We start from the raw sequence: 115,343 nt of genomic DNA, 5'->3' as shown, positions 1-115,343 counted from the left end.
GTAACCATACCCGCACGAACAGCTCTGCGCCCGAATGACCCGGCCATTGGCAGCAGCGCGAATGGGCGTGCTGGTGGTGCCATCAAAATCAACCCCAGTGTGAAATTCTCCCCCACGAGGACCATAACCGGACGTAACCGGACCGTTCACTGGTCTTTGAAGCGGGCCTTGATAGGGAAAATTCCCTGCTTTTAAGTGTTCCAGGTTTAACTGGGACAATGTTTGACGGTAATCTTGTTCCTTCTCTTCCAACTGATGCAGGGTAGAGCGGTTCTCCTTCAATAAGTCGACCATTTTTTTGTACTCTTTTTCAGCCTCTTCGGTCTTCTCTTCTACCTCTTTTCTCGACTTCTCAACCTCTTTCTTTGCTTTTTCCGCTTTGCTCTTGGCTTGATAATACTTTTCAACAACCTTATAATCCTTCTTGATAATGAGACGCATCATTTCAAATCGAGCCAAAAATTCATCAAAAGATTCCGCAGCTAAAAGGGATGCCATTTGGTTGGTCCCACCGTTTAAATACATGGAACGAACACTGGTTTTATACCGATCAGCCTGCTGATCCAAGGTTTCTTCGGCTTTTTTCAGCTTCTTTTCAGCCTTTTCCTCCTCTTTTTTCTCTTTCTCCAAATCCTTTTCCAACTTGCGAAGATCTTCTTTGAGAGAATCCACCTTTTTTTTCAGCTTTTCAATCTCGTTTTTGGTCTTTTTCTGATCCTCTTCCACATCTTTCAGATTATTTTTCACCTCATCCTCTTTATTGGCCTCAACGAGAATCGGCGGCCAAACAGAGATCACCAATCCAAAAGATACCGCTACAGTAATCAGCGTTCGCTTCCATCCACCATCTCCCGCTATTTTCAAAATTATTCACCCTTTCCGGTCAGGGAATAGGCAACGTCCAAAACTGCAAAAATTGCCTCTATCACAACGCTTATCCCTTTATGTAAAGAGATTAAGCCTCATTGGTAGTATACAGAAAACAAATCCTCTTCTTCAATAATGTAAACATCCGATCTCTTTAAACCATCGATTAGAAGTGCACTACTCCATAAGACCTAATTTATTAGTAAAATCAACCAATCTTTCATGTAGCATCCCTGGCAGAACCTCCACAATGGTGGTCCTTCGGTGCTGTTTTTCCGGATTAACTCACCGATCAAGCAAAGCCTCTAACAGAACGGAGGATAATCGGTTCAGCATTGACCGTTCGGTGTCAGTAAACGATTCGGAATCCGGTCATTTTTAATCAGGTCTTCCATACTTTCACGGCGGACTACCACATCTGAATATCCATCACGCACAAAAACAACCGCAGGTCGACGCAAACGATTGTAATTGTTTGCCATGGAATAGTTATAGGCTCCTGTGCAGGTTACAGCCAACAAATCACCGCTTTTCACATGAGGAAGGTCAATATCCCAGATTAACATATCCCCGGACTCACACAATTTACCCGCTACGGAAACCGTCTCTTCCGGCTGTTCCGAGGTCCGGTTGGCTAATATAGCCTCATAAGATGCACGGTACAGAGCTGGACGAGGATTATCATTCATTCCGCCATCCACAGAGATATACTTCCTTACGCCTGGGATTTGTTTAATGGTCCCCACACGATATAACGTAGTTCCGGCTTCTCCCACGATACTGCGCCCCGGTTCCACAACAACCTGGGGAATGTCCTTCTCGGAAAAACCGGACCGGATCTCTTCCGCAATGGCAAAAATATATTGATCCACAGACATGGGACGATCCTCTTCATTGTATCGAATTCCAAACCCTCCTCCCAGATTGAGAATCCGGGTCTGAAAACCGAATAAATTCCGGCATTCCTCAGAAAGAGTGACAAGCTTCTGTACAGCTAGACGAAAACCGTCTGTCTCAAAAATCTGGGAACCGATATGACAATGAAACCCGTCCACTTTCAAACCTTTATATTGCAAGCAGCGCTCCACTGCTTTATGAACTTGCCCACTCGCCAGATTAAAACCAAACTTGGAATCCTCCTGACCAGTCTGAATATACGTATGAGTATGAGCTTCCACTCCAGGAGTCGTACGGAGCAATACACGCGCGGTTAGCCCCTTTTTGTATGCAAGGGAACTCAGCATGGACAACTCATTAAAATTATCCACCACAAACCAGCCAATTCCAGCATCCAAACCCATTTCCAACTCTTCACGTGTCTTGTTATTTCCATGAAAATAAATTCTTTCTGCAGGAAAGCCCGCTTTTAACGCAGTAAACAACTCCCCATCCGAAACAACATCCAGATGCAACCCTTCTTCCGCCACCAAACGACACATGGCCAATGTACTAAAGGCTTTACTGGCATATGCCACCTGGAAAGCTAAACCGGTTTTTTGGAACGCTTGCATATATTCACGCATCCGTTGGCGAATCATCCATTCATCCATTATATATAGGGGGGTTCCAAACTGTTCCGCAAGCTCAACCGTATCACATCCCCCGATTTCCAAGTGTCCCTGATCGTTAAACTGACTGGTTCCTCTTAGCCGCATACTGGGCACCCCTCTCAACGTTTCTTCAAAACAGAAAAAGCAACGGACGAAGACGTCTGTTGCTTTTCATTCAGAACAGTCCTCCTCATGTAGCACTCCGCGACAGAGCCGCGACAGTCGACTCCTTATTCAGCAAATCGACCAGCAAGAGGGGTTTCGGCACCCCCTCCTACTTCGGCGAAACGCCCTTTCCCAACCTTTCTTCGATGCCGATTCTCCAGGAAGGTATTCATGCGGACCGCACCTCTACTCACAGGAAAACAATGGAACATTCCCTACAGAGCACATATAAGTTTAAATCAGACTACCACATTCCTCAACTCTCTGCCAAGGGAAGAGGTTTCCAAACTTAGTATCCAGCGTTATCCAGGATGAGTTGTACCGCTTTTTTGGTCACAGGGGCTCCCCAGAGCGGATCATCATAGTGATCCATCTTTCCTATATCCCCTATTCCCACCACCAACGGAAGTTGATAAGCGTTAAGAACATCCACTGTGTCTCCGAATATCCGCAGAGGGGCACCATCAACTTCCATCCCGTTTTTGTCCACTTGATGTTCAACCATATTTCCATTTCGATCAAGGGCAATATGAACTGGAGTTCCAGCTACATTCGGGCTGTTGGAAGCGACTGCTACAACGCCCAATACTTCCACATTTCTGTGGTTTATGACGTATTCCAAAGCCTGTTCGCCTCTCCCCTTTCGTATCGATCCACAGTCATCAAACATAACAAGCACCGGATCGTTTGGCGCTTGCTGAATCAGTTTTACCAGCTCTTCCCCGTTTATGGGAGTCGGATTTCCGGCGGAAGCGGATATACACCGGCCACCTATGTACCGTGCCACCTCTTCCACTGTTTCTTTGGCCAACCGATCTCCGTCCGTAATTAAGATCACTTTTCGTTTCCTCACCGGATTCAACCCTTAGGACGAAATACCAGAGCTGTCAGAAATCCAAATATAATCGCTGCAGATATACCTGCACTGGTCACCTCAAATATTCCAGAAAGAACCCCGATTAACCCACTTGACTTTGCTTCGGACAAAGCCCCATGAACCAATGAATTTCCAAAACTGGTAATCGGGACTGTAGCGCCGGCTCCGGCAAATTTAATCAAAGGCTCATATAGCCCCAGTCCATCAAATACAGCTCCACCCACCACCAAGGTACTCAAAACATGCGCTGGTGTCATCGCTGTTAGATCCATCAGCAATTGACCGATTACACAGATTAAACCTCCCACCAGAAATGCAGACCAAACAGAACCCATATTTCCTCACTCCTTATGATTCATCGTTAATCCGTAATAAAGATAAGCCATTGAAACAAAGAACCAACCACTTTTCCCATCACCATAGCCATTAACAGCCAAAGAATTCGGGACTCCATACGAATTCGTTTCGCAAGAATCGGCAGAACATTAATCACCTCAGTTAAAGCAGCAGCTAACAATCCCGTAAAAATACCGGAAAGAAACCCCACAATGGCTGTGGATACAGGGGAGAAAAAAGCAACCCATTCCCCAAAGTCAGCCCATGTATACAACAGAGCCCCCAGAACAAAAGCCCATTCATACCAGTGGATCTGTCGACGGGTTTGAGTCAGAACCGTTAATCGCGGTACAATATCCAATACGGTCAGAAAAGCCACCAGACCACTGCCGACTGCGATTCCCCCTGCCAATCCAATCATGACCAAAAGCAGGCTATCCAGAAGGGCCACCTGAATCTCTCCGTTTCTGTGACTTTTCATGATCAATCACATATTGATCAATGTTTTCCTGATATAAAAATACTTCCAGTTCAAGAGGAGTCGGTTCATCATTAAATTTTTTGCGAAAAACATGGTTAAAAAAAAGAACCATACCTAGACCAATCCCAAAAGAATAGGGGATTTGCAAAATCAGCGGCTTTGACTTTTTTACACCCGTCATCAGATAAAATATCCGTTCATGAACTTCCTTCATACTGACATCCGTATGGAAATTCATAATGGCCAGTCCTGACCCCACAAACAAAATGGACCAAACTCCGGCAACAGCCAGCCAACCAGGAATAGGTGCAGGTGTTTTAAACTCCACTAATGTTTGCGGAGGACCGATTGTACGTATATCGGCAGGACACCCGGCTCTCTGAATCACCTGGAGAACATCCATTAATTCCACAACAGCCAACTTTCCTTCATGTTTCCCAAATCGGTTAATGGGAAGATTTTCTATTTCCTCCTTGTTTTCAGCCAATATATCCGCTACATCCTTTACCCGGAGGTTTTGACCCGGCCGTATCTGTATTCTTTTCCTCATTTGAAGAAATATTTGCTTGGTAGCCATTGATCATCCTCCTTCAACAAGCCCTGCCCTTCCTAGTATGCGATACCATTGCATCAACCATGCAAAAAAGGCTCTCCTGAAGGAGAGCTAAAGGATATCATTTTGTCTTTATTTCTTTTACTCCAACGCAGAACAGAGGAGGAAGACATCAACGGTCGTTTTCATATTCGTCGATGGAGCTTCTCATCCGACGAATTATCTTCTTTTCCAACCGGGAAACCTGAACCTGTGAAATCTGCAAACGCTCAGCAACCTCTGATTGGGTTTGATCTTTAAAAAAACGAAGGTAGACAATCAATTTTTCACGCTCGCTCAATTGGTTAATCGCTTCATTTAAAGCAATTTTATCAAACCAACTCTCTTCCGAACGATCCGCAATCTGATCCATCAAGGTAATCGGGTCCCCATCATTTTCATATACCGTCTCATGAATGGATGTAGGAGCACGATTCGCTTCTTGCGCAAAGATAATTTCTTCCACCGGAACATCCATCTCTTCCGCCAACTCGTATACGGTGGGACTCCGACCCAACATTTTGGTAAGTTCATCTTTGCTTTTGCGAATTCGATTGGACAGTTCTTTCAGGGAACGACTCACTTTCATAACTCCATCATCCCTGAGAAATCGCTGAATTTCTCCAATAATCATTGGAACCGCATAAGTGGAAAATTTAACATCATAGGTTAAATCAAATTTGTCCACTGCCTTTAACAGCCCGATACAACCAATCTGAAAAAGATCCTCCGCCTCGTAACCCCGATTCAGAAAACGTTGTACAACCGACCAAACCAGGCGAATATTATGATTAACCAATCGATCGCGGGAAGCGACGTCCCCTTTTTGACTCTTCTCAATTAGCTCCTTAACTTCCTTATCAGACAAATGTTTGTGTCTGGAATTGCGCACATCGGATTCCATGGGCAACCCTCAGTTTCCTATGGTCTGTCGGTGTGTTTTTAAATCTTTGACCAAGCGAACCTGAGTCCCTTTCCCCTCCGAAGAAAGAATCTCCACTTGATCCATGAAATTTTCCATAATTGTAAACCCCATACCTGATCGTTCCATTTGTGGTTTGGAAGTGTACAGCGGTTGACGGGCTTCCTCAACATTGGAAATACCTATTCCCTCATCTTCCACAACAATGCTTACTTGACTCCCGCGAATCTCTGTCCGAATCGTGATAATCCCATCCGGTCTTTCTTCATAACCATGTATCACCGCATTGGTAACCGCTTCTGAAACGACGGTTTTAATATCCGTCAATTCATCTACGGTCGGATCAAGCTGGGATATAAAAGAAGCCACAGCAACCCGCGCAAAGGATTCATTTTCTGACTGACTGGAAAATTTCAGTTCCATAAAGTTATTATGTACACTCATCATGAAGCCACCCCGCAAACATGAAGCGCTCTTTGCTCATCTTCACAAAACGGCAAAATTTTAAGCATGCCTGACAGCTCAAACAAACGGTAAACAGATGGTTGCACGGAACAAAGAACCATCTTCCCACCCATCTGTGTCACCTGACGGTACCGCCCAAGTATCACTCCCAGACCGGAACTGTCCATGAAGGTGAGATCTGAGAGGTTTAATACCAAATGAGCATAGATCCCTTTGGACAATTCGCGGTCAATCCGTTCCCTTACATCTGTCGCTGTATGATGATCCAATTCACCGGACAGACGAACCAAAAGAACATTATGGTAATGGGAAACATCTACATGTAAACTCATTTCAACTCACCTCTGTTGGACTGAAAAATCCGGTTTGTTTTAAAGTTCTACAACACGAAAGCCTCTTCCTTCTTTTTGGTAAAAGAAGAAGAAAACTGGAAAAGCCGGCATGGGCCTTTCCAGTGTATCGTCTGCAAATTATACGGCTTTTTCCTCCGGCAGAAAGAACATATTCCGGGTTGTCCGCTTAATCAGTAACCATAACCCCGCTTTGGGAATATCCTCATCGGAAATCAAACGCATTTCCGACACTGTCTCTCCGTCTTTAATCACCTTGATTTTCCCGATTTCATCCCCCTTCTTCACCGGAGAAACCAGTCGTTTCCATTCAATCTCAGATTGATAGTCCGCCGTATTTTCACCTCTTGGGACCAAAACACTGAACTGTTGAGGAGAACGTACCGTGATGATCGGTTTCTTCCCTTTATCCACAGGCAACTGACTGATCGGTTGTCCCTGTCGATAGATTACATGATTGGTATACCGATTAAAGGCATAATCTATCATCCTGGTGATCTCACGGTTCCTTGCTTTTGCATCCGGTTCTCCCATAACAACAGCGATCACGCGGAGATTTCCTCGTTTTGCTGTAGCAGATAAACAATATTTGGCTTTAGCCGTAAACCCCGTTTTCAAACCATCCATCCCTTTATAAAACTTAACCAGGCGGTTGGTGTTGACCAACCAAAAGGGATTTTCACTTTCCTTTCTTAAATGATCCTCATAAATACGAGTAAACCTTGTGATTTCAGGGTGTTTCAATAATTCCCTGGACATGATGGCTATATCTCCGGCCGTCGTATAATGGTCATCGGCCGGGAGCCCATTGGGGTTTTGAAATCGGGTATTTTTCATTCCAAGTTTTTCTGCCCGACGATTCATCATTTGAACAAAATCTTCCTCTGTTCCGGCAATATGTTCTGCCAAAGCAACCGAAGCATCATTGGCGCTTCCCACTGCAACGGCTTTCAACATATCCCGCAAATTCATCACTTCTCCCGGCTCCAAGTACACTTGAGAGCCTCCCATCGATGCGGCTCTTTCACTTACTCGTACCTTATCATGATAGGAAATTTTTCCTTGTTCCAAGGCCTCCATAACCAACAGCATGGTCATAATCTTGGTAATACTGGCAGGCGGGAGTTTTTCATTGCTGTTTTTTTCATATAGAACGGTTCCCGTGTCCATATCCATCAGAATCGCCGACTTGGCTTCAGGAGCCAAACCACCTTCTGATGCCCAAGCCGGCTTAGACAGCACAGAAAAAGGCAAACAAAGCATGACAGCCCATATACATACACGCCATCGCATCAAGGCTTCCCTCCTATTCATCATACCCTTATTGTGAACAGGGGGAAGGAAATTATTCCAATTATCAAGTACGGCTTCAAAACAGAAGAAATCCAGTCTGTTTTATATGATCCCCTGGAGTTTACTATAGGAAAGCCATAAAAACAGGATGTATATGGTCAAGGATTCCAATACACATCCAAACTTAAAATGAAGACAGGCAAACAAAAGCGGAAGCTGGAACTTTGACGCCACTTGGTAATCACCTGAAAGCTTTCCCTTTACGGTTTACTTTTTTTGATGTTCCCGAAGAAGAAGAGAGTTTAACTGTTCCAAGAGATTTCCGCCCCCGGAAATGGAAATCGTGCCGATCTTTTCACAGATCCGCTCCATAAATTCCAACTCTTTCAGCCGATATAAGGTCTGGTTTTGATCCATCAGTTTGGCCGTATTTAAAAGACTTCGCGTTGACGCGGTCTCCTCCCGTCGGGTGATAATGTTGGCTTGAGCCTTCTTTTCCGCAATGAGAACCGTATTCAGGATTTCCTTGACATCACCGGGCAGTATAATGTCTTTCACCCCTGCATCCATAAAGCGAACGCCAAAGTCATCTTCCTTCTCTTTCAATCGTTGAAGCACAAGGGAACCGACCTTCTGTTTCTGTTTTAACAGATCATCCAGTCGAAAGGCTCCAATGTGCTCTCTCAATACCAATTGCAGATAAATATACACCTGTTGGTCAAATGATCGCACTTCCAATACCCTTCGTGGGTTAACCACCTGATACTGACAGACAAAGTTGAGCCGAAGGGTAACTTTATCGGCGGTCATCATTTCCTGTCCCGTCATATCCAATTGTTGTTGTCGCATATCAACCATCTGAACATCGACGGTTACAGGACCCTTCCAGAAATAGTAATTCCCTGGCTTCAATTCTTCCTGGAATTGATGGTTGTAATAAAGAATTCCCCGTTCATGTGTTCCTACATGAACCTCTTTCAAAAAATTCCTCAATTCAGGATCGGAAAAGATGGAACAGTCAATTTCCTCTGAAACCGCCGGTTTTCTTTTATCCACAACAGTAAATGTATGCTTCTTGTATATATTCCAAAAAGCGTATGTACCTGATGTATAGACCTCGGTAAACTTCCCATCCTCAAAATGAAGAGCGAGCTCATGGTCTTTTACATCAAGGATGGTCAGTTCTTTGAGCAACTCCTCATCATGTAGAAACATATGGAGTGGATAATCGGGGTGGAAAAACGGCTGGTGAACATCCATCACAATGACCTGATAACTGCTGAAAGGACTGTTTTTGATCAAAGGAGAAAAGTGTTTTCCCGGTTTCAAATGCTTCACATAGTTTCCCCGTTTAAACAGCAAGCCGCGCTGGTCATTTCGAATATGTATCATATCATTTCCTCATTCCTAACGTAAAATCAATGAAGCTTTTTGTGGAACCCTCCCAAAGAACCGGCGGAGCTTGGCTTAAGGAACGGTCTTTCCAAGCCTTCTGTACCCGAAGATGAAACAAAAAAGAAAAAAACCCTCTCCTCTATTGATTCAAACTTCTGTCAGTTCAGACGATCAAGTAATCAACCACCCCGGTATCCACCAACCTTCGAGGCCGAACCTTCAGTGTAAATCGATGGAATACTTTCCACCGCAGATTTACTGAGGATTCCACTAAAAAAGCCCAAAAAACAAAGGAGCTGCCAAGCATTGTCCACTAGACAATTGAGGAATCGAACCTCAGTATCACGTGTGCTCTACCAACTGAGCTAATCGCCGGCTGGCGATGGAGGAGTCGAACCTCCGACATCACGGTTTATAAGACACCAGCTTGCCATGGTGTCACTTGTTTCCAGTATACTTAAATCCAACTAGGACCAAGCACTGCGGAATTATTCAGAAATTCCTGCGTAGGAAACAAACTTTATTATTTTAAAACAGATAAATAATTCTGTCAACAAATGATAAAAACCGGACCCTAAGCGAATGTCTCGGTGCAAAGCCATATATTCATAGTGAATGCAATACATAATCAATGTCAGGGTAAAACTTTAGATTACAACCTTCTAACCATGTCGTTCTTCCATACGAGATGTTGCGTTGCTATGATGAGATCAAAGGAGGGATTTTGTGATGAATATCAGTGTCTTAGGAACCGGACGGATGGGACAAGGATTGGTAAATGTGCTTGCACCACACTATAGCGGATTAGTCTGGGCTTCCCGTACACCGGAAAAAGCCGAAGGGATATGTCGCAAGCGAGGATGGACCGGGGTAATGACGTCTTCATACCGGGAAGCATTAAATGCCGATATCATTTTTCACTCTTTTTGGTTTCGGGATCTGATTCCTTGGGCGCAAAAAAATGAAAAGAGGTTAGCCGGAAGAATCCTTGTCGATATCGCCAATCCATTCACAGAAGATTTCAGTGATTTCACGCTGGATTGGGGGCAGTCAGCCGCCGAAGAGTTGCAAAAAATGCTTCCTCATACAGCTGTTGTCGGCGCGTTTAAAAACACATTCTTCCAAGTGTTGGAGCAACCACTACATCAGGGGGAAAAAAGCGATATATTCGTAACAGGAGACGACGGGGAGGCTCGCCGGACCGTATTAAATTTACTGAAACCCTTGCCCTTTAGAGCATGGGATAGTGGAAATTTAGAAAACAATCGAACCATCGAGCGTATGACGTTATTTGAACGCGAGCTTGCCATTCGGTACGGCAATTATCCATATGTCTCATATCGTCTGTTCGGAATGGATGAGTACGTTATTTAAGATATCGAAGCAAATGCTTTCCTTCCAAGGAGGAACGGGTAGCAAGAATGATGACACGTTCTGCATCGAAATCGATGAGCGGTATCACCTTAAGCCGTGGATCTGTTACCTGTTCAGCAGTGGAGGACAGTGGCATGATGGTGATACCAGCTCCGGCTGCTACGTAAGCAAGAATAGACTCTCCAAAATCGATCTCTTTTCCGATCTGGGGTACCAGTCCCGACCTTTCAAACTGTCGAACGATCGTTTTTCGAATCACGCAAGCATTCGGGTGTACCACTAAGGGTTCCTGAACCATTTCCTTTTTGCTCAATTCACTTTGGCAGGACAAAGGGTGATCAGTGGGCAAAATCGCGTAATATACCTCCCGAAACAACTCTGTCGTCCATACCGATTTATGAAGCGGTGTTTTCTCTATCAATACAGCGTGAAGTATATCGTTTTGCAGTAACTCCACCAATTCTTTTGTCGTATGACGCACCACCACTTTCATCCGGAACCCATTCGCCTGCAGGCGCAATACCTTCGCTGGTAAATGAAACATCGCAATACTTGGAAGGGTTCCTAAAGTAATCGGCTTGGGGTCTGTAGCTGCATATTTTTGCAAATCAGTGCGAAGCATTTCATGCTCTGCTATTAAAACCTCCAACCTCTGAAACAAACAATTGCCCGCCTCTGTCAGTTGTACGCCGGTTGAAGAGCGTCGGAACAATGTAACCCCATAATACTGCTCCAAAGCGCGTATTTGTTTACTCAAGGCGGGGTGAGTCATCTGCAGTTTTGCACTGGCTTTCAATATACTTTTTTGTCGTGCGGTTTCCATAAAATGATACCAGTATTCTATGTTCATGCTTTCACACTCCCCATTGATCACACTGATTGCTGTCAAGCATATGGTGAACGAGATTATTTTACTCCAACCTACTGTGATTCGTCTAACCCCTTGCCGATCGGCGATAGAGAAGTAGAACCTGAAAACCACGATCTCATCGCTATATTGAGAAATAAAAAAACTGGGCCCACGATGCCCAGTTTTTTAAGCTCTCCTATATCCTTTCCACACCGTTTTCCGTTACCAAAGCCCGGATTAAACGGGGTGCGTCCACAGATTCCTTAGAAATTCTAACTGCTTGGAGAAAGCGTTTCTCAACCTGTTTCGCCTTTTCAAGGTCGTTTACATAAAGATTGGCCAATGCTTCTCCCTGACGGACGGTATCACCGATTTTTTTACGCAAAACGACGCCCACGCCATGGTCAATCACTGCATCCTTTGTCTTTCTCCCGGCTCCCAATTCCATTGCACAAAGACCGATCTCTTCCGCAATCAATCCGGTAATAACACCATCATCCGGTGCTTTCACCTCTTGTACATATTTTGCAACGGGAAGCAACTCAGGATGATCCACTGCACGGGGATCACCACCTTGCGCCTTTACAAATTGCCGGAACCGGTCTAACGCAGACCCATCAGAGATGGCTCTTTGCAATGTTTCTTTGGCCTGATCCATGCTTTCCGCTTTTCCGGCCAACACTACCATTTGCGCTCCCAACACCAGACAGAGTTCTGTCAGATCTCGTGGACCCTTTCCTTGCAGGGTTTCAATCGCTTCCTTTATCTCCAATGCATTGCCAACCGCCATTCCCAACGGTTGTTCCATATCACTGATGACAGCAACTGTTTGTCGACCCACCCTATTGCCAATGGCAACCATCGCCTGAGCAAGTTGAATCGCTTGCGCTTCTTCTTTCATAAACGCTCCATTTCCAGTCTTGACATCCAAAACAATGGCATCGGCTCCGGACGCAATTTTTTTGCTCATAATCGAACTGGAAATTAACGGGATGGAATCCACTGTTGCTGTCACGTCCCGCAATGCATACAACTGTTTGTCAGCAGGTGTCAAATCTGCGGTTTGCCCCATGACAGCCAAGCCAATCCCATTCACTTGTTGAACGAAGGATTCAGGGCTTAGTGAGGTAGAAAACCCCTGAAATGATTCCAACTTATCAATCGTACCACCGGTATGCCCCAATCCCCGACCGGACATTTTGGCAACCGGAACCCCTGCTGCAGCCACCAAGGGAGCCAAAACCAACGTGGTTGTATCCCCCACTCCTCCGGTGCTGTGCTTATCCACTTTCACACCGTTTATTCGGGAGAGATCCACACGTTCACCCGACTGAACCATCTCCATGGTCAGATCTGCTGTTTCACGGGAGTCCATTCCGCGGAAATAGATCGCCATTGCCAAAGCGGACATTTGGTAATCCGGAATCTCTCCCTTGGCATATCCCTGAATCAGATATTGTATCTCTTCTGAAGACAGCACTTCTCCATTCCGTTTTTTCCGAATGATTTCCACTGTGTTCATTTTACACCTTCACCTCGGCAAGAACTCCCTTCACCAGGCGGATAAAGCGAGGTTTCGTTTGATTGGCCACTTCTACAACCTGTTCATGGGTGAGCGGTTCCAAGTCTTCCCCGATCGCCATATCCGTAATGCAGGAAATTCCCAGGACTTTCAAACCCATGTAACTAGCAACGATCACCTCAGGTACTGTAGACATTCCAACCGCATCTCCACCCAGGTTTCTAAGCATGATCAACTCTGAAGGAGTCATATATGCCGGTCCACTGACTCCTGCATATACCCCTTGTTGCAGGCGAATTCCCTGCTCACCCGCCACATGATGTGCCAAGTCCATCAATTTACGATCATATGCTGTGGACATATCCGGAAACCGTGGTCCCAATCGGGAATCATTCGGTCCGATAAGGGGGTTGCTTCCAGTAAAATTGATATGATCTTCAATCAACATCAGATCCCCTGCTTGAAAGCGTTCATTCATGCCACCACAAGCATTGGTGGCAATCAGCCATTGGATTCCAAGCGCTTTCATCACATAAACAGGGAATACAACCTCTTGTTGGGTATACCCTTCATAAAAATGAAAACGCCCCTGCATCGCAACAACTGTTTTTCCGGAAAGACGGCCAATCACCAGCTGCCCGGCATGCCCTTCCACAGTGGAGACAGGAAAGTGGGGAATATCCGAATAAGGAATCGTAACCGCATCCTCAATATCATCAGCCAGCTCTCCCAACCCAGAACCGAGTATCATTCCAACCTCAGGATGATGTGCGGTCTTTTTTTGTATATAATTCCGTGCTTCTTCCATCTTTTGATAGATTTCTGTCATTTCCAGGTCGCCCCTTTTTTTGTTTTCACGCTGTTCTGATAATACCTTAAACGGACAAAATGTCTTTGACAATTCCCTTTACCAGCTGAATAAAACGGGGCTTTACCCGCTCCGCAGTTTCCATCACTTCATCATGGCTTAACGGTTGTGGAAGAATTCCCGCAGCGAGATTAGTAATACAGGAGATTCCGAGAGTACGCATTCCTGCATGGCGAGCCACGATCACTTCAGGCACAGTGGACATCCCAACGGCGTCCGCTCCCAATGTGCGAAACATGCGGATTTCCGCCGGGGTTTCATAGGAAGGTCCTGTCGAACCTAGGTAAACACCTTCCTTGAGCGGAATATGATGATAAGCCGCCACCCGTTTTGCCAACTGACGGTATCCAGGATCATATGCCTCCGACATATCCGGAAAGCGCACACCCCATTCCGGATGGTTAGGACCGATCAAGGGATTGGTAAACATCATATTGATATGATCATTGATCAACATAAAATCTCCTGCATCAAACGTTTTATTGATCCCCCCTGCCGCATTGGTCACCACCAATGTCTTGACTCCCAAGGATTTCATTACCCGAATCGGGAACGTTACCTCCTGCATACTATACCCTTCATAAAAATGAAAGCGCCCCTGCATGGCAACAACTGACTGAGATTCCAATTTCCCTATCACCAATCTTCCGGCATGTCCTTCCACAGTGGATACGGGAAAATGAGGGATATCACTGTAAGTGATCGCCTCTTTATTTTCAATCTCTTCAGCCAGAATCCCCAACCCGGACCCCAATACCAAACCGATATCAGGCTTTGTGGATATCCGTTCACGAATTGTTTCAGCCGCCTGTTCTGCTTGTTGAATCTTGGATTCCATGATCCTCTTCCTTTCAACGAAATTTTAATTCATTTAGAAAGCTGGTCCCGTGCGCTGGAGATGGTACCCCAAAATTATCAGCAATGGTGGCACCCACATCAGAAAACGTCTCCCTCACACCAAGAGAAACACCTTGCTCAGATAGAGAAGGACTCCAAACAAATAATGGGACATATTCACGGGTGTGATCCGAACCTTTATATGTGGGATCATTACCGTGATCCGCGGTAATAATCAGCAAATCGGAAGGGCGCACAGCCTGCAGAATCTCCGGAAGCCGACGATCAAACGCCTCCAAGGCTTGTCCATAACCTTCCGGGTCCCTTCGATGTCCAAATTTGGAATCAAAATCAACCAAGTTGACAAAAGCCAGCCCACGAAATGACTTGTTCAAAACGTCAATAAAACGATCCACTCCATCCATATTATCCTTTGTCTTAATGGAGTGGGTCACCCCTTCGCCGGCATAGATGTCAGAAATTTTGCCAACCGCAATGGAGTCCAACCCCTCGTCTTTAAGGGTATTCATAACAGTCGGATGTGGCGGCTTAACCGAATAATCCCGACGGTTGGCCGTCCGTTCGAAACTGCCGGGCTCCCCTATAAATGGACGTGCAATGACCCGAACCACGGCAAATCGCTCATCCAGAGTCAATTCCCTGGCCACTTCACAAATATCGAATAATTCATCCAGGGGGATGACATCTTCATGGGCAGCTATTTGAAACACACTGTCAGCAGAGGTGTAGACAATCACCGCTCCTGTTTCCATGTGTTCCTCTCCCAGCTCATTGATTATTTCCGTGCCGGAAGCCACTTTATTTCCCAACACGTTCCGACCAATCCGCTCTTCAAAGGTACGAATCAGTTCTGTTGGAAAGCCTTCCGGATACGTTTTAAAGGGTTTTGAGGTATGTACACCCATCAACTCCCAATGACCTGTCGTGGTATCTTTCCCTGCGGAAACTTCAGCCATCTTCCCATAATGGGCTTTGGGTCGGTCAACAGGCTCAATGCCTGGGATCGGCTCAATGTTGGACAGACCGAACTGGGACAAATTGGGTAACTTCAGCCCCCGCTTCTCCGCAATGTGACCCAGTGTATGAACTCCTTGGTCACCAAATGCCTCTGCATCCGGCAACGCTCCGATCCCTACACTGTCCAAAACAATTAATGCTACGCGTTCAAATGATGCCAATCAGATCACCTCACCATCCACAGTTTATTCACAAAAAAGGCCGCTCAGGATAGACCCAGAAGCGGTTGAAAGACTTTACTCACCCAGCCAATAATACAGAAGAACTCGATCTTTCATTTGTATCCAGGTTTTTCCGTAATCGGTCTTCCCACTGGGAGCAAAAACCTTCACCGCTGGTCCTTTTGGTTGCCCGTAACGGTAAGCTGGCTCGAACCATTGGGATACCCAAGCAATAACATGATAAAAGATCATCGTTAATATGACAAACATCGTGAGAAATCTGGCCCAAGCTGCCAATCGTCGGAGTGAGACGATCATCATAACCCGTCCTTTTCCCGGTGTTAGGAACATTCTATGGAAAGGAACGGTCTGTTATGCCAGATCCAAAATCGACTCTCCCATCACTTCATTCAAGGAGCGATAAGGCAGATTCAAATCCTCAGCGACTGCTTTGTATGTGACATACCCATTCATCACATTCACCCCGCGAGCGAGAGGAGCACTCTCTCTCAATGACTGTTTCAAGCCTTTGTTCGCAATATTGAGCGCATAAGGGATGGTGACGTTGGTCAACGCATAAGTGGAAGTCCGCGGTACAGCCCCAGGGATATTGGCGACGGCATAATGAACCACATCATGTTTTACATAGCTTGGTTCACTGTGGGTGGTCACCCGATCAATCGTTTCAATCGACCCTCCCTGATCAATGGCCACATCTACAATAACAGAGCCGGGAGACATGGACTTTACCATTTCTTCCGTTACCAGACGTGGAGCCCTGTGTCCAGGAATCAAAACAGCTCCCACCAACAGATCTGCCTTTTCAACAGCCTGACTGATATGATAGGGATTGGAAATCAGCGTACGAACCTGACCTCGGAAGATATCATCCAACTGACGCAGACGATCGGGATTTAGATCTAGAATGGTCACATTGGCTCCTAAACCCAAAGCCATTTTTGCCGCATTTGTTCCAACCACCCCGCCGCCAATAATCACGACTTCCCCCGGAAGAACCCCTGGCACTCCTCCCAACAAAACCCCTTTTCCGCCATTTGGTTTTTCCAGAAACTGCGCCCCGATTTGAACCGACATACGTCCTGCCACTTCGGACATTGGTGTAAGAAGTGGCAAAGCGCCGTTATCCAACTGAATCGTCTCATAAGCGATCGCTGTCACTTCGTTTTCCATCAGCGCACGGGTCAATTCCGGTTCAGGTGCCAAATGCAGATAGGTAAAAAGACAGAGGCCTTTACGGAAATATTGATATTCAGACGCCTGTGGCTCCTTTACTTTTAAGATCATCTCCGACGTACTCCATACTTCTTCTGCCGTCTCCACGATCTTGGCACCATGTTTTGAAAGTGCTTGATCCGGAAAACCACTTCCTTCTCCTGCACCTTTTTCGATCAAAACCCGGTGCCCTGCTCCGATCAGGGCATCCACACCTGCCGGGGAGATCGCCACACGGTTTTCACTATCTTTCACCTCTTTGGGAACACCGATAATCACGCTGTACACCTCCTTTTCCATCCTATATCATACCACTAGACCTGGCATCTTCATACAATGAAAAACGCGAGACCATTCTGGATCTCACGTTACTTTGGAACCAACCAACTTTCCGGGATCTTTGACTTGGTCCTTACACCGGTGACAGATCCCGTGAAACGTCAACCGGTGGTCAATAATCTGAAAGTCAAATTCTTTTTCTACCCTCTTCTCAATGGGCCCTAACCAATCATCAATAATTTCATCCACCGCTCCGCAATTTAGGCAGATCAGGTGATGATGATGGTGCTCCGCTCCTTCAGCGCGAAATTCATAACGGGTTACACCATCGCCGAAATTGAGTTTGTGAATAATGGTCAGGTCGCTGAGAAGTTCCAACGTGCGGTAAACAGTCGCCAGACCAATTTCTGGCGCCTTTTCCTTTACCAACAGGTAGACATCTTCCGCGCTTAAATGATCCTCTTCATTTTCCAGTAAAACGCGGACGGTCGCTTCCCGTTGGGGGGTCAATTTATAATTGTGAGCAGACAATTGTTGCTTGATTTGTTTGACTCTCTCTTCCATCTTCACACCCCCCTGCGCTCCTGACATCATTATATGGGAGGCAGGTAAGGGAAGTCAATTCAATTGATATCAAATCTCATATGATAAACATTATAAACAGCTACAACTCCGGAACGACCATTTGCATCAGCTTGGGCGAAAGATATGCTTCAAGCAGGGAGGAAACGACCAATACACACGCCATAGCAGTCACCAAAACGGAATAGGAGAGAAACTGCGGATAGATCGTTCCCCGACGTTGAATCAACCTGTTTTTAGCTAATAATACAGAAAATGTAATTCCGCTGACAGCTACAATCATTAGCGCTGGAACCGTTAACAGATTGTGAGGAACAACGGCCAGAAATGAAAACCACAGCCCGTCCCAGGAAAGTTGACTGACCAAAAAACCAACTGTAAATCCGATCACCAATCCTTTTAAAAAGATCATCACGACAATGAAAGGCATACCGATCACAGAAATACCGAGAAGCCACATCAGTCCCAATGTCTTGAAGTGCCCGCCGAGTGAATGCTGAAAGGAGATTTTTGGATCTGCAATCCCTTCCCCGTTTAACCCCTGGAAAAAGTGACCCAGGTAAGCAAGGAGATTATCTTTTTGCACAGGGGATAAGGTATTCACAATAAACGCACCAAAAATCACTCCCATGATAAACAAAACCCCGACAAACAAATACAACGACATCTGATTCTGGACATGAAATTGAAGCGTTCGACGAATCGCTTTCTTTTTCAAATCAATCCCCCCTTGTCCACTTAATCGATCTCTATGAAGGAAAGGGAGAGAATATACTAGACTTTCTTCGATTTGACCTTTCCATAGATTCCACCTCCACCTTCTTCAAATTCCAATCGACGCTCCCGCGCCAAATGAATCTGATGGGCGATGGAACCTCCGACAAGACTTGAAATTTCATGGATGGGAGCCCGGTGAAGAACATCCATCTCCGTTCCAAACCGTTCCAAGAGACGGTCCAAGGTTTTTGGACCCAACCCAGGGATAAATTCCAGCGGAACCTGATAGATATATGGCGGGCGATGGTTTGGAGGCTTTCCATTGCTGTCAGCAATCTGGCTGATCCGATCCATCACACCTCGGATCACTTTGGTGCTTTTACACCGATCACATCGATCTCGGTCGGGAGACAAGATCTGAGAACATTTCTGACAACGGGTACGATAATATTTTCCCAACTTTGGATTTAATCCATAATTGGCTGATACATAACGTCCCTCCCGACGAGCCAACACCTTCTTTAATTCCTGAAAGTTGGGCTCAACCATCATCAACTCATTGTACTCGCGACCGATCTTAGCGAGAGAATGCGCATCGGAATTGGATAAAAATGTAATTTCCTGCAATTCCGCTATATGGTCAGCCATTTCCGAATCGGCAGAAAGGCCCAGCTCCACAGCAGACAACCGATGCGGATGGAAAAGGTCCGGAATTTGTTCAGCAGCACTGCCATAGAGACTTTTAAAGGGTGTGAATATATGGGCAGGGATCAAAAGGCCTCCCAACTCCATTACCTTCTCCTCTAATGCAGAAATCTCTCCATGAAAGCGCTGCGTGGAAAGTTGCATGTTTTTCACAAAGGGTGTCATCCAGTCGCTGAAATCCCTGATATGATCCAATGTGGGGAAATAAGCCAAAAGATGGGCGGGTCCGGTTCCCTTTTTCCGGACTTCGATCTCCATCCCAAGAATCACTGTGGTATGGCCATAGCCAATCCCACCTCCGACAAGTTCTTGATAATGCCCCTGGTACAAATTTCGTTCAATTTCCTGCTGAACCGGTGGGGAATGCGCATCAATCACACCAACCATATCCATCCCTTTGCGAAGGGATGCTTCCCGAACGATGTGATCAAAAGTGAGATTGCGAGCTCCAGTGATTTTTACCGGCAAGCCTCTCTCTGTTCGTCCGATATGAATATGTAGATCCGCAAAAAAAGGTTTTACGTTCACTTTCTGTCAACCTTCCGGTTTTTCCAGATATGGAGTGCCGTCACCGTTTTGGCATCGCAAATCTCACCGGCTTCCATCCGTTGAAAAGCCTTTTCTAACGTTAATTCCACTGTCTCTACAAACTCATCGGCATCTGGATGATAGACCCCCTGAACCAAGCCCTGAACTTCATAGAGATGCAGCAACTCATCCGCAAAGCCGGGAGACGTATACACGGAAACCACATGATTAATCCCGTCCGCCCGATAGCCTGTCTCTTCTTCCAGCTCTCTGGTCGCACATACAGCAGGATTTTCTCCCGGTTCCAACTTCCCAGCAGGGAGTTCAAGAATGGTTTTTTCCAACGGCTTTCGGTATTGCCGGACAAACACCATTTTGTCTTCTTCTGTAATCGCCATAATGGCAACCGCTCCTGGATGCTTGACCAACTCCCGTGTAGAAATGTTTCCATTGGGCAACTCCACTTCATCCAATTGAACACGAATGATCCTGCCCTCAAAAATATTTTTACTCCGAATCGTTTTTTCTTCCAGTTCACTCATTGGATTCCCCTCCTGTATCCTACATTTCCCCATTATACATGAATAAAGGACAGGGATCATTCATCTGTTATGGCGGGCGCTTTTACTACATCGTACGAAGAGTCAGATTTCCATCTTTGCAACCCCGGCTCCCCGTACAAACCCATCCTTGTTACAAACCTTCGTGAATGGCTCGATCCACACTCCGACCGTTTTGAATACCACGCCACAATTGAAACGTCAGGTAGGCAGAAACGGATATGGTTCGAAAAAACAGAGGGTCCTCTTTCCATTTCCTTCCCATCGTTTGTATGGTTTCAGGATAAGCGTTTAACCATTCCTCCACTTTTTGATCCGTAATCGAAACTTCCACCCAGTGATGGGTCGTCAAGCAATTTCTTTTCAGTTGCTTCACTTGATCCTGAATCGGTTCCGGTAATCGGCTGGGAAGGGGAATGATGGCCGGAGCCAGCGCAACGGAACACAAAACCGTCTCTGTATGATGGCTGATTCCCTGATGCCTTTCCCGAACATCTTTACCCTGAATGCGTGGAACGGCCACCGGAATCCCCTGAAGACTATGCACAGCGTTAATGGCCTGCCCCTGCTCCACTCCCGAAAAGCCATAGGGTGTACCTGTTCCTGCAATCCCCGGACCCATGGAGACAAAAATCAGATCAGCATTCAGGGCATGGCGGGCCAACAACAGAGCCGAATACAGATTGACCGCCTCCATGTCCCCTCCAAAGGCATGACCACAGGTAATCGTTCCCGCCAACCAGCCAAGGGATGTCAAACGGCGAACATGCCGACTGAATGGGGCTGGCAAAGCCCCCCCATCCGTCATCACATACACCACCCGTGGGTATTGATCCTCAGATAAACTGCGCCAAACCGTTGCAGCGATTGGAAGCATACTGTGTAACTCACCGATACAAACCGGTGTTTGCTCCAAGGAGCGTTTTTTCTGAAGGGTTTGATGCCAAGGGCTTCCCGGTTCCTCTCCTGTGGGCAGAGCCACTTGCCACGGGGTGTAACGCAGCTTCATCATGTGCCCCTTCACCGGAGCTGGAGCTGGATCTTTCCCAATGCGTCCTGCCACAAAATGAACCCCACCCGTTCCCAATTGCAAGCGAACAGCTGTAGTATTGAGCCAGACTTGATCTCCGGGATCTAAACCACCAAAAAAACCGGGGTAATGAACCGCCTTTTTCCTTTCACCCGATCTCTCTTCCCTAACGGTCAACCACTGAATATGCGGCTCCTCTTCCAGGATCTGAAGCACCCTTCCTTTCTCCCAAATCACCACCTCCAAATCCCCCTTTCCTCTCTCAAAAAGGGGGTATGCCGATAACTATATGTTTATGCCTATAAAAAGACCCACTTTCCGTGGGTCCTTCTCCTTTCCTGCTTTACCTCTGTTCGACTAAAGCAACCACCAGCTCAGCTGCTTTCTCCAACTCTGCAATCGGCATTCGTTCATTGGTTGTATGAATCTCTTCATACCCAATTCCCAAGTTCACTGAAGGAATCCCATGCCCAGCGATGACATTGGCATCACTGCCACCTCCACTGGACAGCAACTGCGGTTTTCGTCCCACTTTTTCCAATGCTTCCATCGCTTTTTGCACAACTGGATCAGCATCCGTATATTTATATGCCGGATACATTTTGGTTGCTTTTACCTCTGCTTTTGCATTCAACTCCGCCGCTGTTTGTTCAAAACCGGTCACCATCCTGTTTACTTGAGCGTCCAACTTGGCTTCATCCCGACTCCGGACTTCTGCAAGGAGCTCCACAAATTCCGGGATCACATTTGATGCGGATCCACCGGAAAATTTGCCGATGTTAGCGGTTGTCTCTTCATCAATACGGCCCAATGGCATTTTGGAAATGGCACGGCTGGCCACCTGAATGGCACTGACACCATCTTCCGGATTGACTCCAGCATGAGCGGCTTTCCCGATGATTTTCACATCGAGACGAACTTGAGCGGGCGCTTCGGTAATAATATGCCCCACGGGACCATTGGAGTCCAATGCATAGCCAAAATCCGCCTTCAACAGATCTGTATCAAGATTTTTCGATCCCACCAAACCCGATTCTTCCCCGACGGTAAACACGAATTGGATGGATCCATGTTCCATATCTCTTTCCTTTATGGTACGAACTCCTTCCAGCAAGGCGGCCAATCCTGCCTTATCATCCGCTCCCAACACCGTGGTTCCATCCGTCATGACATAGCCATCCTCCACCTTGGGCTTGACCCCTTTTCCAGGCGTAACCGTATCCATATGACAGGTAAAATAAATCGTTGGTGCATCCAGTGTTCCCTTCAGCGTAGCGACAATGTTTCCGGCCCCATGTCCGGTCACCTTGGCACTATGGTCTTCCGTTACCTCAAATCCAAGATCATTCAGTTTGACCTTCAACAGATCACAAATTTCCCGTTCTTCCCCCGTCGGGCTATCCGTCTGAACCAGTTCCAGAAACTCTTTCAGCAAACGTTCTTTGTTAATCATCATTGATGCCTCCTGTATGTACGTTCATCAACACAGAGATGCATTCACCTTTTTCCCATCCCTGAAGGTGACTGACTCATCATTGTTACCCGATCATTCCATGCCGGGCGGTCGATGGTCATTGTTCGACCAAGCTGCTCTCGTCTTCCTGCATCCCGCCAGAGAGACCGATCCCTTGGACCTCGGATAAACCGGACATGAAAAGCCTGGAGCATCCGAAGTTTGTGTCGGGAATCTACCCCCTTCTGTTGGAAGGAACACTCTTTCCATTGGATTTTGGACAACTTTCTTCCCTGCACCAAACGAATCGCAATGGGACGGATGAATGGATTCACAACAGCTTCACCTTCTTACAAAGGAATATTACCATGTTTTTTAACGGGTCGATTTTCCCGCTTTCCTTTCAACATCTCCAAGGATTGTTTCAGTCGTTGTCTCGTCTCCCTGGGATCGATCACATCATCAATCATGCCCTTAGACGCTGCCACATAGGGGTTAGCAAACTTTTTTCGGTACTCTTCAATCTTTTCGGATCGGGTGGATTCCGGATCAGCACTTTCCTGAATCTCCCGGCTGTAAATCACATTGGCAGCTCCCTCCGGTCCCATCACTGCCACCTCTGCCCCTGGCCAGGCATAGACCATATCGGCTCCAATCGCCTTGCTGTTTAGTGCCACATAGGCTCCTCCATAAGCTTTGCGGATAATCACCGTAATTTTGGGAACTGTTGCTTCCGAATAGGCATAGAGAATTTTGGCTCCATGACGAATGATTCCTCGATGTTCCTGATTGACTCCGGGAAGAAAACCGGTCACATCCACGAAGGTGATAATGGGAATATGAAAGCTGTCACAAAATCGGATAAACCGACTTAATTTATCCGATGAATCAATATCCAATCCGCCTGCCATTACTTTTGGCTGATTGGCAGCAATCCCCACGGATTGACCATTGATCCGACCAAACCCGACAACAATGTTGCGAGCGTACTTTTGATGAACTTCCATAAAATCATTTTGATCCACAATAAGATCAATCACCCTGCGTACATCATACACCTTTGTTCCCTCTTCCGGTACCACCTCCATCAAATCTTCCACCCAGCCCTCATCCTCTTTGACAAAGATCCGTTCAGGATCTTCCACATTGTTTTGCGGCAGAAAACTCAAAAGTCTGCGAACCTGATTGAGAACTTCCGGTTCTGATTCGGCAGTGAAATGCGCATTTCCACTTAACGTGGAGTGAACTTCAGCACCGCCCAGTTTTTCAGTGGAAATCTTTTCACCAGTCACGGTCTCAATCACCTTGGGTCCCGTAATAAACATTTGGCTGCTTTTCTCCACCATAAATACAAAATCGGTGATTGCCGGTGAGTAGACAGCTCCACCGGCACATGGACCCATGATAACAGAGATCTGGGGAACCACCCCGGAATAAATGGAGTTTCGGTAAAAAATGTGCCCATAACCATCCAAAGAGACAACCCCCTCTTGAATTCGGGCACCTCCAGAATCGTTCAGTCCAATGATCGGAGCACCATTTTTGGCCGCCAGATCCATCAGCCGGGCGATCTTCAGGGCATGCATCTCACCCAACGCTCCGCCAAAAACAGTAAAATCCTGAGCAAAAACATAAACCGGTCGGCCATGTACTTTTCCGTATCCAGTTACCACTCCTTCTCCCGGAGCTTCACCGAAATCAGTAGAGGTATTTTCCACAAAAGGATTCAGCTCCATAAAGCTGTCTTCATCCAACAGCAAGTCAATTCGCTCTCTGGCAGTCAATTTCCCCTTATCGTGTTGAGAACGGATTCTTCGCTCGCCACCACCCATTTCAACTCGACGGCGACGTTCCTCCAATTCATCCAATTTATGATGCATATCAATCACCATCCAATGTTTTCGTTATTCACCGATCCGTTTCCCTGTCAGTACGGGGCTCACACAGTTCATAAAGAACACCTTTTGTCGATTGCGGATGAATAAATGCCACCTTGGCACCTTTCGCCCCTCGTTTGGGCTGATCATGAATCAGTTGAATTCCGGAGTCTGACAATCGTTTCAACTCTCCCTCAATTTCTTCCACTTTCAATGCAATATGATGAATTCCCTGCCCTCTTTTTTCCAGAAATCGGGCGATTGGACTGTCAGGAGAAAGCGGTTCCAAAAGTTCTACTTTTACTTCCCCCAATCGAAAAAAGGCAACACGAACCTGTTCACTTTCCACGATCTCTTCACCAAGCCATTCTAATCCCAGAATGTCTCGATATAAAGGAACAGCCTGTTCCAGACTTTGAACAGCGATGCCTACATGTTCAATCCGCTCCGGCGAAATCCTGTCTCTTGTTGTCATTGGATTTTTTCCCGCTCCTTGACCGCCTGACGGATAAAGTCGGCCGTTTCTTTGGTTGACGTTCCGGGTGTAAAGACTTTTTTTATTCCATGTTTTTCCAAAAAAGCTAGATCCGATTGAGGGATCACCCCGCCACCCACCACAATGATATCATCCGCTTGTTCATCCTTTAAAAGACGTGTCACCTCTGGGAACAGTTCATTATGAGCGCCGGACAAGCAAGAAAGCCCGATGACATCCACATCTTCCTGAATCGCTGTGGAAACGATTTGCGCGGGCGTTTGGCGAAGACCGGTATAGATTACTTCCATCCCTTCATCTCTCAAAGACTGAGCGATGATCAACGCTCCCCGATCATGTCCGTCAAGACCAGGTTTGGCAATCAACACACGTATCGGTCGATCCATATTCTTTCACTCCTTTATTATATTGATGGCCGATATTCACCGAAAACGTCCCGAAGCGCATGACAGATCTCTCCCACTGTCGCGTAGGCTCGCACAGCATCAAGGATATATGGCATCAAATTTTCATCGCTTTCCGCTCCCCGTTTCAACGCTGCAAGACAATCTGTTACCTTTTCACCGTCACGTTTGCCACGCAGAGCGTTCAGCCGTTTGACCTGATCTTTGGCAAGTAGGGGATCGACTTGGTATAAATCAGGCTGTTGTTCATTTTCCAAACGATAGCGATTTACCCCGACCAACACCTCTTCCCCGGATTCAATTTTCCGTTGGGTTTCCAATGCTGCATGTTGAATCTCCCGTTGCATATAACCCTGTTCCACTGCTGCAACTGCTCCTCCCATCTCATCAATTCGCTCAATATAAGAGAGCGCTCGCTTTTCAATCTCATCTGTCAGCCACTCCACATACCATGACCCTCCCAAAGGGTCCACGGTGTGGGTTACACCACTTTCATGGGCGATGATTTGCTGCGTGCGCAAAGCCACCCTTGCGGATTCTTCGGTTGGAAGCGCTAATGCTTCATCCCTTGCATTGGTGTGAAGACTTTGCGTTCCCCCCAACACCGCTGCCAAAGCCTGCAGGGTTACCCGAACCACATTGTTATCCGGCTGCTGTGCAGTTAATGTAGACCCTCCGGTTTGGGTATGAAAGCGAAGTTGCATGGAACGGGGGCTGGATGCTTGAAATCTCTCCTTCATAATCCGGGCCCATAAACGCCGGGATGCACGAAACTTGGCCACTTCCTCAAAGAAATGGTTGTGGGCATTGAAAAAGAACGAAAGTCTTGGCGCAAACCGTTCCACTTCCAATCCGGCTTTCATCGCAGCATGAACATAAGCAATTCCGTTTGCCAGGGTGAAAGCGACTTCCTGGACCGCAGTCGACCCTGCTTCACGAATATGATATCCACTGATACTGATGGTGTTCCACTTTGGAACACATTCTGCACAATAGGCAAAAATGTCCGTAATCAATCGCATAGAAGATTTCGGCGGGAAAATATACGTTCCCCGTGCAATATATTCCTTCAGTATGTCATTCTGAATCGTTCCGGTCAGTTTTTCCACCGGTACCCCTTGCTTTTCTCCAACCGCGATATACATGGCCAAAAGAACGGAAGCCGGAGCATTAATCGTCATCGAAGTGCTTACTTGATCCAGTGGAATCCCCTTTAGAAGGCGCTCCATATCCTCCAGGGAATCGATGGCGACTCCAACCTTACCCACTTCTCCTTGAGCCATGGGATCATCGGAGTCGTATCCAATTTGGGTGGGTAAATCAAAGGCTACGGAAAGCCCAGTCTGTCCTTGCTCCAACAGATACCGAAAGCGTTTGTTGGTTTCCGTAGCGGAACCGAAACCCGCATACTGACGCATGGTCCAGTTGCGGGAACGATACATGGTGGGTCGGATTCCACGGGTATAAGGATATTCACCCGGAAATCCGATTTTCTCCATATCCTGTTCGTTATGTGATGTATACAGACGGTTCACTTCAATACCGGAGAGTGTTTCAAAACGATCTTTTTGTTCCGGGTATTTTTCAAGGAGCTGAAGGGTTTTTTCTGTCCATTCCCGGTACATTTCGTCAAATGATTTATTCAACAGCTCTCCCCTCCATTCGATTCTATTTTTTCTAATCCACAGAAAGAAATTAAAAGGGCTATCATACTTAATATATCAAAAATTCACTCCTTAGTCGCTTTTCATCATACATCTGTGAGAAACAGGCAATGTTGCCAATTCTATAACCATCACCATTTCCCATTTTCTTTTTAAGTCGATGGACAGGCTATTCGCTCTCAGATAAAATAATCATTTAGAGGTGATTTTTGATGCAACCAACATGGATCAAAATGGTTGTCTATGTCATCATCTTTACACTGGTGATTTCCACGCTGATTACGAGTTCTCTCGCCTTCTTCTAATGTTCACAATTCCGTACCATTTGCCTTTTTCCCATGAGGCTCTTTCCCCATTCCTCTCCTGATCCGCAAAGATCCCATACTAGGGTCTTGCCCTTCTTCAGAATCGGACAGTATACTGAACATGGAGAGCGGAAAGGCTAAGCAGGTACGGTTCCTCCTGCTTGTTGCCTGCCGCGTAAATGCGGAATCACAGTGAAATGCAGAAAGCAGGTGAAAGAGAATGTACATGACCATTATCCTCATCTTTATCAGTATTCTTGCCGTCGTGGGTACCCTGAATAACAAACGGTCGGGTAACAAATCCGGCTTCATACTCAGCAGTATGTTCACCATCGCCACGATCGGTGTCACCCTTCTCGCCATTTATGACGAGTTGGTAGGAATCCAATAAAACAGGATTCAATCCAAGGCTTGCAGTTAAAAGCAAGCCTTGGACTTTTTTTATCAAAAAAATATCGACCTTCCTTGGAAAGCCGACGAGGTTCATGACAAAGTGGTGAAGGGAGATATCCGTCTCTTATTTATCTTTGTCAGCAGTCTCATCGACTTTCCTTGGAAAGCCGACTTTTATGTACCAGCCTCAACATATTTAATCATTCCGCTAAAGATAAGCTGGAACCCAGCTTCTTTAAAACCATTCAACAATTCTTTAGAGACACCTATACGTCCATTGATCCTTCAATCCCTTGCCCATTCTCTTTGCAAAATGGCTTCTTGCTATTGTCAGATACAGGTACCTCCGATTTCGAATGCTCTTCCATCAGGGACAAAAGCACCACCGTCCCAATGATAAAGGATGCTCCCAACCATTCCGGGAAACCAAAGGGAACCCCCAGCCACCAGACAGCCACTATTGCCGCAGTCAGAGGCTCTGCACAGGAGAGAAGAGCCGTCTCTGAGGGGCGAAGATAACGAAGACTGTCCAAATACAGAAAAAAAGGAAGCAATGTTCCCAAAAATACGACCACAGCGATCCAAACATAGGTCTTCAACTCCCACCCTGCCAGATCCACGGACCATGGTGGGTGAATAAACATCAATGCCAGCCCACCGATGAACATGGCCCACCCCACAATCATCCCTGCTCCCCACTGATTTAATAGTCGGGATGGATAGAGTGTATAGAAAGCAAGTCCCACAGCGGACGCCAAGCCCCAAAGAAGAGCGGGCAGTGAAATGGACAATGTTGATGGATTGCCTCCTGTCACCAGGAAAAATGTCCCGATCAAAGCAAACCCTACTGCCATCCACTCCCCTGCTCTTGGCATCCGGCGCAAACGAAAAGCGATCCAGACAGTGAGCAGAGCTGGTCCTAGATATTGAAGCAATGTGGCAGTGGCTGCATTGCCAGCCTCGATCGAGGCGAAAAATGTATATTGTGTCCCCACCATACCGGCAATACCCAAAATGATAATCTGCTTTTTGTCAACAGAATCTTTCCAAAGCGACAGCACTTTCTTCCTACCACTTTGAACATATGCCATCATAAGCAACAGAAAGCCCGAAATCAACAGACGAACCATCACCAACCAACCGAATTCAATTCCTTCTTCATGAAAAAGATACTGGGCAAGGGTGCCTGATGATCCCCATAACACCGCTGCACTCAACACCATTAGAAACCCTTTTACGCGATTTGGAATCCTGATCGCCAACCCCATCCCTCCCATAAAAGTAAAACGGATGTTTACGAGGATTTTTGCTGAAGGGAAATATCCTCAGAACGCAACACCGGCGTTTTTTGTTTTTGACTTACAAACCAGACCCCCAAAACCATCAGAAAGGAACCAACGATCTGTACAACCGTAAAGGATTCCTTTAAAAGGAGAATCGCCAATAAAATTCCGGAAACAGGTACGATATACATAAAGATGGCCGACCCGGAAGCACCGATCGACTGTACACCCCGGTAATAGAACCAGTTAGCCAACACACTGGGAAACAGAGCGAGATAGATTTGAAGTGTCCAAAACCCCACACTCAAACTACTCCAGCTGATCTCTCCCATTTTCGGAAGGGAGATGATTCCCAGGACCAAGGCACCCGTCAACATCGCATAAGCAGTTACCGGAAAAGGGTCCAGTTGTTTTAACACCCGATTTCCAACCAATGTATAAGTCGACCAACAAAGAGCTGCCAATAAAAATAAAAAATCACCAAACAAACGCTCTCCTGAGAACTGACCAACCACCATTTGCGAAAAAAATACCAAAGAACCGAAACACGCCAAAACCAATCCCAATACCTGTTTTTTCATAAGCTTCTCTTTAAGAAAAAGAACAGCCAGTACCGTTGTGATTAATGGGCTTGTTGTGGGAATAATCATGCTGCCATCAGAGGCTTGGGAAAAGTAAAGGGCAGAAAACAGCAAAAGATTGTAAGCCGCAACACCGATGAGACCAAGCAAGATCACCTGTCTCCAATGCGAACGCGGCAATTTTCTTTCTTCACCCTTTCCAAGCCACAATACCAACAGCATAAACAAGGCTCCCAAACCAAATCGAAAAAAAGCCGCAACCTCAGGGGGAACAGCATTTACCGCCAGTTTGGAGCCCGCAAAAGCACTTCCCCAAAAAAATGCCATCATGATCAAAGACAGATACGTCCAACGCTTTGTTTTCATCCCTCTCGTTCCTCTTCATCGGATTTTCGGATTTCATTAACCACAATGTCCATCGCTCGAAGCCAGTTTTGCTTCATCATTTGCGCGGCAGACTCACCGTCTCTCTCATTTAGCGCTTCAATAATCTTCCGGTGTTCTTCCACGGAAGCTTTTGCCGGAATCATCGAGGGATTAAAAAAGACGAACTTCATTCGCCGGATATGACGATGCAACAGTGAGGTGAATTCCGCAATATATGGATTGGCTGAGGTTTGTACGATCATCCTGTGAAAACGCTCATCCCATTCCAGCGCCAAATTGCGATTCTTTTTTGATACAGCGATCGAAAACTGCTCATTGATGTGGCGCAATTCCTGAAGGGTCTTCTCGTTGATCCGATCAACAGCAAGCTTCACGGCCAGAGAATCCAGTGCAGCCAATGGAGGATACAGCTGAAAAACATCCTGGTCACTCAGTTGTGTTACTTTGGTCTCCTTTCCGGGCTGCATTTCCACAAACCCTTGATATTCAAGGATCTGAAGCGCTTCTCTGACCGGGGTTCGACTTACACCGATCGCTTCCGCCAATTCCTTGTCAATGATTTTTTCTCCAGGCTGAAGTGTTCCATCGGTAATCCAATCTCGAACTTGACGGAATACCCGCTCCTTTGCAGATATCCGCGAATATTTCTCAAAATCACTGGGAATCGGCATGATTTCCCTCCTCCACTAACAGTTATATGCAATATATCGCATATTGCAAAAAAATACAAGATATAAAAAAAGCTCTCCCTTTAGGAAGAGAAGAGCTTTCGCTTCAATTTCCATCGATCGATCATCCAACGACTCCAGATTTCAATAGGGAGCGGTTGGTGCAGGTCTTATTACTCCTCGATGGTCTAAACCTTTGTACAAATCACCTGATTCAAAAGATCGGACGCTTTTTCCTCTCCGATATCCTTTACCAGCGCCAGTTCACTGGCCAAAATCTGCATGGCATCATCCAACATTTTCTTTTCACCGGCGCCAAGAGTTCTTTGCCTATTGATCTGGGTTAAATCGCGGATGACTTCGGTACCTTTGAAAATGTCACCCGTTTTCATCTTCTCCATATTGGCTCGATACCGTTGATTCCACGCAACGGATGCATCCACTTCACCTTCATTGATGAGAAACAGCACATCTTCCATTGTATTGGTATCCACAACCTTCCGAATTCCCAACAATTCCATTTTATCCAATGGAATCATAATTTCCATGTTCCCAATCGACATCTTCAAAATATAATAAAGCTGCTTTTTTCCCAAAATCTCTTTCTCATCAATGGATTGAATCACACCCGCACCAAATAAAGGGTATACGATCTTCTCACCAGCTTGGAACAAGATCACCACTCCCCTGTACAAATCTTAATATAAGGATACCACAAATCCGGCAGTTTGTTAAAAAATAAATATTATACCATCTGTTATGCTTTGATATCAAGATTATTTATCCGATCCGTTCACAAGGTGACGTCCAAAAATGAACAACCGGTTCCCCTTGATGGAAACCGGTTGTTGTATATGGATTAGAATGGTGTATCGGGACTGTAAGCTTCCAGACGTTTCTTCACCTGCTGCAAAAACCGTCCAGCCATTAAACCGTCCAAAATTCGGTGATCCAGTGAGAGACAGAGATTGACTAAATCCCGAACCGCAATCATCTCATCTTTGATCACTGGCTGTTTTACAATGGACTCCATCGAGAGAATCGCTGCCTGGGGATGGTTAATAATCGGTTGTGAAGCAATGGAGCCAAAAGAGCCCGTATTGTTTACGGTAAAGGTCCCTCCAGACAAATCATCCATGGTTAATGTTCCGGATCGCGTTTTTTCGGCCAGATGATGAATCGCTTTGGCCAGACCCAAAACACTTTTTTCATCGGCATCATGGATCACGGGTACATAGAGCGCATCCTCCGTGGCAACGGCTATAGAGATATTGATCCGCTTTTTCAGGATAATCCTATCCACACCCCAGGCGGAATTGAGATAAGGAAATTCCTTTAGTGAATCCACTACCGCTTTGATGAAAAACGGCATGTAAGTCAGACTGATTCCTTCTCTTTTTTTAAACGCATCCTTGTGCTTATTGCGCAATTTGACAAGACCGGTAACATCCGCCTGTATCATTGTCCAAGCATGGGGAGCCTCGTGTTTGCTCTGCACCATGCGCTGAGCAATCGTTTTTCTGACATTGGTAAGCGGGACTTCCTCATCTCCCTCTTCCCTTTGAATAGCTGTCTTCTGCTCATTGGGTTGCGCAACTGAGGCCGGCTCCGCCTTTGTTTCCGATATGGGAGAAGCTTTCTCCTGAACTGGAACCATTTCACCTGATTCAATTAATTTCAGCAGATCTTTACGGGTAATCCGACCACCTTTTCCGGTTCCCTCCACTTGTTCCAGATCAATATCATGTTCCTGAGCCAACCGCAAAACCGCTGGCGAATACCGGCGCTTCATTGAATCTTTCGGAACATCAGGCTTGGTAACCTTTTGATCCGTCTGCGCTTTTTCTGCCGGAGCTGCCGCTTTATCCTTCTCTTTTCCTTCTTCCTCCACACGACAAATCACTTCACCTACAGCCACGGTCTTTCCTTCCTCAGTCACGATCTCCGTCACCTTTCCACTAACCGTGGCAGGAACTTCCGCATTCACTTTATCTGTCGCCACTTCACAGAGAGGCTCATATTTGGAAACGGAATCCCCTGGCTCTTTGAGCCATTTGGTAATGGTTCCTTCCGTTACACTCTCACCCAGTTGGGGCATTGCAATATCCGTTGCCATCTTAAACCTCCTCGCCAGGCATTTGATGGTTTTGGCGTATTTTCATATATCGTTAAAATTCTGCTAGATCTCGAATGGCATTTGTCACTTTCTCAGGATTTAACATAAACTCTTTTTCCAATGACGGACTGTAGGGCATGGATGGAACATCGGGACCACAAAGCCGACGAACTGGAGCATCCAGTTCAAAAAAGGCTTCCTCTGCAATAACAGCCGATATTTCTCCTCCAAATCCACCCGTTACGTTATCCTCATGAATGATCAAACCTTTACCTGTCTTTGCCACCGCTTCAAGGATCGCTTCTTTATCCAAAGGAACCAGGGTACGAAGATCCAGTATATGGACACTGATTCCCTCTTTTTCCAATTCCTCGGCCGCTTTCTGCGCAAAATGAAGGGTTAAGCCATAGGAAATAACGGTTACATCCGTTCCCTCCCGCTTGACCTCAGCTTTTCCAATCGGAACCGTATAATCTTCCTCAGGAACCTCCCCTTTGATCAATCGGTAACAGCGTTTATGTTCAAAAAAGAGAACAGGATCTTCATCCCGGATGGAACTCTTTAACAGTCCCTTTACATCATATGGGGTAGAGGGCATCACAATCTTTAACCCTGGGACCCCCGTAAAAATTTTCTCCACACTTTGTGAATGATAGAGTGCACCATGCACTCCACCACCGTATGGCGCCCGAATAACCAGAGGGCAATTCCATGCATTATTTGAACGGTAACGCATCTTGGCAGCCTCACTGATAATTTGGTTTACTGCCGGTAAAATAAAATCAGCAAACTGCATTTCTGCGACTGGACGTTTTCCGTAAACGGATGCCCCAATCGAAACACCTGCAATAGCTGACTCGGTAAGTGGTGTATCCAGTACCCGTTCAGGCCCAAATGTGTCAATCAGACCATCCGTCGCCCGGAATACTCCACCGCGAACACCCACATCTTCACCCAGCACGAAAACGCGTTCATCCCGCTGCATCTCTTCCCTCAGTGCTTGAGTTACAGCATCGATATATGATATAACCGCCATGTTTTCTCCTCCTATTCCGCGTAGACGTGAGTATAGGTTTGAGCCGGGTCAGGATCAGGAGCCTGTTCAGCATAATCCGTCGCATCATCCACCTCTTTGTTGATCTCCTGATCCAGAAGCTTCTCTTTTTCTTTGTTCAACAAACCCGTCTCCTGAAGATACTTTTGAAACTGCACCAAAGGATCATTCTTTCTCGCTTCTTCCACCTCTTCAGTCCTTCTGTAGGAACGGTCATCATCATCACTGGAGTGGGGCACCAACCGATAGGAAGACGCTTCAATCAATGTGGGACCTTGACCACAACGGGCGCGATCCGCAGCGGTTTTCACGGCTTCAAACACTTTCAGCGGATCATTTCCATCCACCTGAACACCTGGCATGCCATAGCCTTGAGCCCGTGCTGCCACGCTTCCTCCAGCTAGTTGTTTTTCAACCGGAACGGAAATGGCGTACTTGTTGTTTTCGCACATAAAAATCACCGGGAGGTTGTGTACACCCGCAAAATTGAGACCTTCATGAAAATCTCCCTGGTTACTGGAACCCTCACCGAAAGAAGTAAAAGAAACAATATCTTTCTGATCCATTTTGGCAGCTAAAGCTACACCCACAGCATGCAACAATTGGGTCGTTACCGGGCTGGAACCTGATACAATCCGAAACCGGCGATCTCCATAATGCCCTGGCATCTGCCGGCCTCCGCTGTTCGGATCTTCCGCTTTGGCAAAAGCGGACAGCATCTGATCCCGTGCAGATTGCCCGAAGACCAGCACCATTCCTAGATCCCGGTAATACGGGCAAAGCCAATCCTTTTCCCGATCCAGAGCAAAGGCAGCCCCCACCTGGATCGCCTCCTGCCCTTGGCAAGAAATGACAAACGGGATTTTTCCCGCTCGATTTAACAGCCACATCCGCTCATCAATCTTGCGCGCCAACAGCATGTAACGGTACATATCCAGAACCTGCTCATCCGACAGGCCCAGTGTTTTGTGTCGCTCGTTACCCATTGACCAATCCCTCCGATCCCTTTTCCATTGGTTTCTTCTTCATAAGATTACGAATGAATCGGAACCCCTTCTATTCCCATCGCCACTTCCCCGTAAACTTCCGACAGGGTCGGATGGGGATGAATCGCTTGACTGATCTCCCACGGGGTAGCATCCATCACTTTAGCCAAACCTGCCTCGGATATCAGATCTGTCGCATGCGGACCAATGATATGAACCCCCAAAATATCTTCTGTTTCCTTGTCTGCAATCAATTTAATAAAGCCATCAGACTCTCCGAATACAAGGGATTTTCCCACTCCCCGGAATGGAAATTTACCAACTTTCAACTCATATCCCTGCTCTTTTGCTTCTTCTTCGGATAGACCGATACTTCCAATTTCGGGGCGACTGTATGTACAACGCGGAATCATCGTCGGATTCAGGGGATATGGCTGATTTCCGGCCATATGTTCCACTGCCAGAATCCCCTCGTGAGAAGCAACATGGGCCAGCTGATATCCCCCGGTCACATCCCCGATCGCATAAATGTGGGATTCTGCCGTTTGACCATATTCATTCACTTGGATAAATCCTTTTTCTTCCTTGATAGATGTATTGTGAAGGCCGATATCTTCCGTGTTGGGTTGTCTTCCAACCGAAACCAGCATCTTTTCAGCCTTTAGTGATTGGGTTGTGCCGCCTTTTTCCACCTGCAACGTAACCTGTCCATTCTCCACCTGAACTGATTCAGACAATACTTTCGCAGAGGTAAGGATTTTCACTTTTCGTTTTTTCATCAAACGGGTCATCTCTTTACTGACATCGGAGTCTTCCAACGGCAATATTCGATCCATATATTCCACAACGGTCACATCGACACCAAAGTCATTGAGCATCGATGCCCATTCTATTCCGATTACACCTCCCCCCACGATCACAATCGACTCCGGTAATTTTTCCATCTCCAGAGCATGATCGGAATACAGAATGGACTTTCCGTCTACATGGAGACCAGGTAACGTTCGAGGACGTGATCCGGTAGCGATCAGCACATATTGAGGAACTAACATCTCCGGCTCACTGCCATCCTCTTTTTCCACAGAAATCGTGCCCGGCTGTGGAGAAAAGATTGATGAACCCAGAATCCGCCCAGTCCCTTCCACAACGGTCACCCCGTTTTTCTTCAACAGGTGCTTGACTCCTTTAAAGAGTTGCTCTTTCACCTGATTCTTTCTGGATTGCACCAAGGAAAAATCCAAATGTACATTCTCGGCTTGAATACCATAGTTCTTACTCTGTTTCATCTCATGATACAATTCCGCACTTCTCAACAGCGATTTGGAAGGGATACATCCTTTATGCAGACAAACCCCTCCCACTTTCCTCTTTTCCACTACTGCTGTTTTGAAACCGAGCTGGGCTGCCCGGATGGCTGCGACATAGCCCCCTGGTCCGGCACCCAAAACGACAAGATCGTAATTTTCTGCCATGGATTCGTTCCGCTCCTTTTTCTCCACCAATTCCCAATCACTTTTTCCCCATTATCCATTTTTCCATTGGATGGACGAGGTGTCCACAGCAATTTCAAAAAGTAGTGTAACCCCTTTTATGAAAGCGCTTTCTAAATGAGGCGGGGATATGTCCATCACAGGGTATGGAAAAATAAGGAATTCAAAACCGGACACCTTTTTTCTCATAAAGCCACCCTCAACGATTGGTCATACTAAGGATATTTCGCTCATTTAACAAAAAATTGCTCCGACAATGACGCATCGACTGAATCCGTTCTTCTGCCATGCGATCTGCCGCTTTGTAAGTAGGAATCTGGTCACGCTTTGCAATTTCAAATATCCGGGTAATTGTATGATAGATATTTTCCACTTTTTTCATTGCACGTTCCCGATTATACCCCAAAAGCTCATCTGCTACATTGATCAGCCCACCGGCATTAATGACATAATCTGGCGCATAAACGATTCCCTTTTCATTTAATATGTCTCCGTGCCGTTCTTCTTTTAGTTGGTTATTGGCAGAGCCTGCGATCACTTTGCACTTTAAACGGTCAATCGTATCATCATTGATAATGGCACCCAACGCACAGGGAGAAAAAACATCACAATCCACATCATAAATCGCATCCGGTTCAACGGTCTCTGCCCCAAAATCATGAACAGCCCGTTCTACATTTTCCGGATTAATATCTGTAACAATCAAATTTACACCCTCATCATTCAAAAACTTGCAAAGATGATAGGAAACACTCCCAACGCCCTGAACGGCTACCGTTTTCCCTCGGAGAGAATCGTCACCAAATGCCTCTTTGGCTGCCGCTTTCATCCCGTGATAGACGCCAAACGCTGTGACGGGTGACGGATTTCCGCTGGAACCAAAGGCAGGAGACACTCCTGTAACAAAGTGGGTTTCTTCATGAATGATATCCATATCCTGAACGGTTGTCCCAACATCTTCCGCTGTAATATACCGCCCATTTAACCCTTGAATAAACCGGCCAAAAGCGCGGAACATCATTTCATTCTTGTCTTTTTTCGGATCACCGATGATAACAGCTTTTCCCCCACCCAAGTTTAACCCGGATGCTGCTGCCTTGTAGGTCATTCCACGAGCCAACCGCAAAGCATCCACAATCGCATCCTCTTCCGATTCATAGGTCCACATGCGTGTCCCGCCTAATGCAGGACCCAAAGTGGTATCATGAATCGCAATAATCGCCTTTAACCCGGAATCTTCATCTTGGCAGAACATGAGTTGCTCATAATCACCTTGGCTCAGATAATCAAAAATCTTCATTATACAGATTCCTCCTTTGTATGTCGCCTCATCCATACCATATGGAAAGAATGGCTCCGTTTCATAAAGCAATTTGCCGATGTTAGATTTGATTCACTGCATCAATCCTTTTATAAAGTGGAAGGATAAGACCTTATCCGAACAGAGTGATTCATAGCAAATCTATTTTTCTTCAGTTGCCGATTCACCATACATGATTGAGCAAAATCCATGCCAAATAACAGATCAGCAAAGAAAAGCCGCTTCTCAAGGGATTACCGGCTTGATCCAAAACAATCCAACCAAATATGTGCAAAAAAATGCAGACACTATGATCATCATTACCTGCAAAATTTTGCAGGTTTTAACGTAGGTTCAAGGTTTTTCAATCCCATATTTCTCCAGTTTATAGTATAGATTTCGTACGGAAATCCCCAGCTTCCGGGCCGTTTCCGTTTTGTTTCCATCCGCTTCCCGATACATACGGAGAATATGAGTTCGTTCGGCACGTGAAACGACTTCGGAAAGTTTTTTTATCCCTGAAGAATCAGGTTCATCGGCAGGAATAAAAAAATCCGGAACGGGTTGCAAGGGTAACAGATGGTCTTTGCGGATCTCCCTTTCATCATACTGCATGTGAATCATGGCTCGACCCAAGACATTTTCCAACTCGCGCACATTGCCGGGCCAGGAATAAGCCTCCAAAACACGGATCGCTTCAGGATGAATCCTTGTCACATACCGACCATATTCTTGGTTAAACTTTTTTACCAAGTGAAGAGACAAGGGGTAAAGGTCTTCCACGCGTTTCCGGAGAGGGGGAATATAAATGGGCAATACATTCAACCGATAATACAGATCTTCCCGAAACCGCTTTTCCTGCATTGCTTTCTCCAAATCCACATTGGTGGCTGCGATCACCCGGACATCGATTGGAATCGGTTTTGTGCCCCCGACACGGGTCACTTCTTTTTCCTGAAGGACTCGCAGAAGTTTGGCTTGTGTCGAGGGGGAAAGCTCTCCAATTTCATCCAGAAAAATGGTTCCTTCATTGGCTTCCTCAAAAAAGCCTTTTTTTCCCCCGCGTCGAGCACCGGTAAAAGCTCCTTCCACATAGCCAAACAGCTCGCTTTCCAGCAGATGTTCAGGGAGGGAAGCACAATTGACGCGAACAAACTGATTATATTTTCGATTGCTGGCATTGTGTATCGCATGGGCAAAAAGTTCTTTTCCGGTACCCGACTCCCCCCGAAGAAGAATGGTTGCTCTTGTATGCGCTCCCCGTCGCGCTTCTGCCAATGCGGTTTTCATCTGACCGCTTTCACCGATAATATCATCAAACGTGTATTTGGCTTCCAGCGTTCGGATAATCCGACGCACCCGCTCCAGTTCACCATACAGCTCTTTGATTTCTGACATATCGTGAATAATGGCGACACTTCCCTTCAGCTTTCCATCCGCTGTGATCGGAGCGGCATTCACTACCACATCTTTTCGATGAGGACCTACTTTCATATGCACACCCCGGACGGGTTTACCGGTTTTAAGCACCTTCATGTGCATACTTTCCCCTTCGGAAATATCCGTGTCTGCCGGTTTTCCGATCACATCGGAAGGAGCAAGACCTGTCAACCTCGTATAGGCCGGATTGATCAGCACTCCCCGCCCTTCCGTATCCACAACCGAAATGGCATCATCGGATGAATCAATGATGGATGAGAGTTGGCTTTTCATACTCTTCAAATCGGTTACCTGTCGGGCAAGCGTCGTCACTTCTGTAATATCCCGGAATACGGCAACCGCTCCAATCACATTTCCCTTCCGGTCGGTCACCGGTTCTCGATTGGTTACAATCTTCTTCCCATTGGACAGTTCCAGAGAAACATTCAACTCCGGTTGGCCGGTGTTTAGGACACGATCCAGCCGTAAATCGGGAAGAACCCCGGTGACAGATTTGCCCATTGCTCTCGACTCATCCATTCCGATCAGCCGTTTGGCAGCCCGATTAAAAAGCGTAATTCTCCCCTTTCGGTTCACCGCAATCATTCCATCATGGGTGGAATTGACAATGGCATCCAATTCCAGTTGTCGCCTTCTCCAAGCCTCAAACCACTGTTCTTTTTCCTTGATCAATTGCATAAACAGATTGGCCATTTCTCCGGATACCACCAAGGTACCCTCTTTCTTTACCTTACAAAGATGATGGTAGACATCAGGCCGCCCTGTAGCTTCCAAAACCACTTCCGGTTCTTTTTTGATAAAGTCAGAAACAACCTGACTCACGGGAATACCATATTCTTTTGCTTTAAGAACAGCAGGGGCTTGTCCGTTTACATCAACCACACCGATTACTTTCACCCGATCCTGGTCCATTTGTAAGAGAGTTTTGAGAAGTACCGTTCCTCCCTTTCCGCCGCCTACGATCAGAAAGCGTTTCATAGCCGTCCTCCCGTCACCATTCTCCGGTACTATCTTACCATACACTGATCATACGTGGCGTTTCAAAGAATAATGCGTTACTATAAGGAAAGATAAAGGGGTGGATATTGTGGTCTATCAACGGCTTCTTGCGATATTATTGCTATGCATTCCCGGTGCTGCCGGGATTTATGGCTGGAATTTAATGAAGGATATTATTTTTGAGGCCATGGCAGGAGAAGGATTCCACTGGCTTCACTTCCTTGGAGGATTGGTTCTCTTTCTGGGCGGCCTCGCTTTTCTTGCAGGTTTCTGGTTTTACCGGGACGCCAAAAACAATTATATTCAACCCATGTTTCTGTCCAAAAAGAAAAGGCAACGAAAAAAACCTTCTAAGGGCAATCATTAAAGCACAGAAAACGGTTCCCCGCCAAAGGAAACCGTTTTCTGTGCTTTAATAAAGATGAACACACGCCCGCCCGATCTAATATATGCATGTTTTTTCAATTTATCCCTTTTCCGCTCCCACCTCTCTCAATTCTTCGACAGGGACCGTTTTTTCATCATCCGGACGTTCCCGTGTATACACGCGAGCGGTCTCATTCCGATCATCCACATTCTGAATCCAAACAGGAACTCCATTCCAATGCACTTCAATGTGTTTCGGAGATTCGATAATCTGCTGTGCTCTTAAACGATTCATGACCTTTCCCCCCTTGGATTACATCATTTTATGATTCAACAGGTTTTATTCACGGCTGCTCGCTTTTCCTTTTTTCTGAAGCATGATACATTGATGAAGAATCCAAATACATTGGAGTGGTATCAATGAATGAGCGTCTGAAACAGATTACCCATTGGATAAAGAAAACGGATACAGATTTGGCCTTGATCCTCTCACCTGCCAATTTGTTCTATCTGTCTCGCTTTGAATGTGATCCCCATGAACGATTGATCGGACTCTTTATTTTTCCAGACCAAGAACCTTTTTTTATCTGTCCCCGTTTGGAAGAAAGCCGTCTGATCGCTTCCGGATGGGAATACGAAATCATTGGATATGAAGATTCTGATAACCCTTGGGATCAGGTTGAACAGGCGTTAAAAAAGCGGAGCAGTCGGCCGTATAAAAAAATAGCTGTGGAAAAGGAATCTCTCTCCTTTGCCCGTGCAGAATCCCTTTTGAACTGTTCTCCAAAGGCCCATCTGATCTCCATCACGGAAGAGTTAAACCGCTTAAGGGCAGTAAAGGATCGTGAGGAAATACAAATATTGAAGGAAGCTGCCCAATGGGCCGACTATGGAGTGAAATGCGGAATCGAGGCATTGACGGAAGGATGTACGGAATTGGAAGTGGTTGCCCAAATCGAATATGAATTAAAGAAAAAAGGCATTCGGGAAATGTCGTTTTCCACGATGGTTCTTTTTGGAGAACATTCAGGTGATCCACATGGTACTCCCGGAACCCGTCGTCTGAAGCGAGGGGATTTGGTCCTTTTTGACCTTGGAGTCGTTCTGAACGGATACTGTTCAGATATCACCCGAACCGTTGCCTTCGGGGGAATCTCTGAGGAGAAAAAAGCCATTTATAACACAGTCCTGCAAGCAGAGCAAGCAGCATTAAACTGTTGTCGTCCCGGAACTGCGTTAAAGGAAATTGACCATGCAGCCCGTAAAGTAATTGAAAAAGCCGGCTATGGGTCCCACTTCCCACATCGGGTGGGACATGGACTTGGAGTTGAAGTTCATGAAGCTCCTTCCATACATAATCAAAATGAAAACCTGCTTATGGAAAATATGACGTTTACGGTTGAACCGGGTATCTATATTCCCCAACTTGGAGGCGTTCGGATTGAAGATGACGTCCTGGTGACAAAAGAAGGGATTGAATTGCTCACCCAGTTTTCCAAAGAACTTCAAATTATTGAATGAGATGAACCACGGGTTTTCCCGTGGTTTTACCTTCTCCCCAGACGGTCAATATAAGAGAGAATGGAGCTGTTATGAATCAATCGGGTAATGGAGACGGTTTCTCCCACAATGTGACCCACGATCAACAACATCACAAACAACATGATCAACCACTGTGGAGCCATCAGGGCGATCCAAATCCCCAATTGAATCCCCAACAGATTGGAACCGCTATCTCCAAGCATAAACCTTCCAGACAAATCATCCCTTAAAATGGCGATTGCTAACCCCAACAAAGGAATAAAAAAGAATGTGTCTCCTCTGGGCAAACCGATGATAAAAAGTGAAATCCCTGTTACAATATAAAACTTAAGTGCTCTGCCCGGTCTAAGATCCAATAAATTGAGCCAGTTTGTCATCAATCCGATGAACAGGGTATGAAGAATCCACTCCTCCGTTCCAGTGGCTGTAACCACCGCTACAATCGCTGCCATGACTCCTCCTCCCGCCGCCTTTAAAAAGCCGGTCGTCAGTCGGCCTTCTTTGGCCAATGTCCGGAAGTGACCCATAAACCCTTTATCGTAATGGTTCCCGATCGTGTCATCCAACCAGCCCAAAAAAGTAACCGTAACAGAAGCGAGTAAAACCACTGCAAAAACAGAAAAAGAGAACAAAGCAATCCAACGCGCAAATCCCAATGATACAGTGGATAAAAAAAGAAGGATCGCCACCATAAAGCCACCATAAGACGTTGGAACACTCTTTCCCTGATAATTGATTGCAGTGACATCGGCTTTCAGAAGAAATGTTCTCCCCATTTCGACTGTAAGACGACCGCAAATATATGAGAAAAACAACATAAAAAGAGAAACAACAACAGTCACGCCGGCTGCCTCCAAAGACGAATCAAGGTTTTTATGATAGAAAAAAACTGTTTTCCCCGGTGAACAAATCCATCCCAATCCCGCCCGGTCTCCCTGTGACTCATCGGCAGGGGGATCTCTTTTACAGAATACCCATTGTGAAGGGCTCTTACGGTCATCCATACTTCCATTCCAAACCCAGAACCAACATCACCGATCGCAGTTACTAACTCCCGTGTCAGAGCTCGTTGACCAGACAATGTCGATTCCAAATGATATCCCGTCAACCATCTGACTCCAGTACGAGCCAGTCCTTTGACCAGTCCAAACCCTCCCTTTTTTCGGGGTGCGGGAAACCTGGCAATGGTCATATCCGTTTTCCCCTTCACCACAGGCTCCAATAAAGCCCCGCACAATTTGGCATGCTCTGTCAGATCCGCATCGACAAACAGCAGAATGTCTCCTGTCGCATACCGCACACCTTCCTGTATAGCAGCACCTTTTCCCATATTTTCAGGAATGCGGATCACGGAATCTGCATAGTGTTGAGCCACCCTAGCTGTTTTGTCTTTACTTCCATCATCCACAACAATGATTTCATTCACCATTTCCACTCGGCGCAGGTATTTCAATGTGTTTCCAATCCATTCCTCTTCGTTGTAAGCAGGTATGACTGCACTCACAACCACTGGTTTATTCATGATGCCGCCTCATTTCCATAATGATTGATCGCATTTTGGATGAAATGGATAAGTTCAACCATCTTTAAAGGTTCTTTCATCGCTTTTCCGGAAAAAAAGTAGGATCTCCTTTCCAATGGTTCAAACACGGGTCGCAATTTCTGTGACTCCGGAAGAATGAGTGGTCCAGAGTAGGTGGATTGAATATCCTGAATAAACGCTTTCCAACGAGAATGTTGCTCGTTTGGATGAAACAACAGAACAATCGCATCAAAGTGTTCAGCTGATGCAGGAAGGGTCTCCCTTTGAACGACCGTCCCTCCTGCCCATTGAATCATCCGCTTCAGACTGTCTGCCTCCGCTTTTCCCAATAATAAAACCTGTCGTCCTGTTAATTCTCCCTGAACGACTTCCTGGATGAGCGACTGATTTTGGCCTTTAAGGTTTTGAAGAACCGTTTCTTTTTTGTGCAAAGCCTGTTTCAGCTGCTCTTTTTCCAGTGTTATCTGCTCCATTCGTGCTTCTAGATGTTCAACGAGATTTTGCTCCTGCTGATCGATCCAAGCCTGTCCACCGGCACCTCCAAGAATAATGCCAATTCCCATAGCAACTAACACAGAGCTGATAAATATCAGAAACAACCGGATGGATATCATGAGATCACATCCATTAGAAGAAAATTTTCATATTGAGCCACAGTAATTTCACCACCTGAACAAAACGGGGATTGACCAGGGCTAAAGCAGTGACAGGAAACACCAGAGCAGTTGTCAGCCACAAAAAATCATACGTTCTCCATCTCCCGATCCCTCTGTATAATTGACTGATCCCTTTGATATCCACTAGCTTGGACCCCACTTTCATCCTGGTCAAAAATGTACTTGCCATCCCCATTCTGCCCTTTTCCAGAAAATCCACCATATTGGAATGGGAGCCAAGAATAATAATCCGTTCAGCTCCCTTTTCATAGGCCAAAAGCATGGCGACATCTTCACTGGTTCCCTGAAAAGGTATGAGATGCGCTTTTAGCCCCATTTGCTTGACCCGCTTTAAACCAGGAGCCTTTCCATTCAAGTAGGCATGTACAATCAATTCAGCGCCACTCATTAAGGCATCGTCTGTTACGGAGTCCATATCTCCCAGAATGATGTCAGGATGAAACCCTTGATCGATAAGAGAATCCGCCCCCCCATCCACACCGATTAACACAGGTTTCCTTTCTTTCAAAAAGGGGCGAAGCATTTTGAGATCCTTTTCATGCTCTTTTCCCCTTACGACAATCATTACATGCCGGTTTTTCATGGGTGTGTCCAGTTTTGGAGCCAATAAGGATTGACTGACAGAGTCTTGCTCTTCTGTGGCATAACGAAGTGTATTGTTTACAAAAGAATGCAATGTGACATCAATATTTTTCTTTACTTCCTCCATCTTCATGTGCAATCGTTCATCAGTCATACGATAACCCGATGCAACAGCAACCCACTCACTGCCGTTTCGTCTGCGATACAATCGGTCCTTGTGCAGGCAAAGATCATCCCCCTCTTTCACACGATTCAACACACCCATACCCACATCGTCCAACAGAGGGATTCCTGCTTCCACCAAACGGTAAGGTCCCTGTGCGGGGTATCTTCCACTAATCGACGGTGCACAATTCACAACGCCTTTTACCCGTTTTTTTATCAATGCATCTGCTGCCACCTCATCCAGATCCTGATGGTTAATCACTGCTATTTGGCCTGGACGGATGCGATGAACCAAACACTTCGTTTTTTCATCTACAACCGCAGTACCATGAAAAACCCTTTTCCGTGAGGGGTGTATACGGGTAAACATATAGGTGACTCCTTTAATTGATATGGCTGGTTTTAGTATGGGAGTCTTTTGGCAACCTCATACCTCGAAACGCTGGTAAAACAAAAAAACGCCTGTGCCGTTACATCATAACGGTACAGGACGGGTTTGTTTTACAGTTTTTTCCGTTACCCCACCTTGTGTTCAATCCGAAGTTTATCCGCCACCATAGCGATAAATTCCGAGTTGGTGGGTTTCGCTTTGCTAACATTGATGGTATAGCCAAATAACTTGCGGATCGATTCCATATTTCCCCTGCTCCATGCCACTTCAATGGCATGACGGATGGCACGCTCCACCCGACTCGGCGTGGTATTATACCGTTCGGCGATCCGAGGATACAATGTCTTGGTGATTGCTCCAAGTAATTCCACTTCATTGTAAACCATCATAATCGCTTCCCGAAGGTATAAATATCCTTTGATATGAGCAGGCACACCAATTTCATGAATGACATTCGTAATGTGGGCATCCAAATTGTCCACTTGAGTACCCGTGGAGGCTCCTGTTCTTTCGCGGGTTGTTTTCACCGGACGCCCTTGCATTTGACGGATTCGTTCTGTCAGTACATTCATGTCAAAAGGTTTTAATATGTAATAAGCAGCCCCCAGTTCAACCGCTCTCTGCGTAATGTTTTCCTGTCCAAAGGCAGTCAGCATTATGATCTTGGGAATCGTCCCCGAACGCTCAATCAGGTTTTCCAATACTCCCAAACCATCCAAATGCGGCATGATAATATCCAACAGAAGGATATCAGGTGATTCCTGTTCCAAAAGATCCATCACTTCATTTCCGTTATAGGCAACTCCTATCACTTCCATATCCTCTTGGGAATCCAGATGTTCCTTTAACAGATCGGCAAACTCCCGATTGTCATCAGCCAAGATCACTTTTATTTTATTCAAAACTGATTCCCCCTCATAACAAACAATACGCCCTTTTTTGGTTATTCCTGGTTTCGACAAACAGGGAGAACATTCCTTTTTTTACGGGTAATTTTCAAAATAAAAAACAGCGGGTAAAAGATCCCGCCGTTTTTAATAACCCTGCATCTTTCAACATCCACTCGATATAAGTTCCATAACCTGATGTTGGATCATTGACAAAGACATGAGTCACTGCACCTACCAGTTTCCCGTCCTGTAAAATGGGACTTCCGCTCATTCCCTGAACAATGCCGCCTGATTTGTTCAATAGCCGGGGGTCGGTAACCTTTATAATCATGCCTTTTGTTGCAGGAAATTTTTGATTGATCCGATGCACAATCTCAATATTATATCGTTCCACCTTTTTTCCATCGACTACGGTCAGAATCTCAGCTGGTCCTTCCTTGACCTCTTCTGCCAACCCAACGGGTATGGCACGTTTATATACGCCGGATTTCGGAGGGGCCTTCAATGTACCAAACACACCAAACTGTGTATTTTTACTGATGGAACCCAAAATGGCACTGTTGCGGAAAAATATCGCTCTCTTTTCACCTGGATCCCCTGTTTGCCCCTTTTGGATCGATGTCACTTCGGATTGAACGATTTTACCGCCTCCGACACGGATCGGCTTCCCTGTATCCACATCTGAAATCACATGACCAAGCGCTCCATACCGTTTCTTTTGCGGATCATAAAATGTTAAAGTACCTACACCCGCTGCTGAATCCCGAACATACAACCCAATTCCATAAGTCTGTTTCGTAGAATCCTTCGTTGGATACAGCATAACTTTCCTTTTTTTTCCACCCCGTTTAATCACGGTCGGAATGGATCGATTTTGATCTCCTGCTCCTTTCACCAATCGTGCCACTTCCTGAACTCCATGAATGGGCTCACCATCCATTTCCACAATATAATCCCCAACCCGAATGTCCGCTTTTGCTCCAGGTGATTCTTGATTGGCACCCACTTTATGATGACCGACAACGAGCACCCCTTCTGACTTTAATTTCACTCCAAGGGACTGACCACCTGGGATCACCTTCACATCCGGTAACACTTTGACATTCATTTTCTTTAGGGGAAGTTTGCCAAACAGGCTTAATGTCAATTGTGTTTGACCCCAATGTTTGGATAACAGTGTTAATGGATGACTTAAATCCACATCTAGGGAATTTTTATTTTTTCCATTAACGGAGAGTACATTGGGATCTGTCAGAGTTACTGTGGCAGTGGTTGGAAGAGACAAGTGAAGCTCCTTCAGATTCCCTGAAAATACACGCATTTCCGATGGAAGGGCCATAAACTGGCGAAAGGGGGTGCTACATCCAACCAGGATCATTAAAATCACTAAAATCAAACCAACCCATTGTTTTCCTCTTTTTCTATGGCCCACTGACTTCACACTCCTGCTTCCTGCCTACACCTCCACCCTCGATGTTTCCATCGTACTGTTAAGTTTTCCGCCTCTGAATCCATTTATGTTACGCAAATCATTCCTTGTCCCTTCTCATCAAAAAATCCTCTGACTGTGTGCAGAGGATTTTTTAACCATCACATGACCTGTTTGGTTTCCTTCGCCAAGCGAATCATTTCCAATGCATGATTCCGGGTGGTGTCTGTTACTTCCACTCCTCCCAACATACGGGCCAACTCCAGTATACGTCCTTCTTCTGTCAGCAACTTTACTCGCGTTCTTGTCTTTCCATCGATGGCTTCCTTAAATATATGGAAATGTTCATCGGCCATGCAAGCCACCTGAGGGAGGTGGGTTACACACAACACCTGACAATGGCGTGCCAGTCGCGTAATCTTTTCCGCAATGGCCTGTGCCGCCCGTCCACTTACTCCGGTATCCACTTCATCAAAAATCAATGTGTCGCTGGCTCCATTCAGACCGGAAAAGATACTTTGGATCGCCAACATGATCCGGGAAAGTTCACCGCCAGATGCGATTTTGACCAAGGGGCGCAATGGTTCACCCACATTGGGAGAGATCATAAATTCAACCTGATCCACCCCTGTCAAAGTAAACTCCGGATTCTCCACCTGATGAAAAGCCACTGAAAACCGGGTTCCCTGCATATTCAGATCTGCAAGTTCCTTTTCCACCAACTGTTCCAGTTTAACAGCTGCCTCTTTGCGGGTTTGGCTTAAAAGAAGCGCTTGTTTCCGCATCCGTTCATGCAACACCGTGCGTTTTTCTTCCAGTTCAGCCTTTTTTTCATCCTGTTGTTCCAACTGATTTAATTCTTCTTCGGCCTGTTCTGCGTATTGAAAAATCTCCGAAACGGATTCTCCATACTTTCGCTTCAACTGTTCAATCAGATGAAGACGTTCTTCCACCTGAGCCAAACGACCGGGATCAAAATCCAGGGTATCCCGATATCTTCCAATCTCTCTGGAAGCCTCCTCAATCTGATAATAGGCGGATTGAACCATTTCCAGAACGTTTTTCATGGATGGATCAACATTTACAATATCCTCCAAATGCTGAATCACACGATTTAAAATTTCTACTCCTTGTTGTTCCCCATATAATCCCTCATAAGCATAGGTGGCATTTTGCATGAGATGTTCCGCATGAGCAAGACGGCTTTGCTCTTGTTCCAGTTCTTTATCTTCTCCCGGAATCAAACAGGCTTCTTTGATTTCATCTCGTTGAAAAGTCAACCAATCAATTCGTTGCGCAATTTCCTTTTCGTTCGTTTGTATTTCCTCTAATTCACGAGTGACTTCCCTGTATTTTCGATACAGAGCTTGGTAGTCCTCCAATAGCTGATGAAGGCTCTCTCCTCCAAAAGCATCCAGCCAAGCAATATGCTCTTCTGTCTGCAACAACTTTTGATGTTCATGCTGCCCATGCATGTCCAACAAATGCTTTCCGACCTGCTTTAACATCCCAAGAGTAACTATCTGCCCATTGATTCGGCATGTGCTTTTACCACTTGAAGAGATTTCCCGACGTATTAAAAGGGAATGATCCTCCATATTCAACCCAATATCTCTTAAGACCTTGTTGGCTGCATGATGAACCGGAACTTCAAATAACGCTTCTACCGTTGCTTTTCGGGCGTTATGCCGTACAAAGTCAGCGGAGGCCCGCCCACCAACAACCAAACTGAGCGCATCAAAGAGAATGGATTTCCCCGCCCCTGTTTCCCCTGTCAGGACGTGAAAACCCCTGTCAAAGGTGAGATGAATCTGTTCGATGATCGCAAAGTCACGGATGGAAATTTCCCGTAGCATCGGTCATCCACTCCTACAACATGTCGATAAAACGGCTTTTCACTTGAGGTGCGATTTCCCGGTTCCGGCAGATCAAGAGAATCGTATCATCTCCTGCAATCGTTCCGATCACATCGCGCCAATCCAAATTGTCAACCAATGACGCGATCGCATGAGCATTACCGGGCAATGTTTTCATTACAATCAGATTTTCGCTCTGTTCAATCCCGACAAACGCTTCTGTTAACATCCGTTTCAATTTCTGGTTGGGATTAAATCGTTTATCTGCCGGAAGCGAATATTTATAAGAGCCGTTGTTGGTTGGAACTTTTACCAAGTGAAGTTCCTTAATATCGCGGGACACCGTGGCTTGCGTCACGTTATACCCCGCTTCTCTCAATTGATCCACCAGATCTTCCTGGGTTTCAATATCCTGGTTTGTAATAATTTCCCTGATTTTGATATGTCGCTGTCCTTTCATTTTTTGCCCTCCAACCCACTTCCTTCATCCGGCTCTCCTTGCAGCTTTTTTCGTATCACTTCGAAGAAATCCCTTTCTTTCCACTTGATCAAGGATGTAATGTTCTTAGACGCAGCCACCCGGATAATATCATCCACCCTGAGTCGATAACCCAGTTGTCCATCAATGGTTAACCCGATATCTCGGTGAGTGGCGCTGACACGAATCTCCAATGTACAATCTGAAGGGAGGACCATGGGCCGGGCAGTCAATGTATGCGGACAAATCGGGGTCAACAGAATGCTTTGAACACCAGGCCAAACAATTGGACCTCCACAGGAAAGGGAATACGCGGTTGATCCAGTAGGCGTGGAAACAATCAAGCCATCACCGGAATAAGTGCCCAGAAACATCCCATCCATAAATACGGTTCCCGTAATCATTCGGCTGAATGAACCCTTGGCAATTCCAACATCATTTAAAGCCACACTTTTCTCCAGAACTTTTCCGTTTCGAACCACTTCCGCATCTAACATTAACCGCTTCTCAATGTAAAAATCACCAGACAAAATACGGTCAACTGCAATGGCCAGACTATCCGGTTCAGCTTCGGACAGGAATCCGAGATGTCCCAGATTAAAACCCAGAATCGGGATATCAAATGCAGAAAAACGGCGCGCAACACCTAGCAGTGTTCCGTCCCCACCCAGCACGAACACAATGTCCACCACTTCAGGAAAACGTTCGATGGAAAGTGCCAGATCATTTCTCTGTATTTCCGCTGCCACTTCAGGTTCCAGCTTGACGACCATGCGACGTTTTTCCAGAAGATGAACCAATTCCTTCATGACAACTCTCGCTTTGGGCTTCCCTTTATTAACCAGTATCCCGAATCTTTTCAATCGACTCCACCTCGATCCCAGCTGGAGTTATTGTACTAATATTGCAATCAGTGCTCCCACGGCTAACATGATGAGATGGGAGACCATCCCTCGCCGTCTTGGAACCCGGACGCCAGTTATATCAAACGTTATGGTTTGAATTGTTTCTTGTACAGGGTCCACATATAATATCCCATTCACCCGAAACGCAAGCATATGCCCCAGAAAACGATCCCGAACAACTGCACCGGACAGTCGCAACGTCTTCTTCGGTTTTACCAGGATGACCACATAGACCTCTTCCCCTCTTCTGGCAATATAATCAGCGTAAAGTCGGCTTTCAAACTGTTTCTCATCGATTTGCACCCATAGGGGAAGCCGCTGTTTTTCAGCAATCACCTCATAGCCTTTCTCTTCCAATAAATTTGGCACCTTACCCTGAATAGGCAATGTAGAATGAAGTATCACTGAATCCGGATCTGTTTTTTTCCATGTACGCCCCAATAGAATCAGAAGCAGGATCAACAGCAGAAAAAGGACGACTACATCCCCGTCGCGCAACAACGGTATCCCTCCCTTTTTCTACTAATTCGGATCCTGCATAGATAAATCCTGTTCCTATGTTGTTTTTCCTTTTTCATGAGCCAGTTCCACAGCTTCATGAATCAAAGACGTCGGCTCCGCTGAACAGGACGATTCGGCCTTCCATTCCAGCCAGCCGAGAAACTCGATATTCCCATGGCTTCCTGTGATGGGAGAAGGGATCAATCCCTTCAGGGAATAACCCTCCCTTTGGGCCATATGATAAAAGTTAGTCAGTACATCCCGGTGGATCTGTGGATCTCGAACAATCCCTTTTCTCCCCACTTGTTCTCTGCCTGCTTCAAACTGAGGTTTAATCAAGGTGATCACCTCTCCCGAATCCTTTAAGATCAATTTTAAAGGAGGGAGAATCAAGGACAGAGATATAAATGAAACATCAACAGTGGAAAAATCAGGTCTCTCACCCGAAAGATCCTCTGGTCGCATATAACGAAAGTTGGTTCGCTCCATCACCGTTACCCGATGGTCTTGACGCAATTTCCACGCAAGTTGACCATATCCGACATCCACAGCGTATACCTTTGCCGCACCATTTTGAAGGGCGCAATCCGTAAATCCACCTGTGGAAGCTCCAATATCCAATACCACCCGACCCTCCAGATGAATGCCGAATTGTTGCAAAGCCTTTTCCAGTTTCAGACCACCCCGACTGACATAGGGGTGCTCCCGACCGGCCACTTCCACCTGAGCATCTTTGGGCACTTTGGTCCCAGGCTTGTCTTTACGTTCGCCATTGATTCGTACCAAACCCGCCATAATGGCTCGCTGTGCCTGCTGTCGGCTGGGATAGAGCTTCCTGTCCACAAGGAGGACATCCAATCGCTCTTTCAATCAGATCCCTCCTCATACCCTTTGACGTTGGCAGGAAGCCATTTTTCGTCCCGTTTGAACCAGATTCTCCACGGTGAGACCCACTTCCTTACGTTGCTCCTCCACGCTTCCGTGTTCCACAAAATAGTCTGGAACACCCAAAACTTTCACCTGCATATCATAAATGTTCTGTTCGGCATAGTATTCCAATACGGCACTGCCAAACCCTCCAATCGCAGATCCCTCTTCGATGGTTACGATCGGAGTTCCCTCCTGATGCAGTCGATTCAACAGTTCAGAGTCCAACGGTTTCACAAAACGCGCATTTACCACTTTGGCATGGATACCATCGCGAGCCAACTGATCCGCAGCTTTCATGGCCAAAGGAACCATGGTTCCAAAGGCAAGGAACGCAAGATCATTTCCGTCACGTATCATTTCTGATTTTCCAATGGGCAACTCCTGAAGCTCTTTGTCCAGATCCACACCGAGACCACTTCCTCTGGGAAAGCGAACAGCAATCGGTCCCTGATCATACCGATAGGCTGTGTAAAGCATATGTTGAAACTCATTTTCATCTTTTGGCATCATAATCACCATATTGGGAATGCAACGCATATAGGCAATATCATAAACCCCTTGGTGCGTTTCTCCATCAGCACCTACAAAACCGGAACGGTCTACTGCCAAGAGGACATTTAGGTTTTGACGGGCAATATCGTGGATTAATTGATCATAGCCCCGCTGCAGAAATGTGGAGTAAATAGCCAACACCGGTTTGACTCCCTGTGTCGCGAGACCCGCAGCAAAAGTGGCAGCATGTTGTTCAGCGATTCCAACATCAAAACAACGATCCGGAAAACGGCTTGCAAACTCATTCATTCCCGACCCACCCAACATCGCAGGGGTAATACCCACCACACGAGGGTCCTCTTCTGCCAGACGGATCAGCGTATCACCAAATATTTTGGGATACTTAACCGGTGTAGAAGACTTTGTTTCCTCTTTGCTCGATTCCAGCTTGTATCCTTTCGCCACACCATGAAATTTTTCCGCATAGTTTTCCGCAGGAAGATAACCTTTTCCTTTCACCGTAACCACGTGAACAAGCACGGGTCCTTCCGCTTGATCCGCTTGCCGGAGACATTCCATCAGCTCATCCAGATTATGTCCATTGACCGGGCCCAGATAAGTAAGTCCCAATTTTTCAAACAGTACACCTGAAACCACCAAAAACTTGAGACTGTCCTTAATCCGCTCTGCAGCTGTGGCAAAAGCTCCCCCCACAGAAGGAATCTTTTTGAGAAAGAACTCCACTTCTTCTTTGATTTTATGATAGTGCTTATGCGTTCGAAGCTTTCCCAAATAGTTGTGAATGGCACCTACATTGGGAGAGATGGACATCTCGTTGTCGTTCAAAATCACCATAATTTTCCTTCGTTCATTCCCGATATGGTTTAGCGCTTCTAAAGCCATCCCGCCCGTCAGTGCACCATCCCCGATGATTGGAATGACACGATGTTGGTCTCCCTTTATATCACGGGCCGCAGCCATACCCATCGCCGCCGATAAGGATGTACTGCTATGTCCGGTTTCCCAGACATCGTGTTCGCTTTCTCTCATCTTTGGAAAACCACATAGCCCTTCATACTGACGAAGGGAACCAAACTGGCTTTTTCTCCCTGTAAGGATCTTGTGAACATACGCCTGGTGCCCCACATCCCATATCAATCGATCTTTCGGGCTATCAAACAAATAATGCAAGGCAATGGTTAATTCCACAACACCCAGATTGGATCCCAAATGCCCTCCTGTGGTTGATAAGCTCTCAATCAGAAATTGGCGAATTTCTTCCGCCAAACTGGGAAGTTCTTTAACAGGCATCTTTTTCAATTGTTCGGGCGAATTAATCTTATCGAGGTGCACGGAAAACGCCTCGCTTTCGCTTACTTTTTTTTCTAGTTTTTACTGTAAACATACGAATATGAAACCTCTTCTCCAGTATATAGAAAATTTTCCCCAACCTGAGGATGATGTCATTTGCATACCGAATCGAAATCGCTTTTCCAAACGCTTTACCACCCACAGTCAGGGCAGAGATCAGTCCGACAAACAGAGTCTCCAAAAACCAGTGGCTTTCAGCCAGATCCATGGCAAGCACCAGAGACCCCACCACTGCAACGGTCGCCGCCCCACTGACAATGCCGCTGATATCGCCGACTACATCATTGCAAAAGCTGGCAAACTGATCTGCGCGGCGAATAATGCCAATCGCATGTTTGGCACCGGAGACTTTTTTGGCAGCCATTGAATGAAACGGTGTCTCGCGGGCGGCGGTTGCCGCGATCCCCAACATATCAAAAAACACTCCGAACAGAACAATCAATAAAACAACCAACAGGCCTCCCTGCCAGGATAAGCCTCGCATAAAAGTTGTAGAAGCACCATTGAACAACATGGAAAGAAAGGCGGTGATCACACTGATGATGGTCACCCAACGTATGGAATGTTGAAAGATCTTACGCATCTTCCGTCCAATTCTCCTCCAAATGACCAAAAAGAACGGAATGCCGCCGCCGTAGCGGCCGGCATTCCGTTCCGGCTTTGACAGGCGGGCTTCACCGCCGGTCTGCCAACGGCCAAAACTGACCTTGCTAAAGAAACAATCCAGCTTATCAGTCCGACTGGGAGTGGAAACGAACCAGGTAAATATTGCGGCTTAGGTCCAGTAGGTTTTCCCAAAAAGGTATCCACACCGTTGCCAATGTGGCGGTTTCCCTTTATAACCTTTTTCGACGACGTCGCCATCTGCCGGACTGGATTACCACTTAGTCCGCACTCCAATCCCCGGCCCGCCTTGCTCCTGAAAAGCAAACAGTCTAGGGGTTTTCCCCGACAATCCTTGCACCTCTCCTAGCCTCTTTTGCAGTATTGCTTTCAACAGAAGCATAAAACAACTTCCGTATCCCCGCAACACCACTCAAGGCAGGCTACGCTGCACCAGGTCCCCCAACCCGTATGCAGGTTCATACCCCAAGCCGTCGCCTGCGCACGGTGACGCTCAGCCACGCACTTGGGCCTCCGCGGAGGTCGGGTCAACGCCCACATGCCTTTGTGGATCGCCCGTCCCCCTTAACTCTCAGCATCAACCCCCGACTGGGCGTCGGAAGCCAACACCAAGAACTTCATCGATGTGCCCTTTAGCGGATTTTTAGCCCCGCCTTCAGAGAGGGTGGATCGACTAGAATACTGCACCACTCCTACATTGAAGGTATTATATCACAATCCCCTGAAAGCCGGCAATTAAAGGCGAAGCTTACTTGTCTCGAACCGTTAGATAGTCAGCAATCATCAAAAGCCGGTCAGATTGGACTTCATCCAGGGAAACAACCAAATCCTTGGCTTCTTTCACCAATGTCTGAACCCACTCTTTTGAAGCCTCCAACCCCAATAAAGCAGGATAAGTGGATTTATTTTTCCCTTCATCACTGCCAACAGGTTTTCCAATCTTATTTTGATCTCCGATAACATCCAGGATATCATCCTGTATCTGAAATGCGAGACCCAACCGTTCAGCATACCCCGTCAGCGAATGAAGCTCGCTCTCTTTTGCACCACCAACTACGGCGCCAAGACGGATGGAAAAGGTGATTAAATCACCTGTTTTTGAGCGATGAATATCCTGCAATGTCTCCAGGGAAACCCCTTGTCCCTCTGCAAGAATATCCTTTACCTGACCGCCAACCATCCCCTCAGCACCGACGCGAATGGAGCACTCCCGAAGCAAATCCAAACCGATTTCATAGGGCAAATTCACCTCTTTCAACCCTTCGGTCATGATACCAAAAGCTTTTGTCAACAGAGCATCTCCTGCAAGAATCGCCATCGCTTCTCCATAAACCTTGTGATTGGTTGGGTTTCCTCTTCGGAAGTCATCGTCATCCATGGCCGGAAGGTCATCATGGATCAATGAATAGGTATGTATCATTTCTACCGCACATGCAAAAGGAAGGGCGTTCTCCTCCTTCCCCCCTACCGCTTCAGCAGAAGCCAAAACAAGAATGGGGCGAAGCCGTTTTCCTCCAGCCAACAATGAATAGGTCATCGATTCCTTGAGTGGCTGGGGAACCCCTTGAAGGTTCTCCATATACCGTTTCAATTCTGAGTGAACGACTTTCGCCTTCTCCTCGATATAACTTTCAACTTTCAGCACTTTAGTCCCCATCCTCCTCAGGTTGGAAAGGTTTCTTGATCCAACCCTCATTTTCACGAACCAGCAATTCCACCTGCTGTTCCAGCTTTTCCAACTTCGTTCCACAATATCGTGACAGTTTCATACCTTCCTCAAAAAGACGGATTGACTCTTCCAGTGGTACATTGCCGCTTTCCAAATTATTGACCACTTCTTCCAGCCGTTCCATCGCCTCTTCAAAAGAGAGCTCTTCCGATATACCCTTTGCTTTTTTATCCGCTTCCATCGGAATTCCCCTCCAATCCCCAAACCTGACATTTCAGCAACCCATCAGACAGCTGTACAGAGATCAAATCCCCCTCTTGTACATCCTTAACAGACTTGACCAATTTTGCATCACGATATCGGTTGACCAAGGAATATCCCCTTCTCATCACTTGAAGGGGACTGAGAGCATCCAGATGCTCTACCCGTCTAATCCATTCCAAGCGTTGATCCCGGATGTATTGATCCATTCCCAGTCTGCATTCACGGTTCAGTTGTGTTAACCGCATCTGAAAATGAGCAATTCGTGTTGAAGGGCGTTGTCCCTGCAATTGATACGTTCGTTTCTCCAAGAGAGACCGATACAGAGCCAAACGTTCCCGTGTGGACCGAATTGCATCCTGTGTTAAGAAATCCAGTCGCTGCTCAAATTGTGCCAGTTGAAAACCGGGTCTTTTAAAAACAGGGCGTTCCATCGATTGCAGTAAACGCAGTTTACCCCATTTTAAATGCTGTTGCATAATCTTAGACAAACGATCCCGAATCCCTGCCAAGCGCGATCGCAGTTCGTCCAGTGAAGGGGCTACAATCTCTGCTGCTGCCGTAGGCGTCGCTGCTCGTACATCTGCAACAAAATCTGAAATCGTCGTATCTGTTTCATGACCCACGGCAGAAACCACAGGAATCTGAGAGCGATAGATTCCCCAAGCTACAGACTCTTCGTTGAAAGCCCACAATTCTTCGAGAGATCCACCACCCCGACCGAGGATAATCACATCCACATCCTCTTCACGATTCATCCAGTGGAGAGCCTCTTCAATTTCTCTGGGAGCTTGGTCTCCCTGAACCGCCACAGGATATACCAACACATCAACCGTACGAATTCGGCGGCGAATGGTTGTAATAATATCTCGAACCGCCGCCCCGTGAGGGGAAGTAATCACTCCGATCCGACGTGGAAGAAAAGGAAGAGCCTTTTTGTGTTCATGCGAAAACAAGCCCTCTTTTTCCAATTTCTCTTTCAATTGCTGAAAAGCTATATAACGCTCCCCGATTCCATTGGGAGTCATATGGGTTGCATACAGTTGGACTTGACCGTCCCGTTCATACATGGCTACCCGACCACGGATTAATACATCATCTCCATCTTTCGGAGCAAAACGCAGCCTTCGGTTGTGTCCCGCAAACATCACCACACGGAGTCGCGTTTGCTGATCTTTCAAAGTAAAATACATATGACCACGCGCGTGATGCTTAAAATTGGATATTTCTCCCTGGACCCAAACCCGTGCCAACTCCGGCTCCTTTTCAATCACTTGACTTAATTGACGGACTAATGAGGTAACGGTCAACACATCGTTCTCCCGATTTTCCAGAACCGATCCCCCCTCATTGGATCAGGAAAAAAAAGCCCGTGCCGCCTGAACCGTATTATACAGAAGCATCGCCCGCGTCATCGGACCTACACCACCTGGCACTGGTGTGATGTAGGATGCCACTTGTTTGACAGTATCAAAGTCTACATCCCCGGCCAATTTCCCAGTCGGTGTACGGTTCATTCCAACATCGATGACCACGGCCCCATCTTTCACGTGATCCTGCGTAATCATATGCAACCGGCCCACTGCTGCAATGAGAATATCCGCCTGTCGGGTGTGAAAGGCCAGATCTTTCGTCCGTGAATGACACATCGTAACCGTAGCATTCTCTCTTTGCAATAGAAAAGAAGCCGGCTTGCCGACAATATTGCTGCGCCCTACCACCACAGCATGCTTTCCCGCAAGTGGAATCTCCAACCGTTTTAACATCTGTATAATACCATGTGGTGTACAGGGTAAAAGCGAATCTAAGCCTGTAGCTAAGCGGCCTGCATTCAGTGGATGAAAGCCATCCACATCCTTGTCCGGTCTGATTTGTGAAATCACTCGATCAGGAGAAATACCTTCAGGTAACGGTAATTGAACCAAAATCCCGTGCGTTTTCGGATCATCATTTAAACGTTGAATTTCCGAAAGAAGCTCTTCCTCCTGAACCGTATCTGGCAAGCGAATCAATTCAGAAGCAATTCCAACTTGCTCACAATCCCGAACCTTTCCGCGAACATACGTCTCAGACGCAGGATCATTTCCCACTAATATGACCGTCAAACCTGGACGTTTTCCAAATTTCTCCGCCAGTTCTGCAACCTCTTTTTTCAGTTCGGATTTCACTTGTTCAGCAATTGCCTTGCCATCGATGAGTTGGCCCCGTTTCACCATCATGCTCCTCTCTATTGTTCCGTAAATGGTTTCGCCACCAGTTTACCGTTTGAGGACATTAATGTAAAGAAAAACGAACTTTATCTTTCCTTCTTTGTATATTGTTCGCTTCTAAAGGATATAAAAACCGAAATGATCAAATGACCCGATTTTCACTCCACTGGGCTTTTATTTCCTTCAACCTCCCCCAAGTTCCTTGCAATATTCCCCAAAACGCCATTAATAAATCGGGCTGACTCTTCTGCACTGTATGTCTTCGCCAACTCAACCGCCTCATTCAATGTTACACCCTTTGGAATCTCTTTTTCATACAGAAGTTCATAGACCGCCATCCTTAAAATGGACCGATCCACATAAGAAAGCCGTGCTATCGTCCACTTCTCTTTCAAATACTGTTGAATCTTGGAATCAATCAAATCGCGCTCTTTAAAAACGCCATCTGTGATCCGGATAAAAAAAGAGAGACTTTCCTCTTGCACATCCTTTTCCAGCGACCGAATCGTCCGTTCTACAGATGCCTCTTTGCCAAGAGGGTTGATTTCACACTGATACAATACTTGCAATGCTTTTTCTCTAACCAATCGTCTGGACATCAGAACCATCTCCTTTCAAAAAAAATGCCCAGCCGTCAGCCGGGATCCAAGTTTATTTCTTGAAAATCCTTCCCAATACACGTTTGAAATGATCTTGATGATCTACCTGATATCCCACCATAAAACCGATAGAGACAAAAACAGCAAAGATGAGCGTTTTCCATAATCCGGCAATTAAATAGATAAATCCAAACAAAACACCGGCGGCGATGCCTACAATGCGTCCAATGTAAGCTGAACTGAAACGACTCAAGTTTGCACCACCCTACTTTACACGAATCCGCTTCGAGTCCGGCTGAACGGTATCCACAATATAAACAGAGATCTGACGAACATCCACACCCGCAACTTCTTCCACATACGATTTAACTGAGTGCTGCAGTTGTTCAGACAGGGTTTGTATAGGAGTGTCTCCCTCAACCGACAATTTTAAACCAATACCAATAGACGACTGGTTCTCATCATGTCGAACATTGGCTGAAAGATTACGTATACCCTTGACCCTCTGAGCCGCAAACAACGCCATCCCTTCCAATGCCTTGCTGGAAATCCGGATATGACCGATTTCAGTCAATCGATCCACACCCGAATATCTCTTGTGTCTTTGTATGGAGAAACAAAACATCCAAATACTGAAAATCAGAAGAGCCACACTTAATACCAACACAAACCACCGTGCATCCGGACTTTTATAAAGTCGGTTCAACCATTCCGACACCCGTATATATCGACCCCATCCAACATCCAGAGCAACACTAATACCAAAAACAGATGAAACCAGGAGTAGTAAACTGTTAACAATCAAGAGGAGCCGATTTAGTACACCCAATCCTCTGTTCCTCCTCTCAATTGTGTGACGACCCCATAGCACCATTTCTTTCGGTCACCACCGGCTTCTCTTCCAATTTGATGAGGATAGCTGTCTACTCCTCTTTTGTGCAAAAATAAGTATTTGCTGGATGCTCGCGACCTGATCAGTCACACTTGCACCCAGCAGACGGTCTCAACAGCAACATTCTTCAATTGCGTGCAACCGACATTATTTTACTCGCTGTGATTCCGATTCCTCACTCGATTCTTGTTCGTCCCCTGCAAAACGTACATCAACGACTTGAACAGTGATACCGGACACATCCAGACCGGTCATGGATTCAACAGCACTCTTCACTCTTTCTTGAACATTACGGGCTACATCTGGAATATGGTATCCATACGTGACAATGAGGGAAACCTGGATTCTCACCTCATCATCCAATTCCACTTTAATTCCTTGTTTTGGTGTTTTTCGACCCAGGAACTGAGTAATATCGGATACAACACCCCCACTCATCCCCGCAACACCCTCTACCTGGATGGAAGCAAGCCCACTGATGATCTGAATCACCTCAGGAGCAATCTCCACCCGCCCCAAATGGGTACTTCCTGTTTCACTGTAATGGTTTTGTTCCATTTCCATGTTAACCCTCCTCCAAATCGGTGGTTTCCAGAAATTGTATGTGAAAATCCCCTTCAACAAAACGTTGATTGTTGAACAGTTTCATATGAAAGGGAATCGTTGTGCTCACCCCATCAACAGCAAATTCAGCAAGAGCACGCTTCATCCGTTGAATCGCCTCATCACGGTCTTTTCCCCATACAATCAACTTGGCAATCATGGAATCGTAAAACGGCGGAATGAAGTAACCCGGATAAGCTCCGCTGTCAACGCGCACTCCCACTCCTCCCGGAGGCAAGTAAAATGTAACAGTTCCGGGTGTCGGCATAAAGTTCCGATCCGGGTCCTCTGCATTGATTCGACATTCAATGGCCCAGCCATCGATCACGACATCCTCCTGACGCAGGGAAAGGGGTTCACCTGCGGCCACCCGGATCTGTTCCTTAATCAAATCTACACCAGTAATATATTCTGTTACGGGGTGCTCCACCTGAATCCGGGTATTCATTTCCATGAAATAAAAATTACCTTCATGATCGAGCAAAAATTCCACTGTCCCCGCACCCGTGTAATTGACTGCTTCTGCAGCAGCCACGGCTGCTTTCCCCATTTTATCTCGCAATGTTGGATTCAAAGCGGGAGACGGCGCTTCTTCCACCAGCTTTTGGTATCGCCGTTGAATGGAGCAATCCCGTTCTCCCAAATGGATGGTATTTCCATGAGCATCAGCCAACACCTGAATTTCGATATGACGGGGTTGAACCAAAAATTTCTCCAAATAGACTCCGGGATTGCCGAAATTAATTTCAGCTTCCTGCTGAGCCATACGGATTGCCCGTTTTAATTCCTCCTCCGTATGTACCACACGCATCCCTTTGCCTCCGCCTCCGGCGGTTGCTTTAACAATGACAGGATATCCGATTTCTTGGGCTGTTTTCAAAGCTGCATTCTCATCCTCAATGACCCCCTCCGTACCAGGAACGACAGGCACAGAAGCCGCTTTCATCGTTTCACGGGCCGTTGTTTTATCACCCATTTTCTGGATCGCTTGCGGTTCAGGGCCGATGAAAGTGATGTTGCAGGCAGCACAAAGCTCGGCAAAATCAGCATTCTCCGCCAGAAATCCATATCCAGGATGAATGGCGTCAGCTTCTACAAGCGTTGCGACACTCATCAAACTGGCCATACTCAAATAACTGTCCTTTGATGAAGCCGGACCAATACAATAAGCTTCATCTGCCAACTTGACATGCAGGGAATCACGGTCAGCTTCAGAATAAACGGCTACAGATTGAATCCCCAACTCGCGACAGGCACGTATCACCCGAATAGCAATCTCTCCGCGATTGGCGATCAGGATTTTTTTAAACATTTTACTCTCTCCTTCCGCTGTTTAGTCCGTTTTTACCAAAAACAGCGGCTGACCGTACTCGACGAGCTGTCCATTTTCAACAAGAACTTTGACGATTTTTCCCCGCACTTCAGCCTCAATTTCATTCATCAGTTTCATCGCTTCCACAATGCAGACCACTGTTTTTTCCTCCACTTGATCCCCTTCATTCACATATGGGTCGGCATCCGGAGCCGGTGCCTTGTAAAATGTGCCCACCATCGGAGATACAATTTTGTGGAGATCCGTCTCATCCACCTCTGTATCCGGTTCAGCGGGTGAGGGCGTTGTTTCTTTCACCACAGCTGTTGGAGTGGGTTCCAGTTGTTTTACTTCCGGTTGAACCTCGGCAGAGGACTCCGTAGTTACATACTTGATACCGTTGGATGCTTTTTTAAGCATCACTTTCGTTCCATCATTATCCAGCTCAAATTGCTCAATATCGGACTCATCCACAAGTCGAATCAATTCCCTTATTTCATGCATCTTCATTGGCATTTTCATTCACTCCTCTCAAAACCTTTCAGAAAAATTGACACCTTCATCATCATGGACCAAAAACAAAGCAAAATTTCTGATACTGATCTTGTCCATCATTTGTGTCATACCGTTTGATTGTATACAAAACGAATGAACAACTCAACCAATCTTGTTTTTGGAACAAGAGCTGTGATATTTCCGTAAAATCTATGTCCATTGTACGTTGTACAATCCCGATAATCAATCTGCACATTTTCGCAAAAGAAAAGCCCTCCTACAGAGGGGATGATGAAAAGCGTATCAGTTTTTATAAGCGATAGAAATCTTATCAACGGGGACATCCAATTGCTTTTTCACCATACTGATCAACTTTACCACCTGTTTCTTGCTCATTTTTTCACTTTGAACAATGACATCAACAAAGTCATCTTCATTTGTGATTACCACCGCATCGCGAAATCCTTCCTCCCGGATCAAATCCTCCATCACTGATTCTGTTTTATCCACTTTCATCAATTCATTAATTTTTTGCTGTGCCTTCTTTAATTCTTCCTTTGACGCTTTTGGATCGGTCATAACATCCATATACTTTTCCGTCATTTTGGAGCGCAGTGAACTTCTTTGAAGCTGATATCCAATAAAATAGTCGCTGTCGGAATCAACAGAAGCCTTTTTGTCCTTTTCTTCCTTATCTGCTTTTTCCTTTGTTTTTACTTGAACATCTTCGGATTTGGATGTCTGTTCATCCATTGTAATCTGATCTGCTGGTTCCACGGGTCCCGTCACAATATAATAAGCGGAAAGTACCACCATCAGGGTCAACATCGTCACCAACCAGACGGTTTGTTTGTTCATGTTCATTTTAACCCTCCTTAACCTCTCGGCATGACAGATATTCTGTGAACCGGAACATCCATCAATCTTTGAATCGCTTCCACCATCGCTGCTTTCACTTTCAAGTTTTCCACTCCCTCTGCCACTACCAAAACCCCTCTGACCTGAGGCTTTACTTTTTTAATAACAATCGGCTGTTCACTGTCACCGTTTCGATATAACACCACCTTTTCATCTTTATTATCCTCATGAATTTTACGGGTTCCTCCCTTCAGATCTTTTTCATCGGTTATCTTTTCTGATTTTTTTATATCCTTTTCCAAAACTTGTTCTTCCGAAGATTCCAGGTTTACCATAACGGAGACATCTTCCACCCCCACCATATTTCCGAGTACATCGGACAACTGTGCTTCATACATCTCTTCATATTCCTTCATGGTCATTTTCTTGTTCTTGCTTTTCCAAGCAGGGGTTGATTCCTCTTCTCTTTCCTGTGAATTTCCCACTTCAGGAGGCACCATTTCTTGACTTACGGAAAAAAAGGAGGAGAGGATCATCAATGCAACCCCAAAACATCCGATCACGATCAACCAGCGAAAGGTATTCACTTTTTTGTTTCCTTGTGTCTCTCCTCCCAGCGACTTTTCCAAACGGTCAAGAATCCGTTTTAACAATGGTGATCACCTCCCCAGATCCCTCTTCAGGATTTCCACTTTAATCTCTTTGGCCTGTAGTTGAAAGGATTTCTGTAGGAATCCAACAATTTTTCGTTTCCAACGGTTATCTTCCGAAGAGGACTTTTCATCCTTTTGGGGTTCTGTTTTCTTTTCGTCAATGATCACTGGCTCCACTTCCTCTACCGGTTTGACGGTAGTCACATCATTTTTTTCTTCTGTGCCCGGTCGGACTTTCAACGTGACTCCGATAATCTGGGGAGACGATTCTTTTTTGGATTGAATCCGTACACGGGACTGAACCACCTCCACGTCGAATTGATCTTCCACTTTGTTTCTAATCATCTCCGCCAAACGCATCTGTACCTCATCATGAGTCAAACGTTTCTGTGATTCCTTCAGCTTCTTGCTTTCCTCTTGGATGGATGAAAGTGAGGCGAGATTTGCGTCACCAATATTCCTTTCATTGAATGCCAGGCTTTTAAGATCTAGGTCCTGTTGAATCAATTGCAAGATGGGTGAGAGAATCGCCAAAATGATCAAAAGACCCATGACCAACTTCACATATTTCTCCATTGTATTGTTTGGCAGAAGCAGGTCAATGAATACAGCGATCAGCACCAGAACGACAATCTGTTTTAACCAGTTGCTCATCAGTTCAATCAATGGATCATCACCTACCGGATCATCACGGAAATATTTCCTGAAGCGACAATAATCGTAATCGCAAGAAAGAACATCAACCCCACAGTAGCCATGGCAGCAAATATATAAATCAGTGTCTTGGATATGATGCTTAGACATTCAATGATCGGGCTGTTCCCCAGCGGTTGCATGACTGCTGCTGAAAAGCTGTAGACCAATGCAAGAGAAAGAATCTTTAAAGCAGGGAAAGCAACAATCAATAACAGAATCAACACCCCGACCATCCCTACTGCATTTTTAACCAATAGTGAAGCTCCCACTACGGTATCCGCCGCATCGGAAAACATTCTCCCAACTACGGGTATAAAATTGCCGGTAATGTATTTTGCCGTCCGAATGGTCACCCCGTCAGCCACGGCTGCTGTTGCTCCTTGCACGGATACAATTCCCAAAAAAACGGTCAACAAGGTGCCCATCAATCCAACGCCTATCTTTCTGAAAAGACTGGCAAGTTGATTCACCTTGTATTTGTCAGAAAGGCAACTGACGATTCCCAAAATGGCGGAAAAAAACAGAACGGGAAATACAATTGTGTGAATCAATGTTCCAATCAAGTGAATCATCAGCACAATCAAGGGGTGGAATATACCGACGGACCCGACATTCCCCATGGAAGCTAACAACGTCAAAACCAAAGGGAGCAAAGCCAACATAAAGTGAAGCATGCGGGAGATGGCTTCCTTCGCAGCATCAACTGCAACAGAAAAGCTGTCCACCGCAAGGATGATAATCACCATAAACACAATGGCATAAGCAATCTTACTCACTTGGTTCCGTTCAAAAGCAGTTTGAAGCGTACGCAGAATCATACTGAATACAGTTAGCACAATAATGGTTCCCAAAAGTCTGGCATTATACAGAACTTCATGAAAGAAATACTTGCTGAATCCACGAATCAAACCTTTCCAACTAAACCCCTTTTCTCCCTTGGACAGAACCAAATCAAAAAGATCTCCTTGCTTTTCCGGAAAAAAACGTCCGTATTCTTTTTTTAATTCCTTCCAAAAGCTTTCCACTTTTTCAACCTGAAGCTGATCCAGTTGCGTTCTAACCACTTTTTCATCCAACGATTCTCCTTCCGCCACCGCATGGGGAGGCGGAAGGGTAAACAATAACAACAGCGCAATTCCAAACATTCGGATGCGTATGCTCATGGAAACCATCCTTACGAAGGCAAGATTTTGACTACCGTTTCAATCATCATGGTAATCACCGGGATCGCCATCACCATAATCAGAATTTTTCCTGCCAGTTCGATTTTGGAGGCGATCGACCCCTGACCAGCATCCCGTGTCACTTGGGCACCAAACTCCGCTATATAGGCAACCCCGATAATTTTAAGCACCGTCTCCAGAAATATTGAATTGACTTGGGCCTTATCGGCCAGTTTGGTCAACATGGTGATCACATCAGCAATTTTCCCCACAATGCTTAAAAAGATCACGACACCTGTGAACGTAGCCAAGAGGAAAGCAAACACCGGTTTTTGTTCTTTGATAACAAGAATCAAGAAGGTGGCGATCAGGCCCAGACCTACCACCTGGATGATTTCCAAGTGGACCGCCTCCCACCGTTACGAACGGAATAAAAACACGTTCTTGATTGTCTGAAACAGATCCTGAACCAACACCACCACCATAAACAGAACCACAATAAAACCGATCAATGTTACCCATTGAGCGTACTCTTCTTTTCCCATTTGTTTCAAAACGGTATGCATCATAGCGACAACAATCCCTATTCCGGCTATTTGGAAGATGGCATCGACGTTATAAGGCATCGGTGTCTCCCCCTCAATAAATCAGGATAACAATCAACGCTCCTCCCAGAATTCCAAGGCTCCTGCACATCTTCTCGTAACGCAACTGTTCATCCCGTGCCTGATTTTCTTCCACTTCCAAATTGGTTCGAACCCGGGCCAAATGAGTTAACTGATCTTCACGATTGGACACGCCCAAGGTTTTGCCAAAATCAATCAATATCTCCCGTTCAGGCTCCTTTAATGACATCAACGGCCATGTTTCTTCCACTGCCCGTTTCCAGCATTCAAAGGTAGAAACGCCATCCCATGTTTTTAAATATTCCCCGCACCGGGCGTACAGGCTTCCAACCGACCCCGTTTCTCTTGCTGCAATATGCTCACAGATCCGATCCAGCCGTCTGGAGCCATATACGATTTCCGTTTGCAACAGCGACAATGACCCTCGTATCCGACGTATTTGCCGAGGACGTTCCGCAAAGGAATGAGCCTTTCGAAACCCGATTGCACTTGTGGACAAAAGGATGCATACAGCTCCCAGCAACTTAAGCATCACCGTCTCACCGCCAGTGACTCCGGGATTCGGTTCAGACTCTGATCATACACAGCCTCCACCGTTCCCGGCCCTTTCCGTCGGCTTAATAGAATGTATCGAGAAAAAACGCCCTCCCGAACCAGTTCAGAAATCCCAGGTCGCCTGCAAACCTCTTCCATCGAACGCCCGTGTGCAGTGGTAAACAGATGCACTCCTGCATGAATGGCCTCAAACACAGCATCACTGTCTTCTCTTCTTCCTATTTCATCCACTACCAATAAGTCCGGAGACATCGAACGAATCATCATCATCATTCCTTCAGCTTTTGGGCAACTGTCCAATACATCCGTTCGAGGCCCCACCTCATGTTGGGGTACTCCGTCTACACATCCTGCAATCTCCGAACGCTCATCCACCACTCCCACCTTTCGTGGTGGAATTCCTTCCCCTGAACTTACGATCCTTACCAAATCACGAAGCAGCGTTGTCTTTCCGCATTGAGGCGGCGATACAATCAAAAGGTTCTCTAAAGATCCATTGCCTAGAATCGGTACAAAATGACGAGCGGAACCTTTTACTTCACGAGCAACACGCACATTAAACCCTGTCACTTCCTGTATGTGTTTTACTCGTCCATTTTCCACCACCACTCTCCCGGTTAATCCAATCCTGTGGCCTCCTCTGATGGTGACATACCCTCTCCGCAACTCCTCTTCCAATGCATACAATGAGTGGTTGCTGATCAGATTGAGCATTTTCACGCAGACACTCTTTCCAGGGCAAAAGGCATGCTCTTTCTGATGAACAAGCCGCCCATCAGGAGTGATAAACCTACTGCGAAGCGGGTGAACCACTTCCAAAGGGCGTTCCTGTCGAACCCTGATTTCTTCCAAATCTTTCTTCTCTCTTTCTGGGAGAGATTCTATGATCCTTCGAATGGACAGAGGGAGTACGTCCAATATAGGAGACAACATTGCATAGAACCTCCTGTCCACACTGGATTTACCTAATCTTTATGGTGAAAGGACAAACTTTATTCCATCCACGGCTAAAAAACAAAATGGGGTTGTCCTCTATCAAAGAAATAAAAAAGGCTCCCCATGTTGTCGGGAGCCGCATGATGATTTATTTTTATTGTTCCACAGAAGACTCAGCTGTTTGAATAACCGGTGACTGTCCAGACCTCTCTGGACGATTCACATCACCTTCATCACTTACAATCAAAAGCGTATCGCATTGAGGACATTTCAAGTCCACCATACCTCCCGACTCAAAGATCTCCTCATTTACCAGAATGGATTCATGACAATCCGGACACGTCATTTCCCAAAATCCAATATCCTCTTCATCCTCAGCATCTTCCATTTCATCATACACAAGCAATTCCACCTCATTCAGATCCTCATCCACTGCTTCCACATATTCCTCCAATTCCGTTAAACGAACGTTCAACCGTTCATGATCCTCAGCCATTCCATCCAATAATTGGATCATTTGATTGAGAACCTTTCCCTCCGGGGCTCTGTTTTCTTGTAATTGTCCTTCCATCAATCCCTTGATATAGGCTATATCTCTTCGCAGGCGGTCCGATGAATAATGAGATTGAACATCCATATGATCGCTCCTTTGCTCGGTTTTACTACCATATTCTCACCACATTTTTCGCATCCATACACAAAATAAACCCTTCTTTTTCGGGCAAACCTAATGGTGAAGGAACGATCATTTCCGTGAGGTGAACAAAGTGGCTAAGGCTTTAAAAACCGATCAGAGAAATCAAAGCAATGCTCTTATACTTACTGTTTTAAGCTCCATCCCGGTCATTATGGTTTTGGGAAATTCCATGTTGATCCCGGTTCTTCCCACGATTGAAACCCGGATGAAGATTACTTCTTTCCAGGTAAGCCTCTTGATCACCCTTTTTTCTATATCGGCAGGAATTATTATTCCCTTGGCAGGGATCTTGTCCGACCGTTATGGAAGAAAACGAATCATTGCACCTGCATTGCTTCTCTATGGTTTGGGTGGATTATTGACAGGATTTGCTTCGCTTTGGAAAGAGGGGATTTACTGGATGATGCTTACAGGTCGAATTATTCAGGGCATCGGAGCTGCAGGAACTGCCCCCATTGCCATGGCACTGGTAAGTGACCTGTATAGCCAAAGTGAACGAAGCAGTGCCCTTGGGATCATCGAAGCTGCCAACGGACTGGGCAAGGTGATCAGTCCCATCCTTGGGTCATTGATTGCACTGATTACTTGGTATGCGATTTTTTTTACCTTTCCCATTCTTACCGTACCCATCGCTCTCGCACTTTGGTTTTTTATTAAAGAACCGGAACAGAACCGCAATGTTCAGCCCTTGTCCACATATAAGGAAAATATTATTAAAACATGGAACAAACAGGGGAAATGGCTTCTTGTCGCATTTCTAGCAGGCTCAGTAGCTCTGTTCATATTATTTGGTGTCCTATTTTTTCTATCCGATCTGCTTGAAAAGCGTTACGGAATTGACGGGGTGGTGAAGGGACTGATTCTGGCCATTCCGCTTCTGGGAATGAGCTCTGTCTCCTTCTGGGCAGGTCGACACATACAACAGAAAACGCGAATCATGAAACGCTTTATTGTGACTGGATTGTTTATCCTTGCGCTTGGAATGATTTTGGTTCCCTTTATTACAAATACCTACCTTTTGATCATTGATCTTGTAGGCATTGGAATTGGAAGTGGGTTGATTCTCCCTTCTCTGAATACCTTAATTACTTCAGCGGTGGGATCTCAAGAACGCGGAATTGTTACCTCCCTCTATGGAAGCGTCCGATTTTTTGGTGTCGCAATCGGTCCCCCTGTATTTGGAGCTTTGGCTGACAGCAAATATCTCCTGTATTTGGGAAATGGAGCGCTGGCCGCCATCACGGGATTGTTAGCTATCTGGACCATCCAACATCCGGATCGGCTCAAAAGTCCAAACGGAAAAAGCCGCCTTTATCTGGGACGAAAACGACTTCGCACGACTTAAACATCAAAGGGCACCTGTACCGGATCTTTCGCATAGCATAAGGAGCAGATGATTCCAAGGAAGCGAGGAGAACGGTATGGAGCCTTTAACGGAAACCAATTGGAAAAGACATTTGAAAGACCCTTCCCTGGAACGGAAAGAAAAGCCCCGGATCAACGGTCTGACAATGATTATTGATAAGGGAATGGGCGTGGTTGCATTCAAAGACCTTCTCGAACTGGCTTCCGAGTATATTGATTTCATCAAACTGGGGTTTGGTACAGCCATACTCACTCCCATTCCGGTACTGAAACAAAAACTGAATCTGGCCAAACAGCACCAGGTTCAGCTTTATCCGGGAGGAACATTTTTTGAAGTAGCTTATAATCAGGGACAACTTCAGCATTATTTTCATGTCCTTCGCAAAATCGGATTTGATTGGCTGGAAATATCGGATGGAACGATTACCCTTGATGCAAAAGATCGCGCCCAAATGATCAGAGAGGCGGTTTCCCGTTCATTCCGCGTCATCACAGAGATAGGAAAAAAAGAAAAAGGATCGGTTACTCCCATTCCTCAGTTGGTGGATACCTTCCACAGAGACCGAGAAAGCGGGGCGGATTATGTGATTGTGGAAGGAAGAGAATCCGGTAAAAACATTGGAATGTACAACGCGAATGGTGATGTGGACACGGATTATGTGCGCGAAATCTATCGACAAGTAAATCCGCATCGGATTTGGTGGGAATGCCCTCAAAGCTCCCAACAGATCACTATTCTAAAAATAGGCGGAGCCGATGCCAATTTGGGCAATATCCCCATGCAAGAAATTTTATCTGTTGAATCCCTTCGCCGCGGCCTTCGATCCGATACCCTCTTCACATTTGGAAAAGACATTCGAGAAAGATCACCACTGTAGTCCTCTCAAAACATCCATGACAGTTCCTCATATCATCCCGTAACGGTTCATATCTTGTACTAATCCATTTGGACAGGGGATGCATATGAATCCTGAAATTTTGATCGTGGCTTTGATCATCATCGGAATCATTGGACGCTCTCCCATTATTGCAACGGCAGCCAGCTTTCTCCTTATTCTCAAATTGACACAACTGGAGCGCTTCTTTCCTTCTGTGGAACGAAGAGGGCTGGAGATAGGACTTCTTTTCCTGACCATCGCTGTTTTGGTCCCCTTTGCTTCAGGTCGAATCACTGCAAAAGAAATTTTCACTGTATTTACTTCAGCCCCTGGGATTTTGGCTATTGTTGGAGGAGTCATCGCAACTTATATGAATGGAAAAGGATTGGATCTGTTAAAAATGGACCCTCAAATGATCATTGGATTGGTCATTGGGTCCATTATCGGGATTGTTTTTTTTCGCGGTATTCCAGTGGGCCCTTTAATGGCAGCGGGAATTACGGCTCTTCTCCTAAAAATTTTCCATTGGGTCGGGTCATGAAATGAACCTCACAAAAACAGCTGTCGGCATCGATCCGACAGCTGTTTTTGTGAGAGGCATAAACATCAGGGATTTATCCCCCTGTTCTCCTATGCCCGTGAAACGTATTCCCCTTTTCGTGTATCAATCACCAACGTTTCACCTTCATTGATAAACAATGGAACCTGTACCACCAAGCCTGTTTCAAGCTTTGCGGGTTTACTGCCTCCTGTAGCTGTATCCCCCCGGATTCCAGGATCTGTTTCCACCACTTCCAATTCTACCGTATTTGGAAGTTCCACACCTAATGTTTCTCCATTGTAAATGACTAAGTTGACCGTCATATTTTCTTTCAGAAATTTCACTTCCCGTTCCAGCCGTTCTGCGGGAATCATCATCTGCTCATAGGTTTCATTGTCCATAAAAGCGTATTCTTCACCACTGTTATAAAGGTATTGCATTTGGCGCGTTTCCACATGAGCGCGAGGGACTTTTTCTCCGGCACGAAAGGTTCGTTCCTGAATATTTCCGTTTCGCAAATTGCGAAGCTTGGATCGAACAAATGCGGACCCCTTTCCCGGCTTTACATGCTGAAAATCCATAACCTGCCAAACATCACCTTCTAATTCAATCGTTAAACCTGTACGAAAATCGTTCGTGGAAATCATCATGGCTCCCCTTCCATTAATCAATAATCAATAATTCTTTAGAGCTTTTTGAGAGGACCTCACACCCATTTTCTGTCACTACAACATCATCTTCGATTCGAACTCCACCGATTTCCGGAAGGTAAATTCCCGGTTCCACAGTCACAACCATTCCCGGCTGCAACCGTGATTCTTCTTTCGGTGACAACCCCGGCCTTTCATGAACCTCCATTCCCAAACCATGACCCGTACTGTGACCAAAAGCATCTCCATAGCCATGTTTACGGATAACCTCTCTCGCCACTGAATCAACTTCCTTCCCGGTTACTCCGCCCTGAATCACTTCAATGGCCTGTCGGTTGGCTTCCAATACGATTTCATAGATTTCACGCTGTTGATCTGTCGGTTTCCCAAGCATGACTGTCCGTGTGATGTCTGAACAGTACCCTTTATAATAAGCGCCAAAATCCATGGTGACAAGATCCCCTTTTTCCATTACACGATCGCTGGCGACACCGTGAGGAAGGGAAGAACGGGGCCCTGAGGCGACGATAATATCAAAAGAAGAGGAAAACGCTCCTTGTTCTCTCATTAAAAATTCCAGTTGCAGTGAGATTTGGCGCTCTGTCATTCCAGGGGCGATTTTTTTTACAATCTCCCCGAAAGCCTGATCGGCAATGTTAACCGCATCCCGAAGCAACTTCAGTTCTTCCTCTTCTTTCACTTCACGAACCTTTTCTACCAGACCGGAAGACGGAGTGGTTGTGATCGGCTCCAATGCTTCCTGCAATTTTTGATGTTGGGCCACTGTGAGATGATTTTCTTCAAAGGCAATGGAGTCAACGCTGGCACGATTTAAAATTTCTTTTATATCTGCAAAAGGATTTCCCTGATGCTCTACAAATTGAAAGTGAACGGCCTGCTCTTTCGCTTGTCCGGTATATCGAAAATCAGAAATTAGAAACTGCTCGTTTTGGGTAATTACAACCCAACCGGAAGAGCCCGTAAAACCAGTTAGATATCTTCGATTGATCGGATGAGACACCAGCATAGATTCCAACTGTTGCTCTTCCATTAATTCTCTGAAGCGTGTCAGACGGCTTTCCATCTTTTCCTCTCCCTTCTACCTTTTTTCCTTTGACAGGGAAGCAGCTGCAACTAATGCAAGTTCGTAACTGATAAACCCAAAACCTGTGATCTGTCCCTGTGTAACCGGTGCAATCACAGAGGTTTTACGAAAAGCTTCCCGACTATGCACGTTTGACATATGTACTTCGATGGAGGGCACGGAAACAGCAGCGAGAGCATCTCGAATGGCATAGCTGTAATGAGTAAACGCTCCGGCATTGATCACCAGAACATCTACATGTTCATTTGCCCAATGAATCCGATCTATCAGCTCTCCTTCATGATTCGATTGAAAACATTGCACTTCCAAGCCCAACTGTTCTCCCTTTTTTTGCAACCGACAGTGAAGCTCTTCCAAGGTTTCCGTTCCATATATGCTAGGCTCCCGCTTCCCTAAAAGGTTGAGATTCGGGCCATTTAAAACCAACACTTTTTGCATGCATCTCCCCCCCATCTATCCTTCGTCATTGTATCACAAAATTCCAAAGTTCATCCCTTTGTCTGCTCTTTGTCCCAGGGCTCCAGATAATCAACATAGTGATGAAGGATGGAATATGATACAATGAAATAACCACATCCTAACAGTTTTATTAAACGGAGAAAACAATACAGATTACATCTCAGGTGGTGAAATCCATCCGTGAACAATAAACAAATGGATTATGGCGGTCAAGCAGTGGTGGAAGGGGTTATGTTTGGAGGGCGCCACATACAAGTGACTGCAATCCGACGCAAAAACGGTGAAATTGAAACATTTGAATCAAGACGATCACACCGTCCGGTATTTGCCTTTTTTAAAAAAATCCCTTTGATTCGCGGTATGATCGCTTTGGTAGACTCCAGCGCATCTGGGGCCAAACATCTACAATTTGCGACAGACCGTTACGACTTGGAAGCGGATGAAGATCCTGAGGAGAACACATCCCGTCTGCAAATGCTTTTCGGTGTAGCGGTCGTTGGTGTTCTCTCCTTGATAGTAGGCAAAACCATCTTTACCGCTCTGCCCGCTTTTTTGGCCAGCATTCTTTTTGATCAAGTGGTCACCAACTTAATCCTTCAGAATCTGATTGAAGGTGCAATCAAAACCCTGCTATTGCTGGGCTATCTTCTGGCCATCTCGCAAACCTCTGTTATTAAACGGCTTTTCCAATACCATGGAGCAGAACACAAAGTGATTAACGCCTATGAATCCGGGATGGAATTAACGATAGAAAATGTACAAAAGCAATCGACACTTCACTATCGATGTGGAAGCAGCTTTATCATTCTTACAGTCCTGGTTGGTGTCATACTGTACTCATTTTTCAGTTATGACACGGTATGGGATCGAATATTAACACGCCTTCTTCTGCTCCCAGTTGTCATTGGTCTGTCTTATGAGCTGCTTCGATTCACCAATACCGTCAGAGATATTCCGTTCCTTACCTATCTGGGCTACCCCGGTTTATGGTTGCAAAAGCTGACAACCCGTGAACCGGATGATGATCAGGTGGAGGTTGCTATATCCGCCTTTGTACAAATGGTTGAACAGGATAATAAAGTGGGCCAAACAGTCAACCAGTCGCCTCCTGCATGCACATTTGGAGGAAACAGTCTTGCAAAACACCCAAAAGAAGGATAAGGTTCCTTTCATCTTTCTTACAGCCTGCGTATACACTCACTTTTTAAACAGGGGAGAGAACGCCTATGTTGAGCAAAAAGCACAAAATAGGTCGGGTTGTAGTCTTGACCCTAGCAGGCCTGGGGGTGATACAACTCTTTATGCATCAGATCGAGATGTTACTGGTTACGGCTGCGATCATTGGCCTCATTTATTATCTGTATCGCAAACCGCCTCAATGGCTGATCCGGATGAGTGATCCAGGACGGTCCTATTCTCCCGTAAAGAAAAAAAGATCCAAACGCGATCCAAAGAGAAGACGACGCTTTCAGATTATTGACGGAAACCGCAAACACTCGGATAAATAGAAAAAGGGAAATTTCGGCCGTTTCTGACCGAAATTTCCCTTTTTCGGGATTCATCCGTTTAAATCATTATCAATTTTTCCATTCTTGCATTGTTGTCGTGTTTCCTTTGACAAAATTTACCCCTGTTTCTGCATCATACACCAAAGGAAGATCTCCTTTGACCTGAATGATCAGATAAGGATAGGTAATCACTTGAGGAAGCATTTTTCCAGGATTCGGAGTCTTTTCGCGCACCCAAATTCCCGCCGTTCCGTCCTCCTCTTTTTTCATTCCCACAATTTCCAGCCGATACCCTGGGTTTGGCTTCATACCTGCAGCGATCACCATATAGTATTCACCCTGCCGGGAAAAAATATGGACTCCCCGTTCCTGTTTCACACGCTCCAGCCAATCCTGTATAAACCTGGAAAGTTTCTTTTGCTCTTTTCCGGATAACAGCCGGTAAAAAAATCCCTCATTTTTCCACGATCCGAATATCACTTTACCCTCTCCTTATCCAAAGCCTTTCGTACATACCTTTATATTCACATTTCCTCCACCCCCACGCGAGGACAAATACTGTTTGAAGGTCCAATCTTCAAAAAAAGATTGGGCCGCCTCAACACCTGCCTGAAACAACTCTTTTCGCTTTTCCCGACTCAGGTCGAAATCCGTTATTTTTACTCCCAAAGTCGGAACTTGAATGGTACGTACCCGGTCCTGCTCTTTAATATGGCGGTTATCATGGGCATCCATCATGGTTAAAAACATCGCCCATAGCATGGAAAATGGTCCTTCAATTTGGCGGGATTCTTTGGTATCAGAAACAAAGCGGAATCCAAAGGTTGGCCATCGTGGGTATTTCTGATCAAATAGCCAGACCGGAAAATTGCTGAGAACTCCTCCATCCACGACATAACTTGATTTTTGAGAAGGTTTATGTCGCATACGAACCGGATCAAAAAAGAATGGGATGGAACAGCTCATCCGAACTGCCCGAGCAATCGGGAACCGATTTTTTGAAATCCCATACTCATCCAGGTCCTTTGGTAGCACCAATAAATTCCCCCGGCTGATATCGGAAGCAATAATGGATAGCTCTTTTTCTTTTAGATCTGCAAACGTATAGACACCCTTTTGACCAAGCCACTCTTCCATCCAATATTCAAGCGGTTTCCCAGAGTAAAACCCTTTTTTAATCAAGAATCGAATACCGGAACCCGTATAAGGAATTTGATGATACCAACGTGTGGGTGTAAACTGGGTAAAGTCAAAATCCTCAAGCATATCATACAGCTCTCTGCTTCGGTATCCGGCAGCCAACAGGGAAGCAACAATGGAGCCGGCAGAGGTTCCAGCCAAACGTTTCCAGTGATATCCCTTTTCTTCTGCCACACTTAAAGCTCCCACTAAACCAAAAACTTTGATTCCTCCGCCTTCCACGACAGCATCCGCAAGAATTTGAGTCACCTCCTGAAGAAGGTCCTTTCAAATAAGATCTTTATCATTTGTATGCGGATGAAAAATAAAAAAACCCCATGGTTTGCCACAGGGTTTCAGGTAGGGTCATTTCCCATTTCGTCAGCTTCCTTCAGAGCTCGAAGCTCCGCAAGGCGTTCCGGGTTATTTTGGAAGTATTCCACTAGATATTCAATACTCGTGATGGAATCCCAACTGAGATGATGTTCAATTCCTTCCACATCATTATAGATTCGTTCTTCATCCACTCCAATAATCCGTAAGAACTCTTCCAGCAGTGTATGGCGGTCCAATAACCGTTTACCTACCTTTTTTCCTTTCGGAGTCAAAACCAGCCCCCGATATTTTTCATAAACCAAGTATTTTTTCTGATCCAGTTTTTGCACCATTTTCGTGACGGAAGAGGGATGAACGTCCAATGCTTCAGCAATATCCGAAACGCGTGCGTAACCCTTTTGTTCAATCAACTTATAAATATTCTCTAGATAATCTTCCATACTTGGCGTGGGCATGATTTTTCCCCCTGTCAAAATTCACCCCTGAGCGGCATCGGAATTTCCGACTCCGACAAGGCAAATTTTATGATAATCAACGGATAAACCCAACCTCCGCAGGGTGGGATAAAAAGAAGCGCAACGGAAACTTCCTTCCGCTGGGTAAGAAATTCAACACCAGATCTGACTACATATGTGAATAAGACCCAAAAATGCAAAGAGTGAACAAGAAAAGCATCTCTCGCCACTGAATCGGTCAAGAAAAATTTCAGCTGTGAGACACGCTATGCATGTGAAAGTATAACATAAACACACGAAGGAGAGTGAAGTTTTCGGGATTTTTTCGATTTCCAATGGATAATACACTATTTTCCACCATTATACGATATTTTTTACAAATATTCCATTTAACTGGTTAACTGACACTGTCTAATTTGCCTACTTCCCTAGCGGACACTGAAATATAATCGACAAGAACGGACCCACCACGAACCATAAAGCTGACCGAAAGATATTTTGCTGCAACCGGTGGAGGTGGAATTATGGTAAAATAGGAAGTAAAGTGAGGTACCTGTGGATAGGGTGGCTCCACCAAAACCGGTGTCGTTCTTAACAGCCGTTTGGCTCGATCCATGCTGGTCACAGTAGCAAACACTTGTGGGGGCTTTGGTGTCTGTTTGTTATTGAAAATCTTAAAGAAGAGGATGTAGGAACAGTCACTGTTAAAAGGTCCTGTAATATTCTGATATAACAAACCACCGTTTTTCATTTCCACGGAAGTATCCCCTTTCCTCACAGGATTGGGAACCAGCCGGATCTTTCGTCCTTTCCATGGGGAAAGATGGTGCCGAAACCCCCCGTTTTTTAGAATATTGCGTCGTGGACAACTCATATTACCACTTCCCTTCCTTAAAACTACTGACACTTTATTCAAAAGTACCTTTTCCGACTGGACGAATTTCATAACAATAACTGCCCTTCTCACGATAACAGGTCGGAGGGATTTCAAATGAAATGTCATGGAACAATTGGACAGAAACTTAACCCATCAACAAAACGATTCAAACACAGGTCTCTCAAGCAAAGGGGATCGGGTAGCTAACCCGATCCCCTTTGCTGTTGGCCTTTCTTCAAATAAAGGAGGAAAGCATCATGACCCAGTCTCAACTCTTTATTCAGGGAGAACATTTGACCCTATCCCATTTTGAACAAGTCATCCGTCAGAAAGCGACTGTCGCACTCGCTCCACAAGCCATTGAAAAAATGAAACGCTCCCGTTCCATGGTGGATCGACTGGTTCAAGAAGGGAAAACAGTATACGGAATCACCACAGGGTTTGGGAAATTCAGTGAAACTGTCATTGATCGTTCACAATCATCCCAATTGCAAAAAAACCTGATTCGAAGTCATGCCTGTGGTGTCGGGAAGCCATTGGATCAAGAAATCGTTCGAGGAATGATGTTACTTCGCGCCAATGCGTTGGCCAAAGGATACTCTGGAGTACGCACATCGACAGTGGAAACACTCCTTCAACTGTTAAACCACGGGATCCATCCGGTGATTCCATCCCAGGGCTCGTTGGGAGCGAGTGGGGATCTGGCTCCACTCGCTCATATGACGCTTCCACTTCTCGGAGAAGGAGAAGTTTTCCTCAATGGAAAACGCCTGCCTGCTGAAAGAGCACTTTCCCAGGCTGGAATCCAACCGATTACCCTAGAAGCCAAGGAAGGTCTGGCTCTGATCAACGGCACACAGATGATGGCCAGCATAGCCGCTTGCTCCATTTTGGAAGTCGAACAATTATTGCTTTCCGCAGACACCATTGCTGCAATGACGTTTGAAGCGCTTGGAGGGATTCCACATGCATTTCATCCTCTTCTTCACGAAGCCAGGGGACAAAGGGGACAGATTGATTCGGCTGCCCGCATGAAAACCCTTCTGAAGGGAAGCTCCCATATCACCCGTCCAGGAGAAAAACGAGTGCAAGATGCATACAGCCTCCGTTGCATCCCACAAGTACACGGAGCCTCCATCGATGCTTACCGATATGTACAAGGTGTCGTTGAGCGCGAAATCAATGCTGCCACAGACAATCCCCTCTTGTTTCCGGAAGAAGGGGAAGTGATCTCCGGGGGAAACTTTCATGGCCAGCCTCTTGCATTGTCAACGGACTTTCTGTCTATCGCCGTGGCAGAATTGGGCAGTATCTCTGAACGGCGGACAGAACGTTTGGTCAACCCTCAACTAAGCGGACTGCCTGCATTCCTTACAGAAAATGGAGGGCTTCATTCCGGATATATGATTCTTCAATATGTAGCGGCATCCTTGGTCTCTGAAAACAAAACCCTCTGTCATCCGGCATCTGTCGATTCCATTCCATCATCTGCCAATCAAGAAGACCACGTAAGTATGGGAGCCATTTCCGCCCGAAAACTTCGATCTGTCATCGCCAATGTAACAAGGACATTGGCGATCGAATATCTTTGTGCGGCCCAGGCTTTGGAATTTGCCAAAGGGCAGATGGGAATGGGTACAGAAACAGCCTATCGCCTTCTCAGAACGGTAGTCCCTCCTTTAACGGCAGACCGGGAAGGGAATCGAGACATCGAAAAAGCAGCAGAGCTGATTCGCAGCGGACAACTGGCTGATCAAGTCACCCAAAAACTGAATCAGGATAAACAGTAAGCCAAAAAGCGCTTTTACAAGAGTAAAAGCGCTTTTTTCCATCCATTATTCATCCATGGATCGTTTCCGATACACAGTCACTGTTACAATCAACACCAAAACGGTCCATCCAGTGATTACCCCGAAATATCCCAATACCTCTCCGAAACTGGCTTCCCTTTCAACAGCTTCTGTTAAAAATTCCAATTGAAAGTTCGGGAAATATTCCATGAATTTCAACAGGGGATAGGGTTGTATTAATTTTTGAAACAATGTTCCCATTCCCAAAATAAAAATCACCGGAACAATTGCAACGGAGGCTTCCAATAAAGATTTTGTCCATAACCCCAAGAGCGTTCCCAATCCTGCATAAAATACAAGAGAAATGAGCAATGCCAACAAGAGCATCGGCTCATTGATCAAGTGAAAATCTGTGATCAAAAGACAAAGAATCATGGTACCCACCGTTAATATCACACTTAATAAGCTCTTTCCTCCAAGAATATCTGCGGTGGAAGCCGGAGACATCATTAAGCCTCGCAACGTGTTCTTTTCTTTTTCTTCTGCGATAATGGCTGATTGAACAAAAGCAGTCACCGAAACAAACGTTATGTTGATAATCATAAGCTGAATCTTTAATGATACAGTCTCTGCTTGACCAAAAACAAAAGCCAACAGTAACGGCGTCAGCAGAGTGGTCAATACATACATATTTTTGGATAATTCCTTGAAATCCTTGACAAATATCGCATACACACGCCTCATGGATACATTCATACAAGTTCCCTCCCTGTTACATGGACAAAAATATCACCCAGTGTCGGTTCATTGGTGTGTATGGATACAATTTGGTTTGCCAACATATATTCATAGACCTTTTGAGCGTTTTCTGAGCCGTTTTCCAATACAACCGTGCTTCCATCCACTAATTCCAGCGTCATTGTTGCATCAGAAAACCTTTGTCGCAACCTCTTCGGTTTGTTTAACAATTGGATCTTTCCCTTGTCCAAAAAGGCCACACGATCACATACGCTCTCTGCTTCATTCATATCATGCGTTGTTAAAAAAATGGTTGTACCTTTTTCCTTTAATTCAAGCAACCCTTTGTGTATATGCTTTGAATTCACAGGATCTAACGCAGCCGTTGGTTCATCCAAAAACAACAATTCCGGTTCATGTAAAAGCGCACGTGCTAAGATGACACGTTGAGTCATCCCTTTCGAAAGAGTGGCAACGTTTTTTTTCTGTACATCCTGTAACTGAACCATCTCTAAAACGTCGCCAATCCGTTTGACCGAAACCCGGTAAAGTTCACAATACAGCTTGAGATTATCATAAATGGTCAATCGCTGATACAAACCGCTGTTGTCAGTCATAATACCCAGCTTTTTGAGATATTGGGGCGAGTTAATCTCTGTTGAAGGGACATCAAAAACATACGCACTTCCATCCGTAGGAGACAATTGACCTGTCAATATTTTGATAGTTACGGTTTTCCCTGCTCCACTGGGTCCCAAAAAACCGAAGATCTCCCCTTTATAAACCTTGAACTGAAGATGATCCAGAACCGTTTTGTCCGAAAAGACCTTTACCAAGGAATTTACTGCGATTACGCTTTCCATGTTATCCCTCCGCATCAATATGAAGCGTTTCAATCATCATATTAGGGAAACAGCGGATGAAAAACAGCATTTTTCCGATCAGAAGCGTCTATTTCGGGGTGAATGGAGCTATTTCAACTCCAACAGATCCTTTAATTCAGCCATTTTATTTTTAGAAAGGGGAATCTCAGAGCCTACTTTATTTTCCAATTTTAAGCTGTAACTGTTTCTGGTCCAGGTAATCACCTCTCGCACTTTTTGTAAATTAACAATATATGAGCGATGACAACGGAAGAAGCCGAATGATGTGAGTTTCGCTTCCAGCTTGTTCAATGTAAATACACACGGGAATGCTTCTTCTCCAATATGTACATGTGACTGTCCGGAGTAACTCTCGATATAATCCACCTCTGACGGATCAAACAGAATGATTTTTTCATTTACTTTGGTTGGGATTTTTTGAAATGGCATCGGTATGGGTACCTCATTTCTTTCAACCAGCAAATCCGTTTCTTCCTTCCCTGACCGATCATCCTTCATGTCCATTTCCTGCAATCCCTTTTCGTCAAGGCGGTAGATTTTATCCGTTAATGTGATCGCACTTTCCATATTACCCGTCAGAACGACGATTCCCTTTCCTTTCTTCTGTAAAAAGGAGATGATGTTTAATAAAATGCCTTTGGTTTCAAGATCCACATTTTGGTCCGGTTCCTCCAAAATAAACAGGGATGGGTCCCCAAACAGCAATTTTGCCGTCTGAAGGCGTCGGACCTCTGAATAAGACAATTCTTTCACTTGGGCATATTTTTTCTCACTTAACTGCGTCAGTTGATAAACAGACTCCATGGTTAGTTTCGAATCATACAAGCGTTTATAAAAAAGAAGATGATCCTTCACACACAATCGTTCATAGACACCTTCATTCAAAAATAAAACTCCCAATTCCGAGAAATGAGATCTATTTCTTGTGATTTTTTTATTCTTAATCCATATTTCACCATTGTAAATCAGCTCTTTTCCTGCCACCATGTTGAGCAGGGCTTGGCGAACATCCGTACTTGAAAGGAGTGCGATCACATTTCCCCCAGCCACCTCTAATTGAAATGAAGGGAAGATGACTCTGTCTTGACAATGCTTTTCAACGTCGATCATTTTTAGAACAGACATAACAACCCCCCTTTAAGAACCATTAATTTGGAACTCCCGATCTTTGACAGTTTCAGGTATTTCCCTTCAAGCTTGTAACCACTTTGGGGGTAGGTAAAGCTGTCATAGCGCTTCTTAACCAGCCTTTTCACCATTTTTCAAACGTTTTCTCCACGATATTTAACCGACCAGACCATATGGCAATTGAATTGTAGACACATGTTCGTGCGTGTTTTAGAGCGTTGCTCTGCATCCCCACAAAAAGGATGCAGAGCAACGCTCACTTTCATCTCCTCATTGAAATGAGGAGGATTTTACGCTCACAATTCCTAAAGGCATAGCGATGTACCAAAGCGAAAGAAAGGTCGCAGAAATCAATGATCCAAACGGACGGGGATCGGAGTAAAATCAATATAATCACAGGAGACCAGTTGCAACTGAACGCCTTCAACCAAACCTTCCACCGCATCCCGATGGGCTTGCCCGTGCAAGTGGCCATATACGCATGCTTTCACGCCAAATTCTTTCAGGAGATCCATAAACCCAGATGTTGAACTTCGGGGAGTAACCGGCGGATAATGCAACATCGCAATGCGATCTTTTTCAGGGTGATGCTTAGCCGCAGATTCCAGAGCAATTCTTAACCGTCCAACCTGTCTTTCATAGATTTTTCGATCCCTTTCTTCATCCCACAACCTGTCCCCTGGAAGATTCCAACCGCGGGTCGCAACGACTACCTTCCCTTCCACCAATGTATAATCGGCATCGATCCATTCCATTCCATCTGGAAGAGAATCTCTGACTTTCTTCTTACTTTGCGCGTAATAGCAGTGATTGCCGGGAGATAAAACCTTCTTCCCCGGCAATGCATGAATCCAATCGAAGTCATACCGAGCTTTCTCCAGTTTAAGAGCCCAACTGATATCTCCAGGGATCAATACGGTATCTTCCGGACGGACAATGTTCAACCAGTGATCCCGAATCCGGTCATAGTGGCGCGTCCAACCGAAAATATCCATAGGCTTGTCAACATCTTGATCAAAATCCACATCATAAAGACCTACCGGTTTATTAAAGGAAAGATGTAAGTCACTGATCGCATAAATACTCAAGCTTTGTCCACTTCCTTTTTTCGAGTACACCAACAGCATGAATGAGTACCATTATACCATGAGAAAGGAAAGGATCGCCAAGTGGAGGAAAGAGGTTATCCCTTGGGGTGGTTAAAAAGAAATGATCCCGCATCCAAACTTGTGTTGCGGGATCATTTCCATTCAAGTCAGGAGCATCCGGTCGTGGCACCACAATCCAAACAAACGTAACAGGAGCCGTTTCGTTTGGTCATGCCCCCACATTCAATACAAAGAGGAGCACCACTGGAAGCACGAATCGCTTCCATATTATCTTGGGGTACTTCCCGCTCGTCCTTCGCTTCTCTCAACTCTGAAGGGGTATCCATCGGTGTTTTCATTTGCCCCTTCGGTTCTTCCGATTGCAGACGCTCCCGCTTCCAATGGTTCGCATAAATCCGAAGCTCTTCCTTTTTAGGAGGGACTTGGACAAAATCCGTTCGGCCCAAATATTCCATCCCAAGAAAACGGAAAACATAATCAATCACAGAAGTGGCCATTTTGATATTGGGATGGCTTACGGTGCCTGCCGGTTCAAAGCGGGTGAAGGTCATTGATCGAATATATTTTTCCAATGGAACACCATGTTGCAAACCAAGTGAGACAGCCACTGCAAAAGCATCAAGCAAACCACGCATCGTACTGCCCGCTTTGTGCATATCAATAAATATCTCACCCAAGGAACCATCTTCATATTCACCTGTACGAACAAAAATCTTATGGCCTGCTACTCGTGCTTCTTGAGTGATCCCATCCCGTTTTCGCGGCAACCGTTGTCGAACACTGGGAACATGTTTTTTGGAAACAACTTCCTTGAGCGAAGAGGTAGCTGCCGTCAGGAAATCAGCCAACGCATCCTCCGTTTGATCCGTCTCCTCTTCCTCCTTGTGTTCCCTTCGGGAATGAAGCGGTTGGGAGCTTTTGGACCCATCACGGTATAATGCAACCGCCTTCAAACCTAGCTTCCATCCTTCAATATATGCCTGCTGAATATCTTCCTCCGTGGAGGATTCCGGCATATTGATCGTCTTGGAGATCGCCCCGGAAAGGAAAGGTTGTGCAGCCGCCATCATACGAAGATGCCCCATGTAGTGAATAAACCGTTTTCCCCGCTTTCCACAGGGATTAGCCGTATCAAACACCGGATAGTGTTCTTCTTTTAGATGTGGAGCTCCTTCCGTTGTCATCTGACCGCAGATTACACCGTTTGCCTCTTCAATCTGTGCACGGGTAAACCCAAGTGCACGAAGAAAATCAAAGTCGGTTGACTGATATTCGTCCGGATCAAATCCCAGACGTTTCATTGTAGCCTCCCCCAATGTCAGAGGGTTAAAGGCAAAAGAAAGCTCAAAAACGGTAGGCAAGACTGCTTCCACGCAATCCAGTTCTTCATCAGTCAACCCTTTCTCCTTCAAGGATTCCCGATTGATATGTGGAGCTTGGGACAATGTTAGCGTTCCGGTCACATAAGCTAAAATATCCCGTATCTCCTCCTCCAAGTAACCCAGATTCTTCAAAGCTGGTCGAATGGACTGATTGGCAATTTTAAAATAGCCGCCACCAGCCAACTTTTTAAATTTCACCAAAGCAAAGTCAGGTTCTACTCCGGTTGTATCACAATCCATCAAAAGACCGATCGTTCCCGTCGGTGCCAACAGGGTAGTCTGGGCATTTCGATAACCGTACTTCTCCCCTTTTTCCAATGCTTCATCCCAACTGCTGCGGGCCGCCTCCAACAGATCTGGTGGACAGTACGTAGGATGAATGCCCATAGGGTGAACCATAAGATCTTCATACTCACTGTCAGAAGCATAATAAGCCGCTCGACGGTGGTTGCGAATGACACGAAGCATATGCTCCCGGTTCACAGGATACGCCTTAAACGGTCCCAATTCCTCAGCCATCTCCGCTGAAGTTGCGTAAGCGGTTCCTGTCATGATAGCCGTAACTGCACCGGTAAGAGATAACGCTTCATCCGAGTCATAAGGGATTCCGGATATCATCAATACCGTTCCGATATTGGCATACCCTAACCCCAATGTCCGGTATTCATAAGAACGTTTCGCAATTTCCTGAGATGGATATTGAGCCATCAGCACAGAAATTTCCAATACAATCGTCCAGAGTCGGGTTGCATGTTTTAACGCTGGAATATCAAAACGGGTATGTTCCAGATCAAAAAACTTGATCAGGTTCAAAGATGCCAAGTTACAGGCGGTATTGTCCAAGAACATATACTCAGAACACGGGTTGGATGCATTGATCCGATTATGACGGGCATCCCGTTGTCCATCCATTCCACTTGGACAGGTATGCCATTCGTTAATCGTTCCGTCATACTGCACCCCAGGATCTGCGCATTCCCATGCAGCTTTGGCGATTTGACGCCAAAGTTCTTTTGCGGGCACCGTTTTACTCACTTGATCATCCGTTCGCCGGATGAGATCCCATCCACCGTCTTCCTCCAAACAATGAAAAAACGCATGAGGAATCCGAACCGAATTGTTGGAATTCTGTCCTGAAACAGTCTCATAGGCTTCTCCGTCAAAGGAAGGATCATATCCAGCTTCAATCAGAGCTCGAACTTTCTTTTCTTCATTGGATTTCCAGTTGATGAATGCTTCCACATCCGGATGATCCAAATCCAAGGTAACCATTTTTGCCGCGCGCCGGGTGGTACCTCCTGATTTAATGGCACCTGCTGCCCGATCTCCGATTTTAAGAAAAGACAGAAGACCTGATGAAGTACCGCCACCGGAAAGAGGCTCTCCTTTGCCGCGAATCGTGGAAAAGTTGGAACCTGTTCCGCTTCCATATTTAAACAGACGCGCCTCTCGAACCCAAAGGTCCATAATCCCTCCTTCATTGACCAAATCATCCTCCACAGATTGAATAAAACAAGCATGCGGTTGAGGATGGGTATAGGCATCTTCCCCTTCGCAAAGCTCTTCTGTTTCCGGGTCCACATAATAATGACCCTGGGGCTTTCCTTTGATCCCATATGCATACGCCAAGCCTGTGTTAAACCACTGAGGCGAATTTGGAGCTGCCATTTGATTGAGGATCATATAGACCAATTCATCATAAAAGGCCTGTACATCGTCTTCTGTATGAAAATACCCATACTTCTTTCCCCAATGACACCAGCAACCCACCAAACGGTGAATCACCTGTTTAACACTTCGCTCCGGACCGGTAACCGATGCTCCATTCTCATCAGTCATCAACTCTCCGTCTTCATCAAACTGGGGTACTCCCGCCTTGCGAAAATACTTTGAAATCATGATATCCGTGGCGACCTGTGACCAGGATTTGGGGACCTCTGCTCCTTTCATTTCAAAAACAACGGAGCCATCCGGATTGGTAATCCGACAATCCCGCCGAACATATTCAACAGATTCATAAGGATTTTGTCCTTTATGCGTAAAGTAACGCTTGATTTTCAAACACACTTCCCCCTTTCAGGGCTCCTATTGCGATTCAATCATCGATCCAAGTGTATGAACCGCAATATATTGATTTTATTTTATTGTACCATACTATATATTGATTAAAATTGAACTTTTCCCGATCATATGATGATCTTTCATCGTTTTTTTACTTTAAACTTCATTTATGATGAATAACAGTTGCCATCCTGCTAGAAATCAGGCAGACTGGATGTAAACACTTTCCGTCAGGAGGCAGAAATCATGATCATTTTATTGGACGATCAACTGGTCTCTAGAAGGCAAGCCCAAGTGGATATTGAAGATCGAGGTTATCAATTTGGTGATGGTATTTATGAAGTGATTCGGGTATATGAAGGAAACATGTATTGTCTGGACCCTCATGTGAACCGCTTTATGAAAAGTGCTGAGGAAATCCGTCTCTCTCTTCCCTTCTCATCGGAGCGACTCAAAGACCTGTTGCAAGAACTTGTCAGTCATAATCGACTCCAGGAAGGGAATGTCTATTTGCAGGCCAGTCGTGGAACAGCTCCACGCACACATGCCTTTCCCAGCAAGAACACGCAACCCAATATCGTAGCCTATACGATGAAAGCTCCTCGTCCGTTTGAAGCTTTAAAAAAAGGAATCCAAGCCATTACCGACGAAGATATTCGTTGGCTGCGCTGTGATATTAAATCCTTGAATCTATTGGGAGCCGTACTGGCCAAACAAAACGCCGTGGACCGTGGATGCCAGGAAGCCATTCTCCATCGGGACGGTCGGGTAACGGAAGGCAGCTCCACCAATGTATTTATTGTGCAAGACGGTCAATTGTATACACACCCTGCAAATCATCTCATTCTTCACGGTATTACCAGACAAGTGGTATTAAATATAGCACATGAGCTGAACATTCCCGTTAATGAAAAAGTCACTTCTGTTGATAAACTGTTTCAAGCGGATGAAGTCTTTATTACTTCCACCACAATGGAAGTTACACCTGTGGTTTCCATTGACGGCCGACCAGTCGGTGAGGGAAAACCCGGCCCGATCACCCGCCGTCTTCAGGAAGCTTTTGAGAAACAGATTGGATAAAACTCCAAACCACAAAACGCCTTGGCCAATTGGCCAAGGCGTTTCAAATGATCTATTCATTCATCAGATAGATTTTATCCTTCGTAATGATTGAAATATGTTTCAGTTGAATCGGTGTGCTGGTCTGAACATAAGCACTCTGGTTATCATCTCGTTTCACACCTGAAAAGTAAGTATGAATCGATCGTTTTACATTGTTATGTTCCAGTTCGATGCTCATCTTTCCAGACTCATTGGTAACCGATACTCTGGATTCCGTCGTTGGACTCCAATCGGTTTGCATATCGATACTTCCCAACGATTTGTAACCCATTCCCATGAGCTCAACTTTCCCGTCTTCCAACCAATTTACGAGATAGCGGTCACCATCCGCACTCTCCAATTCCAGTTGGAGAGGATCACCGACAAAATCATCTTCCCGCTTAAAGGCAAAGGATGCATTTTTATCCTTCATTTGAATATGGGAATTTGGACTTACATCAAAAACGTTATCCTTTATCACACCATTTCCTTTAATCAACAGCCAGGGTTGCCAGTTCATCCATGTGGAAAGCGATTCACTTTCTGTTTGAACCTCGGAAATCGTGGGACGGTTAAAATGGGTTCCTTTTACCCCTTTCAATTCCACTTTAAATCTGGATTCTATGGGAACCTTCCCGACAGCCACCCATTTTTTATCCTTCCCCACTTCTGACACAGCCACCCGAAACGGTTGTCCAGGTATGTAATAGACATCCATTCTGTATTTATGGTTGGGTTCAATTTTAAAATTATTCCCCGTCTTCGTCAGATCAAATGTCTCCCCACTGACAAATTGGAACAGGCGTACCGTTCCTTCCTCATCCACTTGAAGTCCAAAGTTGGAGTCCACATTTTCCGACGCCAGGGAAATCGAAAACGGTTTCCCTTCTTTTTGCACAAGCTCTCCAAAAATATGAAAAGATCCCTTGATAGACGGCGGGAGAGATTTTGAGACCGGTTTCTCATCATTAAAAGAAATATCGGAATAAGTACTTTTTCCCTTGAGACGCAATTCTCTTTCTGCTTCTTTCTCTATTTCTGCCGCCGCATCCTCGTTGTCCCAAATCAGTTGTCCGCCAAAAATCGCCCCGACAATAAGCAGTACCACCGCTACCGCCGGATAGACCAGTTTCTTGGATGGAACCTTTCTTTTTGGAGAGGAGGATTTTTGCGTTTTGGGGACCGCTGTTTGTTCAGCAACCTCCAAAACACTCTCCATCGTCTGCTCCGGGTCCATCGATAATAACACCAAATCTTTCAACGGCTTGGGCAATTCGCGAATATTTCGATCCGACTCAGGGTCGGTTAGTGGTTGGTCCAATTGGAAACCCGTCAATAAAAAATAAAGGAGGAAACGCCACTTCTCATCTGCCTGATTTTTGGAAAATTTTTCAAAACTAACAAATAAAACAAAGGGTCGGTTTCCCTCCAAAATAATATTGCGCGGGTGTAATGTTGTAAAGAGCGGAATGGGGGATTTCTCCAGCCGGACCGCTGTGCGCAACAGCTTTTGAAAAATCGAAAGGGCTTGGGCAGGGTCCATTCCATGTCTAGGCTCCACCAGAAGGAAGAGCGGTTCACCTTTTAAAGGGGGATGAACCAGCACAATTCGATCCTGCTCTTCAATCACATCTAAAACCGGGGCCAAGTGTTCATTATCCAAATTGGTCAGTAATTCCTTCAAACCCGACGGTAACGTCTTATTGGCAGTAATCTCCTGGAGGAGAACCTGCATCCCGTCCGGCGACTTCGCTGAAATCAGTTGACCAGAAAAAAACGTTAGGACATCTTCCACTTGGTAATGCTCATAATAACGGCCCCTCTTTTTATCCGTGGACCTCATAGCACTACCTCCTAAATATTAGTACGAAAATAGAATAAAAAAATGAACTATGTCGATGTTTATTATGACATAGTTCATGAAAATTCGACAACACTTTGTCGGCTATTTCATTGATAAATAATAAAACCTAAACATTGTTTCCATCACCGATAAAGCGTTTTCATTTATTGTGGTTGGTTGGACGAACGATCACTTCATTTACATTGACATTTTCCGGTTGGGTAACTGCATATACAATGGATCGAGCAATATCTTCTGACTCCAATTTTGTCATTGAGCGTTTGGCAAATTGATCGATCACATCTGTATCCGTTATATGATGGGTTAATTCAGTCTCCACGGCTCCGGGAGAGACATTGGTAACCCGAATTCCACAACGGGAGAGCTCCTTTTCGATCCCTGCTGAAAGTGCACGAACAGCATACTTCGTAGCACTGTATACGGAAGATGACGGAAACACTTCATGTCCTGCCACAGAAGAAACATTTACAATATGACCGCTTCCTCTCTTCATCATACCCGGCAATACCGCATAAACACCAAACAACACGCCTTTGATATTGACATCCACCATGCGCTCCCACTCTTCCACCTTCCCTTTTTCCAGAAAAGAAAGAAGCATCACACCCGCATTGTTTACCAGAATATCCACCGCTCCCAATTCTTTTTCCGTCTGACGGATCACAGCTTCCACTTCTTCCCGTTTTGTCACATCCGCAGGAATGGGTAAAACCTGGGCATCTGTCTCCGTACGAATCTTCTCCGCAAGTTCATTTAAACGATCCTTCCGCCGTGCAACCAGCACCACTTGGGCCCCTTCTTTTGCCAAGTGAAATGCAGTCGCTTCACCGATTCCACTACTCGCTCCTGTAATGACTGCTGTTTTTCCTCTTAATTTCATTTTCTTCCCTCCATGTTCTACTTCCCAATTATCTTTTAAAATTCCATTTATCCTGTCCATAACGGGATTCTACAAGCTGTTGTGCCAACTCCTGTTCATAACGGGTAAGTTCACTCGGTTTTAGCTGGATCTTCATTCCGCTTTCAAATCCCTTGGAAAACGCCTGAACAGCTTTCTCAAAGGAAACCGGATCGCCCTTCAGTTCGTTAATTGCCACTGCCTTCTTTATAAAGCCTTTCTTCATCCGTTCCTTGACTGAATCGGAAGGAAAACGGAGTACATCAAACAATAAATCCACATCCAACCCAAGGAGAATCGAGCCATGCTGCAAAATGACACCCCGCTGTCGGGTCTGGGCGCTTCCAGCCACTTTTCGCCCCTCTATCACCAATTCATAGTTGGAAGGGGAGTCAAAACAGGCTGCAGAGCCCAAAGAAGCATATTTTCTCTTCTCCTCTTCCGTTTCTAAGGGAATCATTTCTCCCTGAAGTCCCAAGTTTCGAAAACCATGCAATAACCCCATGCTGATCGCACGATACGATTGGGTGACAGAAGTGGGCATCCCCGGATACCCTTCTTCAACAATGACGCTATAGGTCACTTCCTGATCATGGAGAACGGCACGTCCACCAGTGGGGCGTCGGACAAAACCCAAACCTCTTTCTTGGACACGGTTCAAATCAATCTCTTTATTCACTCTCTGAAAGTACCCAATGGTGAGGGTTGCCGGATTCCATCCATAAAAGCGAATGGTAGGGGGAACTCTCCCCTCACTGTGAGCAATGAGTATCGCTTCATCAATCGCCATATTTTCAGCGCTGTCTTTCCATCCAGTATGTAAAAGTCGCCAAGTTTTCCCCATTCGATACCAGCCCTTCTGATTTGAATCCAAACACAATATCACTCATGTGAAATTTTGATTCACCTCTATTTTATCGTTTGTGAACTGCTCTCCACGAAAGTGGTAGAGCTTCTCGGTTCATCGAGCCCAGGCGGTACTCTCCGCGAGCTTCACTTCCCGTAGTTCCTACGGTACATGGTGAAAATGGTTTTGTGGATCTTTCCACATGACAGGATTCGTTTTACGTGGTGACTGTTCCTTCCTCACCACAACCCCATACGATTCGGTTTTCAAGGTACAAATCGTTTAACGAGTTTCCGCTCGTACTTTAAGTATACCAAAAATTGTCGGACTTGCGAGGGGGGTTAACCCCCCTCGTCCGACGACCGAAGGAAGTGCCCATGGTGCGACCAAAGTAAGTGCACCACAGGCATTTCCTTCGGTCACCCGTAGTCGCTCGCTTTCATCTACCCCATTGAAATGGGGAGGATTCCCGCTCGCATTTCCTAAAAATCAGCGACAAATCGTTCGTTTAAAGGCAATTGTTTTTCTGCATCCATTCTATACAGCTTTGAATGGTCATTGTGAGAGAACGGCGTTTATATCCCAATTCCTGTTCCGCCTTGGTGGACCGATAATAAATGTTGGTACCGGATAACCGAGCGATATCCCAGGCTAATGGAGCTTCCTTGCCTTTGATATAGCCAACAGCCTCTCCAACAACTGATGCTCCCAAAGCCATCCATCTTGGAAGGGTTGCAATCGTTTGACCGGTTCCTGCACAATCTGCAACTTCTTGGAACAGACGACGAAGAGACAAGTCAGTTCCTCCCAGAATATATCGCTCCCCAACCCTTCCTTTCTTTGCAGCCAGCAAATGACCTTGAACGACATCATTAATGTCGCATATGTTTACTCCTCCCTCAAGTGCGAACCTCAGTTTCCCACGGGCCACTTCTTTGATGAATCCAGGGTGTGATTCCCCCATAATCACCGTTGGATTCACCACAACTCCAGGCAGTCTTCCTGTGTGTGCTTCCTTCATTACAAGCTGCTCCGCTTGCCGTTTCGCCATGGCATAACCATTGTTCAGACGATCTCCATTAAAGGGAAATGTCTCATCCACAGAGGAACCATTCAAAGAAAAGCCCACAGCAGCGGCAGAACTGGTCTGGATAAAACGGCTCACATCGGAAGACATCGCTTCTGACACCATGTTTTTTGTCCCGGTTATATGGCTGTCCATCATTTTCTTGCGTTGTCCCCTCCCCCAGGCCACCTCACCCGCCGTGTGGATTACCCACTCCATCCCACGCAAACAACCCTGAAGACTTTCTGGATTTAAGATATCCCCCTTAACAAAACGAATTTCTTTACGCAATATTTCAGGCAAACGCTCTTTCCCAGATTCGCGACGATACAGAACCGTCACCTCCATTCCCTGCTTCAACAGTGGATGGATTAGGTGACGCCCTAGAAACCCCGTTCCGCCAGTAACCAATACGCGCATCAATTCACACCCTTCCTTTTCAACCTCTCCCATTATCGTACGGATTGGAATTCGATGCTGTCGATCCCTTGGATCTGATTTTATTTCTCATTGATTTATTGTAATATATTTAATTTTCTATAAATATTTTAAAATGTACAGAAAGGAGGTTTTCCATTTGCTCTCCGATTCAACTCATAATCAACATTATATGGATTACCATAAATTATTCTGCAACATTCCAAAACCGTTCGCCTTCCTAGATTTGGATCAATTAAACGAAAACATCCGTACAGTCAAATCCATTTGTCGTAACAAAGCGGTCCGAATTGCGAGCAAGTCCCTTCGATGTGTTCCCGTAATCCAATATCTTCTTCAAACAGGCAGCCCTTTTCAAGGTATCATGTGTTACACAGCATCAGAAGCCCTATTTCTATCAAAAAACGGATTGGATGATTTGCTCGTGGCTTATCCTGTTTGGGATGAAGCGATGATTCACTCGGTTGCCTGCGCTGTAAAAGAAGGAAAAACCATCATTCTGATGGTTGATTGTGATGAACATGTAGAACGCATTGCATCCATTGCCCACCGGGAAAAGGTTGTCCTGCCTGTCTGTTTGGATATGGATCTGTCCGTTTCCTTTCCAATGCTTCATTTCGGTGTATACCGATCTCCATTGTCAACACTTGATGCATTTCTGCAGGTTGCAAAAACCATTCATGAGTCGAGATCTGTTCGATTGGATGGAGTGATGGGATATGAAGCACAAGTGGCCGGAGTAGGAGAGCAAACTCCCTATCAGCCACTTAAAAATCTGCTCATACGTCTGTTAAAGAAACATTCCGTACGAAGGTGTTCCCGTATCCGTAAAGAGTGGATAGACGCTCTTTCTCAAGAAGGGTTAACCCCCCGTTTTATCAATGGTGGGGGAACCGGCAGTCTATCGGAAACAGCCAAGGAAGAGACCGTAACGGAAATCACCGTAGGTTCAGCATTTTATTCTCCCACCCTTTTCGACCATTATAGAAACCTCCACTATCAGCCAGCCGCCGGCTTTGCCTTGGAGATCACCCGAAAGCCCCGATCTGACGTTTACACCTGTACCGGAGGGGGATATATCGCTTCGGGAGCTGCCGGTTCAGACCGACTGCCCCGTCCTTTTTTACCCAAAGGTGCCTCCTTGGTCAAAATGGAAGGGGCTGGAGAGGTGCAAACTCCTGTCCGTTTAAAATCTAAACTTCATCTGGGAGATCCCATATTTTTTCGACACGCAAAAGCCGGGGAGTTATGCGAACATTTTAACGAATTGATTGTTGTTTCCAACGGCGCCATCGTGGATCGCTTTCCCACCTATCGAGGGGAAGGAGCGTGCTTTTTATGATTACCAATTGGTCTGGCTCTGTCCGGTTTTCGCCCCATCAATCCACCCAGCCTGTCTCCGAAGAAGACGTTGTCACCCTCGTCAAACAGGCCCGGAAATTGGGATCATCCATCCGTGTGATGGGATCAGGTCACTCTTTTACCCCTTTGATCGAAACAGATGCCATTCTTGTTTCTTTCGACCAACTGCAAGGTTTGGATGATGTAGATGCAAACAAACGACTCAGTTCCGTCTGGGCAGGTACAAAACTGAAAGCACTTGGGGAATTGCTTTTTCAAAAGGGATGCTCTCTCGAAAACCTGGGAGATATCAACACACAATCCATTGCAGGCGCGGTCAGTACAGGTACCCATGGAACCGGCACCCGGTTTGGCAATCTTTCCGATCAGCTGGAATCCATTACTTTGGTGACAGCCGATGGAAAGATCCGAACCTGTTCAAGAGAGAAGGATGAAGAGCTGTTTCATGCCACCCGTGTCTCATTGGGCAGTTTGGGATTGATCACCCGAATGCAAATGAGAGTGGAACCTTGCTACCGCTTACATTACAAAAGCCAACGACTTCCTCTACAAACCGTTCTGGACCGATTGGAGGAATTTAAAACAAAAAACCGTCATTTTGAATTTTTCTGGTTCCCTTATACAGAGACTACACAGTGCAAATTTATGAACAAAACGAACCTCCCTCCCACTAAAAGAAACGGGTGGTCCGCTTTCAACAAATGGGTCCTGGAAAACGGTGCATTCTGGTGTTTGTCAGAAGTAGCCCGTCAAATCCCCCGTTTCAGTCGATGGGTCAGTCAGATATCTGCCAAGGGAGTTCCACAGTTTGAAGAAGTTGGAGAGAGCCATGCTCTTTTTACGACTCCCCGCCTTGTCCGTTTTAATGAAATGGAATACAGCATTCCGGCAGAAGCGCTTCCATCAGTGATCGAAGAAATCTGCCGATTGTTTCATAAACGACCATTTTACGTTCATTTCCCCATTGAAGTTCGGTTTGTAAAACGTGATGATATCTGGCTAAGCCCCGCCTATCAACGAAACTCCGCGTTTATTGCGATCCACATGTACAAAGGAATGCCTTATCAGGAATACTTTCATGCAATGGAACAAATCTTTCTTCAATATGATGGACGCCCTCACTGGGGAAAAACGCATAGCCTGGAAGTTGAGGAGCTCCGAAGACGTTACCCTCGTTGGGACGACTTTCAACGTATTCGCCAACAATTGGACCCAGACGGCATGTTTCTCAATCCATACCTAAAACGTTTGTTTGGGAAATAAATCCGATATCCAGTAATTATTTTCGATTGATATAAAACAGCGGGTCGGTATTTCACCGACCCGCAAAAGAACGGAAAAAATGTGAAAGGAAGACCTTATTTCATCTGAGCTTCATGACAAAGTGGTGAAGGGGTAATATCCGTTTCCGCACCTCTTTCCTCCTGCAAAGAAGTGGAAGGAGTCCACTACATCCTCTCAGTCCCAACCAGCGAACAAAATAATATCCGCTAAACAGTTGGGACCTCCAGGAGTTCCGCTAAGTTGTCGGAAAAGAATGCTCCACCGGATACCCCCCTCTTATTTATCTTTGTCAGCAGGCTCATTTCATCCCTTGGACGCCTTCCATCACCGGTGTTAGATTCCCGATTTCTTCTTGAGTAAAGGGGCGGGAACGAATCAGGAAACGAATACCCAAAGGAATCTCCAGGGAAAAGGAAGCCCCCCGCCCTTCTGTAATGTCCACCGTCAGTTGAGTATGTTTCCAGTACTGAAACTGGGATGAGGACATATAGAACTCGCATCCATGAATTTCGCCGAGCAGAACATCACTCATCCCGATTCGAAACTGCCCCTTTTTAAAGCACATGGGAGAGGAGCCGTCACAACAGCCCCCACTTTGATGAAACATTAACTCCCCATGCTGATCGCGCAGTTGATCGATTACCCGTTTTGCTTTTTCCGTGACAAGAACCCGTGGAACCTGTTCCATGGTATGGCCTCCCTGCGATCAAAACAGACCCGTCGGGGTTTGATCATACGAAATCAGCAAGTTTTTGGTCTGTTGATAATGATCCAGCATCATTTTGTGGGTTTCGCGCCCGATCCCGGACTGCTTATAACCTCCAAAGGCAGCATGAGCCGGATACTGATGATAACAATTCACCCAAACTCGTCCAGCCTCAATTTTACGGGCAATTGAATACGCCTGATGAACATCGCGAGTCCAAAGGCCTGCTCCCAGTCCATAAAGGGTGTCATTCGCAATTTCCAACAGCTCTTTCTCATCCTTAAACCGGGTGACAGAGACAACGGGACCAAAAATTTCCTCTTGGAAAATCCGCATTTTATTGTTTCCCTCAAACACCGTGGGCTGAATATAAAACCCATCCGGATACTGTTCATTGTGATACGCTTCTCCACCAGCGAGCACCTTCGCTTTTTCCTGCTTTCCAATATCCAGGTAGCTCATTATTTTTGCATACTGATCGCGGGAAGCCTGTGCTCCGATCATGGTTTGTGGATCCAAAGGATCACCCATCCGGATCTTTTCCACCCGTTTCAACGCACGTTCCATAAATTCATCATAAATGGACTCCTGGATCAAGGCACGGGAAGGACAGGTACAGACTTCACCCTGGTTTAAAGCAAACATTGTAAAACCTTCCACGGCTTTTTCCAAGAAAGAATCATCTTTAGCCATTACGCTCTCTGTAAACACATTGGGTGACTTTCCGCCCAATTCCAAGGTAACCGGTTTAATGTTTTCCGAAGCAAACTGCATAATCAATCGTCCGGTCGTCGTTTCTCCGGTAAAAGCAATCTTTCCGATATCTGGATGGGTCGCAAGCGCCTGACCGGCCTCCGGACCAAATCCGTTTACGATGTTCAATGTTCCCGGCGGCAACAAATCTTGCACCAATTCAGCAAACAGCAGCACGGTTACCGGTGTCTGCTCCGCCGGCTTCAAAACAACACAATTACCGGCAGCCAAAGCCGGAGCCATTTTCCAGACAGCCATCAAGAGAGGAAAATTCCAAGGGATAATCTGCCCCACGACACCAATCGGCTCCTTGATATGCATAGAAACCGTATTGGGATCGATTTCCGATACCCCGCTTTCCTCTCCGCGAATGACACCTGCAAAATAGCGAAAATGATCAGCCGCCAGTGGAATATCGGCAGCCATGGATTCCCGGATCGGTTTGCCATTATCCCATGTTTCAGATAAGGCAAGCATCTGTCGATTCTGTTCAATTCGTTCAGCCATTTTCAACAGAATTTTACTCCGTTTGGCAACCGGAGTGTTTCCCCATTTTTCTTTCGCCTCATGCGCCTTTTGAACGGCCAAGTCTATATCTTTTTTCTTGGAACGCGGAACGCGGGTAAACACCTTTCCATCCACCGGTGATGGGTTATCAAAGTACTCACCGTCTGCCGGTGCCACCCATTCCCCGCCAATAAAGTTATCATACTGTGACTTATAATGAACAAAGCTTCCTTCTGTGTTTGGTTTTTTGTAGCCTGACAGTGTTACACTCATCCTTCATCATTCCTCCTCCGGTGATCATGTAACAATAGGGATATCAATCGATATCCCATAGAACCTTTCGACGCCGGACCACTCTTCACCTGCCTGAATAGAGAAAATTGCATGAAGGATTGGAACTGCCTAACACGGTATAACACACCAGCTCTCTTTTAAAAGCACCATTCGTTCCTCTCTCTTTTGAACGATCGATCCCCCCTCATCCACTTCCGGTAACCGGATTGAACCGGGCTTCATCTTGCTCCACAAGGTAATCAGCAACAATCGTTCCATTTTTTCTTTTTCCTGGCTGATCAACCCACCCAAAAAACCATTTCCTTTACAAAGCTTCTGTCTCCATACAGGAAAAACCTGTTCTAAAAAATACTCGTTTTGATCAGGCTTGATGCTCCATTTCGATACACAGAGAACTTTCCCTTTACTCATATTCTGTGCAATGGTTTTTCCACCTTCAAAAAATTCCTTCCGGCCGAAAGACAGATTGATATGAATGGAATCATATGTCTCGCCCTGAGAGCTGTTACAAAATATCCGATCATGAAAATCCCGCATAAAGGCCTGATACGCTTCCTGACTCTCCCAAAGTCCCATGATACAGGCACTTCGGGAATGTTTTACATCCCAACCACCGATCTGTCCTCTAAAACCGCCGACGTAACGCAACGCATTCCAATCCTCCTGACACTTTGAAAACAGCGACGTTTCGCCTGGAATAACATTACAAACAATCCATTTGATAAACATACAAACCACTTCCGTCGTTTTTTATACCGTTTCCCTTTCAAGAACCTTCTCAAACGAAAATATCCTCAAAAACCGATCTCCAACCTGAATATCAAAACGGGAAGGAATTTTTGGAATATTGTATAAAATATATATATGTAAAATTTACTTCTTTTTAATAATGATTTGATAAATTAAGAGTAGACAGACCTGACCAACATTTTAAGGAGGTTGAAAGTATGAAAGATCCCCGGATATTGGAATCGGAGAAGACACTCAATCCGGAGAGACGGACATTTTTAAAGTCCCTGTTATCCGGATCCGCCTTGCTCATCCTGGACAGTCTGGGGGGGAATCGAATGATGGACAGACTGATTCATTCTGTCAGTGCTTCCACAGACCAACTCCCCCGATTCAATCCCCGCTATCCGATCGGTCAGGGGTTTGATCAATCGGTTGCTTCCGGCGACCCTACATCTACCGGTGCAATCCTCTGGACGCGGATCGATCCCTCACTGACCCAAGGAATCAGCAGCTCCCAATATGACCCTGATTTGGTTCAGTGGTTAAATAAAGGCGAGCCTCATTCATCGGTTCACCAAGCCATCGAAGAAGGCAAGTTTTTAATGGTGGACGTTTCTGAAACGGACGATTTCAGCCAAATAGTACTATCCGGATTTACTCCGGTCTGGAAAGACTATGACCATGTGGTTAAAGTGGATACCCATGGATTCCTTAAGCCTGGTAAAACCTATTACTACCGCTTTATTTCAAAAGCGGGCCATGTCAGCCAAACCGGTCGCTTTCAAACGTTGATTGCTGACGGTGAAAACCTCTCTTCCCTTCGCTTTGCCTATGTCAGTTGTCAGGACTACACTAACGGATATTACTCAGCCTTGCGTTTTGTAGCAGAGGAAGAAGTCAATTTTGTAATCCATTTAGGAGATTACGTCTATGAATCCGTGGGAGACCCTAAATACCAAAATCCCCTACCCGATCGGCAGATTCAACTTCCAGGCGGTAAATCAAAGGCATTTTCCATAGAAGATTATCGAACACTCTATCGCACTTATCGATCTGATCCGGATTTGCAAACGTTGCATGAACGCCATGCTGTCATTTCCATTTGGGATGACCATGAATTTGCCAATGATACATATTACCCCGCAGTCGCTCCGGATGACAGTCTTGAATCCGATCCAGATCGGCGTCTGATTGCCAACCAGGTTTGGTTTGAATATACACCGGCACGTGTTCACTTCCATCCGGACAAAAATTTCAAGGATTCCATCCGCATTTACCGTTCATTCCAGGTTGGCAATCTGGCAGAATTTATCCTGACAGACGAGCGGCTGTACCGACATCCTCATCCATGTGGAGAAGCTGATCTAGATATCTATTTCGCCTCCGGTTGTCCAAAAATGAACGATCCCGCACAATCCATGTTGGGTGCGGGCATCTCTCAACAAAGGGAATGGTTCCTGCAAACGATCCAATCCTCCAACGCTCTGTGGAAAATCTGGTGCAACGAGGTTCAGTTTACGCCTTTTAAAGTACTCGGTCGTTATTTTACATTGGATACATGGGATGGTTATGCGGGAGAACGGCAGATCATCACATCCGAATTGAAGAAAGCGAATGTAAAAAACTTCCTTACTATCACAGGAGACCTGCACGCTTATGCCGCCTCCCTAATCAAGGAAGACTATCAAAACGATCCGGATGACAACGCTATTGGTGTGGAATTGATGGTTGGGTCGGTCACTTCATCCAATTTGGTAGAAACCATCGGACAGCTCTTTTCCCAAATCTTTTCTCCGTCCAATCCAATTCCAAAAAAAGCGGTTGAAGAAATGATTCAAAAATCCCCAAAAGCCGCTCAAAAGCTGAATGAGACAAAAAAACACATGCAACAGCGCACTCTGTCCACCTCTTCACTGCAATCCTTTTTAAGAAAGATACTTGACGAAATCATTGGACTGATCCGTATTGAAAACCCTTGGATCAAACTTTTTAACAGCAGTACCCATGGATATTGCATGATGGAACTGACACAAACCAAAGCCATCTGGACCGCTTATACGGTGAGTGACATCCAAACCCCAAATGCAAACAAATCCCTTCTCTTTCAATGTGAAATACCGAAAGATCAATCTAAAATCCAGATTCTAAAGGATTGAACAAGAATTCCCTTAACCGACAGACAGAGTCCGGAAAATGAGCCGGACTCTGTCTGTCGGTTGGATCATTCCGTTGATTTGCTACATGGTATCCGGAATCCAGGTTCTACCCTTGATTGAAAACCTTTATCCCTCATGATCGGCTGAATGATCAATCTACTCTTCGGACAGCTTAATTATAATCAGGTTTTTGAGGAAAGGTTTTTCTTAAGGGGAGGAAAACGATGAACAACCATACAAGCCACATCACCCAAGGACAATTTCTATTTATTATATTTCATACCCAAATCGGCGTGGGAATCCTTAGCCTCCCTTATAATGTCCAGGAGACGGCCAAAGGGGACGGTTGGATCTCCGTTTTGATCGGTGGAGTTGCTGTTCAGCTCTTGATTCTGATGCACTGGGCTCTCAACCGTCGATTTCCTTCTCAGACCCTGTACGACTTTCTGCCTCACCTGACGGGAAAATGGATCGCAAAAATACTCACCCTGACATATAGCCTGTTTTTTACCATGCTTGTGGTAACGGTTTGCACCCTTTATTTTGGGATTATTCACCATTGGATGCTTCCAAACACGCCTCTCTGGGTGATTAACGGTTTGATGATGTTGACCGCCGTTTACCTGGTTACCGGAACACTGAGGCATATCGGCCGTCTTTTTGTCTTTGTTTCCGGACTGTCCGCACTGCTGGTCATTATTGCCACCCTGGCCTATATGGAGCCCTACACAGGGATCAATTTCAATTATATTATGCCACTGGGACAAATCGCTGGGTCGCTCAACCTCTTAAAAGGGGCCAACGAAACATTTTTCTCCCTGATGGGATTTGAACTGGCATTGGTCCTTTATCCCTTCGTGGAAGGGAGCCACACGGACAAACTGAAGGCCACTTCATTGGCCAACATGATGGTAACCATGGTTTACACATTTATTACATTAACATCACTGATTGTTTTTAGTCCCGTAGAGATTCGCTTGATCCCTTCACCGATCATCTATATGCTCAAGGCTTTTAAATTTGAGTTGGTGGAGCGACCGGACCTGTTATTTATCACTCTCTGGATTGTTTCTGTATTTACCTCTGTGGTTTCATATCTGTATGCAGGAACGATTGGTTTCGCGCATTTGTTAAACCAAAAGTCTCATAAAAAGGTAGTTCCTTGGATTGCATTGGGAATTTATCTCGTTTCATTTATTCCCCAGGACCCATTGGATGTTGAGATGGTGAACCAGATCACTTCAATAACGGGATATATTTTTGTTATAGGCATTCCGTTTATTTTGCTGTCGATTTCATATCTGTTCAGAAAAAAAGAACATCCATCTAAAAGTGGTATATTCTAAGGGACTAGCGGTAACCGAAGCACAACAGGGTCCAGTTTATTTTCTGGACCCTGTTTGCCCTGTTTCATCATTATATCGAATGATCTTTCTTCCTTTTGGACAACGTAATAATTACTTCGTTTAACGGGTGACAGTAGAGAGCAGGCAAGGGGCGAAAAACGATGAACAGCCATACAAACCGTATCACCCAGGGACAATTTCTATTTATTATATTTCATACCCAAATCGGTGTAGGAATCCTTAGCCTCCCTTATAATGTCCAGGAGACGGCTAAAGGGGACGGTTGGATCTCCGTTTTGATCGGTGGAGTTGCTGTTCAGCTCTTGATTCTGATGCACTGGGCTCTCAACCGTCGATTTCCTTCTCAGACCCTGTTCGATTTTCTGCCGCACCTGACAGGGAGATGGATCGCAAAAATACTCACCTTGGGGTACAGCCTGTTTTATATCATGATTATGATAACGGTTTACGTCCTCTATTTTAGAATTATTCACCATTGGATGCTTCAAAACACGCCTCTCTGGGTGATTAACGGTTTGATGACTTTGACTGCCGTTTACCTGGTTACCGGAACACTGAGACATATCGGTCGTCTTTATGTCTTTGTTTCCGGACTGTCCGCACTGCTGGTCATTATTGCCACCCTGGCTTATATGGAGCCAGGCTTGAATATTAACGTCAATTACATTTTGCCAGTGGCACAGATCGCCGGTCCACTCAATCTCTTAAAAGGAGCCAATGAGACGCTTTTCTCCCTAACAGGATTTGAACTGGCACTGGTTATTTACCCCTTTGTGGAAGGGAGCCACACTGGCAAACTGAAGGCCATTTCGTTGGCAAACCTGATCGTAACCATGATTTATACCTTTATGACCATAACGACACTTCTTGTATTCAGTCCTGTAGAGATCCGCTTGATCCCTTCTCCGGTCATCTATATGCTTAAGGCTTTTAAATTTCAATTAGTGGAGCGGCCGGACCTGTTATTTATCACTCTCTGGATTGTTTCCGTATTCACCTCAGTGGTGGCAGATCTGTTTGCGGGAACGATTGGAGTCACTCGTCTGTTCAACCTAAAGTCTCATAAAAAGGTAGTTCCTTGGATTGCATTGGGAACCTACCTTGCTTCGTTTATTCCCGAAGATCCATTGGATGTTGAGTTAGTCAACCAAATAATCTCGATCGCTGAATACATTTTTGCTATCGGTATTCCATTTATTTTATTGTTGATTTCTCATCTGTTTCATAAAAAAGAACACAAACCCGTTACCCAAAGCCGTTAGGGAGAAAAGAAATGTTGGATGCCCCTTTTGTTTTTTCTTCAGAAAAACTATCTTATTTCTGATTTCACCTCATCGGCATATGCTTGTTCGATGCGATCCTGATATCTTTTTTCTATGACTTTCATCCGCACTTTCAGTGTAGGCGTCAGCTCCCCACTTTCGACGGTCCATTCTTTTTCGCATACAATCACTTTCTTCGGTTGTTCAAAAGAGGCAAATACTTGTGTAAGCCTTTTCACTTCTTCGTTTAGAAGATGATGGACCTCCGGGTGATGTGCGAGGTTCTCAGGCTCTTGCAGCGGCAATCCCTTTTTCTCGGCCCAAGGGATCAATTGATGATAGTCCGGAACAACCAGTGCAATGATATATTTCCGACCGTTCCCGATCAAAGCGGACTGGGCAATGTAGGAACTGTTGTTTATCGCATGTTCCACCGCCTGTGGAGCAACATTTTTCCCTGTTGATAAAATCAGCATATTTTTCTTTCGGTCAATGACTCTTAAATAACCGTTTTCATCGATCTCCCCTAAATCACCGGTATGAAACCATCCATCCTTGAGCGTTTCGGAAGTAGCTTCTTCATTTCTGTAATAACCTTTCATCACATTGGGACCCCTGACTAAAATCTCTTGGTCAGGCGCAATCTTCACCTCCACGTTGGGAAGTGGTCTACCCACGCTTCCCAACATGGAACGGGTCATGGGGTTTGCTGCAATGACAGGTGAGGTTTCCGTCAATCCATACCCTTCCATCACAGGAATATCCACTGCCCAAAAAAATTGGGCAACCTCCGGGTTAAGCGATGCTCCACCAGAAACAACCCCTCTCAAACGACCTCCCAAGTGTTCTTTGATTTTTTGAAAAACCAACCGTTTAGCCAGCTTAAATTGGATTCCGAGAGAGGTCGGCAACAACGAAGACCCTGGAAGCAATTGATCCGTCCTGGCTTTCAGAAGATATTCATAACGTCGTTTCCCAGTATGAACTGCCCAATGGAATATCTTCTTGCGTAAGATAGAGGCTGATTGGATTTCCTCCAACACCTGAGCATACACCTTTTCCAATAACCGGGGAACACTCACCATCACCGTCGGTCGCACTTCAAGGAAATTTTCTTGGATGGTATGGATGCTCTCAGCATATGCAATCGTGGCTCCTACCTTGAATGGCATAAACTGTCCAGCCATTCGTTCTAGGATATGGGACAGCGGAAGATATGAGAGCGTCATATCTTCCGGTACAAGTTCCAATATCCAGGATTGAACTCCTTCCAAATTAGCCAATAAATTTTCGTGGGTTAACATCACTCCTTTGGGTAATCCAGTGGTACCTGACGTATGGATAATCGTAAATAACTGACCCCGCTCAATTTCTGTGCACATTTCTTCCCATATTGGAATCGGATGATTCCGCCCCTCTTTTCGAAGAGAGTCAAGGAAAAGAACCTCTTTTCCCTCATTGCACTCCGACCCCGGTTTGATTACAATCATTTTTTGCAGTTTCACACCGGTGGAATGCACCTTTCTAAGCTGATCCTCATCTTCCACCACAGCCATTTGACAGTCGGCATTTTTCATAATATAAGCAGTCTGCTCCGCCGTCTGAGTTGGATAAATGGGCACGCTGATCGCCCGTAAACTGGCAATCGCCAGATCGGTAATGGGCCACATCGGATGATTCGCCGACAAAATGGCCACTTTATGTCCCGGACGCACCCCCACATGATAAAGCCCAAAGGCTACTTCCTTCACCCGCTTCCACATCTCTTTATAGCTGATGCCTTGATATACACCTTCCCTTTTAAACAACAGGGCATCCTTTTTCGGATATTTCCCGACCGTCTTTTGCACCATGTCCAACAGATTTTTTGGCTTCATTGATCCAGCCTCCGCTCCGTTTGAACTGATCCCCTTTTATCCTCTGATCAAAGAGTACGGGGATGTTTTATCTTCATTCATACGGAATTTTTCGAAATATCATTCCCTTTTTATCGATCCATGCAAACCAGAACAAGCTCTTCATTTCTCTTTCTACTCACCATCCATTTTTCCTTTTTTATCACTAACTGAATCCAACTGGTAATTCTGCGATAACGGCGTAGGCGGTGGGCGGGGTTCGCTCTTCCGGACCGGTGAGTTCCACGATCTCCGCGTGATCCGTAGGGGATGCCCTTGGGAAGGCACCCCAGAATGAATAAAATCATGCGGTCTGGTTTTTGTATTACTGGACAAAGCCATGTTGTGATTCCAAATGGCAATAAACGATAAAAAAGCCCCGCAACAGCGAGGCTTTTTTGAAAACGCGACTTAATTTTTATGCCATCTTACAATCGGCTTACGGGCGGCAGTTACTTCATCCAGCCGGCTGACCTGGGTATTGTGTGGTGCTTCCTGAATGATCTCCGGAGACTCTTTTGCTTCTTTGGCAATCTGAATCATCGCCTCGATAAACCGATCCAGCGTCTCCTTACTTTCCGTTTCTGTCGGTTCAATCATCATGCACTCCTCAATGATGAGCGGAAAGTAAACCGTCGGTGGATGAATTCCAAAGTCAAGGAGGCGTTTGGCCATATCTAGAGTCCGCACTCCCTCTTTTTTCTGACGGTTGCCGGAAAGAACAAATTCATGTTTGCACACTTCGGGATAGGGTACGTCAAAATAAGGTTCCAACCGCTTCATCAGATAGTTGGCATTGAGTACAGCATCTTCGGATACTCTCCGCAAACCGTCTGGTCCCATGGTCCGGATATACGTATATGCCCGTACCAGCATTCCGAAATTGCCGTGGAAACCTTTTACCCGACCAATACTCTTCGGAAAATCGTAACTGAAAAAGTAGCCTTGATCCCCTTTTTCCACAACCGGGGCAGGCAAAAATGGAACCAGAACATCTTTCACGCCGACCGGTCCGGAACCGGGTCCGCCACCACCATGGGGTGTGGTAAACGTTTTGTGCAAATTAAGGTGAACTACATCAAAACCCATATCGCCAGGACGGCTTTTTCCCAGAATGGCATTGGCGTTGGCACCATCGTAATACAGAAGACCCCCGGCTTGATGAACAATGTCAGCAATCTCTTTGATCTCTTGTTCAAAAAGCCCCAACGTATTCGGGTTGGTCAGCATCAGGGCAGCTGTATCCTCTCCGACAACCTGTTTCAAGTCTTCCACACTGACCAAGCCTTTTTCGTTCGATTGAACCGTAACCGCTTCAAATCCAGCCACAGTGGCACTGGCAGGGTTCGTTCCATGAGCGGAATCCGGTACAATCACCTTATACCGCTTGGTATCCCCGCGACTTTCATGGTAAGCCTTGATCATCATCAAGCCGGTCCACTCACCCTGAGCTCCCGCTGCAGGCTGCAATGTCACACGATCCATCCCGGTAATCGCAGCCAAATCCTTCTGCAATTCATACATCAGCTGCAATGCACCTTGCACGGTCTCTTCCGGCTGATAGGGATGAATATGGGCAAAACCGGGATAACGGGCCACATCTTCATTGATTTTCGGGTTATACTTCATTGTGCATGAACCCAGTGGATAAAAACCGTTGTCAATGCCGTGGTTTCGACGGGACAACTCCGTGTAATGACGAATCAGGTCCAGTTCGGAGACTTCCGGCAATTCCGCCGGGGAAGTGCGAATCATCTCTTCCGGCAAAACACCTGAGACATCCACTTCAGGAACATCGGATTCAGGGAGACTGTACGCCGTTCGGCCCGGCTGACTCATTTCAAAGATCAGAGATTTCGCTTCACTCATACCAATCCCTCCAATACTCGGGCCAATTCATCAATCTCTTCCTTGGTGCGCATATCGGTCACGGCAATCAGCATGGAATGCTTCCATTCCGGGTAATCCTGTTCCAGGCCATATCCTCCGATGATTCCTCTATCAAATAGTTTTCTATTCACTTGTGAAACCGGTCGGTTCAGTTGAAGAGCAAACTCGTTAAAGAACGGATGGTTGAACAAGGGTTGGACCCCGGAAATCCTGGATAAACGCTCTTTTGCGTAATGAGCCTTGTTCAAATTGAGCTTGGCCAGTTCCTGAATCCCTTTTTTGCCGAGAGCTATCATCCAGACCGATGTAGCCAAGGCGTTCAACGCTTGGTTGGAGCAGATATTGGAGGTCGCTTTTTCCCGACGAATATGTTGCTCCCGCGCCTGAAGGGTCAGAACAAAACCGCGAACTCCGTTTTCATCCTGAGTCTGCCCCACAATCCGTCCCGGAACCTTGCGCATCAATTTTTTGGTTACAGCAAAGAATCCACAGTGAGGACCTCCAAATTGAACAGGAATTCCCATTGGTTGGGCATCACCCACAACAATATCGGCACCATACTCCCCTGGAGGTTTCAGAACCCCCAATGAAATCGGGTTTGCACTCACGATCAATAGACCCTTGTGAGTGTGAGCAATGGGTTCGATCTGTTTAAGGTCCTCTACATTCCCCAAAAAATTGGGAGATTGTACAATCACCGCAGCCGTATCAGCATCTGATGCGGCCTTCAGCGCATCTATATCTGTCACACCATCCCGGCACGGAATCTCCTGAACATCCAACCCCAATCCCTTCGCCTGGGTGTTGAGGATGAACCGGGCTTCCGGATGAACGGTGCGGGAAACGAGGATTTTCTTCTTCCGTGAAACTGCAGATGCCACTCCTGCCGCTTCTGCCAGAGCCGTCACTCCGTCATACATGGAGGAATTGGCCACTTCCATTCCTGTCAGTTCACAGATCATGGACTGAAATTCAAAAATGGCCTGAAGCTCACCTTGACTGATCTCCGGTTGGTAAGGGGTATAAGCGGTATAAAATTCGGAACGGGAGATCACATGGTTCACCACACTGGGAATATAGTGCTCATAGGCACCGGCCCCCAAAAACGAGGTGTACTGATCAAATGAAGCATTCTTTCCAGCAAGCCGCTTCATATGTCGGGTCAGAACCGGTTCAGACATCCCTTCGGGAATATTTAAACGTCCTTTAAAGCGCAGGTTTTCCGGAATATCTTCAAATAACTGATCCACCGAGTCCCGTCCGAGCACCTGAAGCATTTCCCGACGGTCACTCTCTGTCATCGGCAAGTATCGAAAGTTCATATGCTCCTCCTCGAAGTGTTTTTTGCTTTCATTTTATTTCGATCGTTTATAAAAGGGAGTTTTTACAACTTTCGCTGCAACACGTTTGCCCCGGATTTCCACGTCTACTTCATTCCCCAACTGAGCATGTTCGGACTGGATCAATGCCAATCCAACATTCTTCTTTAATGTAGGAGACTGGGTTCCGGAGGTGACTTCGCCCACTTCCTGTTCCCCAACATAGACAGGATAATGGGTACGGGGAATCCCACGTCCGATCATTTCCAACCCAACCAGTTTTCTTGGTGCTCCCTCTTCTTTTTGCTTGGCCAACACCTCACGGCCGATAAATTCCCCTTTCTCCGGTTTCACCGCAAACCCGATCCCGGCTTCCACTGGAGTGATGCTGGCTGAAAGCTCATTTCCGTACAGAGCCAACCGAGCCTCAAAGCGAAGGGTATCCCGTGCACCCAATCCACAGGGAATGACGCCTTCTTCTTTCCCTGCCTCCAGGATCTGTTTCCATAGCACAGGAGCATCGTTTGCCGGGAGATAAATCTCAAATCCGTCCTCTCCCGTGTAACCCGTCCGAGACACCAACCCTTGCACTTCTCCAAGTTGTACACCTTCCTTAAAACGGAACGGTTTGATCGCGGATAAATCGGTCTCGGTCAATTTCTGAAGGACACTCTCAGCCAATGGTCCCTGCAAAGCCAACAGCCCGGTTTCGTCAGAAACGTTTTGAATGGTGACGTCCCCAGTGGCATGCTTTTCAATCCATTCCACATCTTTGTCGATGTTGCCGGCATTGAGCACCAGCATGTACTCGCCTTCCCCTTTTTTGTAAACCAGAAGATCATCCACTGTACCGCCATCAGGATAGCACATGGCCGTATACAGAACCTGACCGTCATCCAATTTGGATGCATCATTGGTGATCAGCTTCTGAATCAGGTCGAATGCTTCCGATCCGCTCACCAATACTTCCCCCATGTGGGAAACATCAAACAGACCCGCCCGGTTTCGCACACCTTCATGTTCTGCCTTGATCCCGGAGAATTGAACCGGCATTTCCCACCCGGCAAATGGAACCAGTTTGCCCTCATCCTTGTAGACAGGATAGAGCGTTGTTCTTTTCAACTGAACCACAAACCTCCACCTCCATTTGGCTTTGAATGGATGTAAACCTTTTCAAAAAATGAAATAAAATCCCCGTCCCGTTCTCCCTGTCCGGTAACCTGAGAGTTCAACCCAGCATGCTTGGGCGTGCCCCTTGGGTGGCTGTAATGGTACAGCGCTTTCCAGGGAACGTCTGGCGGACCTCCTTTTGCCTGAGAGATTCACCGGATAATTCCGATTTGCTCCTTCGGCGCCACTTCAGTGGACTCTCCTCCCGCCTTCAACCGTTCCGGTATCAGGGTAATCACCTTTATTGTGCCACAATTCTTGTTCTATTACGATAGCTTCTTTGCATTTACATAATAAAGTAAATTCTCCACCATACTAATCGGGAACGTACACCGTTGTCGGAGGTGTGACTGGATGGAGACGGTTCCCATTCGAATGGATCGACGTTGGTTAAACGATTTTCAAAAACACATGGAAAGCGATCGTGGTTGGACAAGCTGGGAACGCTTTGAACTGGCTCTGGAAGCCGCTAAGACCCAAATGATACCTGACTTTGACACCCTTCAGAGTCTAGAACACCTTCAAGACTTTCACCCTTTGCCCCATCAGGTGGAGACTGCACGGCGGGTTTTGACAGAAATGCGGGGCCGTGCCATCTTGGCGGATGAAGTAGGTTTGGGAAAAACCATCGAAGCCGGACTGATTCTAAAAGAATACTTGATCCGTGGACTGGTCAAAAATGCTTTGATTCTTGTACCCTCTTCCCTTGTCCTGCAATGGACACGGGAATTGAATCAAAAATTTCAAATCCCGGCCGTTGCCCAGAAGAAAGAATGGATGTGGGACAAATACAATATCCTTGTCGCTTCCATTGATACAGCCAAACGGGACCCACATCGCTCTCATGTATTAAAGCACCACTACGACATACTGATTGTGGATGAAGCGCACAAACTGAAAAACCGTCGAACAAAAAACTATCAGTTTGTCAATCAGATTCAAAAGAAGTACGCTCTTCTATTAACGGCCACCCCTGTCCAAAATGAACTGGCTGAGCTGTATAACCTGGTCACATTGTTAAAACCGGGACACCTCGGTCAACAGCAAGCGTTTAGCACACACTTTGTGGCTGGAAAAAGAAAAGCCAAAAATGAGGACCAACTCCGGAAAGAAGTACATCGTGTGATGATCCGGAACAAACGGAGTGATGGCCATATTCACTTCACCCGCCGCAAGGTGGAAACCGTACCGATTATTCTCTCTCCCGCAGAACGGCGCCTGTATGAAGGAGTGACCCAATTTATCAAAGAACAGTATCAAAAAGGCGGGCACATGAAAAGTCTGTTGTCCCTGATCACCTTGCAGCGGGAAGTCTGCAGCAGCCGAGATGCCGCATTTCTCACCCTGTTTAAACTCCTGAAAAAAGAAGTGGATGGACAAGAAACCCTTCCACCAAACGTTTATCATCTGGTCAACCTGCTCCGTGAAACGGACCGACAATCCAAAGTGGAAAAAGCAATTGAATTGGTCCGTTCCATCAAAGGAAAAACCATTATATTCACCGAATATCGTGCCACTCAGGACTTGATTCTTCGCAATCTGCAAGCGAACGGAATCCTTGCCGTTCCCTACCGAGGTGGATTCGCCCGCAACAAAAAAGATTGGATGATGCAATTATTTCGCAACCGGGCACAAGTGATGGTTGCCACTGAAGCCGGTGGAGAAGGAATCAACCTCCAGTTTTGCCACCATATCATCAACTACGACCTTCCCTGGAATCCCATGCGTGTAGAACAACGAATCGGACGCGTTCATCGACTGGGACAGAAAGAAGATGTCACCATATACAATTTCGCCACGCAACAGACCATAGAAGAACATATTCTCTGGCTGCTCCATGAAAAAATCAACCTGTTTCAGACAGTGATCGGCGATTTGGAAACCATTCTCTCTGAAATGGGTTCGGAGGGCGATATGGAAAAAAGCCTGCTGAAAATCATGCTGGAATCGGAGAGTGACCATGAAATTCGCCATCGCCTTAACCGTATTGGAGAGAGTTTTGATGAAGCAAGGCGTGAAGCCAAAGTGAAACAAGATCAAATGGATGTGTTCATCGATGGAGCCCAACCAAGTTAAAGCATTTGCCGAACGGTACCTGAATGCGTACAACTGTCAGATCATCAAACAGACTCCCCATCAATTAACGGCAAAGTTATCCATTGAAGCTGATCAGGACTTAGTTCACCGGCCGTTTTATTGGATGTATGTCGAAAAGATGGGCTTACCACCACAAACCATAACAGTCAATTGGGCGTTTGAGCCTGAAATAAAACAAGAGAATGGCGAGGCAGAGCTATTGAGTTACGGCTCTCCCCGGTTTTATCAGATGTTGCAATCAGCGCAAAAACACGGTCGATACGTTCGCCTGTATGAAGATTCCACCATTCCCGCCAGAGCGCGATCATCCTCCAAACCGTATGATCCATGGCTGGGAATCAATTACCGTGTCTCATTTATTTGCGATATGAAAAAAGATGAAATCCTTTGCCTGGGAATTCATCTTCGTAGTGGTGAGTTGGTGGAAAATTTTTACCCTCAAATTCGAAATCGAAAGTGGACATCCCGGCTTCCTGCCCATCGCCATATTCTTCCTCCCCTGATGACTGTACCTGAAGCAGTGGGGGAATTGGAATATAACCTGCAAGGATATATCGAACAACAGGATCTTTCCTGGGTCAAAAATGCGAAAGAACAGCTCAACCAAGAACTGCAACAACTGGATGCTTATTACCCGGAGGAATGGCGTATGAGTGATGAACTCCATACAGAGAAGAAACAACGGGTTCAAGAAACCATCCGTCAATACCATCCAAAGGTCGAGGTGGAAGTTGTCAACGCCGGGCTTTTCTATCTCGACAGCCCACCGATCCAGTTACAATATCCATCTTCCACACTATGAAAGGGAATGCATTTTCAGGCATTCCCTTTTCGCTGTAAACAATACAGTAAAGGTTTTGTTGATATTTTGTAAACTCTGTCTATATTTACATTGAAACGCCTGTTCTCGGCAACATCTCCATGCTATCTTTATAGGCAACGGACATGTCCGACCGAAAAAAGAACGTTCCGATCTGCGGGAACCTTTTACATAACATGCAGTCGGGAATTGTCATCGGAGGTGGTCGGATTGTGGAAACAGATCGGTCAACAGTTGAAAGAAGCGCGGATGAATACGGGGTTAACGCTGGATCAATTACAGGATCTCACTCGAATTTCCCGTGCGGATCTCTCAGCTTTGGAAAACGGACAATTTGAAAAATTGCCCAGTCCGTTTTATGTTCGTTCCTATCTTCGTTCTTATGCCAGCCAAGTAGGTTTGGAACCAACAAAGCTCTTAAAACAATACCGAGCAACAGAACAAACCCCAACGGACAACCTCCCCTCTTCCAAAAATGAAACCAACCGGATGGATACAGGAAAACAAGCAACTCATCCAAAAAGCAAATTCAGCCAGCAGAGCGGAAGCATCCCACATACAACCGGCTCTGTGACGGCAACACCCAACAACCAACCCCAATATGCATCCGATCAGGAATCTTTCCCATCATCAAAATCATTACCAAATTATGACTGGAAAGATTTCCTGGAACAAGAGGAATCTTCACTGCCGGAATCCCATCCACAGCCTGAGTTTTCCTCCAGCCCTTCAGTGGATTCCTATCGAAAAACCCGCAAGCTGCGAAAGAAGTTGCCCATCTGGGCGATTCTCACGGGAATCCTATTGCTGATCCCACTAGGACTCTGGACAGGTGGCATCCTGGGAAACGGTAATCATTCATCCGCCAATCATCATACCGCACAGACAAAAAAGGGGTCCGTTCAAGCAACCCATGCTTCCACTCCCGGTGGAATGGCTTTAATCAATCGAGACAACAAAAAAAGCGTCTACGAACTGACAAACAATCAGGATTTAGAGCTGGAAGTGACATCAACAGGGAAGTGTTGGATTCAAATCAAAGAAAATGAGGATGGAGGGTACTTAAAAGATCTCACTCTGAATGAGGAAGATCCTCCCTTTCGGTTTACGCATCCAAAAAGCGTCACCACGGACTTATGGATTTTTCTTGGGGAACCGGATCATGCCCAGATCACCATCAACGGACAATCGCTCAGCCCATCGGAAGTGATCCATATTAAAAAAATCCAATGACAGCAGGAGCCGAGAACTGTATATCATTAAAAATGATGCCAGCTCAATAGAGCCGGCATCATTTTTATCCATATTATATTGTGGATTTTTCCAATCCCAAGCAACGCCGGTAAATCCACTTGTAATCCTCCACACTCTTGATGATGCGTGGATTTCCGAACGTTTGCGGATCATCATAGGCTGCCTGGGCATAGCGATCAATTTGTTCCGGGTCCACACCCTGTTCCTTCAAGGTCGGAATATTCAACTCGTTCACCATTCTTTCCACCTCGATTACAGCTGCTTTGGCTGCTTCTTCGGTGGACATTCCCTGGGTATCCACACCCATCGCTTGAGCGATTCGGGCAAATTTGTCCGGACAGCCCATCCAGTTGTATTCCATGACGGCTGGCAACAT

Annotated in this window: 115 protein-coding genes, 1 tRNA gene and 2 riboswitches (2 of these 118 cut by a window edge); of the genes, 19 read left to right on the top strand and 97 right to left on the bottom strand. The window is 45.9% G+C overall.

Annotated features, from left to right (window positions below; genetic code table 11):
* The 12 genes from FN782_RS02435 to FN782_RS02380 all read right to left on the bottom strand — a co-directional run.
* On the bottom strand, positions 1-864 hold the 5' portion of the coding sequence (locus tag FN782_RS02435; protein ID WP_142504167.1) for a murein hydrolase activator EnvC family protein. The gene continues 213 nt to the left of window position 1, outside the view; 864 of the gene's 1,077 nt are visible here — the first part of the coding sequence; the start codon lies at positions 862-864; its stop codon lies beyond the left edge, outside the window.
* A 332-nt stretch (positions 865-1,196) separates the two neighbouring features.
* Positions 1,197-2,522, bottom strand: a complete 1,326-nt coding sequence (gene lysA, locus FN782_RS02430) for a diaminopimelate decarboxylase (RefSeq protein ID WP_142504166.1) — start codon at positions 2,520-2,522, stop codon at positions 1,197-1,199.
* An 82-nt stretch (positions 2,523-2,604) separates the two neighbouring features.
* Positions 2,605-2,779, bottom strand: a riboswitch (Lysine riboswitch).
* 92 nt (positions 2,780-2,871) lie between these two features.
* Positions 2,872-3,435 carry a stage V sporulation protein SpoVABEA gene (gene spoVAEA, locus FN782_RS02425; RefSeq protein WP_185955986.1) on the bottom strand — a complete coding sequence of 188 codons (564 nt, stop codon included), beginning with the start codon at positions 3,433-3,435 and terminating at the stop codon, positions 2,872-2,874.
* A 5-nt stretch (positions 3,436-3,440) separates the two neighbouring features.
* The gene (gene spoVAE, locus FN782_RS02420) at positions 3,441-3,794 is read right to left on the bottom strand and encodes a stage V sporulation protein AE (RefSeq protein WP_142504164.1); all 354 of its coding nucleotides are present in this window, start codon (positions 3,792-3,794) and stop codon (positions 3,441-3,443) included.
* 26 nt (positions 3,795-3,820) lie between these two features.
* A complete protein-coding gene (locus FN782_RS02415) occupies positions 3,821-4,246 on the bottom strand; it encodes a stage V sporulation protein AB (protein WP_281285901.1) in 426 nt (141 codons plus the stop codon).
* Entirely contained in the window at positions 4,230-4,853 is a 624-nt protein-coding gene (locus FN782_RS02410) for a stage V sporulation protein AA (protein ID WP_142504162.1), read from the bottom strand. The genes FN782_RS02415 and FN782_RS02410 overlap by 17 nt, the downstream gene beginning before the upstream one ends.
* A gap of 148 nt (positions 4,854-5,001) precedes the next feature.
* A complete protein-coding gene (gene sigF / locus FN782_RS02405; RefSeq protein ID WP_142504161.1) occupies positions 5,002-5,772 on the bottom strand; it encodes an RNA polymerase sporulation sigma factor SigF in 771 nt (256 codons plus the stop codon).
* Positions 5,773-5,781: 9 nt separating this feature from the next.
* Positions 5,782-6,234 carry an anti-sigma F factor gene (spoIIAB, locus tag FN782_RS02400; RefSeq protein ID WP_142504160.1) on the bottom strand — a complete coding sequence of 151 codons (453 nt, stop codon included), beginning with the start codon at positions 6,232-6,234 and terminating at the stop codon, positions 5,782-5,784.
* The gene (spoIIAA, locus tag FN782_RS02395; protein WP_142504159.1) at positions 6,234-6,587 is read right to left on the bottom strand and encodes an anti-sigma F factor antagonist; all 354 of its coding nucleotides are present in this window, start codon (positions 6,585-6,587) and stop codon (positions 6,234-6,236) included. Before spoIIAA ends, spoIIAB begins: the two co-directional genes overlap by 1 nt.
* A gap of 138 nt (positions 6,588-6,725) precedes the next feature.
* Complete coding sequence (locus tag FN782_RS02390; RefSeq protein WP_246064813.1) at positions 6,726-7,898, bottom strand: D-alanyl-D-alanine carboxypeptidase family protein; 1,173 nt, start codon at positions 7,896-7,898, stop codon at positions 6,726-6,728.
* A 267-nt stretch (positions 7,899-8,165) separates the two neighbouring features.
* Positions 8,166-9,290, bottom strand: coding sequence for a slipin family protein (locus tag FN782_RS02385; protein WP_142504157.1), 1,125 nt, complete (start codon positions 9,288-9,290; stop codon positions 8,166-8,168).
* A 317-nt stretch (positions 9,291-9,607) separates the two neighbouring features.
* Positions 9,608-9,668, bottom strand: a tRNA-OTHER gene (locus FN782_RS02380).
* A gap of 354 nt (positions 9,669-10,022) precedes the next feature.
* On the opposite strand from FN782_RS02380, the gene FN782_RS02375 reads away from it, so the two are divergent.
* Positions 10,023-10,667, top strand: coding sequence for an NADPH-dependent F420 reductase (locus tag FN782_RS02375; RefSeq protein ID WP_142504156.1), 645 nt, complete (start codon positions 10,023-10,025; stop codon positions 10,665-10,667).
* Here the strand turns inward: FN782_RS02375 and FN782_RS02370 are convergent.
* The 18 genes from FN782_RS02370 to FN782_RS02285 all read right to left on the bottom strand — a co-directional run bounded on the left by FN782_RS02370 (position 10,660) and on the right by FN782_RS02285 (position 27,432).
* Positions 10,660-11,517, bottom strand: coding sequence for a LysR family transcriptional regulator (locus tag FN782_RS02370; RefSeq protein ID WP_142504155.1), 858 nt, complete (start codon positions 11,515-11,517; stop codon positions 10,660-10,662). The genes FN782_RS02375 and FN782_RS02370 overlap by 8 nt on opposite strands.
* A gap of 196 nt (positions 11,518-11,713) precedes the next feature.
* Positions 11,714-13,039, bottom strand: a complete 1,326-nt coding sequence (locus FN782_RS02365) for a pyrimidine-nucleoside phosphorylase (RefSeq protein WP_142504154.1) — start codon at positions 13,037-13,039, stop codon at positions 11,714-11,716.
* A 1-nt stretch (position 13,040) separates the two neighbouring features.
* Positions 13,041-13,868 carry a purine-nucleoside phosphorylase gene (locus FN782_RS02360; RefSeq protein ID WP_142504153.1) on the bottom strand — a complete coding sequence of 276 codons (828 nt, stop codon included), beginning with the start codon at positions 13,866-13,868 and terminating at the stop codon, positions 13,041-13,043.
* A gap of 46 nt (positions 13,869-13,914) precedes the next feature.
* Positions 13,915-14,745, bottom strand: coding sequence for a purine-nucleoside phosphorylase (locus FN782_RS02355; protein WP_142504152.1), 831 nt, complete (start codon positions 14,743-14,745; stop codon positions 13,915-13,917).
* 13 nt (positions 14,746-14,758) lie between these two features.
* Positions 14,759-15,943 carry a phosphopentomutase gene (locus FN782_RS02350; protein ID WP_142504151.1) on the bottom strand — a complete coding sequence of 395 codons (1,185 nt, stop codon included), beginning with the start codon at positions 15,941-15,943 and terminating at the stop codon, positions 14,759-14,761.
* A 75-nt stretch (positions 15,944-16,018) separates the two neighbouring features.
* Positions 16,019-16,261, bottom strand: a complete 243-nt coding sequence (locus FN782_RS02345; protein WP_185955985.1) for a DUF4227 family protein — start codon at positions 16,259-16,261, stop codon at positions 16,019-16,021.
* A gap of 54 nt (positions 16,262-16,315) precedes the next feature.
* On the bottom strand, positions 16,316-17,455 hold the full coding sequence (gene ald / locus FN782_RS02340; RefSeq protein WP_142504149.1) for an alanine dehydrogenase: 1,140 nt from the start codon (positions 17,453-17,455) through the stop codon (positions 16,316-16,318).
* An 84-nt stretch (positions 17,456-17,539) separates the two neighbouring features.
* Positions 17,540-18,019 (bottom strand): ferric iron uptake transcriptional regulator, encoded by a 480-nt coding sequence (gene fur / locus FN782_RS02335; RefSeq protein WP_142504148.1) that lies wholly within the window; start codon positions 18,017-18,019, stop codon positions 17,540-17,542.
* 100 nt (positions 18,020-18,119) lie between these two features.
* On the bottom strand, positions 18,120-18,755 hold the full coding sequence (gene spoIIM / locus FN782_RS02330; protein ID WP_142504147.1) for a stage II sporulation protein M: 636 nt from the start codon (positions 18,753-18,755) through the stop codon (positions 18,120-18,122).
* Between the two features lie 56 nt (positions 18,756-18,811).
* On the bottom strand, positions 18,812-19,987 hold the full coding sequence (locus FN782_RS02325; protein ID WP_142504146.1) for an endonuclease Q family protein: 1,176 nt from the start codon (positions 19,985-19,987) through the stop codon (positions 18,812-18,814).
* Positions 19,984-20,529: an NUDIX hydrolase gene (locus FN782_RS02320; RefSeq protein WP_142504145.1), complete on the bottom strand. Its 546-nt coding sequence runs from the start codon at positions 20,527-20,529 to the stop codon at positions 19,984-19,986. The genes FN782_RS02325 and FN782_RS02320 overlap by 4 nt, the downstream gene beginning before the upstream one ends.
* Positions 20,530-20,680: 151 nt before the next feature.
* Positions 20,681-21,817 carry a DUF3866 family protein gene (locus FN782_RS02315; protein WP_185955984.1) on the bottom strand — a complete coding sequence of 379 codons (1,137 nt, stop codon included), beginning with the start codon at positions 21,815-21,817 and terminating at the stop codon, positions 20,681-20,683.
* 103 nt (positions 21,818-21,920) lie between these two features.
* Positions 21,921-23,030 (bottom strand): M20/M25/M40 family metallo-hydrolase, encoded by a 1,110-nt coding sequence (locus FN782_RS02310; protein WP_142504143.1) that lies wholly within the window; start codon positions 23,028-23,030, stop codon positions 21,921-21,923.
* 44 nt (positions 23,031-23,074) lie between these two features.
* Positions 23,075-23,365, bottom strand: coding sequence for a hypothetical protein (locus tag FN782_RS02305; RefSeq protein ID WP_142504142.1), 291 nt, complete (start codon positions 23,363-23,365; stop codon positions 23,075-23,077).
* Positions 23,366-23,380: 15 nt separating this feature from the next.
* A complete protein-coding gene (locus FN782_RS02300; protein WP_185955983.1) occupies positions 23,381-24,910 on the bottom strand; it encodes an acyl-CoA carboxylase subunit beta in 1,530 nt (509 codons plus the stop codon).
* Between the two features lie 28 nt (positions 24,911-24,938).
* Positions 24,939-25,382: a methylmalonyl-CoA epimerase gene (mce, locus tag FN782_RS02295; RefSeq protein WP_425462667.1), complete on the bottom strand. Its 444-nt coding sequence runs from the start codon at positions 25,380-25,382 to the stop codon at positions 24,939-24,941.
* Complete coding sequence (locus tag FN782_RS02290; protein ID WP_185955982.1) at positions 25,379-25,789, bottom strand: cobalamin B12-binding domain-containing protein; 411 nt, start codon at positions 25,787-25,789, stop codon at positions 25,379-25,381. The genes mce and FN782_RS02290 overlap by 4 nt, the downstream gene beginning before the upstream one ends.
* Before the next feature lie 17 nt (positions 25,790-25,806).
* Complete coding sequence (locus FN782_RS02285) at positions 25,807-27,432, bottom strand: acyl-CoA mutase large subunit family protein (protein WP_185956003.1); 1,626 nt, start codon at positions 27,430-27,432, stop codon at positions 25,807-25,809.
* Between the two features lie 564 nt (positions 27,433-27,996).
* Between FN782_RS02285 and FN782_RS16625 the strand changes: the two genes are divergently transcribed.
* Positions 27,997-28,167 carry a hypothetical protein gene (locus FN782_RS16625; protein ID WP_185955981.1) on the top strand — a complete coding sequence of 57 codons (171 nt, stop codon included), beginning with the start codon at positions 27,997-27,999 and terminating at the stop codon, positions 28,165-28,167.
* 268 nt (positions 28,168-28,435) lie between these two features.
* On the opposite strand, the gene FN782_RS02280 is transcribed toward FN782_RS16625, so the two are convergent.
* The 10 genes from FN782_RS02280 to FN782_RS02235 all read right to left on the bottom strand — a co-directional run bounded on the left by FN782_RS02280 (position 28,436) and on the right by FN782_RS02235 (position 40,452).
* Positions 28,436-29,431, bottom strand: coding sequence for an EamA family transporter (locus FN782_RS02280; protein ID WP_425462666.1), 996 nt, complete (start codon positions 29,429-29,431; stop codon positions 28,436-28,438).
* A 32-nt stretch (positions 29,432-29,463) separates the two neighbouring features.
* Complete coding sequence (locus FN782_RS02275; RefSeq protein ID WP_142504138.1) at positions 29,464-30,399, bottom strand: DMT family transporter; 936 nt, start codon at positions 30,397-30,399, stop codon at positions 29,464-29,466.
* Positions 30,396-31,091, bottom strand: coding sequence for a GntR family transcriptional regulator (locus FN782_RS02270; RefSeq protein ID WP_142504137.1), 696 nt, complete (start codon positions 31,089-31,091; stop codon positions 30,396-30,398). Before FN782_RS02270 ends, FN782_RS02275 begins: the two co-directional genes overlap by 4 nt.
* Positions 31,092-31,276: 185 nt before the next feature.
* Positions 31,277-31,762 (bottom strand): CarD family transcriptional regulator, encoded by a 486-nt coding sequence (locus FN782_RS02265; RefSeq protein WP_142504136.1) that lies wholly within the window; start codon positions 31,760-31,762, stop codon positions 31,277-31,279.
* 185 nt (positions 31,763-31,947) lie between these two features.
* Positions 31,948-33,204 (bottom strand): dihydrolipoamide acetyltransferase family protein, encoded by a 1,257-nt coding sequence (locus tag FN782_RS02260; protein ID WP_142504135.1) that lies wholly within the window; start codon positions 33,202-33,204, stop codon positions 31,948-31,950.
* Positions 33,205-33,256: 52 nt separating this feature from the next.
* Positions 33,257-34,240 carry an alpha-ketoacid dehydrogenase subunit beta gene (locus FN782_RS02255; RefSeq protein ID WP_142504134.1) on the bottom strand — a complete coding sequence of 328 codons (984 nt, stop codon included), beginning with the start codon at positions 34,238-34,240 and terminating at the stop codon, positions 33,257-33,259.
* 11 nt (positions 34,241-34,251) lie between these two features.
* Positions 34,252-35,244 carry a thiamine pyrophosphate-dependent dehydrogenase E1 component subunit alpha gene (locus tag FN782_RS02250; RefSeq protein ID WP_142504133.1) on the bottom strand — a complete coding sequence of 331 codons (993 nt, stop codon included), beginning with the start codon at positions 35,242-35,244 and terminating at the stop codon, positions 34,252-34,254.
* 47 nt (positions 35,245-35,291) lie between these two features.
* Positions 35,292-36,716 (bottom strand): dihydrolipoyl dehydrogenase, encoded by a 1,425-nt coding sequence (gene lpdA, locus FN782_RS02245; RefSeq protein ID WP_142504132.1) that lies wholly within the window; start codon positions 36,714-36,716, stop codon positions 35,292-35,294.
* Between the two features lie 217 nt (positions 36,717-36,933).
* Complete coding sequence (locus FN782_RS02240; RefSeq protein WP_142504131.1) at positions 36,934-38,034, bottom strand: Leu/Phe/Val dehydrogenase; 1,101 nt, start codon at positions 38,032-38,034, stop codon at positions 36,934-36,936.
* Positions 38,035-38,388: 354 nt separating this feature from the next.
* A complete protein-coding gene (locus FN782_RS02235; RefSeq protein WP_142504130.1) occupies positions 38,389-40,452 on the bottom strand; it encodes a sigma 54-interacting transcriptional regulator in 2,064 nt (687 codons plus the stop codon).
* 109 nt (positions 40,453-40,561) lie between these two features.
* Between FN782_RS02235 and FN782_RS02230 the strand changes: the two genes are divergently transcribed.
* Positions 40,562-40,840: a DUF2627 family protein gene (locus FN782_RS02230; RefSeq protein WP_142504129.1), complete on the top strand. Its 279-nt coding sequence runs from the start codon at positions 40,562-40,564 to the stop codon at positions 40,838-40,840.
* Between the two features lie 99 nt (positions 40,841-40,939).
* Here FN782_RS02230 and FN782_RS02225 read toward each other — a convergent pair whose 3' ends face one another.
* Entirely contained in the window at positions 40,940-41,134 is a 195-nt protein-coding gene (locus tag FN782_RS02225) for an H-type small acid-soluble spore protein (protein WP_142504128.1), read from the bottom strand.
* Between the two features lie 125 nt (positions 41,135-41,259).
* Between FN782_RS02225 and FN782_RS02220 the strand changes: the two genes are divergently transcribed.
* Complete coding sequence (locus tag FN782_RS02220) at positions 41,260-42,360, top strand: M24 family metallopeptidase (protein WP_142504127.1); 1,101 nt, start codon at positions 41,260-41,262, stop codon at positions 42,358-42,360.
* A gap of 26 nt (positions 42,361-42,386) precedes the next feature.
* Here the strand turns inward: FN782_RS02220 and FN782_RS02215 are convergent, their stop codons facing one another.
* The 32 genes from FN782_RS02215 to FN782_RS02060 form a co-directional block, all read right to left on the bottom strand.
* Positions 42,387-43,223 carry a hypothetical protein gene (locus FN782_RS02215; protein WP_142504126.1) on the bottom strand — a complete coding sequence of 279 codons (837 nt, stop codon included), beginning with the start codon at positions 43,221-43,223 and terminating at the stop codon, positions 42,387-42,389.
* Entirely contained in the window at positions 43,220-43,903 is a 684-nt protein-coding gene (locus tag FN782_RS02210) for a glycosyltransferase family 2 protein (RefSeq protein WP_142504125.1), read from the bottom strand. The genes FN782_RS02215 and FN782_RS02210 overlap by 4 nt, the downstream gene beginning before the upstream one ends.
* A complete protein-coding gene (locus FN782_RS02205; protein ID WP_142504124.1) occupies positions 43,900-44,538 on the bottom strand; it encodes a copper transporter in 639 nt (212 codons plus the stop codon). Before FN782_RS02205 ends, FN782_RS02210 begins: the two co-directional genes overlap by 4 nt.
* 13 nt (positions 44,539-44,551) lie before the next feature.
* Positions 44,552-45,718 carry a putative cytokinetic ring protein SteA gene (gene steA / locus FN782_RS02200; protein ID WP_142504123.1) on the bottom strand — a complete coding sequence of 389 codons (1,167 nt, stop codon included), beginning with the start codon at positions 45,716-45,718 and terminating at the stop codon, positions 44,552-44,554.
* 146 nt (positions 45,719-45,864) lie between these two features.
* Positions 45,865-46,641, bottom strand: coding sequence for a sporulation transcription factor Spo0A (spo0A, locus tag FN782_RS02195; protein WP_142504122.1), 777 nt, complete (start codon positions 46,639-46,641; stop codon positions 45,865-45,867).
* Between the two features lie 94 nt (positions 46,642-46,735).
* A complete protein-coding gene (spoIVB, locus tag FN782_RS02190; protein WP_142504121.1) occupies positions 46,736-48,061 on the bottom strand; it encodes a SpoIVB peptidase in 1,326 nt (441 codons plus the stop codon).
* A gap of 158 nt (positions 48,062-48,219) precedes the next feature.
* A complete protein-coding gene (gene recN, locus FN782_RS02185) occupies positions 48,220-49,914 on the bottom strand; it encodes a DNA repair protein RecN (protein WP_142504120.1) in 1,695 nt (564 codons plus the stop codon).
* A gap of 13 nt (positions 49,915-49,927) precedes the next feature.
* On the bottom strand, positions 49,928-50,374 hold the full coding sequence (gene ahrC, locus FN782_RS02180) for a transcriptional regulator AhrC/ArgR (RefSeq protein WP_142504119.1): 447 nt from the start codon (positions 50,372-50,374) through the stop codon (positions 49,928-49,930).
* Entirely contained in the window at positions 50,371-51,255 is an 885-nt protein-coding gene (locus tag FN782_RS02175; protein ID WP_142504118.1) for an NAD(+)/NADH kinase, read from the bottom strand. Before FN782_RS02175 ends, ahrC begins: the two co-directional genes overlap by 4 nt.
* A gap of 27 nt (positions 51,256-51,282) precedes the next feature.
* Complete coding sequence (locus tag FN782_RS02170; protein ID WP_142504117.1) at positions 51,283-51,798, bottom strand: hypothetical protein; 516 nt, start codon at positions 51,796-51,798, stop codon at positions 51,283-51,285.
* 54 nt (positions 51,799-51,852) lie between these two features.
* Positions 51,853-52,668, bottom strand: a complete 816-nt coding sequence (locus FN782_RS02165; RefSeq protein WP_142504116.1) for a TlyA family RNA methyltransferase — start codon at positions 52,666-52,668, stop codon at positions 51,853-51,855.
* Between the two features lie 12 nt (positions 52,669-52,680).
* Positions 52,681-54,573, bottom strand: a complete 1,893-nt coding sequence (gene dxs, locus FN782_RS02160) for a 1-deoxy-D-xylulose-5-phosphate synthase (protein WP_142504115.1) — start codon at positions 54,571-54,573, stop codon at positions 52,681-52,683.
* A complete protein-coding gene (locus FN782_RS02155) occupies positions 54,560-55,174 on the bottom strand; it encodes a hypothetical protein (RefSeq protein WP_142504114.1) in 615 nt (204 codons plus the stop codon). Before FN782_RS02155 ends, dxs begins: the two co-directional genes overlap by 14 nt.
* A 789-nt stretch (positions 55,175-55,963) precedes the next feature.
* Positions 55,964-56,860 (bottom strand): polyprenyl synthetase family protein, encoded by an 897-nt coding sequence (locus FN782_RS02150; protein ID WP_142504113.1) that lies wholly within the window; start codon positions 56,858-56,860, stop codon positions 55,964-55,966.
* A 1-nt stretch (position 56,861) separates the two neighbouring features.
* Complete coding sequence (gene xseB, locus FN782_RS02145; protein ID WP_142504112.1) at positions 56,862-57,125, bottom strand: exodeoxyribonuclease VII small subunit; 264 nt, start codon at positions 57,123-57,125, stop codon at positions 56,862-56,864.
* On the bottom strand, positions 57,112-58,458 hold the full coding sequence (gene xseA, locus FN782_RS02140) for an exodeoxyribonuclease VII large subunit (RefSeq protein WP_246064812.1): 1,347 nt from the start codon (positions 58,456-58,458) through the stop codon (positions 57,112-57,114). The genes xseB and xseA overlap by 14 nt, the downstream gene beginning before the upstream one ends.
* 42 nt (positions 58,459-58,500) lie before the next feature.
* The gene (folD, locus tag FN782_RS02135; RefSeq protein ID WP_142504110.1) at positions 58,501-59,361 is read right to left on the bottom strand and encodes a bifunctional methylenetetrahydrofolate dehydrogenase/methenyltetrahydrofolate cyclohydrolase FolD; all 861 of its coding nucleotides are present in this window, start codon (positions 59,359-59,361) and stop codon (positions 58,501-58,503) included.
* 152 nt (positions 59,362-59,513) lie between these two features.
* Positions 59,514-59,954, bottom strand: a complete 441-nt coding sequence (nusB, locus tag FN782_RS02130) for a transcription antitermination factor NusB (protein WP_142504109.1) — start codon at positions 59,952-59,954, stop codon at positions 59,514-59,516.
* Positions 59,955-60,006: 52 nt separating this feature from the next.
* On the bottom strand, positions 60,007-60,207 hold the full coding sequence (locus FN782_RS02125) for a DUF2273 domain-containing protein (RefSeq protein ID WP_142504108.1): 201 nt from the start codon (positions 60,205-60,207) through the stop codon (positions 60,007-60,009).
* Between the two features lie 12 nt (positions 60,208-60,219).
* Positions 60,220-60,783, bottom strand: coding sequence for an alkaline shock response membrane anchor protein AmaP (gene amaP, locus FN782_RS02120; protein WP_185955979.1), 564 nt, complete (start codon positions 60,781-60,783; stop codon positions 60,220-60,222).
* A 210-nt stretch (positions 60,784-60,993) separates the two neighbouring features.
* Positions 60,994-61,410, bottom strand: coding sequence for an Asp23/Gls24 family envelope stress response protein (locus FN782_RS02115; protein ID WP_142504106.1), 417 nt, complete (start codon positions 61,408-61,410; stop codon positions 60,994-60,996).
* 1 nt (position 61,411) lies between these two features.
* Positions 61,412-62,761, bottom strand: a complete 1,350-nt coding sequence (accC, locus tag FN782_RS02110) for an acetyl-CoA carboxylase biotin carboxylase subunit (protein WP_142504105.1) — start codon at positions 62,759-62,761, stop codon at positions 61,412-61,414.
* Between the two features lie 21 nt (positions 62,762-62,782).
* Complete coding sequence (gene accB / locus FN782_RS02105) at positions 62,783-63,271, bottom strand: acetyl-CoA carboxylase biotin carboxyl carrier protein (protein WP_142504308.1); 489 nt, start codon at positions 63,269-63,271, stop codon at positions 62,783-62,785.
* A gap of 288 nt (positions 63,272-63,559) precedes the next feature.
* Positions 63,560-64,120 carry a SpoIIIAH-like family protein gene (locus FN782_RS02100; RefSeq protein WP_142504104.1) on the bottom strand — a complete coding sequence of 187 codons (561 nt, stop codon included), beginning with the start codon at positions 64,118-64,120 and terminating at the stop codon, positions 63,560-63,562.
* 11 nt (positions 64,121-64,131) lie between these two features.
* Positions 64,132-64,767, bottom strand: a complete 636-nt coding sequence (gene spoIIIAG / locus FN782_RS02095; protein WP_142504103.1) for a stage III sporulation protein AG — start codon at positions 64,765-64,767, stop codon at positions 64,132-64,134.
* Between the two features lie 6 nt (positions 64,768-64,773).
* Positions 64,774-65,433 carry a stage III sporulation protein AF gene (spoIIIAF, locus tag FN782_RS02090; RefSeq protein ID WP_142504102.1) on the bottom strand — a complete coding sequence of 220 codons (660 nt, stop codon included), beginning with the start codon at positions 65,431-65,433 and terminating at the stop codon, positions 64,774-64,776.
* 11 nt (positions 65,434-65,444) lie between these two features.
* Positions 65,445-66,626, bottom strand: a complete 1,182-nt coding sequence (gene spoIIIAE / locus FN782_RS02085) for a stage III sporulation protein AE (protein WP_142504101.1) — start codon at positions 66,624-66,626, stop codon at positions 65,445-65,447.
* A gap of 11 nt (positions 66,627-66,637) precedes the next feature.
* Positions 66,638-67,027, bottom strand: a complete 390-nt coding sequence (spoIIIAD, locus tag FN782_RS02080) for a stage III sporulation protein AD (RefSeq protein WP_142504100.1) — start codon at positions 67,025-67,027, stop codon at positions 66,638-66,640.
* 18 nt (positions 67,028-67,045) lie between these two features.
* Entirely contained in the window at positions 67,046-67,252 is a 207-nt protein-coding gene (gene spoIIIAC / locus FN782_RS02075; RefSeq protein ID WP_142504099.1) for a stage III sporulation protein AC, read from the bottom strand.
* 13 nt (positions 67,253-67,265) lie between these two features.
* On the bottom strand, positions 67,266-67,784 hold the full coding sequence (spoIIIAB, locus tag FN782_RS02070; RefSeq protein ID WP_142504098.1) for a stage III sporulation protein SpoIIIAB: 519 nt from the start codon (positions 67,782-67,784) through the stop codon (positions 67,266-67,268).
* Positions 67,784-68,740 carry a stage III sporulation protein AA gene (gene spoIIIAA, locus FN782_RS02065; RefSeq protein ID WP_425462665.1) on the bottom strand — a complete coding sequence of 319 codons (957 nt, stop codon included), beginning with the start codon at positions 68,738-68,740 and terminating at the stop codon, positions 67,784-67,786. Before spoIIIAA ends, spoIIIAB begins: the two co-directional genes overlap by 1 nt.
* A 157-nt stretch (positions 68,741-68,897) precedes the next feature.
* Positions 68,898-69,380 carry a CD1247 N-terminal domain-containing protein gene (locus tag FN782_RS02060; protein WP_142504097.1) on the bottom strand — a complete coding sequence of 161 codons (483 nt, stop codon included), beginning with the start codon at positions 69,378-69,380 and terminating at the stop codon, positions 68,898-68,900.
* A 130-nt stretch (positions 69,381-69,510) separates the two neighbouring features.
* Here FN782_RS02060 and FN782_RS02055 point away from each other — a divergent pair, with 130 nt between their 5' ends.
* From FN782_RS02055 to FN782_RS02045, 3 genes are all read left to right on the top strand, one after another.
* Complete coding sequence (locus tag FN782_RS02055; RefSeq protein ID WP_142504096.1) at positions 69,511-70,785, top strand: MFS transporter; 1,275 nt, start codon at positions 69,511-69,513, stop codon at positions 70,783-70,785.
* A gap of 76 nt (positions 70,786-70,861) precedes the next feature.
* Positions 70,862-71,683, top strand: coding sequence for a phosphosulfolactate synthase (comA, locus tag FN782_RS02050; RefSeq protein ID WP_142504095.1), 822 nt, complete (start codon positions 70,862-70,864; stop codon positions 71,681-71,683).
* A gap of 85 nt (positions 71,684-71,768) precedes the next feature.
* On the top strand, positions 71,769-72,224 hold the full coding sequence (locus FN782_RS02045) for a DUF441 domain-containing protein (RefSeq protein WP_142504094.1): 456 nt from the start codon (positions 71,769-71,771) through the stop codon (positions 72,222-72,224).
* Between the two features lie 89 nt (positions 72,225-72,313).
* Here FN782_RS02045 and efp read toward each other — a convergent pair whose 3' ends face one another.
* The 3 genes from efp to aroQ are packed head-to-tail and all read right to left on the bottom strand — an operon-like array spanning position 72,314 to position 74,417.
* On the bottom strand, positions 72,314-72,871 hold the full coding sequence (efp, locus tag FN782_RS02040; protein ID WP_142504093.1) for an elongation factor P: 558 nt from the start codon (positions 72,869-72,871) through the stop codon (positions 72,314-72,316).
* 16 nt (positions 72,872-72,887) lie between these two features.
* The gene (locus FN782_RS02035; RefSeq protein ID WP_142504092.1) at positions 72,888-73,958 is read right to left on the bottom strand and encodes an aminopeptidase P family protein; all 1,071 of its coding nucleotides are present in this window, start codon (positions 73,956-73,958) and stop codon (positions 72,888-72,890) included.
* 15 nt (positions 73,959-73,973) lie between these two features.
* Complete coding sequence (aroQ, locus tag FN782_RS02030; protein WP_142504091.1) at positions 73,974-74,417, bottom strand: type II 3-dehydroquinate dehydratase; 444 nt, start codon at positions 74,415-74,417, stop codon at positions 73,974-73,976.
* 216 nt (positions 74,418-74,633) lie between these two features.
* Here aroQ and FN782_RS02025 point away from each other — a divergent pair, with 216 nt between their 5' ends.
* Positions 74,634-75,599: a DUF1385 domain-containing protein gene (locus FN782_RS02025; protein WP_142504306.1), complete on the top strand. Its 966-nt coding sequence runs from the start codon at positions 74,634-74,636 to the stop codon at positions 75,597-75,599.
* A 65-nt stretch (positions 75,600-75,664) separates the two neighbouring features.
* Positions 75,665-75,946 carry a hypothetical protein gene (locus FN782_RS02020; protein ID WP_142504090.1) on the top strand — a complete coding sequence of 94 codons (282 nt, stop codon included), beginning with the start codon at positions 75,665-75,667 and terminating at the stop codon, positions 75,944-75,946.
* Positions 75,947-76,015: 69 nt separating this feature from the next.
* Here the strand turns inward: FN782_RS02020 and FN782_RS02015 are convergent, their stop codons facing one another.
* The 4 genes from FN782_RS02015 to FN782_RS02000 form a co-directional block, all read right to left on the bottom strand.
* Entirely contained in the window at positions 76,016-76,426 is a 411-nt protein-coding gene (locus FN782_RS02015; protein ID WP_142504089.1) for a protease complex subunit PrcB family protein, read from the bottom strand.
* A 12-nt stretch (positions 76,427-76,438) separates the two neighbouring features.
* Entirely contained in the window at positions 76,439-77,395 is a 957-nt protein-coding gene (locus FN782_RS02010) for a patatin-like phospholipase family protein (protein WP_246064811.1), read from the bottom strand.
* 86 nt (positions 77,396-77,481) lie between these two features.
* Positions 77,482-77,916: a transcriptional regulator MntR gene (gene mntR, locus FN782_RS02005; RefSeq protein ID WP_142504088.1), complete on the bottom strand. Its 435-nt coding sequence runs from the start codon at positions 77,914-77,916 to the stop codon at positions 77,482-77,484.
* 397 nt (positions 77,917-78,313) lie between these two features.
* Positions 78,314-78,790 (bottom strand): hypothetical protein, encoded by a 477-nt coding sequence (locus FN782_RS02000; RefSeq protein WP_142504087.1) that lies wholly within the window; start codon positions 78,788-78,790, stop codon positions 78,314-78,316.
* A gap of 260 nt (positions 78,791-79,050) precedes the next feature.
* Between FN782_RS02000 and hutH the strand changes: the two genes are divergently transcribed.
* Positions 79,051-80,583 carry a histidine ammonia-lyase gene (gene hutH / locus FN782_RS01995; protein ID WP_142504086.1) on the top strand — a complete coding sequence of 511 codons (1,533 nt, stop codon included), beginning with the start codon at positions 79,051-79,053 and terminating at the stop codon, positions 80,581-80,583.
* A gap of 45 nt (positions 80,584-80,628) precedes the next feature.
* Here hutH and FN782_RS01990 read toward each other — a convergent pair whose 3' ends face one another.
* From FN782_RS01990 to FN782_RS01970, 5 genes are all read right to left on the bottom strand, one after another.
* On the bottom strand, positions 80,629-81,339 hold the full coding sequence (locus FN782_RS01990) for an ABC transporter permease (protein WP_142504085.1): 711 nt from the start codon (positions 81,337-81,339) through the stop codon (positions 80,629-80,631).
* The gene (locus FN782_RS01985) at positions 81,336-82,184 is read right to left on the bottom strand and encodes an ABC transporter ATP-binding protein (RefSeq protein ID WP_142504084.1); all 849 of its coding nucleotides are present in this window, start codon (positions 82,182-82,184) and stop codon (positions 81,336-81,338) included. Before FN782_RS01985 ends, FN782_RS01990 begins: the two co-directional genes overlap by 4 nt.
* Before the next feature lie 108 nt (positions 82,185-82,292).
* Positions 82,293-83,330, bottom strand: coding sequence for a LytTR family transcriptional regulator DNA-binding domain-containing protein (locus tag FN782_RS01980; RefSeq protein WP_142504083.1), 1,038 nt, complete (start codon positions 83,328-83,330; stop codon positions 82,293-82,295).
* Between the two features lie 353 nt (positions 83,331-83,683).
* Positions 83,684-84,421 carry a metallophosphoesterase gene (locus FN782_RS01975; RefSeq protein ID WP_185955978.1) on the bottom strand — a complete coding sequence of 246 codons (738 nt, stop codon included), beginning with the start codon at positions 84,419-84,421 and terminating at the stop codon, positions 83,684-83,686.
* A gap of 167 nt (positions 84,422-84,588) precedes the next feature.
* Positions 84,589-87,891 (bottom strand): vitamin B12-dependent ribonucleotide reductase, encoded by a 3,303-nt coding sequence (locus FN782_RS01970; protein ID WP_142504081.1) that lies wholly within the window; start codon positions 87,889-87,891, stop codon positions 84,589-84,591.
* Positions 87,892-88,131: 240 nt separating this feature from the next.
* Between FN782_RS01970 and dat the strand changes: the two genes are divergently transcribed.
* Positions 88,132-88,965: a D-amino-acid transaminase gene (gene dat, locus FN782_RS01965; RefSeq protein WP_342778334.1), complete on the top strand. Its 834-nt coding sequence runs from the start codon at positions 88,132-88,134 to the stop codon at positions 88,963-88,965.
* A gap of 52 nt (positions 88,966-89,017) precedes the next feature.
* Here the strand turns inward: dat and FN782_RS01960 are convergent, their stop codons facing one another.
* The 4 genes from FN782_RS01960 to FN782_RS01945 form a co-directional block, all read right to left on the bottom strand.
* Positions 89,018-90,829, bottom strand: coding sequence for a serine/threonine-protein kinase (locus FN782_RS01960; RefSeq protein ID WP_142504079.1), 1,812 nt, complete (start codon positions 90,827-90,829; stop codon positions 89,018-89,020).
* 160 nt (positions 90,830-90,989) lie between these two features.
* Entirely contained in the window at positions 90,990-91,730 is a 741-nt protein-coding gene (locus FN782_RS01955) for an SDR family oxidoreductase (RefSeq protein WP_142504078.1), read from the bottom strand.
* Positions 91,731-91,758: 28 nt separating this feature from the next.
* Positions 91,759-92,592 carry a lipoate--protein ligase family protein gene (locus FN782_RS01950; RefSeq protein ID WP_142504077.1) on the bottom strand — a complete coding sequence of 278 codons (834 nt, stop codon included), beginning with the start codon at positions 92,590-92,592 and terminating at the stop codon, positions 91,759-91,761.
* Positions 92,593-93,103: 511 nt separating this feature from the next.
* The gene (locus FN782_RS01945; RefSeq protein WP_185955977.1) at positions 93,104-94,081 is read right to left on the bottom strand and encodes an NAD-dependent epimerase/dehydratase family protein; all 978 of its coding nucleotides are present in this window, start codon (positions 94,079-94,081) and stop codon (positions 93,104-93,106) included.
* Between the two features lie 190 nt (positions 94,082-94,271).
* On the opposite strand from FN782_RS01945, the gene FN782_RS01940 reads away from it, so the two are divergent.
* Both FN782_RS01940 and FN782_RS01935 read left to right on the top strand, forming a co-directional pair.
* Positions 94,272-95,441 (top strand): amino acid deaminase/aldolase, encoded by a 1,170-nt coding sequence (locus FN782_RS01940; protein ID WP_142504304.1) that lies wholly within the window; start codon positions 94,272-94,274, stop codon positions 95,439-95,441.
* Positions 95,438-96,724: a D-arabinono-1,4-lactone oxidase gene (locus FN782_RS01935; protein WP_142504075.1), complete on the top strand. Its 1,287-nt coding sequence runs from the start codon at positions 95,438-95,440 to the stop codon at positions 96,722-96,724. The genes FN782_RS01940 and FN782_RS01935 overlap by 4 nt, the downstream gene beginning before the upstream one ends.
* Positions 96,725-97,043: 319 nt before the next feature.
* Here the strand turns inward: FN782_RS01935 and FN782_RS01930 are convergent, their stop codons facing one another.
* From FN782_RS01930 to FN782_RS01920, 3 genes are all read right to left on the bottom strand, one after another.
* Positions 97,044-97,433 (bottom strand): DUF779 domain-containing protein, encoded by a 390-nt coding sequence (locus tag FN782_RS01930; protein WP_142504074.1) that lies wholly within the window; start codon positions 97,431-97,433, stop codon positions 97,044-97,046.
* 18 nt (positions 97,434-97,451) lie between these two features.
* Positions 97,452-98,984: an aldehyde dehydrogenase family protein gene (locus tag FN782_RS01925; RefSeq protein ID WP_142504073.1), complete on the bottom strand. Its 1,533-nt coding sequence runs from the start codon at positions 98,982-98,984 to the stop codon at positions 97,452-97,454.
* A gap of 129 nt (positions 98,985-99,113) precedes the next feature.
* A complete protein-coding gene (locus FN782_RS01920) occupies positions 99,114-99,734 on the bottom strand; it encodes a DUF4937 domain-containing protein (RefSeq protein ID WP_142504072.1) in 621 nt (206 codons plus the stop codon).
* Positions 99,735-99,952: 218 nt separating this feature from the next.
* Between FN782_RS01920 and FN782_RS01915 the strand changes: the two genes are divergently transcribed.
* From FN782_RS01915 to FN782_RS01905, 3 genes are all read left to right on the top strand, one after another.
* Positions 99,953-101,893 carry an alkaline phosphatase D family protein gene (locus FN782_RS01915; protein ID WP_142504071.1) on the top strand — a complete coding sequence of 647 codons (1,941 nt, stop codon included), beginning with the start codon at positions 99,953-99,955 and terminating at the stop codon, positions 101,891-101,893.
* 224 nt (positions 101,894-102,117) lie between these two features.
* Entirely contained in the window at positions 102,118-103,239 is a 1,122-nt protein-coding gene (locus FN782_RS01910; RefSeq protein ID WP_142504070.1) for a GerAB/ArcD/ProY family transporter, read from the top strand.
* Positions 103,240-103,400: 161 nt separating this feature from the next.
* Positions 103,401-104,522, top strand: coding sequence for a GerAB/ArcD/ProY family transporter (locus FN782_RS01905; RefSeq protein ID WP_142504069.1), 1,122 nt, complete (start codon positions 103,401-103,403; stop codon positions 104,520-104,522).
* Positions 104,523-104,569: 47 nt separating this feature from the next.
* Here the strand turns inward: FN782_RS01905 and FN782_RS01900 are convergent, their stop codons facing one another.
* From FN782_RS01900 to gcvT, 4 genes are all read right to left on the bottom strand, one after another.
* Complete coding sequence (locus FN782_RS01900) at positions 104,570-106,399, bottom strand: AMP-dependent synthetase/ligase (protein WP_142504068.1); 1,830 nt, start codon at positions 106,397-106,399, stop codon at positions 104,570-104,572.
* Positions 106,400-106,828: 429 nt separating this feature from the next.
* The gene (gcvPB, locus tag FN782_RS01895) at positions 106,829-108,286 is read right to left on the bottom strand and encodes an aminomethyl-transferring glycine dehydrogenase subunit GcvPB (protein WP_142504067.1); all 1,458 of its coding nucleotides are present in this window, start codon (positions 108,284-108,286) and stop codon (positions 106,829-106,831) included.
* Complete coding sequence (gcvPA, locus tag FN782_RS01890; RefSeq protein ID WP_142504066.1) at positions 108,283-109,629, bottom strand: aminomethyl-transferring glycine dehydrogenase subunit GcvPA; 1,347 nt, start codon at positions 109,627-109,629, stop codon at positions 108,283-108,285. The genes gcvPB and gcvPA overlap by 4 nt, the downstream gene beginning before the upstream one ends.
* A 33-nt stretch (positions 109,630-109,662) precedes the next feature.
* A complete protein-coding gene (gcvT, locus tag FN782_RS01885; RefSeq protein ID WP_142504065.1) occupies positions 109,663-110,757 on the bottom strand; it encodes a glycine cleavage system aminomethyltransferase GcvT in 1,095 nt (364 codons plus the stop codon).
* Positions 110,758-110,921: 164 nt separating this feature from the next.
* Positions 110,922-111,011, bottom strand: a riboswitch (glycine riboswitch).
* Positions 111,012-111,150: 139 nt separating this feature from the next.
* Here gcvT and FN782_RS01880 point away from each other — a divergent pair.
* The 3 genes from FN782_RS01880 to FN782_RS01870 all read left to right on the top strand — a co-directional run bounded on the left by FN782_RS01880 (position 111,151) and on the right by FN782_RS01870 (position 114,946).
* The gene (locus FN782_RS01880; protein WP_142504064.1) at positions 111,151-112,872 is read left to right on the top strand and encodes a DEAD/DEAH box helicase; all 1,722 of its coding nucleotides are present in this window, start codon (positions 111,151-111,153) and stop codon (positions 112,870-112,872) included.
* Entirely contained in the window at positions 112,853-113,695 is an 843-nt protein-coding gene (locus tag FN782_RS01875) for a YqhG family protein (RefSeq protein ID WP_185955976.1), read from the top strand. Before FN782_RS01880 ends, FN782_RS01875 begins: the two co-directional genes overlap by 20 nt.
* A gap of 228 nt (positions 113,696-113,923) precedes the next feature.
* Positions 113,924-114,946 (top strand): helix-turn-helix domain-containing protein, encoded by a 1,023-nt coding sequence (locus tag FN782_RS01870; RefSeq protein WP_185955975.1) that lies wholly within the window; start codon positions 113,924-113,926, stop codon positions 114,944-114,946.
* 73 nt (positions 114,947-115,019) lie between these two features.
* On the opposite strand, the gene gbsB is transcribed toward FN782_RS01870, so the two are convergent.
* Positions 115,020-115,343: the end of a choline dehydrogenase gene (gene gbsB, locus FN782_RS01865; RefSeq protein WP_142504061.1), read on the bottom strand. Its footprint extends 882 nt past the window's final position; the window shows 324 of its 1,206 coding nt (coding positions 883-1,206); the start codon falls outside the window, past its right edge; it ends in the stop codon at positions 115,020-115,022.

The organism is Melghirimyces algeriensis (assembly GCF_900182565.1).
Taxonomy (GTDB): domain Bacteria; phylum Bacillota; class Bacilli; order Thermoactinomycetales; family DSM-45169; genus Melghirimyces; species Melghirimyces algeriensis.
The sequence above is the reverse complement of the archived record's forward strand: the minus strand, read 5'-3'. Positions and strand labels throughout refer to the sequence as shown.

Excerpts from the sequence above, each read along its gene's own strand:
- FN782_RS02300 (WP_185955983.1), bottom strand. The coding sequence starts at position 24,910 with ATGCATCATAAATTGGATGAATTGGAGGAACGTCGCCGTCGAGTTGAA.
- FN782_RS01900 (WP_142504068.1), bottom strand. The coding sequence starts at position 106,399 with ATGAAGCCAAAAAATCTGTTGGACATGGTGCAAAAGACGGTCGGGAAA.
- FN782_RS01945 (WP_185955977.1), bottom strand. The coding sequence starts at position 94,081 with ATGCGCGTATTGGTTACTGGCGGAACGGGGTTTCTAGGGCGTCACCTA.
- FN782_RS02000 (WP_142504087.1), bottom strand. The coding sequence starts at position 78,790 with ATGAGTTGTCCACGACGCAATATTCTAAAAAACGGGGGGTTTCGGCAC.
- spoIIIAA (WP_425462665.1), bottom strand. The coding sequence starts at position 68,740 with ATGTTGTCTCCTATATTGGACGTACTCCCTCTGTCCATTCGAAGGATC.
- FN782_RS02260 (WP_142504135.1), bottom strand. The coding sequence starts at position 33,204 with ATGGCAACGGATATTGCAATGCCCCAACTGGGTGAGAGTGTAACGGAA.
- spoIIIAE (WP_142504101.1), bottom strand. The coding sequence starts at position 66,626 with ATGAGCATACGCATCCGAATGTTTGGAATTGCGCTGTTGTTATTGTTT.
- FN782_RS01990 (WP_142504085.1), bottom strand. The coding sequence starts at position 81,339 with ATGAATGTATCCATGAGGCGTGTGTATGCGATATTTGTCAAGGATTTC.
- FN782_RS02360 (WP_142504153.1), bottom strand. The coding sequence starts at position 13,868 with ATGACAGAAATCTATCAAAAGATGGAAGAAGCACGGAATTATATACAA.
- recN (WP_142504120.1), bottom strand. The coding sequence starts at position 49,914 with ATGCTACGGGAAATTTCCATCCGTGACTTTGCGATCATCGAACAGATT.
- FN782_RS02345 (WP_185955985.1), bottom strand. The coding sequence starts at position 16,261 with ATGATCGTCTCACTCCGACGATTGGCAGCTTGGGCCAGATTTCTCACG.
- FN782_RS16625 (WP_185955981.1), top strand. The coding sequence starts at position 27,997 with ATGTACATGACCATTATCCTCATCTTTATCAGTATTCTTGCCGTCGTG.
- FN782_RS02155 (WP_142504114.1), bottom strand. The coding sequence starts at position 55,174 with ATGCGTAAGATCTTTCAACATTCCATACGTTGGGTGACCATCATCAGT.
- mntR (WP_142504088.1), bottom strand. The coding sequence starts at position 77,916 with ATGCCCACGCCAAGTATGGAAGATTATCTAGAGAATATTTATAAGTTG.
- FN782_RS01920 (WP_142504072.1), bottom strand. The coding sequence starts at position 99,734 with ATGTTTATCAAATGGATTGTTTGTAATGTTATTCCAGGCGAAACGTCG.
- mce (WP_425462667.1), bottom strand. The coding sequence starts at position 25,382 with ATGACAACAAGAGACAGGATTTCGCCGGAGCGGATTGAACATGTAGGC.
- FN782_RS01950 (WP_142504077.1), bottom strand. The coding sequence starts at position 92,592 with ATGGGGAAAACTTGGCGACTTTTACATACTGGATGGAAAGACAGCGCT.
- FN782_RS02290 (WP_185955982.1), bottom strand. The coding sequence starts at position 25,789 with ATGGATCGACCGATACGTGTGTTGATTGCCAAACCTGGTCTTGACGGA.
- FN782_RS02240 (WP_142504131.1), bottom strand. The coding sequence starts at position 38,034 with ATGAAGATTTTTGATTATCTGAGCCAAGGTGATTATGAGCAACTCATG.
- gcvPB (WP_142504067.1), bottom strand. The coding sequence starts at position 108,286 with ATGAGTGAAGCGAAATCTCTGATCTTTGAAATGAGTCAGCCGGGCCGA.
- accC (WP_142504105.1), bottom strand. The coding sequence starts at position 62,761 with ATGTTTAAAAAAATCCTGATCGCCAATCGCGGAGAGATTGCTATTCGG.
- FN782_RS02220 (WP_142504127.1), top strand. The coding sequence starts at position 41,260 with ATGAATGAGCGTCTGAAACAGATTACCCATTGGATAAAGAAAACGGAT.
- FN782_RS02210 (WP_142504125.1), bottom strand. The coding sequence starts at position 43,903 with ATGAATAAACCAGTGGTTGTGAGTGCAGTCATACCTGCTTACAACGAA.
- FN782_RS02370 (WP_142504155.1), bottom strand. The coding sequence starts at position 11,517 with ATGAACATAGAATACTGGTATCATTTTATGGAAACCGCACGACAAAAA.
- FN782_RS01980 (WP_142504083.1), bottom strand. The coding sequence starts at position 83,330 with ATGTCTGTTCTAAAAATGATCGACGTTGAAAAGCATTGTCAAGACAGA.
- FN782_RS02250 (WP_142504133.1), bottom strand. The coding sequence starts at position 35,244 with ATGGGTAACGAGCGACACAAAACACTGGGCCTGTCGGATGAGCAGGTT.
- hutH (WP_142504086.1), top strand. The coding sequence starts at position 79,051 with ATGACCCAGTCTCAACTCTTTATTCAGGGAGAACATTTGACCCTATCC.
- FN782_RS02410 (WP_142504162.1), bottom strand. The coding sequence starts at position 4,853 with ATGGCTACCAAGCAAATATTTCTTCAAATGAGGAAAAGAATACAGATA.
- sigF (WP_142504161.1), bottom strand. The coding sequence starts at position 5,772 with ATGGAATCCGATGTGCGCAATTCCAGACACAAACATTTGTCTGATAAG.
- FN782_RS02310 (WP_142504143.1), bottom strand. The coding sequence starts at position 23,030 with ATGATTAACAAAGAACGTTTGCTGAAAGAGTTTCTGGAACTGGTTCAG.
- FN782_RS01915 (WP_142504071.1), top strand. The coding sequence starts at position 99,953 with ATGAAAGATCCCCGGATATTGGAATCGGAGAAGACACTCAATCCGGAG.
- FN782_RS02045 (WP_142504094.1), top strand. The coding sequence starts at position 71,769 with ATGAATCCTGAAATTTTGATCGTGGCTTTGATCATCATCGGAATCATT.
- lpdA (WP_142504132.1), bottom strand. The coding sequence starts at position 36,716 with ATGGCAGAAAATTACGATCTTGTCGTTTTGGGTGCCGGACCAGGGGGC.
- FN782_RS01960 (WP_142504079.1), bottom strand. The coding sequence starts at position 90,829 with ATGAGGTCCACGGATAAAAAGAGGGGCCGTTATTATGAGCATTACCAA.
- FN782_RS02035 (WP_142504092.1), bottom strand. The coding sequence starts at position 73,958 with ATGGAAAGCCGTCTGACACGCTTCAGAGAATTAATGGAAGAGCAACAG.
- FN782_RS02060 (WP_142504097.1), bottom strand. The coding sequence starts at position 69,380 with ATGGATGTTCAATCTCATTATTCATCGGACCGCCTGCGAAGAGATATA.
- FN782_RS02020 (WP_142504090.1), top strand. The coding sequence starts at position 75,665 with ATGTTGAGCAAAAAGCACAAAATAGGTCGGGTTGTAGTCTTGACCCTA.
- FN782_RS02100 (WP_142504104.1), bottom strand. The coding sequence starts at position 64,120 with ATGAACATGAACAAACAAACCGTCTGGTTGGTGACGATGTTGACCCTG.
- dat (WP_342778334.1), top strand. The coding sequence starts at position 88,132 with ATGATCATTTTATTGGACGATCAACTGGTCTCTAGAAGGCAAGCCCAA.
- FN782_RS01910 (WP_142504070.1), top strand. The coding sequence starts at position 102,118 with ATGAACAACCATACAAGCCACATCACCCAAGGACAATTTCTATTTATT.
- spoVAE (WP_142504164.1), bottom strand. The coding sequence starts at position 3,794 with ATGGGTTCTGTTTGGTCTGCATTTCTGGTGGGAGGTTTAATCTGTGTA.
- FN782_RS01940 (WP_142504304.1), top strand. The coding sequence starts at position 94,272 with ATGGATTACCATAAATTATTCTGCAACATTCCAAAACCGTTCGCCTTC.
- FN782_RS02285 (WP_185956003.1), bottom strand. The coding sequence starts at position 27,432 with ATGTACCGGGAATGGACAGAAAAAACCCTTCAGCTCCTTGAAAAATAC.
- fur (WP_142504148.1), bottom strand. The coding sequence starts at position 18,019 with ATGGAAGAGAGAGTCAAACAAATCAAGCAACAATTGTCTGCTCACAAT.
- ahrC (WP_142504119.1), bottom strand. The coding sequence starts at position 50,374 with ATGAAAGGACAGCGACATATCAAAATCAGGGAAATTATTACAAACCAG.
- nusB (WP_142504109.1), bottom strand. The coding sequence starts at position 59,954 with ATGTCCAGACGATTGGTTAGAGAAAAAGCATTGCAAGTATTGTATCAG.
- xseB (WP_142504112.1), bottom strand. The coding sequence starts at position 57,125 with ATGGAAGCGGATAAAAAAGCAAAGGGTATATCGGAAGAGCTCTCTTTT.
- aroQ (WP_142504091.1), bottom strand. The coding sequence starts at position 74,417 with ATGCAAAAAGTGTTGGTTTTAAATGGCCCGAATCTCAACCTTTTAGGG.
- FN782_RS01930 (WP_142504074.1), bottom strand. The coding sequence starts at position 97,433 with ATGGAACAGGTTCCACGGGTTCTTGTCACGGAAAAAGCAAAACGGGTA.
- FN782_RS01925 (WP_142504073.1), bottom strand. The coding sequence starts at position 98,984 with ATGAGTGTAACACTGTCAGGCTACAAAAAACCAAACACAGAAGGAAGC.
- FN782_RS02270 (WP_142504137.1), bottom strand. The coding sequence starts at position 31,091 with ATGCCGATTCCCAGTGATTTTGAGAAATATTCGCGGATATCTGCAAAG.
- folD (WP_142504110.1), bottom strand. The coding sequence starts at position 59,361 with ATGGTGAAACGGGGCCAACTCATCGATGGCAAGGCAATTGCTGAACAA.
- FN782_RS01985 (WP_142504084.1), bottom strand. The coding sequence starts at position 82,184 with ATGGAAAGCGTAATCGCAGTAAATTCCTTGGTAAAGGTCTTTTCGGAC.
- FN782_RS02320 (WP_142504145.1), bottom strand. The coding sequence starts at position 20,529 with ATGAGTGAACTGGAAGAAAAAACGATTCGGAGTAAAAATATTTTTGAG.
- steA (WP_142504123.1), bottom strand. The coding sequence starts at position 45,718 with ATGTTTACCCGTATACACCCCTCACGGAAAAGGGTTTTTCATGGTACT.
- comA (WP_142504095.1), top strand. The coding sequence starts at position 70,862 with ATGGAGCCTTTAACGGAAACCAATTGGAAAAGACATTTGAAAGACCCT.
- FN782_RS02355 (WP_142504152.1), bottom strand. The coding sequence starts at position 14,745 with ATGGAATCCAAGATTCAACAAGCAGAACAGGCGGCTGAAACAATTCGT.
- FN782_RS01935 (WP_142504075.1), top strand. The coding sequence starts at position 95,438 with ATGATTACCAATTGGTCTGGCTCTGTCCGGTTTTCGCCCCATCAATCC.
- accB (WP_142504308.1), bottom strand. The coding sequence starts at position 63,271 with ATGAAGATGCATGAAATAAGGGAATTGATTCGACTTGTGGATGAGTCC.
- FN782_RS02390 (WP_246064813.1), bottom strand. The coding sequence starts at position 7,898 with ATGCGATGGCGTGTATGTATATGGGCTGTCATGCTTTGTTTGCCTTTT.
- FN782_RS01905 (WP_142504069.1), top strand. The coding sequence starts at position 103,401 with ATGAACAGCCATACAAACCGTATCACCCAGGGACAATTTCTATTTATT.
- FN782_RS02385 (WP_142504157.1), bottom strand. The coding sequence starts at position 9,290 with ATGATACATATTCGAAATGACCAGCGCGGCTTGCTGTTTAAACGGGGA.
- spoIIIAB (WP_142504098.1), bottom strand. The coding sequence starts at position 67,784 with ATGCTTAAGTTGCTGGGAGCTGTATGCATCCTTTTGTCCACAAGTGCA.
- spoIIAA (WP_142504159.1), bottom strand. The coding sequence starts at position 6,587 with ATGAGTTTACATGTAGATGTTTCCCATTACCATAATGTTCTTTTGGTT.
- FN782_RS02235 (WP_142504130.1), bottom strand. The coding sequence starts at position 40,452 with ATGAAACGCTTTCTGATCGTAGGCGGCGGAAAGGGAGGAACGGTACTT.
- FN782_RS02275 (WP_142504138.1), bottom strand. The coding sequence starts at position 30,399 with ATGAAAACAAAGCGTTGGACGTATCTGTCTTTGATCATGATGGCATTT.
- lysA (WP_142504166.1), bottom strand. The coding sequence starts at position 2,522 with ATGCGGCTAAGAGGAACCAGTCAGTTTAACGATCAGGGACACTTGGAA.
- FN782_RS02225 (WP_142504128.1), bottom strand. The coding sequence starts at position 41,134 with ATGAATCGTTTAAGAGCACAGCAGATTATCGAATCTCCGAAACACATT.
- FN782_RS02365 (WP_142504154.1), bottom strand. The coding sequence starts at position 13,039 with ATGAACACAGTGGAAATCATTCGGAAAAAACGGAATGGAGAAGTGCTG.
- FN782_RS02205 (WP_142504124.1), bottom strand. The coding sequence starts at position 44,538 with ATGATATCCATCCGGTTGTTTCTGATATTTATCAGCTCTGTGTTAGTT.
- FN782_RS01880 (WP_142504064.1), top strand. The coding sequence starts at position 111,151 with ATGGAGACGGTTCCCATTCGAATGGATCGACGTTGGTTAAACGATTTT.
- efp (WP_142504093.1), bottom strand. The coding sequence starts at position 72,871 with ATGATTTCCACGAACGATTTTCGTACAGGTTTAACGATTGAATTAGAA.
- FN782_RS02255 (WP_142504134.1), bottom strand. The coding sequence starts at position 34,240 with ATGGCGGTTATATCATATATCGATGCTGTAACTCAAGCACTGAGGGAA.
- FN782_RS01875 (WP_185955976.1), top strand. The coding sequence starts at position 112,853 with ATGGAGCCCAACCAAGTTAAAGCATTTGCCGAACGGTACCTGAATGCG.
- FN782_RS01955 (WP_142504078.1), bottom strand. The coding sequence starts at position 91,730 with ATGAAATTAAGAGGAAAAACAGCAGTCATTACAGGAGCGAGTAGTGGA.
- spoIIAB (WP_142504160.1), bottom strand. The coding sequence starts at position 6,234 with ATGAGTGTACATAATAACTTTATGGAACTGAAATTTTCCAGTCAGTCA.
- spoIIIAC (WP_142504099.1), bottom strand. The coding sequence starts at position 67,252 with ATGCCTTATAACGTCGATGCCATCTTCCAAATAGCCGGAATAGGGATT.
- FN782_RS02375 (WP_142504156.1), top strand. The coding sequence starts at position 10,023 with ATGAATATCAGTGTCTTAGGAACCGGACGGATGGGACAAGGATTGGTA.
- gcvPA (WP_142504066.1), bottom strand. The coding sequence starts at position 109,629 with ATGAACTTTCGATACTTGCCGATGACAGAGAGTGACCGTCGGGAAATG.
- FN782_RS02025 (WP_142504306.1), top strand. The coding sequence starts at position 74,634 with ATGGATTATGGCGGTCAAGCAGTGGTGGAAGGGGTTATGTTTGGAGGG.
- FN782_RS02115 (WP_142504106.1), bottom strand. The coding sequence starts at position 61,410 with ATGGAAATGGAACAAAACCATTACAGTGAAACAGGAAGTACCCATTTG.